At 58.6% G+C, this 115,343-nt stretch carries 98 protein-coding genes, 1 tRNA gene and 1 pseudogene (2 of these 100 cut by a window edge); 68 read left to right on the top strand and 32 right to left on the bottom strand.

The window, feature by feature from the left end; all coding sequences use genetic code 11:
- From VNL17_06255 to VNL17_06130, 26 genes are all read left to right on the top strand, one after another.
- A protein-coding gene (locus VNL17_06255) for a LysM peptidoglycan-binding domain-containing protein (GenBank protein HXI83677.1) crosses the window boundary here: on the top strand, positions 1-1,018 show its 3' portion. 47 nt of this gene lie to the left of the window's left edge; 1,018 of the gene's 1,065 nt are visible here — the last part of the coding sequence; its start codon lies beyond the left edge, outside the window; the stop codon is at positions 1,016-1,018.
- A 41-nt stretch (positions 1,019-1,059) separates the two neighbouring features.
- A complete protein-coding gene (ftsW, locus tag VNL17_06250) occupies positions 1,060-2,199 on the top strand; it encodes a putative lipid II flippase FtsW (protein HXI83676.1) in 1,140 nt (379 codons plus the stop codon).
- Between the two features lie 30 nt (positions 2,200-2,229).
- A complete protein-coding gene (gene murG, locus VNL17_06245) occupies positions 2,230-3,360 on the top strand; it encodes an undecaprenyldiphospho-muramoylpentapeptide beta-N-acetylglucosaminyltransferase (protein HXI83675.1) in 1,131 nt (376 codons plus the stop codon).
- Positions 3,350-5,710, top strand: a complete 2,361-nt coding sequence (murC, locus tag VNL17_06240; protein HXI83674.1) for a UDP-N-acetylmuramate--L-alanine ligase — start codon at positions 3,350-3,352, stop codon at positions 5,708-5,710. The genes murG and murC overlap by 11 nt, the downstream gene beginning before the upstream one ends.
- Before the next feature lie 6 nt (positions 5,711-5,716).
- Positions 5,717-6,673 (top strand): D-alanine--D-alanine ligase, encoded by a 957-nt coding sequence (locus tag VNL17_06235; protein ID HXI83673.1) that lies wholly within the window; start codon positions 5,717-5,719, stop codon positions 6,671-6,673.
- Positions 6,670-7,545, top strand: coding sequence for an FtsQ-type POTRA domain-containing protein (locus VNL17_06230; protein ID HXI83672.1), 876 nt, complete (start codon positions 6,670-6,672; stop codon positions 7,543-7,545). Before VNL17_06235 ends, VNL17_06230 begins: the two co-directional genes overlap by 4 nt.
- A gap of 17 nt (positions 7,546-7,562) precedes the next feature.
- Positions 7,563-8,792 (top strand): cell division protein FtsA, encoded by a 1,230-nt coding sequence (ftsA, locus tag VNL17_06225; protein ID HXI83671.1) that lies wholly within the window; start codon positions 7,563-7,565, stop codon positions 8,790-8,792.
- 86 nt (positions 8,793-8,878) lie between these two features.
- Positions 8,879-10,168: a cell division protein FtsZ gene (ftsZ, locus tag VNL17_06220; protein HXI83670.1), complete on the top strand. Its 1,290-nt coding sequence runs from the start codon at positions 8,879-8,881 to the stop codon at positions 10,166-10,168.
- Positions 10,169-10,330: 162 nt separating this feature from the next.
- Positions 10,331-11,041 (top strand): L,D-transpeptidase family protein, encoded by a 711-nt coding sequence (locus VNL17_06215; protein ID HXI83669.1) that lies wholly within the window; start codon positions 10,331-10,333, stop codon positions 11,039-11,041.
- A complete protein-coding gene (locus VNL17_06210) occupies positions 11,038-11,685 on the top strand; it encodes an ElyC/SanA/YdcF family protein (protein HXI83668.1) in 648 nt (215 codons plus the stop codon). Before VNL17_06215 ends, VNL17_06210 begins: the two co-directional genes overlap by 4 nt.
- 74 nt (positions 11,686-11,759) lie before the next feature.
- Positions 11,760-12,950 (top strand): AmmeMemoRadiSam system radical SAM enzyme, encoded by a 1,191-nt coding sequence (amrS, locus tag VNL17_06205; protein ID HXI83667.1) that lies wholly within the window; start codon positions 11,760-11,762, stop codon positions 12,948-12,950.
- A gap of 37 nt (positions 12,951-12,987) precedes the next feature.
- Positions 12,988-13,845, top strand: a complete 858-nt coding sequence (locus VNL17_06200) for an NAD(P)-dependent oxidoreductase (protein HXI83666.1) — start codon at positions 12,988-12,990, stop codon at positions 13,843-13,845.
- 11 nt (positions 13,846-13,856) lie between these two features.
- Complete coding sequence (locus tag VNL17_06195) at positions 13,857-14,843, top strand: aldo/keto reductase (protein ID HXI83665.1); 987 nt, start codon at positions 13,857-13,859, stop codon at positions 14,841-14,843.
- Positions 14,844-15,433: 590 nt separating this feature from the next.
- Positions 15,434-16,381 (top strand): ribose-phosphate pyrophosphokinase, encoded by a 948-nt coding sequence (locus VNL17_06190; GenBank protein HXI83664.1) that lies wholly within the window; start codon positions 15,434-15,436, stop codon positions 16,379-16,381.
- 58 nt (positions 16,382-16,439) lie between these two features.
- Positions 16,440-17,285, top strand: coding sequence for a 50S ribosomal protein L25 (locus tag VNL17_06185; protein ID HXI83663.1), 846 nt, complete (start codon positions 16,440-16,442; stop codon positions 17,283-17,285).
- 21 nt (positions 17,286-17,306) lie between these two features.
- The gene (gene pth, locus VNL17_06180; GenBank protein HXI83662.1) at positions 17,307-17,906 is read left to right on the top strand and encodes an aminoacyl-tRNA hydrolase; all 600 of its coding nucleotides are present in this window, start codon (positions 17,307-17,309) and stop codon (positions 17,904-17,906) included.
- A 24-nt stretch (positions 17,907-17,930) separates the two neighbouring features.
- The gene (gene rpsF, locus VNL17_06175) at positions 17,931-18,272 is read left to right on the top strand and encodes a 30S ribosomal protein S6 (GenBank protein ID HXI83661.1); all 342 of its coding nucleotides are present in this window, start codon (positions 17,931-17,933) and stop codon (positions 18,270-18,272) included.
- A gap of 5 nt (positions 18,273-18,277) precedes the next feature.
- Positions 18,278-18,766, top strand: coding sequence for a single-stranded DNA-binding protein (gene ssb, locus VNL17_06170; protein ID HXI83660.1), 489 nt, complete (start codon positions 18,278-18,280; stop codon positions 18,764-18,766).
- A gap of 50 nt (positions 18,767-18,816) precedes the next feature.
- Positions 18,817-19,083 carry a 30S ribosomal protein S18 gene (gene rpsR, locus VNL17_06165; GenBank protein HXI83659.1) on the top strand — a complete coding sequence of 89 codons (267 nt, stop codon included), beginning with the start codon at positions 18,817-18,819 and terminating at the stop codon, positions 19,081-19,083.
- An 18-nt stretch (positions 19,084-19,101) separates the two neighbouring features.
- Positions 19,102-19,635 carry a 50S ribosomal protein L9 gene (gene rplI / locus VNL17_06160; protein ID HXI83658.1) on the top strand — a complete coding sequence of 178 codons (534 nt, stop codon included), beginning with the start codon at positions 19,102-19,104 and terminating at the stop codon, positions 19,633-19,635.
- A gap of 26 nt (positions 19,636-19,661) precedes the next feature.
- The gene (gene dnaB / locus VNL17_06155) at positions 19,662-21,164 is read left to right on the top strand and encodes a replicative DNA helicase (GenBank protein ID HXI83657.1); all 1,503 of its coding nucleotides are present in this window, start codon (positions 19,662-19,664) and stop codon (positions 21,162-21,164) included.
- Complete coding sequence (bamA, locus tag VNL17_06150; GenBank protein ID HXI83656.1) at positions 21,161-23,533, top strand: outer membrane protein assembly factor BamA; 2,373 nt, start codon at positions 21,161-21,163, stop codon at positions 23,531-23,533. The genes dnaB and bamA overlap by 4 nt, the downstream gene beginning before the upstream one ends.
- Positions 23,534-23,585: 52 nt before the next feature.
- On the top strand, positions 23,586-24,227 hold the full coding sequence (locus VNL17_06145) for an OmpH family outer membrane protein (GenBank protein ID HXI83655.1): 642 nt from the start codon (positions 23,586-23,588) through the stop codon (positions 24,225-24,227).
- Positions 24,228-24,229: 2 nt separating this feature from the next.
- Positions 24,230-25,273, top strand: a complete 1,044-nt coding sequence (lpxD, locus tag VNL17_06140) for a UDP-3-O-(3-hydroxymyristoyl)glucosamine N-acyltransferase (protein HXI83654.1) — start codon at positions 24,230-24,232, stop codon at positions 25,271-25,273.
- Positions 25,274-25,410: 137 nt separating this feature from the next.
- Positions 25,411-28,038 carry an ATP-dependent chaperone ClpB gene (gene clpB, locus VNL17_06135; protein ID HXI83653.1) on the top strand — a complete coding sequence of 876 codons (2,628 nt, stop codon included), beginning with the start codon at positions 25,411-25,413 and terminating at the stop codon, positions 28,036-28,038.
- A 43-nt stretch (positions 28,039-28,081) separates the two neighbouring features.
- Entirely contained in the window at positions 28,082-28,495 is a 414-nt protein-coding gene (locus VNL17_06130) for an EVE domain-containing protein (protein HXI83652.1), read from the top strand.
- A 388-nt stretch (positions 28,496-28,883) separates the two neighbouring features.
- Here VNL17_06130 and VNL17_06125 read toward each other — a convergent pair whose 3' ends face one another.
- Entirely contained in the window at positions 28,884-29,915 is a 1,032-nt protein-coding gene (locus tag VNL17_06125) for an agmatine deiminase family protein (protein ID HXI83651.1), read from the bottom strand.
- On the bottom strand, positions 29,915-30,790 hold the full coding sequence (locus VNL17_06120; protein HXI83650.1) for a carbon-nitrogen hydrolase: 876 nt from the start codon (positions 30,788-30,790) through the stop codon (positions 29,915-29,917). The genes VNL17_06125 and VNL17_06120 overlap by 1 nt, the downstream gene beginning before the upstream one ends.
- A gap of 87 nt (positions 30,791-30,877) precedes the next feature.
- On the opposite strand from VNL17_06120, the gene VNL17_06115 reads away from it, so the two are divergent.
- Positions 30,878-31,426 carry an arginine decarboxylase, pyruvoyl-dependent gene (locus VNL17_06115; protein HXI83649.1) on the top strand — a complete coding sequence of 183 codons (549 nt, stop codon included), beginning with the start codon at positions 30,878-30,880 and terminating at the stop codon, positions 31,424-31,426.
- 51 nt (positions 31,427-31,477) lie between these two features.
- Entirely contained in the window at positions 31,478-31,960 is a 483-nt protein-coding gene (locus VNL17_06110; GenBank protein ID HXI83648.1) for a bifunctional nuclease family protein, read from the top strand.
- Between the two features lie 4 nt (positions 31,961-31,964).
- On the opposite strand, the gene VNL17_06105 is transcribed toward VNL17_06110, so the two are convergent.
- The 3 genes from VNL17_06105 to VNL17_06095 form a co-directional block, all read right to left on the bottom strand.
- Positions 31,965-33,731, bottom strand: a complete 1,767-nt coding sequence (locus VNL17_06105) for a glycosyltransferase family 39 protein (protein ID HXI83647.1) — start codon at positions 33,729-33,731, stop codon at positions 31,965-31,967.
- The gene (locus tag VNL17_06100) at positions 33,728-35,476 is read right to left on the bottom strand and encodes a hypothetical protein (GenBank protein ID HXI83646.1); all 1,749 of its coding nucleotides are present in this window, start codon (positions 35,474-35,476) and stop codon (positions 33,728-33,730) included. Before VNL17_06100 ends, VNL17_06105 begins: the two co-directional genes overlap by 4 nt.
- A gap of 69 nt (positions 35,477-35,545) precedes the next feature.
- Positions 35,546-37,324, bottom strand: a complete 1,779-nt coding sequence (locus VNL17_06095; GenBank protein ID HXI83645.1) for a thiamine pyrophosphate-dependent enzyme — start codon at positions 37,322-37,324, stop codon at positions 35,546-35,548.
- A 604-nt stretch (positions 37,325-37,928) separates the two neighbouring features.
- On the opposite strand from VNL17_06095, the gene VNL17_06090 reads away from it, so the two are divergent.
- Positions 37,929-38,648, top strand: a complete 720-nt coding sequence (locus VNL17_06090) for a class I SAM-dependent methyltransferase (protein HXI83644.1) — start codon at positions 37,929-37,931, stop codon at positions 38,646-38,648.
- Between the two features lie 95 nt (positions 38,649-38,743).
- A complete protein-coding gene (locus VNL17_06085) occupies positions 38,744-40,192 on the top strand; it encodes a hypothetical protein (GenBank protein HXI83643.1) in 1,449 nt (482 codons plus the stop codon).
- 19 nt (positions 40,193-40,211) lie between these two features.
- Here the strand turns inward: VNL17_06085 and VNL17_06080 are convergent, their stop codons facing one another.
- On the bottom strand, positions 40,212-41,288 hold the full coding sequence (locus VNL17_06080) for a glycosyltransferase (protein HXI83642.1): 1,077 nt from the start codon (positions 41,286-41,288) through the stop codon (positions 40,212-40,214).
- Between the two features lie 238 nt (positions 41,289-41,526).
- Between VNL17_06080 and VNL17_06075 the strand changes: the two genes are divergently transcribed.
- The 9 genes from VNL17_06075 to recJ all read left to right on the top strand — a co-directional run bounded on the left by VNL17_06075 (position 41,527) and on the right by recJ (position 52,789).
- Complete coding sequence (locus VNL17_06075; protein ID HXI83641.1) at positions 41,527-43,347, top strand: family 16 glycosylhydrolase; 1,821 nt, start codon at positions 41,527-41,529, stop codon at positions 43,345-43,347.
- A 47-nt stretch (positions 43,348-43,394) separates the two neighbouring features.
- Positions 43,395-44,411, top strand: coding sequence for an alpha/beta hydrolase (locus tag VNL17_06070; GenBank protein HXI83640.1), 1,017 nt, complete (start codon positions 43,395-43,397; stop codon positions 44,409-44,411).
- Between the two features lie 7 nt (positions 44,412-44,418).
- Complete coding sequence (locus VNL17_06065; GenBank protein HXI83639.1) at positions 44,419-45,210, top strand: class I SAM-dependent methyltransferase; 792 nt, start codon at positions 44,419-44,421, stop codon at positions 45,208-45,210.
- A gap of 411 nt (positions 45,211-45,621) precedes the next feature.
- Complete coding sequence (locus VNL17_06060; GenBank protein HXI83638.1) at positions 45,622-46,737, top strand: XdhC/CoxI family protein; 1,116 nt, start codon at positions 45,622-45,624, stop codon at positions 46,735-46,737.
- Entirely contained in the window at positions 46,734-47,318 is a 585-nt protein-coding gene (locus VNL17_06055) for a nucleotidyltransferase family protein (GenBank protein ID HXI83637.1), read from the top strand. Before VNL17_06060 ends, VNL17_06055 begins: the two co-directional genes overlap by 4 nt.
- Complete coding sequence (gene tgt / locus VNL17_06050) at positions 47,318-48,451, top strand: tRNA guanosine(34) transglycosylase Tgt (protein ID HXI83636.1); 1,134 nt, start codon at positions 47,318-47,320, stop codon at positions 48,449-48,451. Before VNL17_06055 ends, tgt begins: the two co-directional genes overlap by 1 nt.
- Positions 48,438-48,794, top strand: coding sequence for a preprotein translocase subunit YajC (gene yajC, locus VNL17_06045; GenBank protein HXI83635.1), 357 nt, complete (start codon positions 48,438-48,440; stop codon positions 48,792-48,794). The genes tgt and yajC overlap by 14 nt, the downstream gene beginning before the upstream one ends.
- An 11-nt stretch (positions 48,795-48,805) precedes the next feature.
- Positions 48,806-51,094 carry a protein translocase subunit SecD gene (gene secD / locus VNL17_06040; protein HXI83634.1) on the top strand — a complete coding sequence of 763 codons (2,289 nt, stop codon included), beginning with the start codon at positions 48,806-48,808 and terminating at the stop codon, positions 51,092-51,094.
- A gap of 12 nt (positions 51,095-51,106) precedes the next feature.
- On the top strand, positions 51,107-52,789 hold the full coding sequence (recJ, locus tag VNL17_06035; GenBank protein ID HXI83633.1) for a single-stranded-DNA-specific exonuclease RecJ: 1,683 nt from the start codon (positions 51,107-51,109) through the stop codon (positions 52,787-52,789).
- 28 nt (positions 52,790-52,817) lie between these two features.
- Here the strand turns inward: recJ and rpmB are convergent, their stop codons facing one another.
- Complete coding sequence (gene rpmB / locus VNL17_06030) at positions 52,818-53,069, bottom strand: 50S ribosomal protein L28 (GenBank protein HXI83632.1); 252 nt, start codon at positions 53,067-53,069, stop codon at positions 52,818-52,820.
- A 111-nt stretch (positions 53,070-53,180) separates the two neighbouring features.
- Positions 53,181-54,344 (bottom strand): annotated as a pseudogene (locus tag VNL17_06025) (cation:proton antiporter).
- Between the two features lie 104 nt (positions 54,345-54,448).
- On the opposite strand from VNL17_06025, the gene VNL17_06020 reads away from it, so the two are divergent.
- On the top strand, positions 54,449-55,000 hold the full coding sequence (locus VNL17_06020) for a 2'-5' RNA ligase family protein (GenBank protein ID HXI83631.1): 552 nt from the start codon (positions 54,449-54,451) through the stop codon (positions 54,998-55,000).
- 8 nt (positions 55,001-55,008) lie between these two features.
- Here the strand turns inward: VNL17_06020 and VNL17_06015 are convergent, their stop codons facing one another.
- The gene (locus VNL17_06015) at positions 55,009-56,550 is read right to left on the bottom strand and encodes a glycine--tRNA ligase (protein ID HXI83630.1); all 1,542 of its coding nucleotides are present in this window, start codon (positions 56,548-56,550) and stop codon (positions 55,009-55,011) included.
- Positions 56,551-56,739: 189 nt separating this feature from the next.
- Between VNL17_06015 and VNL17_06010 the strand changes: the two genes are divergently transcribed.
- The 4 genes from VNL17_06010 (at position 56,740) to VNL17_05995 (ending at position 63,037) form a co-directional block, all read left to right on the top strand.
- On the top strand, positions 56,740-58,971 hold the full coding sequence (locus VNL17_06010; GenBank protein HXI83629.1) for an ATP-binding protein: 2,232 nt from the start codon (positions 56,740-56,742) through the stop codon (positions 58,969-58,971).
- 46 nt (positions 58,972-59,017) lie between these two features.
- Positions 59,018-59,425: a response regulator gene (locus VNL17_06005; protein ID HXI83628.1), complete on the top strand. Its 408-nt coding sequence runs from the start codon at positions 59,018-59,020 to the stop codon at positions 59,423-59,425.
- Between the two features lie 286 nt (positions 59,426-59,711).
- Positions 59,712-62,420: a response regulator gene (locus VNL17_06000; protein ID HXI83627.1), complete on the top strand. Its 2,709-nt coding sequence runs from the start codon at positions 59,712-59,714 to the stop codon at positions 62,418-62,420.
- Entirely contained in the window at positions 62,408-63,037 is a 630-nt protein-coding gene (locus VNL17_05995; protein HXI83626.1) for a response regulator transcription factor, read from the top strand. The genes VNL17_06000 and VNL17_05995 overlap by 13 nt, the downstream gene beginning before the upstream one ends.
- 10 nt (positions 63,038-63,047) lie before the next feature.
- Here the strand turns inward: VNL17_05995 and rfaE1 are convergent, their stop codons facing one another.
- From rfaE1 to VNL17_05980, 3 genes are read right to left on the bottom strand one after another with little or no spacing between them, the layout of a single operon-like run.
- Positions 63,048-64,055 (bottom strand): D-glycero-beta-D-manno-heptose-7-phosphate kinase, encoded by a 1,008-nt coding sequence (rfaE1, locus tag VNL17_05990; protein ID HXI83625.1) that lies wholly within the window; start codon positions 64,053-64,055, stop codon positions 63,048-63,050.
- Positions 64,052-64,993, bottom strand: a complete 942-nt coding sequence (locus tag VNL17_05985; protein HXI83624.1) for a hypothetical protein — start codon at positions 64,991-64,993, stop codon at positions 64,052-64,054. The genes rfaE1 and VNL17_05985 overlap by 4 nt, the downstream gene beginning before the upstream one ends.
- A gap of 1 nt (position 64,994) precedes the next feature.
- On the bottom strand, positions 64,995-65,852 hold the full coding sequence (locus VNL17_05980; protein HXI83623.1) for a DUF3108 domain-containing protein: 858 nt from the start codon (positions 65,850-65,852) through the stop codon (positions 64,995-64,997).
- A 162-nt stretch (positions 65,853-66,014) separates the two neighbouring features.
- Here VNL17_05980 and VNL17_05975 point away from each other — a divergent pair, with 162 nt between their 5' ends.
- The gene (locus VNL17_05975) at positions 66,015-66,929 is read left to right on the top strand and encodes a hypothetical protein (GenBank protein ID HXI83622.1); all 915 of its coding nucleotides are present in this window, start codon (positions 66,015-66,017) and stop codon (positions 66,927-66,929) included.
- A gap of 19 nt (positions 66,930-66,948) precedes the next feature.
- Here VNL17_05975 and VNL17_05970 read toward each other — a convergent pair whose 3' ends face one another.
- Complete coding sequence (locus VNL17_05970; GenBank protein HXI83621.1) at positions 66,949-68,229, bottom strand: cytosine deaminase; 1,281 nt, start codon at positions 68,227-68,229, stop codon at positions 66,949-66,951.
- A gap of 128 nt (positions 68,230-68,357) precedes the next feature.
- Here VNL17_05970 and VNL17_05965 point away from each other — a divergent pair, with 128 nt between their 5' ends.
- The 18 genes from VNL17_05965 (at position 68,358) to VNL17_05880 (ending at position 95,972) form a co-directional block, all read left to right on the top strand.
- Positions 68,358-68,906, top strand: coding sequence for a LysM peptidoglycan-binding domain-containing protein (locus VNL17_05965; GenBank protein ID HXI83620.1), 549 nt, complete (start codon positions 68,358-68,360; stop codon positions 68,904-68,906).
- Positions 68,907-68,992: 86 nt separating this feature from the next.
- Positions 68,993-70,003: a PhoH family protein gene (locus tag VNL17_05960; protein ID HXI83619.1), complete on the top strand. Its 1,011-nt coding sequence runs from the start codon at positions 68,993-68,995 to the stop codon at positions 70,001-70,003.
- A complete protein-coding gene (gene ybeY / locus VNL17_05955; GenBank protein ID HXI83618.1) occupies positions 70,000-70,473 on the top strand; it encodes an rRNA maturation RNase YbeY in 474 nt (157 codons plus the stop codon). The genes VNL17_05960 and ybeY overlap by 4 nt, the downstream gene beginning before the upstream one ends.
- A 143-nt stretch (positions 70,474-70,616) precedes the next feature.
- On the top strand, positions 70,617-72,359 hold the full coding sequence (locus tag VNL17_05950; protein ID HXI83617.1) for a PKD domain-containing protein: 1,743 nt from the start codon (positions 70,617-70,619) through the stop codon (positions 72,357-72,359).
- 75 nt (positions 72,360-72,434) lie between these two features.
- Positions 72,435-74,594 carry an alpha-L-arabinofuranosidase gene (locus VNL17_05945; protein HXI83616.1) on the top strand — a complete coding sequence of 720 codons (2,160 nt, stop codon included), beginning with the start codon at positions 72,435-72,437 and terminating at the stop codon, positions 74,592-74,594.
- A gap of 346 nt (positions 74,595-74,940) precedes the next feature.
- Positions 74,941-75,444 carry a hypothetical protein gene (locus tag VNL17_05940; protein HXI83615.1) on the top strand — a complete coding sequence of 168 codons (504 nt, stop codon included), beginning with the start codon at positions 74,941-74,943 and terminating at the stop codon, positions 75,442-75,444.
- On the top strand, positions 75,441-78,242 hold the full coding sequence (locus tag VNL17_05935) for an Amuc_1099 family pilus-like system protein (protein HXI83614.1): 2,802 nt from the start codon (positions 75,441-75,443) through the stop codon (positions 78,240-78,242). Before VNL17_05940 ends, VNL17_05935 begins: the two co-directional genes overlap by 4 nt.
- A 78-nt stretch (positions 78,243-78,320) precedes the next feature.
- Positions 78,321-81,422, top strand: coding sequence for a PKD domain-containing protein (locus tag VNL17_05930; protein ID HXI83613.1), 3,102 nt, complete (start codon positions 78,321-78,323; stop codon positions 81,420-81,422).
- A gap of 114 nt (positions 81,423-81,536) precedes the next feature.
- Positions 81,537-86,015, top strand: coding sequence for an alpha-amylase family glycosyl hydrolase (locus tag VNL17_05925; GenBank protein HXI83612.1), 4,479 nt, complete (start codon positions 81,537-81,539; stop codon positions 86,013-86,015).
- Positions 86,016-86,078: 63 nt separating this feature from the next.
- A complete protein-coding gene (locus VNL17_05920) occupies positions 86,079-86,720 on the top strand; it encodes a DUF502 domain-containing protein (GenBank protein ID HXI83611.1) in 642 nt (213 codons plus the stop codon).
- 6 nt (positions 86,721-86,726) lie between these two features.
- On the top strand, positions 86,727-87,362 hold the full coding sequence (gene recO, locus VNL17_05915; GenBank protein HXI83610.1) for a DNA repair protein RecO: 636 nt from the start codon (positions 86,727-86,729) through the stop codon (positions 87,360-87,362).
- Positions 87,363-87,579: 217 nt separating this feature from the next.
- Complete coding sequence (locus tag VNL17_05910; GenBank protein HXI83609.1) at positions 87,580-89,292, top strand: hypothetical protein; 1,713 nt, start codon at positions 87,580-87,582, stop codon at positions 89,290-89,292.
- 45 nt (positions 89,293-89,337) lie between these two features.
- The gene (locus tag VNL17_05905) at positions 89,338-89,835 is read left to right on the top strand and encodes a hypothetical protein (protein HXI83608.1); all 498 of its coding nucleotides are present in this window, start codon (positions 89,338-89,340) and stop codon (positions 89,833-89,835) included.
- Positions 89,836-89,840: 5 nt separating this feature from the next.
- Positions 89,841-90,482 (top strand): hypothetical protein, encoded by a 642-nt coding sequence (locus VNL17_05900; protein ID HXI83607.1) that lies wholly within the window; start codon positions 89,841-89,843, stop codon positions 90,480-90,482.
- 9 nt (positions 90,483-90,491) lie between these two features.
- Positions 90,492-91,517, top strand: coding sequence for a hypothetical protein (locus VNL17_05895; GenBank protein HXI83606.1), 1,026 nt, complete (start codon positions 90,492-90,494; stop codon positions 91,515-91,517).
- Positions 91,518-91,560: 43 nt separating this feature from the next.
- Positions 91,561-93,483, top strand: coding sequence for a HEAT repeat domain-containing protein (locus VNL17_05890; GenBank protein HXI83605.1), 1,923 nt, complete (start codon positions 91,561-91,563; stop codon positions 93,481-93,483).
- A 236-nt stretch (positions 93,484-93,719) separates the two neighbouring features.
- Positions 93,720-94,868 (top strand): hypothetical protein, encoded by a 1,149-nt coding sequence (locus VNL17_05885; protein ID HXI83604.1) that lies wholly within the window; start codon positions 93,720-93,722, stop codon positions 94,866-94,868.
- 60 nt (positions 94,869-94,928) lie between these two features.
- Positions 94,929-95,972 carry a HEAT repeat domain-containing protein gene (locus VNL17_05880; protein ID HXI83603.1) on the top strand — a complete coding sequence of 348 codons (1,044 nt, stop codon included), beginning with the start codon at positions 94,929-94,931 and terminating at the stop codon, positions 95,970-95,972.
- 10 nt (positions 95,973-95,982) lie between these two features.
- Here VNL17_05880 and lpxA read toward each other — a convergent pair whose 3' ends face one another.
- From lpxA to VNL17_05845, 7 genes are all read right to left on the bottom strand, one after another.
- Entirely contained in the window at positions 95,983-96,768 is a 786-nt protein-coding gene (lpxA, locus tag VNL17_05875) for an acyl-ACP--UDP-N-acetylglucosamine O-acyltransferase (protein ID HXI83602.1), read from the bottom strand.
- Positions 96,769-96,801: 33 nt separating this feature from the next.
- A complete protein-coding gene (locus VNL17_05870) occupies positions 96,802-97,260 on the bottom strand; it encodes an MOSC domain-containing protein (GenBank protein HXI83601.1) in 459 nt (152 codons plus the stop codon).
- A gap of 15 nt (positions 97,261-97,275) precedes the next feature.
- On the bottom strand, positions 97,276-98,259 hold the full coding sequence (locus VNL17_05865; protein HXI83600.1) for an aldo/keto reductase: 984 nt from the start codon (positions 98,257-98,259) through the stop codon (positions 97,276-97,278).
- Positions 98,260-99,077: 818 nt separating this feature from the next.
- Positions 99,078-99,986 (bottom strand): hypothetical protein, encoded by a 909-nt coding sequence (locus VNL17_05860; protein ID HXI83599.1) that lies wholly within the window; start codon positions 99,984-99,986, stop codon positions 99,078-99,080.
- 57 nt (positions 99,987-100,043) lie between these two features.
- The gene (locus VNL17_05855; GenBank protein HXI83598.1) at positions 100,044-100,607 is read right to left on the bottom strand and encodes a hypothetical protein; all 564 of its coding nucleotides are present in this window, start codon (positions 100,605-100,607) and stop codon (positions 100,044-100,046) included.
- A gap of 243 nt (positions 100,608-100,850) precedes the next feature.
- Entirely contained in the window at positions 100,851-100,979 is a 129-nt protein-coding gene (locus tag VNL17_05850) for a hypothetical protein (GenBank protein ID HXI83597.1), read from the bottom strand.
- Between the two features lie 9 nt (positions 100,980-100,988).
- On the bottom strand, positions 100,989-101,537 hold the full coding sequence (locus VNL17_05845) for a dihydrofolate reductase family protein (protein HXI83596.1): 549 nt from the start codon (positions 101,535-101,537) through the stop codon (positions 100,989-100,991).
- A gap of 392 nt (positions 101,538-101,929) precedes the next feature.
- On the opposite strand from VNL17_05845, the gene VNL17_05840 reads away from it, so the two are divergent.
- Together VNL17_05840 and VNL17_05835 are read left to right on the top strand one after the other, a co-directional pair.
- Positions 101,930-102,562, top strand: coding sequence for a peroxiredoxin (locus tag VNL17_05840; GenBank protein ID HXI83595.1), 633 nt, complete (start codon positions 101,930-101,932; stop codon positions 102,560-102,562).
- 43 nt (positions 102,563-102,605) lie between these two features.
- Positions 102,606-103,745: an FAD-dependent oxidoreductase gene (locus VNL17_05835; GenBank protein ID HXI83594.1), complete on the top strand. Its 1,140-nt coding sequence runs from the start codon at positions 102,606-102,608 to the stop codon at positions 103,743-103,745.
- A gap of 16 nt (positions 103,746-103,761) precedes the next feature.
- Here VNL17_05835 and moeB read toward each other — a convergent pair whose 3' ends face one another.
- The 4 genes from moeB to VNL17_05815 form a co-directional block, all read right to left on the bottom strand.
- The gene (gene moeB / locus VNL17_05830) at positions 103,762-105,249 is read right to left on the bottom strand and encodes a molybdopterin-synthase adenylyltransferase MoeB (GenBank protein HXI83593.1); all 1,488 of its coding nucleotides are present in this window, start codon (positions 105,247-105,249) and stop codon (positions 103,762-103,764) included.
- 47 nt (positions 105,250-105,296) lie between these two features.
- Positions 105,297-105,704, bottom strand: a complete 408-nt coding sequence (locus tag VNL17_05825; protein HXI83592.1) for a M67 family metallopeptidase — start codon at positions 105,702-105,704, stop codon at positions 105,297-105,299.
- Positions 105,701-106,636, bottom strand: a complete 936-nt coding sequence (locus tag VNL17_05820; protein HXI83591.1) for a cysteine synthase family protein — start codon at positions 106,634-106,636, stop codon at positions 105,701-105,703. Before VNL17_05820 ends, VNL17_05825 begins: the two co-directional genes overlap by 4 nt.
- 24 nt (positions 106,637-106,660) lie before the next feature.
- Positions 106,661-106,736: transfer RNA gene (locus VNL17_05815), tRNA-Ala, on the bottom strand.
- Positions 106,737-106,835: 99 nt separating this feature from the next.
- Here VNL17_05815 and VNL17_05810 point away from each other — a divergent pair.
- Both VNL17_05810 and VNL17_05805 read left to right on the top strand, forming a co-directional pair.
- Complete coding sequence (locus VNL17_05810; protein HXI83590.1) at positions 106,836-107,018, top strand: hypothetical protein; 183 nt, start codon at positions 106,836-106,838, stop codon at positions 107,016-107,018.
- 96 nt (positions 107,019-107,114) lie between these two features.
- On the top strand, positions 107,115-107,909 hold the full coding sequence (locus tag VNL17_05805; protein HXI83589.1) for a BtpA/SgcQ family protein: 795 nt from the start codon (positions 107,115-107,117) through the stop codon (positions 107,907-107,909).
- Between the two features lie 54 nt (positions 107,910-107,963).
- Here the strand turns inward: VNL17_05805 and VNL17_05800 are convergent, their stop codons facing one another.
- Genes VNL17_05800 through VNL17_05785 form a run of 4 tightly spaced genes read right to left on the bottom strand, consistent with a single transcriptional unit; the run spans position 107,964 to position 111,738 of the window.
- Positions 107,964-108,602, bottom strand: coding sequence for a phytanoyl-CoA dioxygenase family protein (locus tag VNL17_05800; protein HXI83588.1), 639 nt, complete (start codon positions 108,600-108,602; stop codon positions 107,964-107,966).
- A 47-nt stretch (positions 108,603-108,649) separates the two neighbouring features.
- Positions 108,650-108,886, bottom strand: a complete 237-nt coding sequence (locus VNL17_05795; protein HXI83587.1) for a hypothetical protein — start codon at positions 108,884-108,886, stop codon at positions 108,650-108,652.
- Positions 108,855-110,165, bottom strand: coding sequence for a hypothetical protein (locus tag VNL17_05790; protein ID HXI83586.1), 1,311 nt, complete (start codon positions 110,163-110,165; stop codon positions 108,855-108,857). The genes VNL17_05795 and VNL17_05790 overlap by 32 nt, the downstream gene beginning before the upstream one ends.
- A gap of 19 nt (positions 110,166-110,184) precedes the next feature.
- On the bottom strand, positions 110,185-111,738 hold the full coding sequence (locus tag VNL17_05785) for a 2-isopropylmalate synthase (protein ID HXI83585.1): 1,554 nt from the start codon (positions 111,736-111,738) through the stop codon (positions 110,185-110,187).
- Between the two features lie 624 nt (positions 111,739-112,362).
- On the opposite strand from VNL17_05785, the gene VNL17_05780 reads away from it, so the two are divergent.
- Positions 112,363-112,617, top strand: coding sequence for a hypothetical protein (locus VNL17_05780; GenBank protein ID HXI83584.1), 255 nt, complete (start codon positions 112,363-112,365; stop codon positions 112,615-112,617).
- Positions 112,618-112,691: 74 nt separating this feature from the next.
- Here VNL17_05780 and VNL17_05775 read toward each other — a convergent pair whose 3' ends face one another.
- The 4 genes from VNL17_05775 to ilvC all read right to left on the bottom strand — a co-directional run.
- Entirely contained in the window at positions 112,692-113,705 is a 1,014-nt protein-coding gene (locus VNL17_05775; protein ID HXI83583.1) for a zinc ribbon domain-containing protein, read from the bottom strand.
- Between the two features lie 362 nt (positions 113,706-114,067).
- Positions 114,068-114,547 carry a cupin domain-containing protein gene (locus VNL17_05770; GenBank protein ID HXI83582.1) on the bottom strand — a complete coding sequence of 160 codons (480 nt, stop codon included), beginning with the start codon at positions 114,545-114,547 and terminating at the stop codon, positions 114,068-114,070.
- A gap of 24 nt (positions 114,548-114,571) precedes the next feature.
- Positions 114,572-114,832, bottom strand: a complete 261-nt coding sequence (locus VNL17_05765) for a hypothetical protein (protein HXI83581.1) — start codon at positions 114,830-114,832, stop codon at positions 114,572-114,574.
- Between the two features lie 10 nt (positions 114,833-114,842).
- Positions 114,843-115,343: the end of a ketol-acid reductoisomerase gene (ilvC, locus tag VNL17_05760; protein ID HXI83580.1), read on the bottom strand. Its footprint extends 525 nt past the window's final position; 501 of the gene's 1,026 nt are visible here — the last part of the coding sequence; its start codon lies off the right edge, out of view; the stop codon is at positions 114,843-114,845.

The raw sequence follows: 115,343 nt of genomic DNA, 5'->3' as shown, positions 1-115,343 counted from the left end.
CGTGATCGGCGGTATCGTCGTCTTTGAGGGATGCTCGCGATCCAAGACCAGCACGACAGACATGGCGGCCAACGAACCGTCAGACAGCATGATGCCCGGCTCCACCAACAGCCAAATGGCGTCGATCCCGAACCCAACCGGTCCAGGCGCGGCGAACTCACTGGCCCCGAACTCGGTGCCGGGAAATGAAACGGTGGCTCCGAGCACACCCGTTGCCCCGCCCACAGCGGCAGCGGAGGCGCGCACGTACACCGTCAAGAAGGGTGACTCGCTCTGGAAAATCTCGAAGCTGGAAGGCATCAGCGTCGGCGAACTCTCCCGCGCGAACAGCCTGACGAAAACGAGCACATTGAAAGTCGGCCAGAAGCTGACGGTTCCGGCAGCAGCGAAAACCGAAAAAGCAAATGTCGCGACCGCTTCGGTGGTTCCGACTCCGGCCGATGCGACCACGCCGTCGTCCACCATGTCAACTGCCGCCGTCACGACGGATGCGGGTGGCGCGAGTTACACGGTCAAATCCGGTGACTCACTGTGGAAGATTGCGCGGCAGCAGAGCGTCAGCGTGGCGTCCATCAAGCAGGCCAACAACCTGAGCGGTGATTCGCTCAAGGTCGGGCAGAAACTCCACATCCCGACGGCAACCGCCAGGGCGACGACGGACTCGGCAGCCAACACCGTCAGTGCGGGCGTTGCGCCCACGTCGTCACCGGCATGGCAGTCCCCGGGCACCTACCAGGAGAATGGCCAAACGATCCATATCGTGGACTTCAACGAGTCGCCGGCGACCATTGCCAAGAAGTATGGGATCAAGACCGATGATCTCCTCAAGGCGAATAACATCAGTGACGCGAAGAAGGTCCAGTATGGCCAGAGGCTGGTGATCCCACAGCAACAGCCAGCCACGACGGCTTCGGCGTCCAGCCCGGTCGCAAACACGACAACCACCCCGGCGGCTGCTCCGGCAACGACCGCCTCCGCGGCACCGGTTGTGTCAGCTTCGCACGCGGCGGTTCAATAACCACAAACGTTCTTTCGGAAAACGGGGAGCGACGGAAGGCCGTGAATAAAGCTGCTATCACGCTATTGGTGATCATGCTGATGCTGTTAACGATCGGCGTGGTCATGCTGTTTAGCACGAGCGCGCTCTATGCCAAGGACCGCTACGGCGATCAGCACTACCTCCTGAAGCGGCAACTGGCGTGGATGCTCGTCGGCGCTGTGGGGTGCGTGACGGCGGCCGGCGTTCCGTACCCAAAACTGCGCGGCGTGTGCACCGGTGTGCTTATCGTGTCCGCGGTCATGCTGGCGTTGGTCCTTATCCCACACATTGGGATGAAGGTCGGCGGCGCGCGGCGCTGGCTTGGTTTCGGCCCGATGAGGTTTCAACCATCGGAGCTTGGCAAGCTGGCGCTGATTGTCTGGCTGGCCCACTGGCTGGCGAAGGAGAAGCGGCGGCTCGACAAATTTGGACGCGGCTTTGCGGTGCCAATGGGCGTAGTGGGGTGCGTGTTAGTGCTCGTGCTCGCGGAGCCGGACTTCGGTTCGACAGCGCTGCTGGCTTCGGTCAGCTTCGCGCTGATGTTCATCGCGGGCGTCCGCCTGCGGTTCCTCGTGCCGACAATTTTCACGGGCGCCGGCGGATTTGTGGCACTGATGATCCACAACCCCGAGCGTTCGCGGCGACTGATGGCGTTCCTCGATCTGGAAAAATACAAACAGGGCGCGGGGTACCAGGTGTGGCAGGCGATCCTGGCGTTCGGCTCGGGTGGATTCAACGGGCTGGGGTTGGGCAACAGCCGCCAGAAGATGTTCTACCTGCCCGAGGCGCATACGGATTTTATTTTCCCCATCGTTGGTGAGGAATTGGGGCTGGTTGGGACCATCGGGATCCTGCTTGCCTTCGCACTTTTGGTTGCCTGTGCTGTAATCATTGCACTGCGCGCGTCCGATCTCTTTGGCCAATACCTCGGCATGGGCATCGCGCTGCTGATCGCGATGCAGGCGCTGATCAATGTCGGCGTTGTGACAGCGTGGTTGCCGACGAAAGGGTTGCCGCTGCCCTTCATCAGTTTTGGCGGATCGAATTTGGTGCTGAACATGGTCGCGGTGGGTTTATTGCTCAACATTTTCCGGCACTGCACGATCGAGACGGAGAGTGAGGACCAGGAATTCTTTGCGCGACGTTCCGCAGTGTCGTAGCGGCGTATCAAAATAAGAGAGGGCCCATGAATGAAAGTCATGATCGCATGTGGTGGGACGGGGGGACATCTGTTTCCAGGGTTGGCGGTCGCGGAAGTTTTACGGGTGCGCCGGCACCAAGTGCGGTTGTTCGTCTCCGAAAAGGCAGTCGATCAGACCGCATTGGTAGCATTGACCGACTCCTCCGACCCTTCGACGCGCATCGCGGTGGAAGTGGTTCCGGCCGTGGGCTACGAGGGGCCACGCCGGTTGATGCGATTTTGCGTCCGTTTGGCGAAAGCGACGCGCGGATGCGCCGCGGTCTGCGATAAATTTGGGCCCGACGTCGTGCTGGGGATGGGAGGATTTACGTCCGCGCCGGCGATGTTGGGGGCCCGGTGGTTTGGCAAGCGGGGGACGGCGACATTGATCCATGAATCGAACGCTGTGCCGGGGAAGGCAAACCGCTGGACCGGCCAGTTCGTGGATCACGTCGCTGTGGGACTGGCCGATTGCGCGCGTTTTTTCGGGCGCCGGCCCGTAACAGTGACGGGCACGCCGATTCGCGCCGCGCTGCGCGGCGGCAAGGTGGCCAATGCGCGCGCGCGACTCGGGTTGGAGGCGAATCGGCTGACCGTGTTGGTCGCGGGCGGCAGCCAGGGAGCCCATGCGGTCAACGAGGCCATGGCCTGCGCGTTGCCATGGCTGGACGGCAGAACAGAGCGTGTGCAATTCATGCATTTGACGGGCGCGCACGACGAACAATTCGTCCGCGAGTCGTATGAGAAGAATGGGTTTACAGGAAAGGTGATGAGTTTCTGCAACCAGATGGAATTGGCGTATAGCGCGGCAGACGTGGTGGTGGCGCGCTCCGGCGCCTCGACGCTTACCGAGATCGCGGCCTTCGGGCTGCCGGCCATACTGATTCCGTATCCCCAGGCTGCGGGCAATCACCAGTGGCACAACGCGCGCGTCTTCGAGCGCGCGGGTGCGGCGCGGCTCCTCGATCAATCGCAATTCAGCAGCCTGCATGCGGAACGCGGGGAGCGATTGGCCCATGTCATCACCGAATTGCTCGACGATGATGACGAACGCGCGCGCATGGCTCGGGCCGCGCGTTTACTGGCCGTCGAGGATGCGGCGGAGCGTCTGGCCGAACTCTTGGAGCAATATGGCCAATAGGCAACAACTGATTGATTTTCTCGGCAGCCAACCTCGGCGAGTGCACTTTGTTGGGATTGGCGGCTGTGGGATGAGCGGCCTGGCGCGGTTGCTGTTGCAGCAGGGGCACCTCGTCAGCGGTTCCGACTTGTCCCCGAATGGGGGCACGAAGGACCTGCAGAAACTCGGCGCAAAGATTCACTGTGGCCACGCGGCGAAGAACGTCGGCGAGGACACGGAACTCGTCGTGTATACGTCAGCGGTCAACGGCGAGAATGTTGAACTCCAGGCTGCGGATCAGCGAAAGATTCCGCGGGTACGGCGTGGCCTGCTGCTCAGCGCGTTGATGAACCACAGCAACAACATCGCAGTCGCGGGGACGCACGGCAAGACGACGACGACCGCGATGATCGCGTACGTGCTTACGCGCAGCGACAGTGCCCCGAGCTATTGTGTCGGCGCGCACATTCCCGTGCTTGGCACGAACGCGCAGATCGGCGGCGGCAAATACTTCGTGGGCGAAGCCTGCGAGAGCGATGGGACGCTGATTGGTTTCAGCCCGGAGTATGCCGTGTGCCTGAACATTGAGCCCGAACATCTGGATCATTACGGCTCGATGGACAAACTGCGTGAAACATTCGACTCCTTCTTCTCCAGCACGCTGAAAACGGTGTTCTTCTGCGCCGACTGTCAGAATTGCCTGCAACACGCAGCAAAGTGCCGGACGGCCATCACGTTTGGCCTTTCCGCAAACGCTGATTACCGGGCCCTCGACATCGAGAACACGGAGCACGGCTCACGATTCACTGTTGCCTGTCGCGACCAGCAGATCGGCGTGGTCGAGTTGGTGATTCCCGGCAAACAAAACGTCACCAATGCGCTGGCGGCGATCGCCGTGGCCGACGAGTTGGGTGTTCCCTTTGAGAAGATTGCGGACGCCCTGAGACAGTTTACGGGGGCGAAGCGGCGGTTTGACCGGAAGTACGAAGCGGGCGGTATCCTTGTCGTGGATGACTACGCGCACCACCCGACGGAGATCCGCGCGACGATCGCGGCCGCGCGGACGTTGCTGGGGAAGAAAGACGCGGCGGGCTATCGCCGTTTGCTCGTGGCCTTCCAGCCGCATCGGTATACGCGCACACAGGCCCTGCGCGACGAGTTTGCGACGGCTTTCGTGGGCGCCGACAAGTTGTTCCTGACGGAAATCTACACGGCTGGCGAGAAGCCCATCGAGGGGATTACCGGCCAGATGCTCTCTGACGCGGTAACGGAAGCGGGCCCGGCGGCCACCGTCTTTGAACCGGATATGGAGATGTTGGTGGTGCGTCTCTTCTCGGAAGCGAAACCGGGGGACATCATTGTGACCATGGGAGCGGGGGATATCTACAAGGTGGCCGAAACGTTGGCGCGAAAACTCCGCACGCGCGGGCCGAACGTCCTCAACCCGGAGAAACAGGCCATGGAGATGCAGACGGACCTAAAGGTCTTGTTGTCGGAGAAGGCAAAGGTTCGACGGGACGAACCGATGGCGCGACACACGTCGATGCGCGTCGGCGGCCCGGCTGAATTTTGGATCGAGCCGGCCAGCGAACGGGACCTGGCGCGGCTGCTTCATTATTGCCATGTCCGTGAGATACCGGTGACCGTCATTGGCCGTGGCACGAACCTGCTCGTGCTCGACGGCGGCATTCGGGGGGTTGTGATCAGCCTGAATAACGAGGAGTTCTCAAAGGTCGAAGTGGACGGCGAGCGGATTCTCGCCCGCGCCGGCGCGCGCCTGAAAACCATTGTTACCCTGGCCGCAAAACACAGTCTGGGCGGACTCGAATTTATGGAAGGTATCCCGGGTTCGCTCGGCGGCGCGCTGCGCATGAACGCAGGCGCCATGGGCCGGCAGACGTTTGAAGTCGTCGATTGGGTCCGCTACATCGGTTATTCCGGCGACATTTACGATACGGAGGCGAAGCATCTTCCCGTCGCGTACCGAAGCTGCCCGGTGTTCCACAACCACATCGCCCTGTCGGCGATTCTGCATGGGACGAAAACCGACAAGAAGACAATCGATGGGCGGCTGCGCGCGTTCGCCGAGAAGCGATGGTCGTCGCAACCCGCCAAACCGAGTGCCGGTTGCATTTTCAAGAACCCGGCTGCGATTCCGGCGGGCAAGCTGATTGAGGAATTGGGATTGAAGGGGATGTCCGTGGGCGGCGCGCGGGTTTCGGAGCGGCACGGTAATTTCATCGTGAACGAGGGCAAGGCGACCGCCGGTGACGTGCTGCAATTGATCGCCGCGATCCGGGATCGGGCGCGCCAGGAGCGGGGCATCGATCTCGAACCTGAAGTGATGATCCTTGGGTCGGAGAAACACTAGACAATTATGAAGCAATTGAAGATTGCCGTGCTAATGGGTGGGCCTTCGGCCGAGCGCGAAGTGTCATTGAAGTCGGGGACAGCGGTGGCGAGCGCGCTGACCGGTACAGGCGCCAAGGTTGTCCCGATTGATATTCCGGAAACGAAGTTCACGATCCCGTCGGACGTGGACGTGGTCTTCGTCGCGTTGCACGGGACGTTCGGCGAGGATGGCACTCTCCAACAAATTCTTGAAGACACCGGCATCGCCTACACCGGCTCGGGCCCCGAGGCGAGCGCGCGCGCGTTCGACAAGATTGCGGCGAAAGCGGAGTTCCGTACCGCGGGCGTCCCGACGCCGAAATACGAGGTTTTCGATCGCGCTCATCCGGACTGGCGCCGTCTGGCACTACTCGGATTCCCGTTGGTTGTGAAACCGTCGCGACAGGGATCCAGTGTCGGGATCAGCATCGTCCATGAAGAAGCGCGCCTCGAAGAGGCGTGCCGGACCGCCTGGCGGTATGACGATCGCCTGCTGGTCGAGCAATTTATTGCGGGGCGCGAATTGACAGTGGGAATTTTTGACGGTCACGCCTTGCCGGTGATTGAGATCCGCCCGAAGCACGATTTCTTCACGTACGAGGCGAAATACACCAAGGGACAGACGGACTATCTGGTGCCGGCACCGCTGGAAAAAAGCGTCGAAGCCCGGGCGAAGGCATTGGCATTGCGGGCACACGATTGCCTGGGCTGCCGCGACCTTTCGCGCGTGGATTTTATCCTGGCGGAAAATGGAGAACTCCTTGTGCTGGAAGTGAACACGATTCCGGGGTTCACCGAGACGAGCCTCGTGCCGCAGGCTGCGCGGGCGTCAGGAATGGGATTTCCAAATTTATGCGCGCGCCTCGTGGACATGGCGTTGGCGCGTCGCAAGTCGGACGCCGAAGTCGACGCGGACGAGAAGGAGACGATCGCGGTCTCATGATGAAGCTGGGCAATCGTAGGAAGAAACGGCCGGAGTATTTGCTGGATGTGAAAGTGCAAACGCGCGGACGCGCGTTGGCGCGGTTGCGGGTGACCGTGACCATCCTTGTCGTTGTCGGCGTGTTGGCCCTGACCGGATACGGGAGCTACCGTCTGGTGAAAGCCACCACGGATCGCCTTGTGTACAACAATCCGCGGTTTGCGATCCACCAAATCGTGGTGGATGACGACGGCGTATTGACGCCCGAGCGCGTGGTGCAGTTTGCCGGGGTGGCCGTTGGGCAAAATCTTTTGTCAGTCGACCTCGATCAAGTACGGAAGAACCTGGAGATGTTGCCGCTGGTGCGCGGCGTGGAAGTGCGGCGCATGTTGCCGGATCGGTTGTTCATTCGCGTGGAGGAGCGCACTGCCGTGGCGCGGCTGCGCGCGCCGACGCGGGACCTGGGAGACGCGACATTTTATATCGACCGCTCCGGTTTTGTGATGAAGCCCGTCGCGTTGGCCGATGGCACAGTGGTACAGCCGCAAATCCCGCGCCCGGTGCCAATCCTGACGGGGGTGTCACTTGCCGATGTGCGTCTTGGCAGGCAGGTGGAGTCGGAACAGATTTACCGGGCCCTGGAGTTGTTGGACAAGCTCGACCAGGCGGTCGCAGGGTCGTTGCTGGAGGTCGAGCAGATCGATTTGTCGAAGCCGCGTCAATTGGTGATGACGACGCGGCAGCATACGACCGTAAAATTGGATGTGGAAGAATTTCCGCAACAGTTGCGGCGGTTGGGAGTGATTTTGCGGTGGGCGCAGCAACGGCAAAAATCCGTGCAAATGGTGGACCTGACGGTCAACCGTGGTGTGCCGGTGACGTTCGTGAATTAGAAAGGTTTGGCTGAAACATGTTACCGAAGGAAAAAATCATCGTGGGGCTGGAGGTGGGCACTTCCAAGGTCTGCGCCGTGGTCGGCGAGGTGCTCGATGATGGCAACATCATGGTGGTCGGTGTCGGCCAGACAAACTCCGAAGGCGTCCGCAAGGGCGAGATCGTCAATATCGAGGCGACGGTCGAGTGTATTCACGCCGCCGTGGCGGATGCCGAGGAGAGCGCGGGTGTCGAGATCCACAACGTGTATGCCAGCGTCAGCGGCGGCCACATTCGCAGCTTCAACAACCGCGGAACGGTGGCGGTGACCAATGACGAGCGCGAGATTTCAGAGGAGGAAGTCCGCAACGTCCTGCTCAACGCGAAAGCCGTGAACATCCCGATGGACCACGTGGTCATTCACGCGATTCGCCAGCATTTTTTCGTCGATGGGCACGACGGCATCCAGAATCCCGTCGGCATGATTGGCGCAAAACTCGAAGCCGACGTGCATGTGATCTACGGCGTCCGCACGCGGTTGCAGAACACAATCAAATGCATCAAACACGTTCCGCTCGATGTGGCGAACATAGCGGTCAGCGGTTTCGCCTCGGCACTGGCCGTGCTCACGTCGGAGCATCAACACCTCGGCGCGGTGGTCATCGACATGGGCGGGGGCACGACCGATTACATCGTTTACAGCGAAGGCACGATCCAGCATAGCGGGGTGCTGGCGGTCGGCGGCGACCACATCACCAACGATGTGGCCATCGGGCTGCGCATCCCGATGAACCGAGCCGAGACGCTGAAAATCGAGCACGGGTCGGTAGCAGTTCCTACGGACGACGCGACACTCACGCTCAAACGCGAAGTTGGGCTTCCGGACCGGCAGGTTTCGAAGCAGCAGCTCTGCCGCATTATGAATTTACGTGTCGAAGAGACGCTGACGTTGGTGAAGAAAGAACTCGAGAAGCAGAAGTTGCTCGATTACCTCGGCGCGGGAGTATTTATTACGGGCGGCTGCGCTCGGTTGCCGGGCCTGGAGCCGCTGGCTGCGGAGATATTCGGGCTGCCCGTGCACATCGGCCACAGCCTGACGGTTGGTGGCCCGACGTCGGCGATTGAAAGTCCTGAGTACTCGACGGCCATTGGTCTCGTGCGCTACGCGCTTGGCTCACAGCGCGACCAGCACCAGGCGCCGTCGCCGTTGCGCAAGATTGGCCAGTCGTTCCAACACCTGATCCAGAAGGCGCGCGCGTTCATGTAAACCGGAGCGTTGACATGGCAACCCGACGCAAACCAATTTCGACTTCATCCACGCCGCCTGCGGCACAACCGGAAACCACGGAGAACATGGAAAAGAGACCAGCGCCACTGCACAAGACTCGACTGAAAATCCTCGGAGTAGGTGGCGCTGGCGGCCACGCCGTCAGCCAAATCGCCGATAGCCGGACCCAGGGCAACCACACGCTGGAAGGCGTCGATCTGATTGCGATCAACACCGACCTGCAGGCGCTCGGCGAAATCAATGGCGCGGAGAAGATGCATATCGGCGCCGCGGTGACGCACGGACTGGGCGCCGGCGGGGAACCCGAACTCGGCATTCGCGCCGCTCAAAACGATGCCGAGAAGATTGAGGCACTGGTGCAGGGCGCGGATGTGGTCTTCCTGATAGCCGGCCTGGGCGGCGGCACCGGTACGGGCGCAAGCCCGACGATTGCGCGGGCCGCGAAGGAACAGGGCGCGCTGGTGCTGGCATTTGTGGCGCTGCCGTTTTCCTTCGAGGGCGATCGCCGCAAACAACAGGCGCTATCCGGTCTGGAGCAGCTCAAGGCGCAAGCGGACGCCGTTATCTGTATTCCGAACGACAAAATCTTTCGGATCGCCGGCGCGGACGCGAGCGTGGTGGAGGCCTTCAAACGAGCCGATGAGAATTTCATCCTGGGTGTCCAGGCCGTGTGGCAGTTGCTGTCGCGCAAGGGCCTGATCAATCTCGATTTTGCTGATTTGCGCACGACCATTGGCTCGAAGCATTGCGACGGCCTGTTCAGCTACGGACAGGGCGAAGGCGCAAACCGGGCGCGCGAGGCGGTCAAGGCGTTGCTGGAGAATCCGCTGCTGGACGGCGGCGATGTTCTCGCGAAAGCCGAAGGTGTACTCGTGAGCATCCTCGGCGGGCCCGATTTGACGCTCGCCGACGTGCAGAAGACGGTCGAGCCGATTTCGCGGCTGGCGAACCGCGCCCACGTCATCATGGGCGCAGCCATCGACGAGGCATACCGCGGAAAACTGGCGGTGACGGTGATCGCGGCGGCAAACATCCTGCCGCGCCGTGTGGTTGCCCAGCCGGTGTCCACGAAGCCGATGACATTCCCACGACCTGGCGATGCGACGCTGTCGCGCGACTTGCGAGCGGTGCCGCCGACCATCCCACCAACTTCCCCGTCGCACCAACCGGTTGAGGAAGCCTCCAAGCCTGAGCCTGTTGCCGCGCAGAAGTCGTCGGTCAAGCCGAAGCAGGAAACCTTGCCTCTCGAAGGCGTGAGCCGGGGCCGATTCGACAAGAGCGAGCCGACGCTGTACAACGGCGAAGATCTCGATGTGCCGACGTTCATACGGCGGGGCGTCAGCATTAAACGATGAACAAACTTTGACGCGCTGTCTTCAGGTACTGGGATTTATTTCGTCTCCGCTTCTGTTGGCGGCAGCGGAAGCGCAGCAGCCAGCGTGTGGGTTTTCCTTCGGACTCGTGTCAAAGATCCTGTCGCCTGAGAATTCACCGCCAACTTTTGGATCCTTCGCCCGATGCGAGCAATACGGTGGTTGATGGCAGGGGTGGTGCTGGCCCTCGTGACGGCGATTGCGGTCACAAGAACCAAAACCAATGGCGAGAAAACTGTGTCGCAGCGGGTTGCTCAGTATGGCGCTGCTGTCGACCAACGCCTGGCGCCAGTATTTGCTTCGCGGAATATTCCCTACCCGCCGACGCGGTTGGCACTCATCGGATTCAAGGGCGAGCGCGTACTGGAAGTGTGGGGAACAGACAAGGGTGGCATGTACCAATTCGTCAAATCCTACCCGATCCTTGCGGCCAGCGGAAAGCCGGGCCCCAAGTTGCGGCAGGGAGACGGCCAGGTGCCCGAAGGCATTTATCGGATCGAATTGTTGAATCCAAACAGCCTCTACCATTTGTCGTTACGGGTGAGCTATCCGAATGACTTCGACCGGCAACAGGCAGCGCGCGACGGTCGTTCAGACCTCGGCGGCGACATCATGATTCATGGCGGGGCAGGCTCAAGCGGTTGTCTGGCGATGGGTGACGAAGCTGCCGAGGATTTGTTCGTGCTGGCCGCGAGAACCGGACTCGCGGAGATTATTGTGATCCTAAGCCCGGTTGATTTTCGGCGGCATGACATGCCCCGGCAAACTGCGCAACCTGCGTGGATACCGGGACTGTACATGGACATCAGGAAAGCCTTGAGCACCTTTCCGAAACCCACAACTTTGGATTCATGACCTCCAGCAGGCGAAGAGCGGTGATTGCCGGATTGACGGGATTAGCGGGGTTATTTGCCGGTGTTTGGCTGTGTAATATATGGATCGTCTCCACAACCGAATCTCGCGTTTACGAAGAACTGTCGGCAGTGCCGTCGCGAGAAGTGGGGTTGGTGCTGGGCACAAGCCGGAAGACGCCGGATCGTCGCTGGTCGAACCCGCATTTTGCGCATCGAATCGAGGCTGCGGCGGCCTTGTATAAAGCGGGAAAGGTGAAGCGATTACTGGTCAGCGGCGACAATCACGTGCCCGAGTACGACGAGCCGAGCGATATGCGGGATGCGCTGGTGGCGGCGGGCGTGCCGTCGGGGGCCATCGTGCTCGACCATGCGGGATTTCGCACCTTGGACTCGGTGGTGCGGGCGAAACAGGTGTTCGGCCAGACGCGGCTGACGATTGTCTCGGAGGCGTTCCATAATTATCGGGCGCTCTTCATTTGCCGACACTATGGAATCGACGCGGTAGCATTCAACGCGAGCCCCGTATCGTTGCGAGTATCAACGTGGCCCACCGTGCGCGAATGGTTGGCGCGCGTAAAGGTCGTGCTCGATTTGTATGTGTTACGGACGGGCCCGAGATTTCTCGGCGAACCCATCAAGGCGTGACGGGCAACGCGACGCCTGTCTGGAAAGAGGTCGTCGGAAGTGTTAAGATTGATCTGTATCGGAGTATGGGTTCCATGCCGAAGTCAGATCAAGTTTTAGAGCGGTCAGACAAGGCGCGCGCGACTGCGTCGATGGAGACGCTGGGTGAGAATCTCTCTCGCTTGACCAAGGAAGGGGAGCTTTACGAGAAGCTGCCGGATGGGAAGGTGCGGTGCTACGCGTGCGGGCATCGCTGCCTGATTCTTGAGGGGCACGACGGCATCTGCCGGGTGCGTTTTAACCGTGATGGCAAGCTATTCGTGCCGTGGAATTATTTTGGCGCGTTGCAGTGCGATCCCATCGAGAAGAAGCCTTTCTTCCATGCCCTGCCCGGCACACTGGCGATGAGCTTTGGGATGCTTGGGTGCGACTTGCACTGTGGTTACTGCCAGAATTGGTTTACGTCGCAGGCGTTGCGTGATCCACGCAGCACCGCTCCCGCGATTCCGATGACGGCGGAAGGATTTGTGGAACTGGCAATCCGACAGGGCGCGGACACGGTGACGAGCACCTATAATGAGCCGCTGATCACGAGCGAGTGGGGCGTGGAGGTGTTCAAGGAGGCGCGCAAGCGGGGACTTCGCACGTCCTACGTCTCCAACGGCAACGGCACGGAAGAGGTGCTCGATTACATCAAGCCGTGGGTCGATTTCTATAAGGTCGATCTGAAGAGTTTCAACGACAAGAATTACCGTCAACTCGGCGGAAAACTCGACAACGTGCTGAAGACCGTCGGAATGCTTTACGAGAAGGGGTTTTGGCTGGAGATCGTCACATTGTTCATCCCCGGTTTCAATGACAGCGAAGATGAGATGCACCAGATCGCGAAGTTTCTCGCGGGCATCTCGCGTGACATTCCCTGGCACTGCACGGCGTTTCATCCGGATTATAAGATGACCGATCGCGGCTATACCGCGTCGCGAAGTATTATTCGCGCATGTGAGATCGGGCGGGAGGAAGGGTTGCGTTATTGTTACGCGGGGAATGTGCCGGGGTATGTGGGCGACTGGGAGAATACGCGCTGTCCGAAGTGCAACGAGTTGCTGATCGAGCGGTTTGGTTTTGAAGTACAGCGATATTTTCTGACCGACGAGGGGAAATGTCCGAAATGCGCCACAGCGATTCCGGGTCGTTGGGATGCGGTCAAGACACAGGCCGCGCTACAACGATTTTCCGCATTGGACCGCCTGCCGCATGCCGTGTCCGCAGGCCGTCGCTTCAAATAAATTTGCCTTCCGGCCGAATCTGGGGAAGAAAAGGGGCATGAGCAAGATTGCTGTCACCGGCGGAAGCGGGAAATTGGGACGAGCGTGTGTCAAAGATTTACTGGCGCATGGTCATCAGGTATTCAATGTGGATCGAGTGGCGCCCGCCGAAGGGATGTGTCCGCTCATTTTGGCGGACCTGGCGGATTTTGGGCAGACGGTTGATGCGTTCTCCCATCGGCCTGGAGAAAATGCAGAAAGAGGAAACTTTGACGTCATCGTGCATCTCGCGGCGATTCCTGCACCCCATCTTTTTACCGACGCGGTCGTTTTCCAGAACAACACGCTAAGCACGTACAACGTTTTTGCGGCGGCCTGGCGGTTGGGTATCAAGAACATCGTCTGGGCTTCGAGCGAGACCGTGCTCGGGTTGCCATTCGAAACGCCGCCGCCGTACGCGCCGGTGGATGAGGAATACGCGGGGCGGCCGGAGACGGCGTATTCGCTGTCGAAACTGATGGGCGAAGAGATGGCGAAGCAGTTTTGTCGATGGGACGCGGAGATGAAGATCATCGGTTTGCGGTTTTCTAACGTCATGGAGCCGCAGGACTACGAGCGATTTGCGGATTTTCAAAAGAACCCGACAATGCGCAAATGGAATTTGTGGGGGTACATCGATGCGCGTGATGGGGCGCAGGCAATTCGCAAGGCGGTGGAAGCGCCGTTGAAAGGCGCGGAGGTCTTTATCATCGCCAATGCGGACACAGTCATGCCGCAGTCGTCAGCGCAACTCATGGCGGGTTCATTTCCAGGCGTGCCGATCAAAGGGAAGATTGGAACGAATGACACGCTGCTTTCGATTGAGAAGGCGAAACGAGTTTTGGGGTACAAACCCGAGTTTGGTTGGCGCAAGTAGGAGAGGGGCTTATGGATTACGTGAGATTGGGAAAGAGCGGGTTGAAGGTTTCACGGGTGTGCCTTGGGTGCATGAGCTATGGCGCGCCGGAGCGTGGCACTCATCTTTGGTCGCTCAAGGAAGAAGAGAGCCGTCCCTTCATCAAGCGCGCCCTTGAATTGGGGATCAATTTTTTCGACACAGCGAATGTCTACTCGGCCGGCGCCAGCGAGGAGATAACGGGGCGCGCCTTGCGGGACTTCGCCAAGCGCGAGGAAGTGGTGCTGGCGACGAAGGTGCGCGGACGGATGCGGCCGGGGCCGAATGGCGAGGGGTTGTCGCGCAAGGCGATCATGATGGAAATGGATGCGAGCCTGAAGCGCCTCGGCGTGGATTACGTGGACCTTTACCAGATTCATCGATGGGACTACGACGTGCCGATTGAAGAAACCTTGGAAGCGTTGTATGACCTCGTCAAGGCCGGGAAGACGCGATATATCGGCGCGTCATCGATGTTCGCGTGGCAATTCTGCAAAGCACTCTTCCTGGCGGATCAGCATGGATGGACGCGTTTCGTTTCGATGCAGAACCATTACAATTTGTTGTACCGCGAAGAGGAACGCGAGATGATGAACTTGTGCCAGACGGAGGGAATTGGCGTCATCCCGTGGAGTCCGCTGGCGCGCGGACGGTTGACGCGGCCGTGGGAGGAAAAGGGGAGTACCGAACGTGGCGGGAAAGACGATTTTGCAAAGAAGCTCTACGGCGCAACGGAAGAGTCGGATAAGCTTATTGTAGAGCGAGTGAGTCAGCTCGCGCGCAAACGTGGCGTCCCGCAGGCGCAGATCGCTTTGGCGTGGATACTGCACAAGCCCTACATCACATCGCCTATCATTGGCGCGACGAAGATGCAGCATCTTGACGATGCAGTGGCGGCGTTGGGGGTGAAGCTTTCGGCGGAGGAGATTGCATCATTGGAGGAGCCGTACGTGCCGCATGCGGTGGTGGGATTCAGCTGAGGCAGTTTGTTCTGGACATCGAATTCCGATAGTGGTAAGGTTCGAGGTGTGAGTATTTGCAACGAGAGAAGCAACTGCCTCCGCCTTCGCGAGACCACTACGGCGCGACTCGCTGCTGTGCGCAGCTCGGGGCCCCTATACGTTTCTGCGAAACGAACCCATTTTATTTTCGCTCAATTTCTGCTGTATCATGCGTATTTATAGAAACTTATAGGGTTTGCAGAGGCGTTTGCAAATGGGTTCGTTCTGGAAAAACGAACCCAATTTGAGGATGTTTTGATGGCGTTTGATGCGTTTATGGGCGCGTTTTGCCTGATACGAGGGGTGCGCCACATGCATTATTAAAGGAGGGCGCGTCGGGAAAGGGGGCGCTGATCTCGGAATCAGGGTAACCTACAACGGCAGTGGAGGAGTCCGGTGCCAAATGAGATGCATGCCATGCAATTTCAGGGAGATGAGGGTGGCAAAGATTCGGGTTGCAAAGCGGGGGGCGAAACGGTAGAAGGTACGACGCTTTGGAGGCCACGGGTCGCGGGTGTGGCCTTGATTTTTGGGCCAAGACAACCTGAGCTGTGGAGTTGTGTGTCCAGTTGAAGATTTTTTCTGGTAATGCAAATCGACCCCTCGCGCAGCGGATTGCCGATTCGATCGGGGTACCGCTGGGCGATGCGACGGTCACGGCGTTTCCTGATGAGGAGACGTTCGTTAAGATCAATGAGAACATACGCGGGCGGGATGTTTTCATCGTGCAGCCGACGTGTCCGCCCGCAAACCATCATTTGATGGAGTTGTTGATCATGATCGATGCGTGCCGGCGGGCCAGCGCCAAGCGCATCACGGCGGTTTTACCGTTCTTTGGATATGCGCGGCAGGACCGCAAGGACCAGCCGCGGGTGCCGATCACGGCCAAGCTGGTGGCGAACCTGATCACCGCCGCGGGCGCGAATCGGGTGTTGACGATGGACCTGCACGCGCAGCAGATCATGGGATTTTTCGATATTCCCGTCGATCATCTTTACGCGGCGCCGGTGATGTACCGGTACTTTAGCGGGAAGAAGTTGAAGGATTTGGTGGTGGTTTCGCCCGACATCGGCGGCGTGAAGATGGTGCATGCGTACGCGAACCTCTTCCAGGCGCCACTGGCGATCGTTGATAAGAAGCGCAAATCGGCTTCGGAAGTCGAGATGCTCAATGTCATCGGCGACGTGGACGGCAAGACGGTGTTGCTTGTCGACGACCTGACCGAGACGGCGGGCACGGTGACGCGGGCGGCGGAGATTTTGAAGAAGCGGGGCGCAAAGAAGGTGTACGCGTCCGTGAGTCACGCGGTATTGAATCCCGCGGCGCTGGATCGGTTGAAAGCGTCGGAGTTGGAGGAGTTGGTCACCACCGACACGGTGCCGCACTCGAAGGTCAGCGGGTTCAAGCTGACCGAGTTAACTGTCGCGCCGCTGTTGGGCGAGGCGATCAAGCGGATTCATAATTCGGAGTCGGTGTCATCGCTGTTCGACATCAATGGGAAGCGTCCGGAGAGTTAAGCCCGACGCGGAGGAACAATTTCAGAGACGATCATTTTGATTTGAGGAGAAAGTTGCCATGGCACAGAAAGTACAATTAAAAGCGAAGTCCCGGGCCGAGATCGGCAAGGGCGCGGTGAAACGGATGCGGGACCAGGGCGCGGTCCCGGGAGTCATTTACGGCTCGCACATGAAGCCGATCAACATCACGGTCGCCGTGGAAGAGTTGGAGAAGGCGCTCCATAGCACCACCAGCGAGAACGTGCTGGTGGATCTGAGCCTGGAGGAGGATGGGAAGACCAACAATCGTTTGACCCTGATCCAGGAAGTGCAGCATCATCCTTACAAGGATACCATCCTGCACATTGATTTCCATGAAGTCCTGGCGACGGAGAAACTGCGCACGAGCGTGCCTGTTCGGCCCGTCGGCGAACCGGCGGGCGTGAAGACAGGCGGCGGCGTGTTTGAGTTCGTCATGCGCGAGTTGCATGTGGAATGCTTGCCGCAGGATTTGCCGGACCTCATTGAAGTCAATGTTGAGAAGATGGAGATTGGGTCGAGCATTCACGTCGGCGAGATTACGCCACCCACAGGCGTAGTGTTGCTGGACGACAAGGGCCAGACCGTATTCCTTGTCGCCGCGCCGATTACCGAAGAGGAATTGGCGGCGATGACCGAGGCGGCGGCAGCCCCGTCAGCCGAACCCGAAGTCCTCACGGCGAAGAAGGAAGAAGGCGAAGAAGGCGCGGTGGCCGAAGGCGAGGCGAAGCCGAAGGCGGAAGCCGGCAAGGCCGACGCCAAAGCGCCCGCAGCGGCCGGCAAGACGGACGCCAAAGCCCCGGCGGGTGGCAAGGCTCCGGCGGCAGGCGCGCCTGGGAAGGCCGAGGCCAAGCCGGCCGGCGGCAAACCCGAAGCCAAGAAGTAACGGAAGCAGGACGACACCACTGTGTCGGCCAGGCCAAAGCTGGTGGTGGGGCTGGGAAATCCCGGCAAAGAGTACCAAGGCACGCGCCACAACATTGGCTTTGCGGTGGTGGATCGGCTCGCGGAGAAGTTTGGTTGTTCTTTTCGAAGCAAGTGGCGGTTCTCGGCGAAGATCGCGGAAGCCGCGAGCGGGGATGTCGGCAAAGTCGTGCTGGCCAAGCCGCAGACGTTCATGAATCGCAGCGGCACGGCGGTGAATACGCTGTTGCAGTGGCTCAAGATCGAGCCGGCGCAGTTGCTGGTCGTGGTGGACGACGCGGATTTGCCGCTCGGGCAGATTCGGTTGCGCATCGCGGGCGGCAGCGGCGGCCACAACGGTTTGCGGTCGATCATCGAGACGCTCGGCGACAATGAGGAATTTGCGCGATTGCGGGTCGGGATCGGACGAAGCGCGCCGTTGGGAGCGGATATTTCGGGCCACGTTCTCGGCAGGTTTGCCCCGTCGGAACGCGAGTCGGCCGAACAGGCTGTGGCGGTCGCCGTAGAGGCGGTCGATTGTTGCTTGCTCGAGGGCGTCACGAAGGCGATGAATCAGTTTAATCGGAAAAGGTCCGCGGATTGACGCGGCAGAAGAAGGAGAGAGACGTTGAAGACATACGAAGGATTGTTTATTTTGGACGCCGCTGGTAAGGAAGAGGTGTCGAAGGAACTCGTGGACAAGATCCAGAAGAACATCGAGCACGCTGGCGGACGAGTGGACAAGGTGCAACGAATGGGCGCGCGCGCGTTTGCCCGCGAAACGAACAAGCGCAGCTCCGGGTTCTATGTGAATTTTGTTTTCAACGCACCACCGACGGCGATTGCCGAACTGGATGCGAAATTCCACCTGGATCCGGAAGTGTTCCGTTGGGAGCTTTCGATACAGCCGCCCGAGCCGCCGCCGCGCAAGCCGCGACGGATCCCGACGACGGGCGTGGTTGAGAAATAAATCGCATGGCCTCCTACAACAAAGTGCTTTTGATGGGCAACCTGACGCGTGATCCGGAGGTGAAGTACACGCCCAAAGGCACGGCATTGGCGAATCTTGGCCTGGCGGTCAACCGCCGCTGGACGACGGAGACGGGAGAGCAGAAAGAGGAAGTCACGTTCGTGGACGTCGAAGTCTGGGGACGTCAGGCGGAAACGGCCGGTCAGTACCTCTCGAAAGGCCGCCCTGTGTTTGTCGAAGGGCGCTTGAAGCTGGATAGCTGGGAGGACAAGGAATCCGGCCAGAAGCGCAACAAGTTGAAAGTAGTGGCTGAACGGGTGCAATTTCTGGGCGCGCCGAGTGGCGGTGGTCGGGGAGAATTCAAGGACGAATCACCTGCTGATCAGGCGCCCGCACGGCCGGCCAGTCGCGGTGCGCGGTCCGCAGCGCCCGCCGCGCGCGACGCCGGGGAACCGGATGCGCCGCCCGCTGAGGACGACAATATTCCATTTTAGGCAGAGCAATAGGAATCGTAATCATTCATTCAGGATAGGAAACCCAACAGATGATGGAGAGAAATTTTGACAGCCGTGACAGCCGAGAAGGCGGTCCGGAAGGCCGAAGGAACAAGCGCGATGTCATCGTCAAGCGCGACTGCAAATTGTGCATGGACCAGATCGATATCGACTTCAAGCAGGCGGACTTGCTGAAGAAGTTCATGACCGAGCGCGGCAAGATCCTGCCGCGGCGAATTTCGGGTAATTGCGCCAAACACCAGCGCCAGCTTGCCACCGCGATCAAGCGCGCGCGTGTGATGTTGCTGGTACGATAAGACGGAGTCACAATCACCATGAGCACCCAGATTATTTTGACCGCTCCCGTTGACAACCTCGGGGCCGAGGGCGACACGATCACCGTTGCTGACGGCTACGCGAGAAACTTCCTGTTCCCGAAAGGCCTGGCCATGCCAGCGACCGCGGGCAACCTGCGCCGCGTAGGATCGCTGCAAAAGAAGCGCGAAGCCACCCTGGCCGCGCAACTGGATGACGCGAAGGCCATCCTCACGAAACTGACGAAGCAGTCTTACACGATTACGGCTGCGGCGGGCGCGGACGGCAAGCTTTACGGTTCCGTGACTTCCGCGGACATTTCCGATGCTTTGAAAACGGAAGGTATCGAGGTGGATCGGCGCAAGATTGTGATTGAGCATCCGATTCGCGAATTGGGTGTGTATGACGTGGACGTGAAGTTGCATGCGGAAGTCGTGACCAAGGTGAAGATTTGGGTCGTCGGCCCCGATGGGGGCGGCGCCTCGGCCACAAAATCCACGGGCACGGACGAAAAAGCTGGCAGGAAGACACCGAAAGCCGATAAGAAGAAATAGCCGCAAGAGTTCGTGGGGACGGCTATATGGCTTCGACCAACCCTCTCGCATCCGAAAACGCCGGCCAAAGCGGAGGGGCCAGCGCCACGCGGAGCTATAGTCCCGGAAAAGCCCAACCTTTTGGGAAGTCCAAATCAGCTCCGGCGCTCGTTCTCGACCGCGTTCTCCCTAACAGCCTGGACGCCGAGATGGCCGTGCTCGGCGCGATGTTGCTAAGCCCGGCGGAAGCTGGCTCGCAGGTGCGCGAGCGCTTGAGCGAGAACCATTTCTACTACGCCGCCCATTGTGTCATCTTCCGCGAGATCGCCGTGTTGCAGGACGCCATGCAGGCGATCGACCTCATCACGCTCACGCAACGACTGCAGGACAAGAACCAGCTCGAAGAAATAGGCGGTCCCGTCTACCTGAGTGACCTGGTCACGCGTGTGCCGACCACGGCCAATGTCGAGCATTACATCGACATCGTCTGGGAGAAACATTTGTTGCGCCAACTGATCGGCGCGGCGCATGACGTCATCGCGCGTTCATTCGAACAGCAGGATGATGTAAAGACGTGGATCGACGAAGTCGAGCAGCAGATTTTTGAGATCACGGCGGAGAAGACCGCCACCGGCGCGCGCCCCGTCCGCGACATGATCAAGGACGCGATGGCCAGCATTGAAAAGTTGTATGACCAGCGCGGCGCGATCAGCGGCATCCCCACGGGTTTCCGGGAGTTGGACCGGATGACGTCCGGGCTGCACAACGGCCAGATGATCGTCATCGCCGCGCGCCCGTCGATGGGCAAGACCGCGCTGGCGATGAACATCGCGGAGAACTGCGCGATCGACCACAACATTCCGGTCGGCGTGTTCAGCCTGGAAATGTCGTCCGAGGAACTGGTCAAGCGCATGCTGTGCTCGAAAGCGAAGGTGAACCTGCGCAAGATTCGCGACGGGTTCCTCAGCGAACGTGATTTTCACCCGCTGACCACCGCGGCAAGCCAGTTGATGAAAGCGCCGTTGTTTATCGACGACTCGGCCGGGCTCTCGATCAATCAAGTCCGCGCCCGTGCCCGCCGGCTGAAGCAGCAGCACGACATTCGGTTGCTGATCATTGATTACATGCAGTTGATGAGGGCGCCATCGCGGCGGGCCGATCTCAGTCGTCAGGTGGAGATTGCGGATATTTCGTCGGGAGTTAAGGCGCTGTCGAAGGAACTGAAGATTCCGATCATCGTACTAAGCCAGTTGAACCGCCAACCCGAGGCGCGAGAAGGCGGCAGACCACGCCTTTCGGACCTGCGCGAGTCAGGTGCGATTGAACAGGACGCCGATGTGGTGGGTCTTTTAGTCCGTCCGGAAGTTTATGCGGAGGAGGAAGGGGACAAGGCCGCTGAGAAGGGCAAGGCGGTTTTGGTCATCGCGAAGCAGCGCAACGGCCCGACCGGCGAGATAAACCTGACTTTCCTGAGCGAATACACAAGGTTCGAGGATCAGGCACTGGTGAGCGAAGAAGATATCCCAAGCCGTGAAGGGAACGAGGAATGAGGCGGCTGCTGTGGGGGCTGCTCACAATCTTCGCCGCTGTTGTTCCGAGCAAGCTTTCCTGGGCCCAAGAAGCACCCGAGGAGGTCCTTGTCCGCGAGATCGAGGTGCGGTTTAGCGGGCCTGAAACGGTCAACCGCTCGGTGGTGATGGCCAATATCCAAACGGCGGTTGGCAAACCGCGCTCCCGCGAGATGATCGAGCAGGATGTTCGCAACCTGATCAATACCGGCTACTTCTACGATGTGCGAGTGCTGGAAGAACCGATGGTGGACGGCGTGCGGATCGTTTTCCAGGTCCAAGGCAAGGCCACGATCAAGGAAATCACCATGGAGGGGAACAAGCGTTTCAAGGAGGAACGCTTGAAACGCGAGTACAGCCAGAAAGTGGGAGACAGCCTGGACGAGCGCAAGGCCCACGATGACGCCCGCAAGATGGAGGAACTCTACCAGAAGTCAGGTTACCCTGATATCAAGGTCATCTACGAAGTCAGCGTCGACAAGGACACGGGCAAGGCCATCTTGAGGTTCAAGGTGCATGAAGGTGAACGCGTGTTCATTAAGCAGATCAAGTTTACCGGCAACAAGGCTTTCGCCGACGGCCGCCTGCTGAAGATCCTGAAGACGCGGCGTCACTGGTGGGGGTCATGGCTGGCCGGCACGGGTGTGTTGAAGGAAGAGGACTTCAAGGAAGACCTCGACAAGCTTCGCGACTTTTACGACTCCAACGGGTACATCGACATGGAGATCCGCGGCACGCACACCGAGCGGATTGGCGCCCAGTGGATGGTGATCACCATCGATCTCTACGAAGGCACACAGTACAAGGTGGGGGCCGTCACGATCGATGGGAATAAACTCTTCCCGACGCCGGATTTGGAGAAGCACCTCAAAATGACCTCGGGGAAAACCTTCACGCCTACCGCGATGTCAGCCGACCAGAAGGCACTCGAAGACTATTACGGCGCGCGTGGCTATCTGGACACGAGCGTGCGCCCGGTACGCGTGCCCAACGTCGAGACCGGCCGTATCGATATGACGTACGCCGTTCGCGAGGGCGAACTGACGTACATCGAAAAGATCGAGATTCGGGGTAACACCAAGACGAAGGACAAGGTGATTCGCCGCGAGTTGGCGGTCAATCCGGGTGAAATTTACAATACGGTGCGAGTGGACCGCAGCGTCGAACGCCTCAAGAACCTCGGCTATTTTTCGAAGGTCGAGGCGACTCCCGAGCCGACCGACGTGCCGAACCGAAAGGATTTGGTGCTCAACCTGGAGGAGCAGCGCACCGGCTCGGTGACGTTTGGTGCGGGATTCAGTTCCATCGACAGCCTGCTTGGTTTCGTCGAGATTACCCAGGGTAATTTTGATCTCTTCAACTGGCCGAGTTTCACGGGCGGGGGCGAGAAGCTGCGTTTGCGCCTGCAGGTTGGTTTCAAACGGCAGGACGAGGTCCTTTCGTTCGTCGAGCCGTGGTTCCTCGACCAGAAGTTATCGCTGGGTTTCGACGCGTTTCATCATAACAGTAACTTCTTAAGCACGCAGTATAGCGAACAACGAACCGGTATTGATTTGTGGCTCGAAAAAGCCTTGAACGAATTCATCCGGGGACGGATCGAATATGGCGTTCAGGACATCGATTTGACCGTGGACCACCTGGCTTCCCAGGAACTGCAGTCGCAGAATGGGTCCAACACGCGCAGTTCGATCACCGGAACGCTGGTTTATGATACCCGGGACAGCGTGTTCCTGACGACACGGGGCAACCGCACGGAGGTAAGCGCGGAGGTGGCTGGAGGGCCGTTAGGGGGCACCGTTTCTGATTACAAGCTGAACGCGAAGACCTCGTTTTACTTTCCGTTCTTCGACAAACAGGTGTTGCAACTGGTCGGCGCCGCGGGCGTGGTGGATGCTTTTGGTTCGACCCGGAATGCCGGATCGAACGTGATCGAGACCGTGGTTAGCGGCGGGGTGACCAGCACGGTTGCGCGCGCGATTGATCCCGTCCCGATTTTCGACCGCTACTTTCTTGGTGGCGCAAATACGTTGCGCGGCTTTGCTTTCCGCAAGGTCAGCCCGAAGGACGGCAACAACGATCCTATTGGTGGAAACACTTTTGTGAATGCGACGGCGGAGTACACCTATCCGATTGTCGAGAAAGTACGCGGAGCCTTCTTTTTTGATATCGGCAACGTTTACCAAAACGCCTATGATTTTACCTTTAGTGATCTGAAATCAGATGCCGGTATTGGCATGCGGCTTAATTTACCAATTGGGCCACTGCGCTTGGACTATGCCTATCCGATCATGTCGGACAAGTTCACCGGAAGAAGTGGAAAAATTCAGTTTAGTGTCGGCTACCAATTCTGATATGCTGGGAGCACAAAATCGGAGAGAATAAAGGAAAGGTTCCGTGAACAAGATGAAAAATACAATTATCGCATTCGTCGCCATGAGTTCTGTCGCGCTGGCGTTCACAGCGTCGGCGCAGGCGCCGACGGGGCGCATCGTCACCGTTGATTTGAACAAGGTCTTCACCGACTATTACAAGACACCGATCGCCTCGGCAAAGATCAAGGATACAGCCGAATCCTTCAACAAGGAACTCAATGAAATGGTCGACAATTACAAGAAGGGGATCGAAGAACTGAACAAGTTGCGCGAGGACCAGGACAAGCCCGAATACACCGCCGAGGTGCGCGAGCAAAAGCGCAAGGCAGTTTCGGAGAAGCTGGCCGAAACGCAGAAAATTCAGCGTGACCTTGAGGAATACCGCACCAGTCACGGCAAGATTCTGCAGGACCAGCAATTGCGCATGCGCCAGACAATTGTCAAAGAGATCCAGGACGTCATCGACAAGGAAGCGCGGGACGCCGGTTACCAGCTCGTGCTGGACAAGTCGGGCACCACGGCCAATGCCGTTCCCACCATCCTGTTCAGCCAGGACTCGCTGGACATTACTGACGATCTTATCAAGGTCTTGAACAAGAACCAGCCGAAGACGACAGAGGCACCCAAGCCAGCCGAGAAGAAGGACGACAAGAAGAAGGACGACAAGAAGTAAGTGTGCAGCTAAGGGCACGTGATATTGCGCACATGGTGGGGGGTGCGCTGACGGGCGACCCCGAGCAGTTAGTGACTGGTCTCGCGGGTATTCGCGAGGCCGTGCCCGGCGACGTCAGCTTCGTTGCCAACCCAAAATACCTGCCCGCTGTCAAAATCACCCGGGCCTCGGTCCTGATTGTCGGCCAGGATCTGGATGTTGCGTTCGGAGGCACGCTCATCCGTGTTGGCAATCCTTCAGAAGCCTTTGCCAGATTGACCTCACAGGTTGCGCCGGCCCCGGTCTCTTATAAACCCGGCGTTCATCCAACGGCGATTATCTCACCCACCGCAAGACTGGGCAGGGATGTGTCCATTCAGCCGCATGTCGTTATCGAAGACGGTGCTGTCATCGGCGACCGTACCATCATTGGGGCGGGTAGTTACATCGGTCACGAGAGTTGTTTGGGTGCGGATTGCCTGCTGTACGCCCACGTCAGTTTGCGGGAGCGGACGGCTGTGGGTGATCGCGTGATCCTGCATTGTGGCGTTGTGTTGGGTGCCGACGGCTTCGGTTACGAGACTCTCGGAGGCAGGCACCGGAAGATTCCCCAGATCGGCCACGTCGAGATTGGTGACGAGGTTGAGATCGGCGCCAACACGACCATTGATCGCGGTCGCTTCGGTCGGACCCGCGTGGGTCAGGGCACGAAGATCGACAACCTCGTGCAGATCGGCCACAACTGTACCATCGGCGAGCATTGCATCATCTGCGCACTGGTTGGTATTGCAGGCAGCACCAATATCGGCAACCAGGTAACCATCGCAGGTCAGGTCGGCGTTGCGGGGCATCTGACCATCGGCGACAAGAGTATTGTCATGGCGCAGGCCGGTGTCACGAAGGACGTACCCGTCGGCGCAATGGTGCTTGGGGCTCCTGCCGTACCCCATAAGGAATTCAAGCGCGTCAACGCCGCCGTCCAGCGTCTTCCCGAAACGCTGGCCAAGGTTCACGAGTTGGAGCAACAACTCGCCGAACTACGCGCGCGCCTGACCGCTACGTCCTAGTGCGTCAAGTTGACAGATGGGACTGTGACATCTGTGGCCGGCTGCGACAGTCTGCGCCAGCGCCTTCTGGGAAAACGGGCAGCGGCGGCGCGTTTTGCATGGTGGCATTCGAGGTGCTAAAGTGGTTTCAATCCATGATTCGCTTCGATAAACTTACGATCAAGGCCCAGGAAGCCTTACAATCAGCGCAGGAGATGGCGCAGAAGCTCAACCACCAGGAGGTTGATTGCGAACACATGCTTTCTGCGCTGATCGAACAGCCCGACGGCCTCGTGCGTCCGCTGCTGGACAAACTCGGCGCAAACCCGGATACGATCCTGGGTGGGCTGGGGGATTCGTTGAAGCGCCGTGCACAGGTGCACGGCATTGATTCTACGCAGGTTTACCTCAGCAAAGCGCTGCGGACTGCGCTCGACGCCGCTTTCGCGCAGGCCGATAAGCTCAAGGACCAGTTCGTCAGCACGGAGCACATTCTGCTGGGCGTTGCCGAAACGACGAATCTTCTTAAACCACACGGCGTGACCACGAGTGTGATTTTGAAGGCGTTGCGCGAAGTCCGGGGCACGACACAGGTAACCGACCAAAATCCGGAAGACAAATACCAGGCGCTCACCAAGTACGGGCGTGACCTGACTGACGAAGCGCGCCGCGGGAAACTCGATCCGGTCATTGGCCGTGACGCCGAGATTCGTCGGGTCATGCAAGTACTCTCCCGCCGGACGAAGAACAACCCGGTGCTCATCGGCGACCCTGGGGTCGGCAAGACAGCCATTGCGGAAGGCCTGGCGCGGCGGATCGTCAGTGGCGACGTACCCGAGGGTCTCAAAGGGAAGCGGCTGATCGCGATGGACATTGGCTCGATGCTCGCGGGCGCGAAATACCGGGGCGAGTTTGAAGATCGGCTCAAAGCGTTCCTAAAGGAAGTCATCGCGAGTGAAGGCAGGATCATCCTGTTCATCGACGAATTACACACAATTGTCGGTGCCGGCAAGGCCGAGGGTGCGCCCGTGGATGCGGCAAACATGCTCAAGCCATCGCTCGCTCGTGGCGAACTGCACACGGTCGGCGCAACGACATTGGACGAATACCGCAAACACATCGAGAAAGATCCCGCGCTGGAGCGTCGGTTCCAGCCGGTTTTCGTGGGTGAACCTTCAGTGGAGGACACGATCGCGATTCTGCGCGGGTTGAAGGAGCGTTATGAGGTGCACCACGGGGTGCGTATCCAGGACAGCGCCCTTGTCAGCGCCGCGGTCCTTTCGCAGCGCTACATCGCGGACCGGTTCCTGCCTGACAAGGCGATTGATCTGGTGGACGAGGCGGCCTCACGTTTGCGAATTGAGCTGGATTCGCTGCCGGCCGAGATCGACCAGATTGAGCGCCGCGTGATGCAGTTGGAGATCGAGCGCGCGGCCTTGAAGAAGGAGAGTGACAAGGCCAGCAAGGAGCGTTTGCTGAAACTGGAAAAGGAACTTGCCGACCTGCAAGAGCAGGGTAAGAAACTCAAGACGCAGTGGCAAAACGAAAAAGCAGTGGTCAATGAGATTCGCGATTTGAAGTCGGCCATTGAGGTGTCCAAGGAACAGATCGAGCAGGCGAAACGCGAGGGAAATCTTGGGAAGGCCAGTGAGATTCAGTACGGGCGGTTACCGGAGTTGGAGAAGAAACTGGAAGCAGCCGACACGAAACTCGCGAAGCTCCAGAAGAGTTCCAAGATGCTGACGGAAGAGGTCACGGAGAACGACATTGCCGAGGTCGTGGCGACGTGGACGGGCATTCCTGTCTCGCGGTTGGTCGAAGGAGAGCGTGAGAAGCTGGTGCACATGGAAGAGCGGCTGCGGCTGCGGGTGGTGGGGCAGGAGGATGCGATTGTCGCCGTGTCGAATGCGGTGCGGCGTGCGCGTAGCGGCCTGCAGGACCCCAATCGGCCCGTCGGCTCGTTCATTTTCCTTGGGCCAACCGGCGTGGGTAAAACGGAGTTGGCGCGCGCGCTGGCGGAGTTCCTCTTCGATGACGAAAATGCCATGGTACGTATCGACATGAGTGAGTACATGGAGAAGCACACGGTTGCGCGGCTCATCGGCGCGCCTCCGGGGTACGTCGGCTATGAGGAAGGCGGGCAGTTGACGGAAGCGGTGCGCCGCCGGCCCTACTCCGTGGTACTTTTCGACGAGATTGAGAAGGCGCATCATGACGTGTTCAATGTGATGCTGCAGGTTCTTGATGACGGACGACTGACAGATGGACAGGGTCGGATTGTGGACTTCAAGAATGCGGTTATCATCATGACCAGCAACCTCGGCTCGCGATACTTCGCCGAGGGGCGATCGGATGCCGAGTCGGTGCGACAACAGGTCATGGATGACTTGCGAGTCCATTTTAGACCCGAGTTCCTTAACCGCGTGGACGAGGTCGTATTGTTCCACGGGCTGACACAGGAGGACATCAAGCGGATTGTAGACATCCAACTCGTGCGCGTCCAAAAGCGGCTTGCCAATCAGAACATCACCCTCCGTGTTGGCGACGCGGCGAAAGAGTTGATCGCGCGTGAGGGTTACGACCCGGTATTTGGCGCGCGCCCGCTCAAGCGCGTCATCCAGAAGAGGATTTTGGATGTCCTCTCGCTGGAAATCCTTTCCGGTAGATTCAAGGAAGGCGACAAGATCGAGGCGGATGTGGACAAGAAAAAGGACGGGGCGCTGATTTTCAAGAGCGCCCAAGCGGAAGCAGGAAAGGGTGCTCAATATCGGATCGACACACATTGAAATGTGTCGCGGGGGTGTGAGAATACGAGTGAGGTGACAAGCCATGCCGAATCACTGGTTATTGAAGACGGAACCAAGTACGTATTCCTTTGCCGATTTGGAGCGCGACAAGCACGCGGTCTGGGATGGCGTCGCGAACGCTTTGGCCCTGAAACATCTGCGATTGATGAAACGCGGTGATCTGGCGTTCATCTACCACACCGGCGACGAGAAACAGATCGTCGGGATTGCCGAGGTGACGAGCGATCCCTATCCCGATCCGAAAGAGAATGACCCGAAACTCGCCGTCATTGATCTGAAGCCGCGGGAGAAGTTGCCACGGCCCGTCACGCTGGCGGAAATCAAGACAGCGCGGGGATTCCTGGATTTTGAGCTGGTTCGAATAGGGCGGCTCAGTGTGATGCCCGTTAGCGCTTCACGATGGCAGGGGCTTTGGAAAATGGCTTCAAACGCGTGACGTTCCCTGCCAGTGGTGGTAACCGTCGTTTTGTTAAGAACGACAGCAAATTGATGGACACCAAGCCATTAGGGCAGAATCGGGTATTTCTCGTTCCAAGAATCACATTCGTCCGAAACAATCGAATTTGTTGGCAATTCTCGATAAAGGCTGTATGATTAAGGTGAGGTTTTCGTAGGAATCACGGTGTTGGATAAATGAACACACGGCCACAGAAGTTGCGCAGAACGCTAAAGAAGAGGTCAGGCGCGAGTCTGACGGAATATGCTGTCCTTCTCTTTCTCGTCTCGATTGCAGCAGTAGTTATTCTACAAAGCATCGGTGGCAAGACGAACAACATGGTTTCGACCGTCAATGACGGATTTGGACCGTAGTTCTGGAACCGTAGCTAGCTTGCGGGCTGTTGCTGCGTGAGGCAGTGGAAGGATCCGAGTCCCCAAATCAGGTTTGTGCTGTCGATACCTACCACGCGTCGGTCCACAAAGATCCTCTGTAGCGTCTCTCTTGCGGTCGTATCGGTTTTCGGATTGCAATACGTCGGCAGCAGAACCACCCCATTCGCGATATAGAAATTCGCGTAGCTTGCTGGCAACCGCTGGCCATCATATTCGATCACACCCGGCATCGGCAGTTCGACAACCCGCAAAGGGTTTCCATCCTGATCGCGCATTGCCTGGAGCCGTTTCCGATTCTCTTGCAGCGGCCAATAGTTGTCGTCCTGCGGATCCGGCTCAACGACGGTAACAACGGTGGTCGGGTTTACGAACCGTGCGAGATCGTCCACATGCCCGTCCGTGTCGTCGCCGGCGATTCCATCCCCGAGCCACAGGATGTTGGTGATGCCAAGGTAATCGCGGAGATACTGCTCGATTTGCTGCTTTTTGAGATGCGGATTGCGATTGGGATTGAGCAGGCAGGACTCGGTGGTCAGTAAAGTTCCTACGCCGTTGACGTCAAGGGCGCCCCCTTCCATCACGATGCCGGGGCTAAACACCGGCAAACCCAAGGACTCAGCGACGCGTCGCGGCACCGCATCATCGTCGTCATACGGCGGATATTTGCTGCCCCAAGCGTTGTAGTCCCAGTCCACGATGGCGAGTTCGTGGCCGCGCTTCACAAAAATGGGCCCATGGTCGCGGCACCATGGTTCATACGAGGGAATGTGATGGTAGAAGATATTTCTGACGTTGCCGATGGCCTCGCGTGCAATGGCTTCGACTCCCTCGTCGCGGACATTGATATCGATACGCTCATGAGGCGCCAATGTTCGGACCATTTCGCCCAGCGTCGGGAGCGCTTCCGGATAGCGGTCGGGAAAGCTAATGCCGTCAGGCCGTGGCCAACTCAGCCAGGTTGCCGCGTGCGGTTGCCACTCGGCGGGCATTCGATAGCCGAGTTCGCGTGGCGTTTTCGCGGGCATTAGTCGAGAAGACGTTGAGTGATGCCGCCGTAGGCGTCGATGCGGCGATCCCGGAGGAATGGCCAATGCTGGCGCGTTTCCTCAATTCTGCGGAGGTCGCATTTCGTAACGAGTACTTCCTCCTTGTCGTGGCTGGCCTCGGCGATTATCTCGCCGAATGGATCGCAAACGAACGAGCCACCCCAGAACTCTACCGTACCTTCCCGTCCGATGCGGTTGGGCGCGGCCACAAACACACCGTTGGCGATGGCGTGGGAGCGCTGGATGGTAACCCATGCTTCATGCTGCTTCTTCCCGAATTGCGCCTTTTCTTTACGGTGCCAACCAATAGCCGTCGGGTAGAAGAGAATTTGCGCGCCTTTCAACGCGGTGAGCCGGGCGCCTTCGGGATACCATTGATCCCAACAAACGAGCGTGCCGATATTGGCATGCTTGGTTGCGAATGATTGAAAACCGAGGTCGCCAGGAGTGAAATAGAATTTCTCGTAGTACAGGGGATCGTCAGGAATGTGCATCTTGCGGTACTTGCCCACGAGCTTGCCTTGGGCGTTGAGGACGACGGCGGTGTTGTGGTAAACGCCTGCCGAGCGCTTCTCGAAAACCGAGCCCACAATGGTGACGTGATGCTGGCGCGCGGCCTTTGCGAGCGCAGTGGTCGTGGGACCGGGAATCGGTTCGGCGAGCGCAAACTGACTGTGATCTTCTGTTTGGCAAAAATACAGCGAGCGAAAGAGCTCCGGCAGACAGATTATTCGAGCGCCGCGTCTCGCCGCTTTCGCGACGAGGGCAAGTCCCTTCCGCAGATTTGCCTGCGGTTGGGACATGCAACGCATCTGAATGAGGCCGATCGTGACGATCTGTGTCTTGGTTGGCATGTAAAAAATTCTTCAGAACCATGATGAATTTCTTGCATTGCTGCAAGAAATTTGTTTCTCTTCCGCCCGGAGGCGAGAAATAACCACATGCATTTTGTTCCATCGAAGATATTCTTGACCAAAGGCGTCGGGACTCACAAGCACGAGCTGCGCAGCTTCGAATTGGCGTTACGCGATGCGGGTATCGAGAAGTGCAACCTCGTGACTGTATCGAGCATCTTGCCGCCGCGCTGCAAGATCATCTCCCGCAAGCAGGGCGAGCAACTACTGCAGCCCGGGCAGATCACCTTCGCCGTCATCGCGCGTCTTTCCACGAATGAGCCGCATCGACTCATTGCGGCATCGATCGGCGTGGCCCAACCCGCCGATGAGGATGCGTACGGCTACCTTAGCGAATTGCACGCGTATGGCATGAACGACACCACGGCGGGCAATTTTTCCGAGGACATGGCGGCGGCCATGCTGGGCACGACGCTGGGCGTGGATTTTAATGAGGACGCCAGTTGGGATGAGAAAGAGCAGGTGTTTCGGATGAGCGGTAAGATCGTGCGTACCAGCAATTGCACCCAGACGGCGGTCGGCCATCCCCAGGGCCAGTATTCCACAGTAATCACGGCTGCAATTTGCCTCTTCTAATCGTGCTGAGAGCGGTTTGCCTTTCCGCAGAAAGGCATTTAAGATACCCCCGTGAAGAACGACGTTGTTGAAGTCCAGGTGAAGGGCGTGCTGCCGACAACCAACGGCTGCGCTGTCTTTGTAGGCAACGACGAGAAGACGTTTGTCATTTACGTGGACCATAGCGTGGGCGCGGCCATCACGATGTTCCTGCGCAGCACTCCAAAGGAGCGCCCGCTGACCCACGATCTCATCGGTCACATTTTCACCGGGCTGGGGGTAAAAGTAGAGCGCATCGTTATTAACGACCTCAAGAACAGTACGTATTACGCGCGCCTCGTGCTGCGCGCAGAAAACGAACTTGGCAAGAAAATCCTGGAGATCGATTCCCGCCCGAGTGACTGCATCGCGCTGGCTGTCCAGCAGAAGAGCCCCATCTATGTCGCGACCAAGGTATTCAGCGCGGTCGAAGACATGTCGGAGGTACTCAAGCGCATGAAGCAGGAGGGTGGCGACGAATTCACCGAGCAGGGTGAAGAAGGACAGACCGAGTAAGCCTCTACTGCCACCACGGACGCTCGACCTGGTACACATAGATCGAATAACCAATCACCGCGACCGGTGCCGTCTCCAGCAACCCTTGGTAAATGTTTCGCGAGCGTTCCGAAAAATAAACACCACGGAGGTTGGTGACACTCACGGCGACGAAGCCCGGTAGTTGTGGATTTCTCACCAATGGCTCGTCAAAAAACGCACCACCGGGAAGGTAGGTGCAATCGATCTTGTAATAGGCAGGGTCCGCCGTGCCGAAATAGCTCAAGTTGATGTGTCGCACTTCGTGCTCGTCCATCCAATGTTTTAGACTCTTCAAATCCTGTCCCCAATCAAGGTTGGAATCGACGAGATATTCGTGTCCATTTCGCGGGCCGCCGGCGAATTGGTTAAAGAAGGCGAGATAGTGTGGGCAGACGAACGCGAGTTCCGTAACGGCCAGGAGACCGAGCGTGCCCAGCAGCATGCGCAGGGGTTTCCGTTGGCTGGCGTATAATTCCGCGGTGGCGTTGCCCGCCAACAGCAACACCAGCGGCTGGATGGGTAGGATGTGACGAACGCCAATATTCAGGTTCATCATCATCGCCGCTCCCAGAAATGCGGCGAGCGGCAAGAGCACGTACGCATTGTGATCGAGAAAACGTCGCCAGCGCACCGCGCAAAGCACGACGCCAGTGAAGAAGAGCAGGATCACGGCAATGGGAGTCTTGATAAGGAATGCCACTGGGAAGAAATACCACCAGCCTTTGATGCTGTAGGTGCCCGCGAAGAACCCGCTGCGCTTCTGTGCCTTCACCTGCCCGAGCAGGAAGCCCTGGACATACGCGTTTGGCAGCAGCCGATGTTCATCAACCCACCCGACAGCCTTCGCGAGCAGCGGGGCACGTTGAAGAATAATGGGATCCTGTTGGAAATCCCAACGCCAGGTGGGAGAAGCCGAGGGAAGGTAGCGGAAGTCGTAGACTGCCCAAATTGCCAACCACGTTGCAGCGGCGAGCATGGCAACGATAGACAACGTGATTGCCAGTTTTCCCACACGATTGCGCGCAACCGATTGCCGGCCAAGAGACACCACCCATGGTTTTTCCTGGAAGGTGCGCACCACGAGCAATGCCAGAACAATCGGGCCGAGTAAGAGTGCCGAGAATTTGCTGACCTGAGCGAGCACGAAGAACCCGGCCAGTCCGCACAGGTTACTGAAACTCAACAACCGCGTCGTCCGCCAGAGGAAATACATTGTGCCAAAGATGAAACAGGTCACACCAAAATCAGTTGTGACCAGACGCGCATGAGCCAGGAGATTCGGTTCAACAGTGTACAACCCCAACACCATCGTAGCGGGCCAGAACCCCAGTAGTTCGCGGGTCCAACAGAACAGCAATACGCCCAGCAATACGCCCAGCACCACGATCATAAACCGCGCCAGGTACAAGAGGCGGTCGGCATCGTTCGCGACATAAAATACGTCGTGGCAGAAGAAGAACTGCCCCTGCGTCACCCATGAATAGGGCGTAGTTTGGTCGATCTTCGAGCGGTCCACTTTGATGTCATTCACTGCCAGGAGCGGCAAGGCAGCCCACATACGGATGAAGGGCGGATGCTCCGGATCAGTGCGATAGTCGTGAAACCGGAGGGCGTTGTATCCCGCGACCACGTGTTGCGGTTCATCCCAGGTTGCCGACTCACGCGTGTAGCTGCTGACGGTCAGGGCAATGAAAACAGCCGCGAAGACGAGCAAAGTGATGGCGGAGCGACGCCATTCGGGGACGTTCATGGCCGCGAATTGTACCACCAATTGGTTTCGACCCAATAGACGTGAATCGAGTAACCAATGGTGGCAGTTGGCTCCCGCTCCAACAAAGGCGCATAGAATTCACGCTGCGATTCGTCCTGCCGCACGCCGTGCAGATTCTGTACGCTCACGGCAACATAGCCGGGCAGACGCGGCTCCGTAATTTGCGCCCCCAGGAACGACGGCGACCCCAGCAATCGTGCGCCGCGAATCCCGTAGTAGGCAGGATCCGCCGTGCCGAAATAACTGAGGTTGATCTCTTCGACATGGTGCGCGTCCATCCAGCGCCTCAGGGGCTTGAGATCCTGGCCCCAATCGAGGTTGGAGTCGAGCAGTACCAGATGGCCGTTTGCGGGTCCGCGGATGAGTTGATTGAAGAACGCCAGGTAATGAGGATAGACTAGGGCAAGTTCGACAGAGGCCACCGCAATGGGCGCCAGGAGGAAAAGGGGACGCCACCGTACGCGCATTTCTTCCAGGGTAAATCCGCAGACCAACAGGGCCAACGGGTAGATGGGTAGGAGGTGGCGCAGACCGATGTTGAGATGCGCCATCATCGCGACCCCAAGATAGATTAGCATTGGCAGAACGATAAATGCGTCCTCACTCTTCCAGCGGGTGCGTGTTTTCATGCTGAGTACCAGACCGCAAGTAAAAAGGAAAAGCACGGTAAGCGATGTCTTCACCAGGAATGCCACGGGAAAATAATACCACCAACCGGTGCGACTGAATTCGCCCGCCAGATAGGCCGAGCGTCGCTGGGCCTTTACCTGGGCGAGGACCAGACTGCGCGCATAGGTGTCTGGCAGGAGCCGATGTTCGTCGAACCAATTGGCGATGACCCACGTGGTACGCACACGGTCGAGGAGTTGCGGGTTCTTCTGCAAGAGAATGAGGTCGGCGCCGGGGACCGTCGGGCCGTAGTGGAAGTCGTAAACTGCCCAGACAGCGATGTACGAGCTGACCGCCAGGAGCAAAACGATGGCGACCATCGTGAGCAGCTTGGCCCGAAGCGAGCGGAGTTCGCCTCGGCTGCCAAACTGGTGGGGCCAGGCGGCTCGGCGCAGAAAGCGCAGCACTAACAGCAGCGCAACAATCGGCCCGAGCACCAGCCCGGAGAATTTGGAAACTTGCGCGAGCGCGAAAAAGATGGCCAGGCCCGCGACGTTGCTGATGGTCAACATACGGGACAGGCGCCAGAGGAAGTAGAGCGCGCCGAAGATGAAGCAGGTCACACCGAGGTCCGTCGTTACCATGCCGGAGTGGGCGAGAATATTCGGTTCGAGGCAGTACAGCGTGAGGACGGCGGCTGCCGTCCAAAAGCCGAAGAGTTCCTTCGCCCAACTAAAGACGAGCACGCCCAACACGATGCCGAGCAGGACAGTCATGAACCGGGCGCGATAGAGCAGGTGGTCGGCATCGTTGATCTCGTAAAGGAAGTGATGGCTGAAATCCCAGGCCTGCCCCGTCTGCCACGAGACGGTATTGGTATCGAGCCGCACGTCGGGCATGGCCAACAACGGCAGCGCAGCCCACAAGCGCAGGAACGGCGGATGTTCCGGGTCGAGACGGTAATCGTGGAGGCGGAGCGCCGTGTAGCCGGCGGTCAAATGTTGTGGCTCGTCAACAGTCGCAGAATGCTGTGTGTAGCTGCTGACAGTCAGCGCAATGAAGATTGCGGCAAACACACACAACACGAGCGTTGTCCGAATCCATGGTCGATCCATTGTGCAGATTGTACCGAGTGGCGGCAGTCCCGACCACAAAAACCGTGCGCGAACAGCAAACTCTGCCGGTTACAGCCCGAGATTGGTGCCGAGAACGGGCTTCGCATCTTTTTCGATGATGATGTCCTTGACCGTCTTGCCGGACGGAATCATCGGCAGCACGTGCTCCGTGAAAGGCACAATGACATCGAGGACGTACGGCTCCTTCGACTCCAGCATCCGCTTCATCGCCGCGCGTAATTCGCTCTTGCGCGTCACGCGTTCGGCGGGAACGTTGAAGCCCTTCGCGATCGCGACGTAGTCCGGGTAAACCTTGTGCGGGTTTTGCGGGTCGCCGAGATAGGTGTGGCCACGGTTCGAATCATAAAAACGATCTTCCCACTGCACAACCATGCCGAGATGCTGGTTGTTGAGGACCAGCGCCTTCGCCGCGATCCGCTCGATGTGCGCCGTCGCCAACTCCTGGATGTTCATCAAAAATGACCCGTCGCCGTCGATGTCCACGACCTCCTTGTTGGGGAACGCGACCTTCGCGCCCATCGCCGCGGGATAGCCGTAGCCCATCGCGCCGAGCCCCGCCGATGTCAGGAACGAGCGCGGATGCTTGAACTTGTAATACTGTCCCGCCCACATCTGGTGCTGGCCGACGCCCGTGGTGAGGATCGCCTCGCCCTTGGTTAATTCGCTGAGCAACTCGACCACATACTGCGGCATGACGATCTCGTTGACGTCGCCCTTGAGGAAATCGCGGACGTATTGCGATTTCAAGACCTCATCGGTAACGCGATAGCGGAAGGGGTACTGCTTCTTCCACTCCGCGATCTGCGTGTGCCACGCCTTGAACTGTTGCTTGCCTTTGACAACCCGGTTGAGTTGTTGCAACGCGTACTTGATGTCGCTGACGATCGGCAGATGCGCGACCTTGTTCTTGTTGATCTCACTCGGGTCGACGTCGATGTGGACGATGGTCCCGTGCTTGGCGAACTCGCTGACCTTGCCGGTGACGCGGTCGTCAAAACGGACGCCGAGCGCCAACAGCAAATCGGATTTGTCGACCGCATAATTCGCGGTGACAGTGCCGTGCATGCCCAGCCAGCTCATCGAAAGTTCGTGGTCGGTCGGAATCGCGCCGATGCCCATCAACGTCGTGGCGATCGGGATGCCCGTTTTCTCAACGAACGCCAGCAGTTCCTCGTGTGCGTTGGATGAGATGATGCCGCCGCCCGCGTAGATGACAGGGCGTTCGCTCTTTTCAATGAGCCCGGCGATCTCGTTGACCGCGATGTCGCTGATCTTCTTGTCCGGATTGTACCCGCGCAGATTGATCTTCTCGGGGTAAACCGGCTTACACATGCTCTGCTGCACGTCCTTCGGGATATCGATCCAGACCGGACCGGGCCGACCTGTGTTCGCGATATAGAACGCCTCTTTGACGACGCGCGGGATGTCCTCGACGTTCATGACGAGGTAACTGTGCTTGACGATGGGCAACGCCAGACCAAATACATCCGTCTCTTGGAACGCGCCCTTGCCGATCATTGGCCGCGGAACCTGGCCCGTGATCAAAATCAGCGGAATCGAATCCATGTAGGCGTCGGCAACGCCCGTGACCAGGTTCGTTGCGCCGGGCCCGCTGGTGGCAATGGCGACGCCGCATTTGCCGCTCGCGCGGGCGTAACCCTCGGCGGCGAACGCGCCCCCCTGCTCGTGGCGCGGCAAAACCGTGCGAATGATCTTCGAGCGGGTCAGCGCCTGGTGCATCTCCATGCTCGCGCCGCCGGGATACGCAAACACTGCGTCCACACCCTCGCGTTCGAGGCATTTGACGAGGATATCCGCACCGCGCATGGGCGCGTGCGATTCAGCGCCGAGTTCGACAATCGGCGCGGCAGTTTTCGCCCGGCTCTTGGCCGAGGTATTTGCGTGTTTATTCATCGGAATCTCAATTCCTTCTAGGAACCACTGGTGCCCTAGCAGGGAAGGACTTATACACCAAATCCCTCCCTCGGGCAATCCAAATTGGATATACAATGTCTGGCACCGGACCCGAGCCTGTTGTAGCTGCGCTTCTGTGAAGCGCAGGGGCAGATGGGGGAACGGTTCGCAATGCCTTTATCCACGGTGATTTTCTCCCAAAACGACCCTAAAAGTCTTCCAAAACCCCTCACCGGTGGGTTCGTTTGGTAGAATGGCATGTTTCTTTCGAGCTGCGCACAGCAGCGAATCCGCCATAGCGCAAAGCGCGACGGCGAAAGCGCCCTCGCGAAGTAGGCTCTCTCATCGCAAATACTCACACCTCGAACGATACCATTATCGGAATACGATGTCTAGAGCTTTAATGAGGCTCTCCTCTCTGGCCGCGCTTGCTGATATTCTCAGGGGGTTGGAAGTCGGATTCGCGCCAGAATTTGCTCGTTGAGCTATTCCTTCAGTGGCAGATTAGTTGGTCACCATGCGCACGCCAATCCTCTACACTGACCTGGCCCGATACTACGACCTGATCTATTCGTGGAAGGACTACCAGAAAGAGGCCGCTACCATTCAGCGGCTGATTACGAAATACAAGAGGTCGAAAGGATACGACTTGCTGGAAGTCGCTTGTGGGACGGGAAAGCACATTCAGTACCTGAAAGATAAGTTCCGCGTGCTGGGAACCGATATCAGTACTGGGATGCTGCGTGTCGCCCGTCAGAACATCAAAGGCGTTCGGTTCCAACGGGCGGATATGGTCACGCTCAATCTCGAAAAACAATTCGACGTGATCGTCTGCCTGTTCAGTTCGATCGGATATGTAAAGACCGCCGCCGACTTGAAACGCACCTTGCTGAATTTTGGAGGCCACTTGAAGAAAGGCGGCGTGGTCATCATCGAACCGTGGCTGACGAAAGAAATCTTCAAAAAAGGTCTTCCGCACATGACAACCTATGGCGACGATGACATCAAAATCGCGCGGCTGGACGTTTCTAAAGCCCGCGGCAATGTCTCCATCCTCGAGATGCATTATCTCGTCGCCGAAAAGGACAAAACGGTGAGGCATTTTGTTGATCGCCATGAACTCAGCATGTTTGAACCACGACAGATTCTTCGATTCATGCGACAGGCAGGACTCCGTGCGAAGTTTGTCCGAAATGGTTTGATGAAGGGCAGGGGACTCTACATCGGAGTCAAGTAGGGGAAATGGTGGTGAGTGAACACCACTTCACATTTTGAATCGACTTCGCCTCGCGGAACCCCTACAAGACTTCTGTATCAGGCCGAGCCGACGACATGAACGGCCCACCAACACCAGTCCCGCCAAATCGGAAGACACGCTGTCTCAAGATCGTTCTGCTTATCTTCGTGGGCTTCATCGCGATGTACTTTGTTTATCGCTACCATTTGTCGCGCGAGATTCAGGCAAGAATCGATGCAATCCATCACGCAGGGTTTCCGGCGACGTCCGCCGAGCTCGATAAGTGGTATCCACAACCGCCTGCCGGCGAAAATGCCGCCGATGTTTTCCGGGAGGCGTTCGCGCACTCTGCGATGTGGACCAACAAAGATGCGCAATTCTCCATGCCCGCCGATGCCAAAGACAGAAAAAAATTCTCCTCTCCTCCGAAGTCGAAGCGCGACCTGTTGCCCGTCGTTGGATCGTCCAGGCTTCCGCCAAGGACGGAACCGTTGGCACCCGAGATGCAGAAGTTGGTCGCCGAGTATCTTTCCGAAAACGCGGAGGCGTTACGACTCCTTCACCAAGCGGCCTCGATGAAATCCTGCCGCTACCCCATCGACTTGGCCAACGGTGTGAGGACGCTTCTGCCCCATCTGACTTCTGTTCGTCAGGCCGCACGGCTGCTCGAACTCGAGGCGATTCAATACACGGAGGAACAACAACCACAGTCGGCAGTCGAATCCGTTGTCGCTTCACTGGGTGTAGCGCGGTCGTTGAATCAGGAACCGACTCTCATCTCCTACCTCGTTCACATCGCGTGTCAGGACATCACCTTGGACAGTCTTGAACGCATCCTCAATAGAATGCCCCTAACAGATACGCAACTCGCGAAGCTGGCCGCCGCGATTGAAGAATCGGAGAACCACCTGGCGTTTACACGGGCGTTTGCTGGGGAACGTTGCATGCACGTTGATGTTTTTCGCGGTGTACGCAAGGGAAGGATTCCTCCCAACGAGTTGCCGTACACGGAGAATGGAGACGCATTTAGGCCTCGCTTCCTGACCGCAGTATACACCGCGACGGGCCTACCGGAACTGGATGAGAGAGAGTATCTCGACAATATGGAACGCTATGTGAAGGCAACGCACCTTCTGCCCCCAGAAAGCATTGAAGCCTTCCATGCTGTGAATGAGAAGCTGGAACACCTAAGCCGATGGCGCTTCGTCTCCCGCAGGGTACTACCCATCCTCGGTAGTGCAGTGAATAAACCGGCGCGAAGCGACGCGAAGATCCGCGACGCACAAGCTGCCCTTGCCGTCGAACGTTATCGACTCGCCAACGGCAAGCTTCCAATCCAACTCGACGATCTCGTCCCCACGTTCCTCCCGTCCGTTCCCACCGACCCGTTCGATGGAAAACCACTCCGTTACAAAACGCTCACGAAAGGCTACGTGGTTTACAGTGTCGGCGACGACCGTGAAGACAACGGTGGTGCGGAGAAGGACAACAAAGGCGTAAGCTACGTTCCCGGCACGGACATTACCTTTACCGTCGAACGATAGGCAGAATTGGGGACGGCTCTCAGCCGTTGAAGAAATGCGGCAGCCAATGGTAAAGCCCGTGCCAAATCCGAATGACACCTTGCGTAGATTCCACGGCTTGCCACGAACAAAAAGCGCACAGCGCGGCCAATTTAATCCATTCGATCCAATGCCTTCGCCGAAATAGATGCACGAAAACAATGATGGCGAGCGGCCAAAAGATCAGTCCCGCATGACAAAGAATTATTCCGGCCACAAATCTGAATTTACCGAGCGGACTGGCCCAGGGTGTCAGTGACCGGGGGATGAAATACCACACGGGCCCGGTAAGCAGGATGATCAAAATCAATAAGATGATGGCGTTGGACACCTTGGCGGCTAGTGAGCTGGGTATTGTTTCGTCTTCCTTGCGATTGGAGTCATACCAAATCTTTTCCACGGCCGACCGCTGTGTGAGTGTCCTCCAGGGGCAAAACACCGCGCGGGCGATGAAGGCCACCACTTGGAGTCCCGACAGTGTGCGGAGACGGCGCGCGGAGGTGAGAACCGGTTTCCAAACCACGATAAACCGGCCTTGCCGTTTCAGCGCCAGGGCGAACACGCCCTCCTCGGCGCAATAAAAACGTTCGTCGAAACCGCCGGTCGCGTGAAAAGCCTCGCGTGTGCAATACATGAAAGCCCCGCCAGTGAATCCGATGAGTTTCGTACCGATACCCATGCCAATGCCGATCAAAAAAGATAGGAGCCGGATGAAAGGGGACGCAACCCCATCGAATAGCGTCGGCGCGCCTCCGCCTACCGCGCCTCGGTCCATGTAGCGCAACGCCGCAGCGACGGTGCGCGGATTGATCGTTGTGTCCGCGTCGACAAAGAACAACCGGTCGCCGCGCGCCGCGCGTCCACCGGAATTGCGCGTGGCGGCGATCTGTCGATGGTTGACCGGCACTACGGTCGCCTGGTGCCGGCGGGCGATCTCCGCCGTGGCGTCGGTCGAGGCATCGTCCACCACGATGATCTCATACGGCTGGCCCACGGTGCCGGCGGAATCGTGGATCGCCTGCAAGGTTCGCCCGATAACAGCCTGCTCGTTATGCGCGGGGACGATGAACGAGATCACAACCATTTGACCAACTCGGACGCCTTTCGTTTTGCTCCGGGCAAACCTTTTCCGTCGCGCCATTACGAAGCGCGATTCGCGTCGGGTTTCAGTGTGAGACAATGCATCTGGCCAATTGCGTCTCTGCATCTCATTCTGGTAGTTAGTCCTGCGATAAAGGCGTTGTCATCTCGACTTCAACATCGCAATTGGGAGCCGGGTGAGCGTAGTATAACGGTAGCGAGAGAACCGGTTCACGATGACTGCGATACGCATTTTTTCCAATCCCTTCGTTCGAACCAAACGAGGGTTTCTGATTCCGGCCGTCGGCGGCCTCTTCCTTTTCGGCTTGCTCGGGGCCGCGACTCCGCCGACGTACGGCCAAACCTTGTCGCTCGTCTGGAGCGACGAGTTCAACAGCGCCACCAGTTCCAATGTCGACACGACCAAGTGGACATTCGATACCGGCAATGGCGACAACAACGCGGCTGGCCCCGGCTGGGGCAATGATGAGCTGGAGTTCTACACCGGGCGCACCAACAACGCTTACGTTGCCAACGGCGTGCTCCATATCCGCGCCCAAATAGAGAACACCAACGGATTCCGCTATACCTCCGCCCGCCTGAAGACCCAGGGCCTGTTTAATACGCTCTACGGGCGCATCGAGTGGCGCGCCAAACTGCCCGCCGGCGTCGGCATGTGGCCGGCGCTCTGGATGCTGGGGGCGAACATCGACACGTTTCCCTGGCCGGGCTGCGGCGAAATCGATGTGGTGGAAAGTAATGGGGCGTACCCATATTATGTGCAAGGAAGCATCCATGCCGGCGGAAGCGGCGCGACCGGTTATTTCGTTTTTAACAATTACGGTGATACCGCCAACTTCCATGTTTACGATCTGGATTGGACGGTCAACGCGATCACGTGGTCTGTCGATGGCTCGCCTTACGAAACCCAAACCAACTGGATTAGCTCCACAGGGAACCCTTATCCGTTTCCCTTTAACCAGCCATTTTTCCTGCTCATGAACCTCGCCACGGGCGGCGATTACGTTGGCAATCCGGACACCGGCAGCATCGATGCCGGCCTGCCCAACGAAATGCAGGTGGATTACGTCCGGGTTTACCAGGTCCCTCCGCCCGTAAACCCTTTGGTTGTATCGATCACTCCCAACAACGGCTGCGCGAGTGGTGGGACACCGATTACGATCGGCGGCGTGAACTTTCAAAGCGGCTCCACCATCACCATGAACGGCGTAAACGCCACGGGTGTGGCCTTTGTCAATTCCAACACCCTGACAGCCGTCACGGCCGCCAACTTGCAGGGAACGTACAATGTCGTGGTCAAGACTCCCGGCAAGCCTCCGACAACGCTCACCAACGGATTTACCTATGCCGGCCCGTTGGTTTTCGGTGGGCCGAACAGCCTCACCCCGGCGATTGAAGGCGCGACGTTGAGCTGGTCTGCGGCGTCGGGCGCGGCGCCACTCACCTATAGCGTCTACGAAGCGACCAATAGCGGCGGGGAGATCAATCCGTTGCTGACCACCAATGCCTTGGCGGTATACCTTCCGCTCTATCCGGGGAGCAACAGCCCGATCACGTACTTCTTCAAGGTGAAGGCGTTTGACAATTGCGGCGGCCTCGACACCAATCACGTCGAGCTGTCTGTCCAGCCACTCCTCGACCCCGCCAAGAGCCAGGTGGGCGACGGGATTCCCAATAGCTGGAAGCTACAATACGGCTTCAGTCCCTTCGATCCCACTGTCGCAGCCGGCGACCCCGACGGCGACGGCCTGTCCAATCTTCAGGAATTCCTCGACGGTACCAATCCACGGGACAGCGCTTCTCCGTTCCATGTTATGGGGATCACATTGCAAGGCCCGGATGTGTTGATCACGTGGCAGTCAATGGGCGGAATGACGAACGCCGTGGAGTCCACGCCCAACCCCGGCGGCGGCTGGTCCAACATCAGCGGAAACATCGTCATCACCGGCATTGGCCTCGCGACGACAAACTATCTCGACGCAGGCGCAGTCACCAACACCCCTGCCAACTACTACCGCGTACGCCTCGTGCCCTGAATGATAGCGGCTTGATTTCGTGGTGAGCGCCGTTTATACCTCCGGCCATGAATCCCCGTTGCCTTAGCCTGCTTCTCTTTTTTCTGGCGAACTTCGCCAACGCACAGACGCTCCAATTCGCCCAACTCGGTGATTTCAAGTTGGAAAGCGGCGAGGTCATTCGCGACTGCCGCATTGGCTATCGAACATTCGGCACGCTCAACAGCAACCAGTCAAACGCGGTCCTCTTTCCCACGTGGGCTTTGGGAACGACCGAGCAGCTCATCGGCAACATCGGGTCCAACAAGCTCGTGGACAGCACCAAGTACTTCGTCATCGCCGTCGACGCGCTCGCCAATGGCGTCTCATCATCGCCGTCGAACAGCCAGTTGCAGCCGCGTATGAAATTCCCGAAAATCACCATCCGCGACATGGTCAACACCCAGCATGAACTCCTGACGAAAACTCTGCACTTGAATCACGTAAGGGCCGTCATGGGAATCTCGATGGGCGGCATGCAGACCTTCCAATGGATCGTCTCGTATCCCGATTTCATGGACAAGGCGATCCCGATCGTCGGTTCGCCACGGCCCACGCCCTACGACCTCGTTTTCATCCGCGCACAACTCCGCGCGATCACCAACGATCCCGACTGGAACAACGGGAACTACACCAACAATCCCGCGCGCGTGGCCGAAGCTGAATTCTTCGCATTAATTCTCACCACTCCTGACGAATACAACCACCACATGACGCGCGAGCGGTTCGCCGAGGAATTGGACAAGGCCAGGAACACCCTCGGCTTTGACTCAAACGACAAAATTCGTCAGTTGCAGGCCATCATGGCGCTGGACATCTCGACTTCGTTCGGCGGGTCCATGGAGCGCGCGGCAGCCGCGGTAAAGGCCAAACTGTTGGTCATCTCCGCCGTGAAAGATCGCGCCGTCAATCCCGTCCCGGCATTGGACTTCGCCCGCCTCCTGCACGCGCAGACGCTGGTGCTGGAAAGCGACTGCGGCCATCTTTCCCCCGGCTGTGAATCCCAAGTGGTCAACCAATTGGTAGGTGATTTTCTGGGACAGTGACGCAACCATGAATTCCAGCGTCCGCAATCTTCTCTATCGTAGTCCGCAGCTCTACGAGTTGGTGTACCCGGAGCCGAACGACGAGACGCCGAGCATGTGCCGTCGTTTGTTTACGCGTTATCTCGCCCAACCACCGCGATCGATCCTCGACATCGGCTGCGGCACCGGTCGCGATCTGGATTCTCTTTCCAAAGAGTGTCCCGATTGTTGGGGTGTGGATTATCTGCCGGAGACGATTGAGTTCGCAAAGGAGCGGCGGCCACACCTCCACCTTCAAGCGGGTGATATGCGCGCGATTCGCCTGGGTCGCACCTTCGACGTGGTCATGTGCATGGGGTCCGCTTTCACGTATGCGCTCACCGCGGTGGATATCGGCCGGACGTTGGACACGTTCGTGGAGCATTCGCATCCCGGCACGCTGCTCATACTCGACATCAACAACGCGGCCAGTTACCTCGGCGGCGGACATTTCAAGCCGACTACGGAGTTCCGCGTCAATGTGCCGGGCTTCACGGCCCATGCGCGCGCTACCCACAGTTTCGACCGACACAAGCAGCTTTTGGTGAGACATCGGATTTGGACCATCGAGGGACAGGGCGAGGTGGAAGACTTTTGCGAGTACCGCCTCTTCTTCCCGTCGGAGCTTGAGCATTTGCTAGCGGAACGGGGCTATCGACTGGCCGGGATGTTTGACAATATGCAACTGGAAGAGACCGAATTGAGCAAACCGCGACTTTATGTGGCCGCGATTTTTCAACCCCAAGACTCTGGAGTTGATGAATTGAGCGCCCCAGCCTAAAAGGCTATAGGCAATTATGCGAAACTCCCGCGGCATTGTTCTCGCAGTTCTCATCTTGGGGGCAGGGTGTTCAAGGGCGCCGCAGATCACCATCAGCAACCTTTCGGATGTTACTCTAAGCAATGTTCTAGTTTCCGGTTCTGGATTTTCAGAGCGGATCGGTAATATCGCTCCGCGCGCCGATTTCAAACTCACGGTACATCCTGTCGGCGACTCTGGAATACGAGTGGCATTTGACGCGAGTGGCCAGCACATCGATTCTGGTGAGCAGGATTATATAGAGCCAAGTGGTGGCTATCGAGCGTCGGTCGTCGTTGGTCCAGATCTAAAGGTTTCTGCCAGTTCCAAACTTTAATCATCGCGTCCCTGCCGAGACTTGATTCACCTCGCATCTACCGTTAGCCTAAGGGCGTGGATCCCATTTACCAGCAACTGGCCGGGCTTCTGGAACGCAAGGAGCGGCTGGCGTTTGCGGTGCTCGTGGAGACCAAGGGCTCAACCCCGCAGAAATGCGGGGCTAAGGCCATCTTCCTGCCCGATGGACGGATCATCGGGACGCTGGGCGGCGGCTGTCTCGAAGCGGAGACACGACAGAAAGCCCTGCGTGCCATCGAAACTGGCGAGTCGTTTTCATTTCGTGCCGTGCTTGATGACGATTTTGGGTGGGACGACGGACTGATCTGCGGCGGCTCGGTACAGACGTTCGTGCAGCCGGACCCGCGTAGCGCCAAAGTCTGGCAGGCGTTGCTGGCGGAGCCGTCAAAGCGACAGCGCCGCGTACTGGCCACCATCACGACCGGCGACCACGCCGGCAGACGGGCCCTGTTTGCCGGTAGCGAACTCGTCGCCGCCGACGATCTGCCGGCCGATTTGCTTTCTGAACTTTCTACCAAGTGCGCCACTTTACTTTCAGTGTCTGAACCAGAGCCTCTATCTCTCACTCTTCAGCCATCATCGCTTTCCGTTTACCTCGAACCCATCCTCCCACATCCCGTCCTCGTCATTTGCGGCGGGGGCCACATCGGTTGCGCGGTCGGCAAACTCGCCGCTTGGAGCGGTTTTGACGTGGTAGCCGTCGACGACCGCGCCTCGTTCGCGAACAAAGAACGCTTCCCGGACGCGAAGCAAATCATTGTCGATGATCCGGAAAAAGTAATGAAGGATTTCCCGGTCGACGCCGACACGTACCTATGCATTGTCACCCGCGGACACAAACACGACGCGGTGATTCTCAAGGAGGTTATCCACAAACCCGCGGCCTACATCGGCATGATCGGCAGCAAACGCAAAGTGCGCACGGTCATGGAGGGCTTCATCGAGGAAGGCGTCGCCACAGCCGAGGATTTTCGGCGCATTCGCACCCCCATGGGACTGGCCATCCACTCGCTGACAGTCGAGGAGATTGCCGTCAGCGTGCTCGCGGAATTGATCGCGGTGCGGCGCGGCGCGCGGAACTTTGTACCGCTCTCGGTGACCAATCAACTTGCCGATAAAATGCTGGGCAAGCCGGCCGGCGAAGCGGAATGAACGTCGCCATCATTCTCGCCGCCGGCGAATCGCGTCGCATGGGCCGGCCCAAGCAGCTTCTCGCGTTCGGTGGCAAGACCATGCTCGAATGCGTGATCGATGCGTTTCAAACACCGCGGGTGGACGAGGTTCGGGTGGTATTGGGTTACAAGGCGGACGAGATCGCGGAAAAAATCGCGTACACTTCGTGCAAGATCCTGAAGAATGACCGCTACCCGCTGGGCATGTTCACGTCCATGCAGGCGGGACTGCGCGAACTTCCAAAGGAAACCAGAATCGTATTGATCGCTATCTGCGACCAGCCACGGTTGAAACGTGAGACGGTAGAAACACTCATTGAGGAATTCGAAAAGAGGCACCACAAGATTTTGATACCATCCTACAGCGGGCGACAGGGGCATCCGCCATTGTTCCGCGCGGAGTACGCGAAAGAGATTTTGGCAATGGACGAATCGATGACCTTGAAACATTTCTACGGGGAGCACGCCGATGACATCGAAAGGCTGGTGGTCGAGGACGAAGGCGTCTTGATCGACATCGATGACCGTGAGACTTACGAACGTGAGTTGAAAAAACACTGATGACCGGCAACTTTGAAATCTTGGCGCATGACCCCAAGACGTCTGCCCGATGCGGTCGGTTGCACACGGCCCACGGTATCGTCGAGACACCCATCTTCATGCCGGTGGGGACCCAGGCGACCGTGAAGTGTATGACGCCTGATGAACTCCGCGAACTGAACGCGCAGATCATCCTCAGTAACACCTACCACCTCGTCATTCGCCCCGGCACGGACCTGATCGCCAAGGCGGGCGGCCTGCACAAATTCATGAACTGGGACGGGCCTATTCTTACCGATAGCGGTGGCTATCAGGTCTTTTCACTGGCGAAACTGCGTAAGATCTCCCCGGAGGGTGTGGAGTTTCAGTCGCATGTGGACGGCGCGACGCTGTTCCTCGGCCCCGTCGAATCCATGGCCGCACAGGCCGCATTGGGCAGCGATATCGTGATGGCGTTCGATGAGTGTCCGCACTGGCCGTGTGATCGAGAATACGCTTGCAGAAGCCTGGAGCTGACATTACAGTGGGCAGCCCGCTGTCGAGAGCAACAGTTGTCCGACGGCCAACTGCTCTTTGGAATTGTGCAGGGAAGCGTGTTTGCCGATTTGCGGGAGCGCAGTGCGCGTGAGTTGGCGGCGCTGGGTTTTGACGGTTATGCCATCGGCGGTGTCAGTGTCGGGGAACCACCGGCGGAGATGGTGCGGCAGGTGGAGATGGCGGTGCCGTTTCTGCCGCAGGACCGGCCCCGCTACTTGATGGGCGTCGGTACGCCGCCGCAGATCCTGGAAATGATCGCGCGGGGTGTGGACATGTTTGATTGCGTGTTGCCGACCCGCGTGGCGCGCAACGGGACGATTTTTACGGCGCGGGGAACGTATGCGATCAAGAACGCGCGGTATCGCGAAGACTTCGGGCCGTTGGAGGAAGGTTGTGGATGTTACGCGTGCCGCAATTTCACGCGCGCGTACATTCGTCATTTGTTCCGCACGAGCGAGATCCTCGGGTTGCGGCTGATGACGTGGCACAATCTGCACCTGTACCTGGGCACATTGCGCCGCGCGCGGGAAGCGATTGCCGCGGGGGTTTTTGAAGAATTTCGGCGGGGATTTACAGCGACATATACGGAAGGAATCGAAGTAGATGAGATTGTTTGAACTATTGGCCATGGGGGCGCCGCCGGGGACCGAACAGGACCCGCGCGCGGGCATTCTCAACATGGTTTTCATGGTCGTGATGGTCGTCGTGATGTTTTACTTCCTGCTGTTTCGTCCCCAGCAGAAGCAACGCAAGGAGCAGGAGGAATTGCTCAAGAACGTCAAGACCGGTGACAAGGTTCTCCTAAACAGCGGCATTTTCGGGATCGTCTCGAACGTCAAGGACAAGTCGCTGATGGTAAAGATCGCCGACAACGTGAAGATTGAAGTGCTGAAAACCGCCGTTGGTTCCGTCGTCCAGAAATCCGCGGAGCTGGAAGCCGCCGTCTCATCCCAGAAATAACCCAAGCCATCATGAACAAGACATTCCCCTGGAAATCCACTTTGGTCGCCGCCGTCCTCGCCCTTGCCATCTGGTCGATCTTTCAAAATGGTATCAAGCAGGGACTGGACCTCAAGGGCGGCACGTCATTCCTCCTGCAAATGGACCTCTCCAAGATCGACTCCACCGGTCGCGCGACGGCGCTCGGGCAGGCAGTGGAGATCATTCACAAGCGGTTGGACCGGTACGGCGTTGCGGAGCCGGTCATCCAGCCAATCCCACCGGACCGGATTCTCGCCCAGTTGCCGGGCTTGGACGAAGCGAAACGGGTTGAAGCGCGCCAGACCATCGAACGCAAGGCCGGCCTCGAGTTTCAGCTTGTCCATGAGGACAACGAAAAGTTGGCAGCGGAAGCTCTTTCCGATCCGCGCTTCGTGGAGCCGGTCGGGTACAAGAAACTGGTGCACGAAGACAGCCGCAACGGACAGCCGACCAAGCGTGTCTATTTTGTGAAGGTCCGTCCGGAAATGACCGGCAAGCACGTGGCCCGGGCATTCGTCCAGTACGATGACGTCGGGCGGCCCTATGTGGCGATGGGCTTCGACCCGGAAGGGACGGCGATTTTCGGCCGGGTCACCTCGGCAAATGTCGGTCGGCAACTGGCCATCGTGTTGGATGGCGAGCTTTACTCCGCACCGACGATCCAGGACGCGATTATGGGCGGCAACGCGCAAATTACCGGCAGTTTCAGCCTCAGTGAGGCGCAGGAGTTGGCCAATATACTGGAAAATCCACTCGAAGCGCCTGTCAAGGTCATCGAAACCCGCAGCGTCGACCCCACACTGGGCCGCGACTCTGTCAGGAGTGGCGTTCGGGCCGCGCTAATCGGCGCAGCGGCGGTGATTATTTTCATGGCGGCGTACTATCTCGTGGCGGGCGTAGTCGCGAACGTGGCACTGGCGCTGAACATCCTCATCACGGTGGGTGTGCTGGCCATGTTCAAGTTCACACTGACGCTGCCCGGTATCGCCGGCATTGTGCTGACCATCGGCATGGCGGTGGACACCAACGTGCTGATCTATGAGCGCGTCCGTGAGGAACTCGCCAGCGGCAAGCCGTTGCGCGCGGCCATCGCCGCGGCCTATTCCCGCGCCTTTCGCGTGATTTTCGACGCGCACTTTACCGCGATCCTGACGGCCGCCATCCTGATCTCCATGGGCAGCGGCCCGGTCAAGGGTTTCGGCGTCACACTGGTCATTGGTCTATTGGCCAACCTTTTCTCGGGCGTGTTCGTGACGCGGATCATCTTTGACTGGCTGGTGGCCAAAGGCTGGCTCAAGTCGTTCCAGATGCTCCACGTGTTTCGCCATCTGCCGCACGTGAACTTCCTCGGTGTGTGGAAACTCGCCTTTGCGCTTTCCTGGGCCCTCATTATCACCGGCATGGTTGTGTTCGTGAATCGTGGCGGCCTCAAGGTCGGCGTCGGCGAGGTGTACGGAATCGATTTCAAGGGCGGCGACACGGCAACGCTGGGCTTCAAAGAACGGATGAACGTCGACGAAATCCGGCACAATCTGGAAGCGAATCATTTCGACGAGGCCTACATCCAGTATGAGCGCGATCTGGCGGGCGGCTCGGAAGCCTTGCAATTGCGACTCCCCGAAGGCAAGACAGAAGATGTGGTCAAACATCTTCAGGATGAGTACCCCCAGGCGCAGTTCAAGGTGCTGAGCACGGAACGCGTGGGGGCGATCGTCGGCAAGGAGCTGCTCAACCAGGCGCTTTGGGCCGTGGTGGTCTCGCTCGTCGCCATCATGATTTACATCGCCTTGCGGTTCGGTGAATTGTCCTACGGATTGGGGGCGCTGGTCTCATTGATCCACGACGTGCTGATGACCGTCGGCCTGTTCTGTCTCTGGCCCTGGCCGCATCGCACGTTTTCCATGCCCGTCGTCGCTGCAGTATTGACCCTGATCGGCTATTCGATCAACGACACCATCGTCGTGTTCGACCGGATTCGCGAAACCAAGAAACTCACGGGCGGCAAGCTCAACTACTTTGACCTGATCAACCGCAGCGTGAACGAAACGCTGTCGCGAACAATCCTGACGGCCGGCACGGTATTCCTTTGCTCGGTCGCGCTGTATGGTTTCGGCGGTCGCGTGCTCAATGACTTCGCCTTTTGCTTCGTCGTGGGCGTCTTGACGGGCACCTACTCGTCCATCTACATCGCCAGCCCGGTCGTGCTCTGGTTCCACCGCAAGGAAGCGACCCGCACGAGCAAGGCCGCCATGAAGAAAGCCGAACCGGCGAAGGCGTAAGGCTGTCCGCTGATGAAGCGCTGGGTCATTGCCAACCCCGAACCAGCGCTGGCGGAAACGCTCGCTGGCCAATTACACCTCGCGCTGCCCATCACGCAGGTCCTGATCAATCGCGGTTACCGCACTGCCGAGGCTGCGTCATCTTACCTTAACCCACAATTGCGCCAACTGGGCGATCCATTCGATTTGCCAGATATGGCCGCGGCGGTCGACCGCATCCTCGCCGCGATTACCAACGAGGAGCGCATCGTCATTTATGGCGACTACGATGTGGACGGCGTAACTTCCAGCGCCTTGCTGCAACGCGTCGTGCAGGCGGCGGGAGCGATGGTCGCAAATTTCCTGCCACAGCGCGCGGAAGAAGGTTACGGGCTCAGTGCGGACGGCATCGCGCGTTGCCTCAAGGAGCATAAACCGCAGTTGCTCATCGCGGTGGATTGCGGCACCAGTTCCGTGCGCGAGATCGCTGACCTCCAGAAGCAGGGGGTCGACACGATTGTGCTTGATCACCACGAGCCGCCGGGAGAATTGCCCAAATGCATTGCGTTGGTGAACCCCAAGCGGATCGCCGGGTCAGCGTTGGGCGTCCTGGCCAGCGTCGGGGTTTCGTTCAAGCTCGCGCACGCTCTTTTGAAACACGATAAGCGATTGGCGGAGCGGATCGACCTGCGGGACCACTTGGATCTTGTCGCCGTCGGGACTGTGGCCGACATTGTGCCGTTGACGGGCGAAAACCGCATCCTGGTGAGGGCGGGTCTGGAGCGTCTGCCGGAGACGCAGAAAATCGGGTTACGCGCGTTGATGGAGATTGCGGACGTGCCGGACAAGGTGAGCCCGTATCACATCGGTTTTCGGATGGGACCACGCCTCAACGCCTCCGGGCGTTTGGCGGATGCGATGGCCGCGCTGGAACTGCTGTTGACCAGTGACGCCGCGCGGGCTGCAGAGTTGGCGAAGCTGCTCAATGAGCAAAACGCCAAACGCCAGGGCATTGAAGCGCAGATCACGGAGGAAGCGATTGCCATGGCGCGGGTGCACTCGGGCGACCGGGTACTCGTACTGGCAAGGGAAGGCTGGCATGTGGGTGTCATCGGTATCGTGGCTTCGCGCGTGATGCAGGCCTTCCATCGACCGACGGTGGTGATTGGGATTGAGGACGGGATGGGGAAGGGATCATGCCGGAGCGTGTCCGGCTTCTCGATTGTTGGCGCGCTCCAACATTGCGCGCCGCTGTTGGAAAAATTTGGCGGCCACGAGATGGCAGCGGGACTGAGTGTGAAGGCCGGCAAGGTGGACGAATTGCGCGAGACCTTGAACGAATTTGCCGGGAGAATGCTCAAGGACGAGGATCTGCTGCCGCAGGTGCAGATTGACGCGCAGCTCAAGCTTGATGATCTGGACGCGGATTTTTTCGAGCAACTGGAGCGACTGGAGCCGTGTGGAACGGAAAACCCAACACCCTTGTTCGCCGTGGAAGGAGTACACCTGCGCGGCAAGCCCCGCATCGTTGGCAAGAATCACCTTCGCTTCAGCGTGACGGACGGCGATACAACTGCTCAAGCGATCTGGTGGGGCAGGGGCGACTTCGAGTTTCCCGAAGGCGCGTTTGATGTCGCGTTCACGCCCGAACTGAATGAGTACGGTGGACGGGAAAGCGTCCAGTTGAAAGTGCGGGATATTCGGGGCGCGGTGTAGAGGCGCTTCTGTGAAGCGCCGAAACGAACTACGCCGCCTGGAGCACGCGGGGACTCTTCCGGACCACCCGACCGCTCTTAATGCAGTTGGCGCAGGCTTTGACCCGGCGATTCACGCCATCGATAACGGCGTGAACTACCTGGACATTCGGCTTGAAGATCCTCGGCGTGACCGCCGTCACGTGCTGACCGATACCGCCGGTTTTCTTCGCCTGACCACGGCGGAGGATGTGATTGCCGCGGACCTGACCCTTGCCACAAATTTCGCAACGTCGAGACATAGTAATTTACTCCATATTCCTGTGAGAGCCGCAAACGATAACCAAAGAAGGCCGTGACCGCAAGGGGATTCTGCGCTAGGCCGGTTTGAGTTTGGAAACAACGCGGAACACCAAGGGATTCAACGTGATCGACAACAATGCCCCCGCCAACACCAAATCCCGCCCTTCACCCGGCAGCAGGCCAAGGCTGATCCCCATTCCAACCAGGATAAAGGAAAATTCCCCGATTTGTGCCAGCGCGGCCGATACCGTGAGGGCCGTACCTAGCGGATGGCGCAATGCGACCACGATCCCCAGCGCGGCGAGAAATTTGCCGACAACAATGATCGCCACCACGACGAGCACACGCAGCGGTTCACGCAACAGGATGGTCGGGTCGAAAAGCATTCCGACCGCCACGAAAAAGAGCGCGGCAAACGCGTCCTGTAACGGCTGCAGGTCGGCCGCAGCGCGATGGCTCAGATCGGATTCGTTGATCACCATTCCAGCAAAGAACGCCCCGAGTGCGAACGAGACACCGAAAAGCTCCGCCGAACCAAACGCCACACCGAGAGCCAGCGCGATCACGGCCAGCGTGAACAACTCGCGCGATCCGGTACGTTCCACTTGTTTCAACAACCACGGCACCACGCGCGGTCCCAGCAGCAGGATGAGAAGAACAAATAACGCGACCCGGCCAAGTGTCAGTCCGAGTGCTACCCACAGATTGGCGGGCGCATCACCATGGCCCGTATCCGCAGGATCTCCACCAAGCGCGCCCGCGAGGGCCGGCAGCAGGACCAACGTCAGGACCATCGCCAAATCCTCAACCACCAACCAGCCGACGGCAATCTGGCCGTCACGTGACTTCAAATTGCCCTGGGCTTCAAGCTGGCGCAACAGGACAACCGTACTCGCAACCGACAGCGCCAGCCCGAACACCAATCCGGCTCCGATTGTCCAGCCCCATACGAGAGCGACCCCGGCACCCAGCGCCGTCGCGATTGCTATCTGCGTCAGCGCGCCCGGTATGGCGATGGCGCGCACCGCCAGCAGGTCGTGAACGGAAAAATGCATGCCCACACCGAACATGAGCAGGATGACCCCGACCTCGGCCAGTTGCGGCGCCAGCTTGACATCGACCACAAACCCGGGCGTAAACGGGCCAACGGCGATCCCCGCCAGCAGGTAGCCCACCAGCGGTGGCAGGCGCAAGCGGGCGGCGAGAAAGCCGCCGACAAACGCAAAAGCCAGGCTGATGGCCAGCGTCTCGATCAGTGCCGTTTCGTAATGCATGAACCGGTCATCGTCGCGAAACATACTACTGATCAGCCGTCAGGCGGGGAATTGAAAAGAAGAAGCCTTGCGACAAATACCCGGTTCTGTTCTCATGATGAAGCATGCCCTTTGCTGTGGAAATGTTTTGCGATGAGAGCGCCGACAAGCGCGTGCGGGAAATATGGAACGATCTGGCGCAGGCGAAGCTTACTTCGTCCATGATCGACGGTGGGTATCGACCCCATGTCACTTTGGGCGTGTTCGAGGGATACACTTCACCACAGTTTGAGAATGAGCTTCGTTTGTTTGCCGAAAAGCGCGGCGTATTCTCAATCAAGTTCGATTACCTGGGCGTGTTTCCCCGGCCGGAGGGAGTGGTGTACTTCGGCGCAGTCGTCACCGGGCAACTGCTTTCCGTCCATGGAGAGTTCACGAGGCATTTCGCCCCCCTGATGATGGGCATCCGTCCGTACTATCTTCCGGGAAACTGGGTCCCGCATTGCACACTGGCTTACGGCCTTTCAATGGCTACGATTCCCTCGGCAGTTGAAGTGTGCTCCCGATCCATGCTTCCGATCATTGCTCAGGTGAAAGAGATCGGTTTGGTAGAAATCCCGAAGCATCGGGAGGTGCTGATGTGTGAACTTGGGGGAGATCCGCGCGACTGCAGTTAAGTTTTGAGTCAGCCACGCAACTTCTGCGAAATCAGCGGCACGAGGTCGGCGATCTTAATTCGTTCCTGCTTCATGGTGTCACGGTCCCGCAAAGTGACGGTGTTCTGAAGTTCGGGGCCCTTCTCGCCGAGCGTGTCGAAGTCGATCGTCACGCACCACGGGGTGCCTTGTTCGTCCTGATAACGGTAGCGTTTGCCGATGTTGCCGCGGTCGTCCCACTCGGTGGTGAAGTGCGGTTGGAGGAGTTTGTAGACTTCCCTGGCTTTTTCCACGAGTGGCGGTTTGTTCCGCAACAGCGGAAACACCGCGACCTTGATGGGTGCGATACGTGGCGCAAAACGCATAACGACGCGGGTCTCCGACTGGCCCTTCTCATCGGTCGTAGTTTCCTCGGCGTACGCGCTGACCAGGATGGCGAGCATGATACGGTCCACGCCGACGGCTGGCTCGATGACGTGCGGCACGTACTTGCGCTTCTTCTCCTCGTCAAAGTATTCCATCGAAGCACCACTGAATTTGGCGTGCTGGGAGAGGTCGTAACAACCGCGGGCGGCAATGCCCCACAATTCCTGCACGCCGAACGGATAGCGGAACATGATGTCGGTCGTGCCCTTCGAGTAAAAGGCGAGCTTCTCTTTGGCGTGGTTGTATTCGGAAAGATGCGAGGCCGGGAGCCCGACGGAAAGCAGCCAGTTGCGGCACCAGTCGATCCAGTACCGATGCCATTTCTCCCAGTCGTCGTCGTCGCTGATAAAGAATTCCATCTCCATCTGCTCGAACTCGCGACTACGGAAGATAAAATTGCGCGGTGTGATTTCGTTGCGGAACGATTTCCCAATCTGCGCGATGCCGAATGGGATTTTGACGCGTCCCGTATCGAGCACGGCCTTGAAATCGGCAAACATGCCCTGCGCCGTCTCGGGCCGCAGATAGGTCTTTTCGGATTCTTCGCGCAACGCGCCCACATGCGTCTCGAACATCATGTTGAAATTGCGCGCGGGAGTGAGACTGCCGGGCTCGCCGGTGGCGGGCGACGGCACCAGCGGGATTTCCTCGGGCGTGGCCTGCGTGAAATCGCGCGGTTGGACCGGTTCCAGCTTCCCCTGGATGGCCTTCTTGCGCTTGAATGTCTCGGCCTTCTCTTGCAACTCCTCGGTGGTCCGCTCGGTTTCCAACATGCTCACGTATCCGACGATCTTGCCGTCGACGACCACGGGAGAGAACCAAATTTCATCGGCGCGGAAACGTTGTTTGGAAGTTTTGCAGTCCACCATCGGGTCGGTGAACCCGCCTACGTGGCCGGAAGCTTCCCACACCTTTGGGTGCATGATGATGGACGTTTCGATGCCCACCATGTCGTCACGACTGCGGACCATTTCGTTCCACCAACCATCGCGGATGTTCCTTCTCACCTCCGCGCCGAGCGGGCCGTAGTCCCAGAAGCCATTGATGCCGCCGTAGATCTCAGAGGATTGGAAGATGAACCCGCGCCGCTTGCAAAGCGCGACGATTTTTTCCATCAGTGGCGGCGATTGTTTCTTGTCCGTCATGGCGAGGGCAAACTATGGCGAAAGCCGCATGGCAAGTCAAGGCGTGGGCGGGTATGGGCTTCTTTCGACCACTTGGCAGTCGTCTGTTTTGCACGGACTCTGGCCCCTTCATCCGCGAGCACATCTACTTCGTGCGCTTCCCCTTTGTAGTGGCACAATTATTGCATTTTGAGGGAGTTGAAGCCAGCCATGAACAACGCTCTTACATCGGGTTTTCTCGATCAATCCCTCCTCTTCTTCCCGCCGGAATGGATCAAGTCGGCGCTCGTGCTGGCGTTGATCTCCGTGTGGATGGTCATTGGGTTGTTCACCTACATGAACTATTCGGTGCGGCGGCCCCACCTCAGCCTGTGGACTGTCGGGTGGATGTTCTATTCGGTATATCTTGCGGCATCGATTGGACTGGAGGAATCTCCGCATACCCCGCTGCTGGTGATGGTGTCGCGGGCGTGTATCGGCATCAGCGCGCTGTTCATGTTTTGGGGCAGCTTCCAGCTTACGGAATCGAAGCGCGACCAGCGCGAAATCGCGCTGGGAAGCGTGATGATGGTGATTTGGAGCTATGTCGGCGCGTACCGGGTGCGGGACGAACGGTGGATCACCCTCCCGGTATTCCTGCTTCTTGCGGCAGCCGGCGTATATACAGGCATCCTCTATATGCGGACACGCCGACGTTCGCGGGGGAGCGTCATCCTCGGTGTCGGATTCCTGCTGTGGGGAGTGCACCTGATGGGGTTTCCACTGGCGAGCGGCTCGCAACTCCTGATGGCGGGGGCGTATTTGGCTTCGGCACTCCTGGCTCTGCTGATTGTGGTGGGCATGGTCGTTGAGGACAGCGCGCACACTTCCGAGGTTGATTACCACGCGCTCTTCGATTCTTCCGGCGACGCAATCTTTCTGCTCGATTCCAAGACATTGCAGGTATTGCAAGCCAACCAAACGGCGGCCCGCTTGAGCGGACGAAAAACCGAGGAACTGGTGGGACAGGCGCTTCTGGATTTCTGTGACCGTCTGCCGCCTGCGTCGGTGCCCGTGGACGTCGTCACGTCGCCAGCCAACGAGCCCAACCGCGAGGTTCTCCTCCGTCGCCCGGATGGGAGTGAACTAGCCTGCGAAGGGCGCGCAGACCTTGTCCACAGTCCCAAGGGGGACGTGTTGATGCTGACGATGCACGACATCACGGCGCGGAAGCGAACGGAGCAATCCCTCCGTGAAAGCACGCGGGAACTAGGCAGCACTGTGGCGGAACTGCGCGAAACGCAAAACCAGGTCGTCCAGCAGGAACGGTTACGGGCCCTGGCGCAGATGGCCAGTGGTGTCGCGCATGATTTCAACAATGTCCTCGCGAAGATCCTCGGCTTTACCGAACTGCTACTGGCGTGGCCGGAGAATCTCAACGACAAGGAGAAAGTCAAAAAGTACCTCCAAATGACCAGCGCCGCCGCGCAGGAAGCCGTCGCCATCGTCAACCGTCTCCGCGAGTTTTACCGGCACCGCAAAGAGTCGGAGGTCTACCAGTCCATCGATGTCAATGAGACGGTGACACAAGCCATCGTGCTGACCCAGCCAAAGTGGAAGGATCAAATGATGGCCAGCGGCGCGACCGTGGCAATCGACGCGGACCTGCGCGATGTGCCGGCCATCCGCGGCAGCGAGTCGGACCTGCGCGAAGCATTGATCAACCTGCTCTTCAATTCGGTCGACGCCATGCCACACGGCGGCACGATCACGGTTGCGACACGCGCCGAGCCCGATGTCATCGTCATCGAAGTCCGCGACACGGGGCGTGGCATGTCCGAGGAAATCCGCCAGCGCTGTTTCGAGCCGTTCTTCACAACCAAGGGTGAGCGGGGTACGGGGCTTGGCCTGGCGATCGTCTACGGCATTGTGCAGCGCCACGGCGGCACAATCAGCATCGAGAGTGAAACGGGGAAAGGAACATTGGTCGTGATTCGCTTGCCACTATGGAAGCTGGAGGGTGGCGAGCCGCTGCCGGTGAGCGCCGCGCCATCACGCCCTTTGCGAGTGTTGCTGGTCGAGGACGAGCCGCAGGTCTGTGATATCGAGGCGGAGTACTTGCGGGGCGATGGACATTTTGTCGAAACCGCCCCGAATGGTCGCCAGGGCCTGAAACAATTTGGTGGCGGACATTTCGACGTCGTTGTAGCGGACCGCGCGATGCCGGAGATGAACGGTGACCAAATGACGGAGGCCATCAAGCAGATCTCCCCCCATACGCCGGTGGTGTTGGTTACGGGCTTTGCCGACATGCCGACGGATGGCATTGGAGGGAAGTCCCTGCCCGATTTGATCATGCGCAAGCCTATCACACAGACGGGCTTACGCCAGGCCATTGCCAGGGTTCTGGCGGCGGCTCCGAAACCGGGTCGACCTGACCCGGCTGCGATCAATGGCCCATAGATGGAACGTAAGTTGCTTTAAAAGGCGTTGAAAAGGATGACAATTTATGAGCAAGACGAAAGTTCTGATCGTGGATGATGATATGGCCGCCAGCCGGCTGCTCGGCATGGGATTGGAAAAGACCGGCGTGTTCCAGGTGAAAGTTGAAAACACGGCGACACAGGCTGTCGGTCGGGCCCGCGAGTTTCGCCCCGATGTGATCTTGCTCGATGTGTGCATGCCCGGCGCCGATGGCGGCGATGTTGCCTTCCAGATCCACGATGATCCGTCCCTGCGCTCGACGTCGATTATTTTCCTGACGTCACTGGTTTCGGGGCAGGAGGCCAGCAAGACGGTGCAGCGGGGAGGATATGAATTCCTGTCAAAGCCCGCCAGCATTGGAAAAGTAATCGAGTGCATCGATCGACATCTTGCCCAGCAAAGCGGAACCGTGAGCAATGTGTCCGTGGCGTAGCCGAGCGGAAAGACCACTGTGGTTGGGCTCGCGGCCTGTCGTTGTTTCGTTGGTTGCCCTGGTGCCGTTGTTCAGGATTGTACGCGCTGCCAGCCCAGTTTCCCAAATCTGGCGGGACGATTTGGTTCGTTCCGATGGCACCAAGCCACGCCCCGGGCGGCGGTTGCGGGATTTTGCCGGAAAGACGGCGGGGCGGTCGCATGGCATTGGCGCTGCTTAATTTGAGGCCGACAGACGGGCACGTGGACGGTTGCGGCGGTGAAGTGAACCGCTACGGATTTTAACGATGAGTATATTCGCCAAGACATCGATTCGCGGCAAACTGATCTGGATCACGATGCTCGCCAGTACGGGCGCCGTGATCCTCGCATGCCTGGCGTTTGGGCTGTATGAGTTGCTCAATTACCGCCGTCAGATGAGCCGCGATCTTTATGCCTTGTCCGAAATGATCAGCGCCGAACAGGCGGCCGGGCGGGAGATTTCCGACCCGGAAGTGGTCAAGGAAGTGACTTCCTGGGCCGGTCAACAGCGCTCCATCGTCCTGGCCTGTGTCTACGGCAAGACCGGCCAGCTCTTGATCAAATACTCCCGCGACAACAATCTACCACGCCGGGCGGTGCCTGCATTGATCGGGGACGACATCGACCGTATCGAGGACGGTTATCTTGTCCTCTATCAACCGATTCTTCATCAGGGAAAGAAGGCCGGCACCGTCTTCATCCGCTCCGACCTGCGCTGGTTCTCCGAGCGCCTGACGGAGGATCTCCGCATTCTGGCGATCATTTTGCTGTCCTCATGGCTGGTGGCGCTGCTCCTGGCCGCCCGCCTGCAACGGTTGATCTCCGCGCCGATCCTTCACCTGGTGGAATCCGCGCGCACTATCTCGGAAACGCACGACTACTCGATTCGCGTTGCCAAATCCTCAAACGACGAACTGGGAATGTTGACCGAAGAGTTCAACCGAATGCTTCAACGCATCCAGGAGCAGGACGAAGCGATACGCGGTGCGAAAGAAAAAGCCGAGTCCGCCACGCGCACCAAGAGTGAATTCCTGGCCAACATGAGCCACGAGATCCGGACGCCGATGAACGGGATCATTGGCATGACCGACCTGGCGCTGGACACCGAACTCTCCTCCGAGCAGCGTGAGTACCTCAACACCGTCAAGCTTTCCGCCGACACGTTGCTCGCCCTGATCAACGACATTCTCGACTTCTCAAAGATCGAGGCCGGCAAGCTCGATCTGGATCCCATCGACTTCAGTCTGCGTGATAATCTGGACGATACGCTCAAGACCTTGGCCATGCGCGCCCACCAGAAGGGACTCGAATTGGCCGCGCATATCCTCCCCGACGTCCCGGATGAACTGGTCGGCGACCCGATCCGCCTCCGCCAGGTCGTTGTCAATCTCGTCGGCAACGCGATCAAGTTCACGGAGACGGGCGAGGTTGTTGTTCGCGTCGAGTTGGAGTCGCGCGAGAATGACGACATTCGCCTGCACTTCGCCGTAAGCGACACGGGGATCGGCATTCCCGCGAACAAGCAGGGAGTCATCTTCGATGCTTTCTCGCAAGCGGACGGTTCGACCACGCGCAAGTACGGTGGGACGGGACTCGGTCTTGCCATTGCTACGCAGTTGGTCCAAATCATGGGCGGTAAAATCTGGGTCGAAAGCGAAGTGGGCAAGGGCAGCACCTTCCATTTCACCGTCGTGATGCGCCCTTCGCGGGACCTCAAGTCGAGAACACGCGCCCGATATGCCGACCTGGAGGGATTCCGGGTGCTCGTCGTCGATGACAACATCACGAGCCGCCGCATCCTGGAAGAAGTGCTGCTCAGTTGGCGGATGAAGCCGGCAACTGCCAGCAGCGCAGCCGCCGCATTCACCATGCTGAAAGAGGGACACGCAAGCGGTGAACCGTTTGGGTTGGTGTTGTTGGATTGCATGATGCCGGAGACGGACGGCTTTGGCCTGGCCGACCAAATCCAGAAGGATGACGCGATCGCACGGACCACATTGATCATGTTCTCTTCGTCGAGCCACGGCAGTGTTGCGGCGCGTTGCCGTGAGATGGGGTTGGCCGGCTACCTCACCAAGCCTGTCAAACAGTCCGACCTTTTTGATGTCATCACCTCGGCACTCGGCGACCAGACTAAGCTGGTCGAAGGACCTGCCGAACCGGTCGAACCCGTCGCGCCATCTCCAGCTTACAAGCTGCGAGTGTTGTTGGCGGAGGACAATCCCGTCAACCAACGCCTGGTGGTCAGGCTGATGGAAAAGCGGGGCCATATGGTCGTCGTCACCGGCAACGGCAAGGAAGCGCTGGCTGCCTTGGAAGATGGGCAGTTCGACGTGGTGCTCATGGATGTCCAGATGCCCGAGCTGGGTGGCCTCGAGGCCGCCGCGATCATTCGCGAGCGTGAAAGAACAACGGGCGCACATATGCCAATCGTTGCCATGACAGCTCACGCGTTAAAAGGCGATCGCGAGCGTTGCCTGGAAGGCGGTATGGACGCCTACGTGTCAAAGCCCATCGAAGCACGGCTGTTATTTGAAGCAATCGCAAGCGTGGTTCCCGTGAACGTGCCGGAAGCGAATGCGGCGGAGCGGCTCGTCCCGGAAGAGGCGCGGCCCAATACGGACGTATTCAACAGCGAGGGGGCGCTGGCCATGCTTGACGGCGACACCGGACTCTTTGTCGAATTGATGAAGTTGTTCATGAGCGAGTCCGTCGATTTACTGGAACAGATTCGCGATGCCATCGAGCAACGCGATGCGAACCGGCTGGAGCGGGCCGCGCATTCGTTGAAGGGGTCTGCCGCCGCCTTCTGTGGTGAATCGACCCGCGCGGTGGCGCAAAAGCTCGAAGCCATCGGCGCGAGCGGCGATCTTGATCAGGCGGACGGGTTATTTATCGAGTTGAAGAGGGAATTGGTGCGGCTTACGGACGCGCTGGCGGAATATCGAAAGGAGAGTGTGCTGTGCGAGTCCTGATTGCGGAAGACGATGCGGTGTCACGCTGCTTGTTGGAGGCGACTCTGACCAAGTGGGGATACGAGGTCGTCACCACCACCGACGGCTTGCAAGCACTCGAAGTCCTGAGCCAACCCGACGCGCCATCCCTGGCGATCCTGGACTGGATGATGCCGGGGCTGGATGGTGCCCAGGTCTGTCTCAAGGCCCGCGCGGCGGCCGGCGAACGGCTCCTTTACCTGATTTTGCTCACCGCCAAGGGCCGCAAGGAGGACATTGTCGAAGGCCTGACAGCGGGCGCGGATGATTACGTGGTCAAGCCGTTTGACCGACCGGAGTTGAAGGCGCGCATGAACGCTGGCGAGCGCATCCTCCGCCTGCAAGCCGAGCTGGCCGCGCGCGTGAAGGAACTCGAACTCGCGCTCGCGAACGTCAAGCTGTTGCAAGGGCTGCTGCCGATTTGTTGCTACTGCAAGAAGATCCGCAACGACCAAAACTACTGGCAACAGGTGGACTCCTACGTCGCGGACCACTCCGAGGCGCAGTTCACGCATGGCATCTGCCCGGACTGCCGTGATCACATTGTGAAGCCCGAACTGGAACGCCTCAAGCACGACCAGGAACTGGCCTGCAAATAAACGGGCGGTACTAGCGCCGATTGCGCGCGAAGCTCTTCACCAATTCGCGCGCCGAACAGGTGGCGGTACCGACCTTGCCGACGACGACGCCCGCCGCGTGATTCGAAATCTCCGCCGCTTCAATCGGGTCGGCCCCAGCAGCCAGCGCGAGCACGAGTGTTGCAATCACCGTGTCGCCTGCGCCCGAGACATCGAACACTTCCTGCGCGACCGTCGGGATGTGGTGCGGCTTCTTGCCGGGACGGAACAAACAAACGCCGTGCTCGCCCAGCGTGATCAGCAGGTTGCGCGGCTTCCACGTGCGCAATAATTTTTGTCCAACCCGCAACAGCGGTTCGTCGCGCAACACTTCGTCGACCGGCTCGACGTACGGCAGGCCCGCCGCCGCGAACGCCTCGGCCCGGTTCGGTGTCACCGCGGTGAGACCGGAGTAACGGAGCCGGTGACGTGAATTCGGGTCGGCAGCAGTGGTTTTGCCCGCCTGGTGGGCCCGTCGTTGCAGGATATTGAGCAACCTTTGCGACAAGACGCCTTTGGCGTAATCCTCGAAAACAACAGCGGAGACGCCGTTCAGATGGGTCTCGAAACATTCCAGGACTTTGCGCTCCAGCGTGGCCGATAGTCCCACGCATTTTTCGCGGTCGAAGCGGACCATCTGCTGGTTGTGGGCGACAATGCGCGTCTTGACCGTCGTGGGACGGTTGGGATCCACGATCAAGCCACCAGTGCGGATGCCCTGTTGTTCGAGCAGGCCGCGCAACTCGGCGCCGGCATCATCGTCCCCGAGTACGCCGAGCACGCTGACCGACGAGTCGAGCGCACGGAGATTGCGGGCGACGTTCGCCGCGCCGCCGGGAAAGAATGACTCCCGCGTGATCTCCACCACGGGCACGGGGGCCTCGGGCGAGATGCGCGATACCTTCCCCCACAAGAACTGGTCGAGCATCACATCGCCGACGACGAGGATGCGCTGGCGGGGAAAGTGGGAAAGGATTTCACGAAGCCGCCTGGAGTTCATTTGAGTTGCTCGAGTGTCGCCGCAGCCCACAAAGGGACGAGCAGTTCGTGGTGGCCGACGATGTAGTAGCCATGACCGCCCTTGTGGGTGGGACGACGGACGACGTTTTCGGTGGGGCGATAGTGGCGGACCATGTCGAACGTGACGGTGGTGAAGTTTTCCACCTTGTGGCCGAGATTGCGGGCGATCGTGAGCGCCTTGAGGAAGACCTCGGGCATAATGACGGCGGAACCGATATTCAGGATGATGCCGCCCTCGAGTTGGGCGACGACGGCGGCGAACTTCTGGAAGTCAAGGTACGTCGCCTCCCCGAGCACGCTGCCGTCCGCCGTCGGATGTTGATGAATGATGTCCGTGCCGATGGCGATGTGGACGGTGGCGGGAATATTACTGACGACGCTTTGGTGCAGGATGCTCAACTCGCGGTTGCGGAACTGGCCGGTGACGATGGCCTCTCCGAGCGCGCGACCCGCGCCGAGGCCCTGTTTCACACCGGCGGCCAGCGCCTGGTTCATGAGACGCCCCGTTTCGTCGATCATCCCAAAACTACCGTCATCGAGGCCACGCTGGACGTCTTCGCTCGTCTCGCCAATGTAGGCGAGTTCGAAATCATGGATGGCGCCCGCGCCGTTGGAGGCGATGGCCGAGATGACACCGCGTTGGATGAGGTCGATGAAGATCGGGTTGAGTCCGCACTTGATGGTGTGGGCGCCCATCATCACCACGACGGGCCGGCTGTTGCGGATCGCCGCGACCGTTGCGTCGACAATGGCGCGGAAATCGTTGCCCACGAGGATGTGCGGTAGCGAATCAAGGAACTGTGCGAAACTTCCACCCGCTTTCCAAACGCGCGCCAGCTCGTTGAGATGGACTTTGTTCGGTCGCTCGCGAATCGGGTAGGTGCGGATGCGATCGAAGTCGAGCGGTGGAAATTCCATGTCAGCGTTCCGACGCGAGGGTGCTGCCTTTCGCGGCCAGCGGCGCCAACGTAACCGAGCCGGCGGATTTGTTGGTAGTCCCGGGCGAAGGCTTGCCCGGCGTAATGCTGAAGAGGACCAACTTCGCCGTGCCGAGTTTCAACTCGGAATTGACGAGCAGCGGCAGGCGACGCGGGTCATCGCTGACCCAGAACCACATGTGACCGTTGTTGGCGGAGATGATGTTCAGGGTCGGTGTCGGCTCGATCCGCAGCGCCTGGACATCGCCCACGGGGCGCACCCACATCGTCTTGCGCATGTCGGGCCGGATGATGACGTTGTAGTTTGTGTCGCCGGCGTTGATCGTGAACGACTGCTCGGAATCGAGCATCAGTTTTTGCGTGCGCACGTAGTAGAGCGACGAGACCACGTCGAGCACGTGTTGGTCGAGCGGCGTATGTCGCTCGCGGCCGTTGACCTGGTTCTTGGTGACCGTTTCTTTGGTCGCGTAATCGAAATGCGTATCGCTGTTTCGGTGGTGCTTGCCTTCGCTGCGGTCTTCACGGTACTGGCGGGTGAACAGTCCGGTGCGGTCGAGCCAGCTCTCCGCGGTGCTGTCGACGGGGAACAACCATTCGGCCAGCCCACTCGTCTTCGCTTTCGCGACGAGATGATAGCAGTCGTGGCCGTCCACCGGATCGATACCTGCCACCTCCAGGGTGGCGCGCCCGACGACGAATGGCCCCCAGAAAATCTGGTAGGTGAGCTTTTCGCCGACGGAAAACGGGATGGTCTCGTCGCCATCGGCGAGCATCGCGCCAGACATCGCGAGGAGCAGGCCAAGAATTGCTGTAAGTGTTTTCACAATGCTGAGTTGCATGGAGTATAGGAACGCCTTCCGCAGGTTTCAACGAAAAAGCCCGCGTGTTCGGTTTCGCGAGTTAGACAGCATGGGCGCGCCTGTATTCAAATTTCCTGGACAAAACATTGTGGCGGCACGGGCGGCTTGCGCTTTTTATCGCGACGGCTACACTGCCAGCCCATGTGGCAACGGTTCCAGCGGACGTGGGTGGTTGCGGTCGCGATCCTGCTTGCTCACCGGCTGGTGTGGGCCGAGTCGCCCTCGAATAGTCTCCCCGCACCCCTGCAACAATCTGACGCCTGTGTGCGCCGACTGCACGAGATCTATGACGGGGCGGTCAGGCTGGAAGAGAAAACGTCACCGGAGCAGGCGGCACTGGCGGACTGTGTTCGCTCGCGTGCGCTGAAGATCAAGGGCTTGCTCGATCTTACAGAAGCGACGCAGAAGGACATCCAGAAGGCCGTCCGCGCCGCGGAATCGGACAAGGCAATGGACTATCTTGACAGCGTGAAAATATCCTGCGCACGCGCGGAGAAACTGCTCCTCGAAGCCGAGGAATGCGCCACCACCCTCGCGCTCAAGACCGCGCCTGCGAAAGATGCACCGGCGATTGCGACGAATGCCAATGTCACAATCGAGGTCAGAATTCCACTGCGCCCACCTTCGCCATCGGTCAATCGCCGATTCGTCGAGCGCACCGCGCGAACGTGCCTGCACCATGAGCAGTTCGCCGTCCTGCTGGCGCGTGCAATGGATTTGAAACTCGATCCTCACGCGACGCCCGAGGATTGCAGCAAGATGCTGGCGAAGCTCGCCATCGAACCGCTCGGCGGCTGGCGCCCCGGCAAATGCGTGACCGTGGACAACGTCTATGTGGCCTGCGCCCGCGCGATGAACCTGAAGGTGAAGGATCCCGAAGACCCGCTCAGCTACGGCCAGGCGCTGCGCGACGAGGGCCTGGGTGTGGACACGATCTTGCCCGAGCGCGACCCGAAACTGGATCCACCGTTGGTAGTGGACTCCGAGGTGCGCGCATTCCTAACGAGCGGCTACGCCGCGCCCCTGCCCAGTGCAAAACGCGTCGCGCCGGATTAGCAAGGGCGAAGAACAAGACTCACGCAACCGTGAAGTCGATCGCTTCTTTCTTCCATCCTTTCCGACAGAGGACGGTTTCACTCGGGGTGGTGCGGGCAACGATCTGGCCATGGCGCATTACAATCAAGCGGGGGGCGATGCGGCGGAGGGCATCGAATTCGGTAGTGGCGTCGAGAAGGATCAAATCGGCTGGGTTGCCGACGGTGAGACCGTAATCTTTGTCAGTCGTGCCGAAGGCCTTCGCGGGATTCCTGGTAATCATGTCCCACACCTGTGGGATTTCGCTGGCGCCGCTCATCTGGCCGTAGTGGATCCAAACGAAGGCGACTTGCAGGGGATCGCCGACGCCGAGCGGGTACCACGGATCCATGATCGAGTCGTGGCCGATGCCAACATTGACGCCGGCGGCGAGAAGTTCCTTCACGCGTGTGTGGCCGCGTCGTTTGGGGTAGGTGTCGAAACGACCTTGTAAGACACTGTTGTCGCACGGGTTGGTGACCATGTGCAGGCCGGCGCGCTTGATGAGGCGAATGAGCTTGAATGCGTACGAATTGTCCACGCTGTGCATGGAAGTGGTGTGGCTGGCGGTGACACGTCCGCTGAGGCCGCGCCTGATGGTCTCGGCCGCCAACACTTCCGTGAAGCGCGAATTCGGGTCATCGGTTTCGTCGATATGGAGGTCGAGCGGTTTGTGATATTGCTGCGCGAGGTTGCAGGCGAATTTCACATCGGCCACGCCGTCGTCGCGGGTCATTTCGTGATGCGGGATACCGCCGACGATGTCGCAGCCGAGTTCCATCGCCTGATCCATGAGCCGTTCGCCATTGGGAAACGCGTAGATGCCGTCCTGAGGAAACGCAACGAGTTGAATGTCCACGAGCCCCGCGAATTCCTTCTTCACCTCGAGCAGCGCCTTGACGGCGGTAAGTTGCGGATCGCAGACATCGACGTGGCTGCGGATGCGCGTGACGCCGTGGGCGAGTTCCCATTTCACAGCGAGGGTGGCGCGGCGCTTCACATCGTCGAACGTGAGCGTCCGCTTGCGTTCCGCCCAAATCTCGATGCCTTCGATGAGCGTGCCGCTTTGGTTGAAACGTGGTTGTCCCACCGTGAGCACGGCGTCGAGGTGGACGTGAATATCGGTGAACGGCGGAGAGACGAGTTTGCCGCCACAATCGATGACCTGCCGCGGGCGCGCCTTGATCTTGGGAGCAATCTTGGTAATGAGGCCGTCGTTGACTGCGATGTCGATATTCTGGTCGTGCCCGCGTATGCGCGCGTTGCGAAGAATCAGGTCCATGAAGCGCCTCCGTTGGGCGCATTGTAACGTGCAGATTGCCAAGTGGAAGCCTGTTTTAAAAAGCGTTGACGGTTGTGGGCGATGGTGTTATCACCAAGGCGTAATGCAAGGAGGAAGGTGTTGATATTATGAAGAGTCCCGCAAGAATTTTGCTTTCATTGTCCCTCGTGGGGAGCACAGTGCTGGTTTTCAATGGCTGTGCGACGCAACAGAAGCGCATGCAGCCCATCAACGAGGAACAGAAGAGTGAGTTCCTCAAGGGGATGGACGTGGTTGAGAAGCCGGAGCTGGAACCCGAGTGGGCGGATTTCGTCAAGGACCGTTATCCGAACTGGCGCCACCACTACTGGGTGGACCGTGGCCAATGGGGGAACCGCGGTTACATTGTCGGTCGCCCCACAGCGGAAGCGGAGCCAGTGGTGGAAACAACCATCACACCGTTGCCGCCCGCGCCGATGGCCCCGCCGACCATTGTCGAGAACGAACCGCCAAAGATCGAGGCCCCCGAGAGGCCGACGAAGTACGTGGTGAAGAAGGGCGACTCGCTCTGGAAGATTGCGGGCAAGGTTTATCATAATCCGCTGAAGTGGCCGCGCATCTACCGCGCCAACAAGGAAAAGATCAAAAATCCGAACAGGATTTTCGCCAATCAGGTTTTGATCATTCCCCAGGATTAGCGGACGACCCAGGGCAGCTCGGTTGCGAAGGGCGGGCACATGCAGTATGTTTCAGTCGCATGAGGGAGCGACGCAGTAGCTGACACATGGCAAGCGAAACACTGCATTTCGACAATGCGCGCCAGGCGCAGTCGCTCTACGCCAACGAACCGAAAAATCTTCGCCTCGTCGAAGACCTGTTCAATCTCAAGGTCACGGCCCGCGACGGTTGGATCAACCTCGAAGGCGCTCCGGTCGACGTCGAGCGTGGCAGATCTCTCTTTACCGAATTGCAACAGGCGATCGCCCGCGGCACACCCATTCGGCGGCAGGAATTCAGCCGTGCCGTGAGCGCCATCTCGCGCGGCGAGCCGCTGAAGATGCAGGAGCTTCACGAGGGACGTGTTGATGTTTCCACGCGCAAGCGGCCCATTGTGCCGAAGACCCAGGGACAGAAACGTTACCTAGAAGCGATCCGCAAGAACGACATCGTCATCGGCATCGGACCCGCGGGCACGGGCAAGACGTACCTCGCCATGGCGATGGCCGTTCACGCGCTGCGCAGCGACCGCGTAGGCCGCATCATCCTGGCCCGGCCGGCCGTCGAAGCGGGGGAAGCGCTGGGGTTTCTGCCGGGAACACTGGAAGAGAAAGTCAGTCCGTATTTGCGTCCGCTCTATGACGCGCTGCACGACATGATGGATCCTGATGAGATCCAGCGCAACGTAGAGCGTGGCGTCATCGAAATCGCGCCGCTGGCGTATATGCGCGGGCGCACGCTCAACAACGCGTTTGTCATTTTGGATGAAGCGCAGAACGCGACCAGCGAACAGATGTTGATGTTCCTCACGCGCATGGGATTCGATTCCAAGGTCGTGATCACGGGTGACATCACGCAGGTGGACCTGCCCGGCCACAAGATGTCAGGCTTGATTGAAGTGCAAGGCGTCCTCAAGGGGATCCCCGGTTTGGAGATCGCGTACTTCAGCGAACACGACGTGGTTCGCCATGAACTTGTCCAGAAGATCGTCGCTGCCTATGCCAAGTTCAAAGAGGAGCGCGAACGACGCCGGCAGGAAACCGCCGCGAACGGCAACGGCAAACCACCCGCCGCATGATCCCCGACATCAGCCGGGTGCGCGTCGCCGTGAGCGACCGACAACGTCGACTGAGGGTCAATACCCGCCGGCTGGCCGAAATCGCCCGGCGTACGCTCGAACTCGTCGATGATTCCGGTTCGCAACTCAGTGTTGTGCTGGTGAACGACGCCACGATTGCGAAGCTCAACGCGCAGTACCACGCCGCATCCGGCCCAACCGACGTGCTGAGTTTCGATTACGGAGAAGGGCAGGGCGAGCTGATCATCTCGGTCGAGTGCGCCGTCCGTCAGGCCAGGCGCTTCCGCGTGGCACCCGGGCGTGAGCTGGCACTCTATGTTATCCACGGCATCCTGCATCTTCATGGTTACGATGATCAGACTGCACTCGACCGTCAGCGCATGCGCGCCACGGAGAGACGACTCATGTCGCAGTTGGGCGCAGAGGGTAAACTGAAAGGCCTGATTTCAAAACGAACGGCGAAGCCATAGGGGCCGCTTGGGTAACTCTTCATTGACTTTTGCGACACAATGAGTTTTAATTAAGCTCCTGCAGTCGTTATGTATGTAAGGGCTAACCTTCGCGTTTAGGGACAATGATGAAACACGTCGCGATGCGTTTTCTTCTGGCCAGTATGGCCTCCTTGATAGCCTGCTGCTTTCCGGTTATTACCTCCGCACAAACCCGGACAATCCGTATCGTTGCCTACAACATCGAAGACGACATCAATGGCGCCACCACTCCGCTGCCGGGCCTGATTACTCCCTCGAGTGGTGGAAGCGTGACCAATGGGGGCGTGCTCGAAGGCATTGGCGAGGAGAACCTCGGCGCCGACCCGGCCCAGCCGATCGATATTCTGGGATTGGAAGAGACGACCAGCAACCCGATCACCGTTCAGCCGATTGTGGACGGCTTGAATATTTTCTATTCCACCCGAGGCATTCCCGCCGGGTACGCGATGAGCACCGTTCAGGGGACGGAAGTCGGCGGCGTGCTCACCAATGGAAACGGCCCCAACGCCCTCGTCTATAACACCAACACGGTGCAACTGATCGCCTCGGTCGGGGTTGGGACACCGCACGGGTCGTCGAATGGGGAATATCGTCAGGTGATGCGGTACGAGTTTGCGCCCGCCGGTGTCGTCGCGACGACGAACAATGTATTTTACATGTATGTGAGCCACTACAAGTCGGGTTCGGATCCGAGCGACGCGACTGCCCGCAACGGCGAGGCCCAGATCATCCGTGCGGACTCGGCGACGCTGCCGAGTAATGCGCGGATTCTTTACACCGGTGATTTCAATACCGGTCTCAGCAGCGAAGCCATGTACCAGACACTGATCGCCCCAGGCGTGAATCGCGGTATCGATGTCCTGAACCCGTCTGGCTCGACCACCAACAATTGGGCCGCGACAACCACCAACAAGGGCATCCTGGCGGCGATGAGCGAATCGGCCACGCATCTTCAGTTCCGGGACGACTACCAGATGATGACGAGCAACGTTTTTTTTGGCGTGGCGGGGGGGCTGGCGTACGTTCCCGGAACGTACCACATATTTGCGAACAATGGCACAATCCCTTACAACGGCACCGTAAATTCCCTGGCCAATACCGCCTTGAGCAGCGACCTCAACACGAATGTGACAGGACTGACCCGGTCGCAAATCTATCAGGATCTCACCACCGCCAGCGATCATTTGCCCGTGGTGGCCGATTACACGATCCCAATTCCTGCGTCAGCACCGGTGGCCAGTTTCAACGGTAGCCCGACCAATGGCGTCGCTCCGCTCGCCGTCACTTTTACCGATACCTCCAGCGGCACTATCACCAATTGGTTCTGGGACTTTGGTGATGGCGGCACAACCAATCTGGCGACCAATAGCGTCCTCTATACCTACAACACCGGGGGCGTCTACACCGTGACGGAAGTCGTCAGCGGCCCCGGAGGATCGGGCACCAACACACAAATGAATTACATAACGGTGTTGACGCCATTTCAGGCCTGGCAGGTCCAGTACTTCGGGAGTACCACCAACCCCGCGGCGGCCGCGAATGCTGATCCGGACGGTGACGGCCAGAATAATCTGGCGGAGTTCCTGGCGGGCACCAACCCGACCAACAGCGCCTCGGGTTTGCGCATCACTTCGGTCGCGGCTCAGGGCGGCGACGTGTTAGTGAGTTGGACGACGGCGGGCGGGTTCACCAACGTTGTCCAGGCGACCGCTGGCTTGGTGGACGGTTCCTATTCGACAAACTTCCTTGACCTGAGCCCGTTGATCATCATCCCCGGAAGCGGCGACGTCACCACCAATTACCTCGACAGCGGTGGCGCGACCAATGTCCCCGCCCGTTACTACCGCATTCGTTTGGTCCCGTAGCGTTGGCGAGGCGTTCCGCGCAGCAGATAGCATTTGCAGTCTTCACGTTCAACTGGCACGCTAATCGCGGAACGAATGCCCATGCTAACCATGCATCGATCCTGTCTTTTCATTCTGGCCCTGACGGGGTTCGTCGGATCTGTGTGCGCGCAGACGGACCAGTCGGTTTACGGGGATTCGTTGGGAACCGGCTGGCAGAACTGGAGTTGGGCGACGGTCAATCTCAATAACCACTCGCCTGTGCATGCGGGCGCGAACTCTATCAGCGTCACTGCTGCGGCGTACCAGGCGTTGTATTTGCACCACGATGCGCTCGATTCCAGCGCGTACAGCAACCTCACCTTTTGGATTCATGGCGGTCCAACCGGGGGACAGCAATTGCAGGTGCAGGCCCTGCTCAATGGCGTCGCCCAACCAGCCGTCGCGCTGGCGCCTCTTCCCTCCAACACGTGGCAACACATCACTCTCTCCCTCGCCTCCCTGGGCGTGACCAACAAGCCAAACATGGATGGCTTCTGGATTCAGGATACCAGTGGCACGAACAAGCCTACCTTCTATGTCGACGACATCACGATGGCCGCCCTGCCGCCGCCATCTGTCGTGCATATCAGCATCAACGCCACCCAGGTCGTCCGCGCTGTCGATTCACGGATATTCGGCCTCAATTCCGCCGTTTGGGATGGCGTCTTCGATACCGCCAACACCATTGGGTTCCTCGACAACATGAACAACCAGGCCTTGCGATTTCCGGGTGGCTCGCTGGCCGATGATTATCACTGGGCCTCCAACACCACCGACACCAACACATGGACGTGGGCCACGTCTTTTGACAAATTCGCCGATGTCGCCACCAGCACATGCGCCCAGGTGTTCACCACGGTCAATTATGGCTCCGGCACGCCGACCGAGGCGGCGAGTTGGGTCCAGTACTCCAATGTCACGAAGCATTACGGCTTCAAGTATTGGGAGATCGGCAATGAGAACTACGGTTCGTGGGAAACGGACACAAACGCGCTGCCCAATGACCCCTACACATACGCCACGCGATTCCAAGCGTACTTCAACCAGATGAAAGCGGCCGATTCTACCATCAAGATCGGCGCGGTCGCCGTGACCGGCGAAGATAGTTTTTCGAATTACACCAATCACCCCGCCCATAATCCTCGAACCGGCCAGGTTCACAATGGTTGGACGCCTGTGCTCTTGGCGACCCTGAAAAGCCTGGGCGTAACCCCGGATTTCCTGATCTATCATCGCTACGCGCAGGCACCGGGCGCGGAAAGCGATGCCGGCCTGTTGCAGTCCTCCAGCACCTGGGCCAGCGATGCTGCCGACCTCCGCCAGCAGCTCAGCGACTACCTCGGCTCTTCAGCAACCAACGTTGAACTCGACTGCACGGAGAATAATTCTGTCTACAGCAACCCCGGCAAACAAACCACCAGCCTCGTCAATGGTCTCTTCCTGGCGGACAGCCTTGGCCATGCGCTGCAAACGGAGTTCAATGCGGTCCTTTGGTGGGACGCGCGCAACGGCCAGGAAACCGGCAACAACAATGACCCCGCGTTGTACGGCTGGCGTCAGTATGGCGATTATGGGATCACCGACTTCGCCGATCCCGCGTCCCCCGCAGACCGTTACCCGACCTTTTATGTGGCCAAACTGTTGCAATACTTCGCCCGCGGTGGTGATCAGATCGTCCAGGCGACCAGCGATTATCCGCTCCTGTCCGTCTATGCCGCGAAGCGCACCAACAACTCGGTAACGCTGCTCGTCATCAACAAGAGTTCCACCAACGCTTTGAACGCCAATTTGTCGATCAGCGGCTACTTACCGGCCACCAATGCGGTGGTGTATTCTTACGGCATCCCCCAGGATGAGGCCGCGCGCACCGGCATCGGATCTGCCGACATCGCGCAGGCCAGCTTCACGGGCGCTGCCAGCAAGTTTTCCTACAGTTTCCCTCCTTACTCGGTCAGCGTGATTTGCCTGACGAATCTGCCGCCGCCGATTATCGTCGGTATCGTCCGAAACGGAAACGGCAGCGTCATACTCACCTGGATCGCCAAGTCCAACTGTACCTACATCGTGCAAGACTGCGGCGCTCTCTCCAACTCCTGGCAAATGATTGGCTCGCCCACAAACGCCGGGCCAACCAACACCACGCTTTCGTATACGGACATCTCCGCAACATTCGTGACCCAGCGCTTCTACCGCGTCGGCTTGGTGACTCCTTAATGCCTGGCCGCTACTAACGCCCGCGGTCGATCTCGTAACCGATATGACCTAACGTTTTCCTGCCTTGGAAAGTCATAATCTACTCGACATTAGGGCCATGCTTTGGTCTACTACCCGGCTGGAGAAGTAAGCGACTACCGTCACGATGCGTTTGCTCGATGCTTTACTCCGAGGATCGCATGGTTCAATGAAGGCACCGAACGCATCACACGGGTCGCGCTCTAAACCGGTTCATCGCACCGCGGCTCTATTTCCATCCCTATGCCGGCGTCCAATTAAGAAGCTCGTTTCCGTCGTCTCGTGGATCGAATTCCTGGCCTCCTCCGTCTCGGAATACGGATTCGACGTGGACTTTCCCCTAACGCCGCCGTGCTGGCTGGCGATTGCGTTTTGCGTGATGTTTGCCACCATTGGCCACGCCGCCGTCGGGCATCGCATCCTCGGCATCGGGAAATGGAAGGTCTCGACCAACCTGTCGGGTGAAACACCGTCGCTGTCCGACTCTGCCAATTCAAAATTCGTCGACGTCAAATCGCACCGGATTAGCGACCGATCCACAAACCTTTACGAGCATGATCTCACCGTTAGCGGAGGCTACCACGGTCAGATGAGTGCCGGCGGCGTGCTTGTCACCCCAAGCGACGCCGTACCTGCGCTCAACTTTCTAGGTCCGGTAGCGGCGCGGGGGCCCCCGTCGGCCAGCGAAGAAAGTACGTACCCATTTGACGGCGCCCCGCTCTCTCTCCAGATCCGCCTTCACGATTCATCCGTATCCGCAACGCGCGACGCTTTCTGCAGCGGCACCGACCAAATGCCGGTTCGTTCAGTCATTCATGGAGACCCAACATGAAAACCAGAATCCTCGCCGTGATCGCACTCGGCATCATGTTGACCTTCCCCGCTCGCGCCGCCACGAACAGTTGGACGGACGGTACCGGCAAATGGGAGTTCGGCAGCAACTGGTCTGGCGGTGCGCCTTCCATCAGCGACAGCGCCGACCTCATCACGAACGCCGGCAACAACACCGCAACCATCGACTCCTTCACCACCAACTCCCCGTCCACGCTGACCATCAGCAATCTCACGCTCAACGCCAACACCCTGCATGTCTACGATGCCGGCACGTCCGCGCCGTTACGCGTCCTCAACCTTCTGGCGATGACCGCCAACGCCAACCTGCTCATCAGCAATTCCGTCGTGCGCGTGGACACCGAGCTGCAACTCGGCGCCTTCGGCTCCAGCAACCACGTCGTCGTCTCCGGCGGCGGCCAATTCATCAGCCCGCTGACGACCATCGGGGGCTTGCCGGGCTTCAACGACAACATTCTGGTTACCGGCCCCGGCTCCACCTGGGTCAACACGAACAGCAGTCTCAGCGTCCGCAACAGCTCCGGCGGGTATGCCGTCATCGTTTCCAATGGCGCCAAGGCCGTCCTCGCCAACGTCTTCCTCGGCAACAGCGCCACCGCCGACAGCAACATCGTCCTCGTCGCCGATGCCGGCTCGACCTGGAGCAACACCGGTACGCTCAACATTAGCGGCAACAGCCGCGGCAGCCAGTTCATCGTCAGCAACGGCGCCTTCGCAGTCAGCGCCAATGTCAACATCGGCAGCCCCCTCGGCAGCAATCACACCGCCGTCGTCACCGGCACCAATTCCGTTTGGGTCTGCACCGGCCTGCTCTCTGTCGGCAATACCGGCCTTGGCCATCAACTCGTGCTCGCCAACGGCGGCGCGCTCTTCGTCACCAACGCCGCCGGCACGGCGCTGCTCAAGTTCGACGCCGCCACGCTCGTCCTCGCCAACGGCACGTTCAAGAGCGACAACCTCGTCCTCACCAACGGCTCCACCCTCGTTACGGCGGCCAATCTCACCGTCGGCAATGTCGCGGGCACCACCGGAGCCGTCTCGGTCGTGGACAACAGCACGCTCGTCGCCACCAACAGCACCACCACCATCGGCGGCGGCAGCAACAGCACCGCCAGCTTGACCTCTTCCAGCAGCACACTCAACCTCGCGCAACTGGACGCGGCGACCGGCTCCAACTCCACCGCGACGGTGACATTTCTCGCAAACACCACCACGTTTATCCAGAGCAACCTGACGGCCGGGGCCGGCCTCGGGTCCGTCGCCACCATCTTGGTGAACGGCGGCAACCACACCGTCAACGGCATCATCGGCGTCGGAAATAACGGCGCGCTGACCGGCGGCAGCGGCACCGCGCAAATGACGATTGCGAATACCTCGGTCACCGCGCGGGGCGTCAACCTCGGCAGCAGCCTTGGCGGACACGGCATTATGACGATCCAGCCCGGCGCGATCCTGCACATCGTCGGCGGCTGCGCGGCGTGCGGGTTTTCTACAAACGAAGGTGAGTTGAACGGTGGGACGATTGACTCGACCAATGCCCCGTTCTGGGCCGGGATGACGCATGCCGGCGAGTTCATTATCTCCAACGGCGTGGCCACGTTCCAAAACGGCTTCGTCGGGTTCGATAATCTCGGCTCGTTGACACAGGCCGGGGGCACGTTGAACGTATTGAGTAATCTGGTCGTCGGCACCTCGGTGGGTGCGACCGGTGTCGTGACGATGACCGGCGGGTCGGTCTTCGTGACCAATGGCGTGTTCGCGGTGGGCAACGGCGGGTCGCTCCTGAGCACCGGTGGCGTCGGGCACGTCACACTGTCCAACGGCGTGGTAGAGTCAGCCAGCGTCTTGATCGGCGACAACTTCGGCAGCGACGCCAATCTGACCGTGGCCGGCACCGGCACGGTCCGCGCCCACGGCGGCCTGCGGTCCAACGGGATCCGAACCACGGTGGTCAACGGCGGCACGCTGGAAGTTGTCCTCGGCCCAACGCCCGCGTTCGAGGATCCGATCTTGCACGACCGGATCGTTATTGGTTACCTGGCCGACGGCAAAATGATCGTGTCCAATGGCACAGCACGCACGCCCGGGCTGTTGGTGGCCGCCAGCGCCGGTAACACCGGCACGCTGGAGCTGCCCGGCGGGATCACGAGCGTGTACTCGAACATGACCGTCGGTTTTATTGGGTGCGCGTCGACGGGTATCGTGACTGTGGCCGGCGGCAGTTTGTACGTAACCAACGGCGGCACGGCGGTGCTGGAAGTGCGCAGCGGGACGTTCACCCTCAGCGCGGGCACGGTGGTTGTGGACAAGCTGGTCATCACCAACGCGTGCGCGCGCCTGTTACACACCGGCGGCACGTTGGTGTACAGCCAACTCGTGCTCGACCCGAACCAAAGCGCTGTGGGAGACGGAATTCCGAACGGCTGGAAACAGCAATATGGCCTTGATCCGTTTGACCCCAATCTTGGCAGCCGCGATGGCGATGGCGATGGGATGAGCAACCTGCAGGAGTACCTGGCTGGCACCGACCCAACCAACAACGCGTCGGCATTTCGCATTACCAGTGTCATAAAGACTAGCAGCGATGTCCGCGTGACCTGGACGATGGGCAGCAATAAGACCAACGCACTGCAATTCGCCAACGGGGGGAATTACACGACGAACTTTACCGACCTGTTCACCGTAACCAATGCCGTCGGCACCAGCACCAACTACCTCGATCTCGGCGGCGCAACGAACGCACCTTCCCGCTACTACCGCGTGCGTCTGATACCCTAGGAATTTGCTGGTATAGCGGTTCATAGCGGGCCTTTACAGGCTTGCCCCGTCGGGCGTTCTTCGGTATGCTAAAAACTTGTGCGAGTCTTGGGTTGCGTATTCGGGGCGGTGTTGGTGGTGGCGACCGTTGTGGGAACGTCGCCGTCGTCATACGCGATCTTATTCAAATCCACTGCTGATCCCGCCTACAACACCAACGCGCCAGGCGGCGCGCTCGCCAACAGCGGCTGGCAGTACGAAGGATCCTGGGGCAGTTTTCTCGGGACCGCCGTCGGCCCAACCTTTTTCCTCGCGGCGCACCATATCGGAGGCGCGACCGGAGACGTATTCGTGCTTAGTGGATTCACCTACCACACGACCGCGTTTTTCGATGATCCGAGCAGCGACTTGCGCCTATGGCAGGTGGCGGAGACATTTCCGAGTCACGCGGTGCTTTACGCGAATACGAATGAAATTGGCAAACACTGCGTCCTGTTCGGCCGGGGCACGCAGCGCGGCCCGGCGGTCATCGTTAGCGGCGTGACCAACGGCTGGCAGTGGGGCGCCACTGATGGCATTGAGCGCTGGGGCGAGAATGATGTGGCGACCAATATCAACGGCGGCGCGACATTAGGGGATTTTCTGCGCGTAACATTCGACCGGGGCGCTGCTTCGAACGAATGCGATCTTTCTGTTGGGGATTCGAGCGGCGGCCTGTTCATTCAAAATGGCGGCGCGTGGCAGCTCGCGGGCATCCACTACGCCGTCGACGGCCCGTTCAGCAACGCGGTGAATGGCACGACGTTTGATGCGGCGTTGTTGGACCGTGGCGGATTATACCAGTCGAGCGGCGCCACCTTCACGTTTATCCCCAACACGGCGCAAGACAATCCAAGCGGGTTTTACAGCACGCGTGTCTCTTCGCACATCAGCTGGATCAACGGCATCATCAGCGTCAATGGCAACGTGTCACCCGTGGCCAGTTTTGAAGCGACACCAACCTTCGGGGAGTTGCCTTTGATCGTGACGTTCACCGACACCTCAACGGGGACGGTCACAAACCGGTTCTGGAATTTCGGTGATGGCGCAACCACCAACACGATGGCCAATATCCTGACGCACACGTATGCCGGGCCGGGCACCAACACTGTGACCTTGATCGTCAGCGGACCGGTCGGCGTCAGTACGAATACACAAGCCGACCTCATCGTTGTGCTCAAGCCGCCGCAGTTGTCGGTCCAGCCATCCAGTATCTCTTATGGTTTCGTCGCGGTTGGTGGATCCGGCAGCCAGCAATTCCATGTGATCAATGCGGGAGATGAAATGTTGACGGGCACCGCGCAGGTCAATGGCGTTAGCGGTCCGTTTGCCATCACCGGCGGCAGCCCGTTCACCGTCGGCGGTGGACAGACCGGGCAGGTGAGCGTGAGTTTCAATCCCGTGACGATCGGATCGTTTACTGGCTCGGTTGTCTTCACTAGTAACGGCGGCGCTTCGACCAATGCTGTGACCGGTTCGGGCGCTGTCGCACCGACTGCGGGCTTCACGGGGAGCCTGACCAATGGTGCGGTGACGTTATTGGTGAACTTCACGGATGCTTCCAGCGGCACCGTGACCAGCCGTGTGTGGGCTTTTGGCGACGGTAGCGCGAGCACCCTGACCAGCCCCAGCCATGCTTACACCAATGCGGGAACTTTCTCGGTCAGCTTGACAGTGTTTGGGCCGCTCGGGTCGAACACATTGCCGCGGGCGAACTATATTACTGTGACCAACGTATTCGGAGCACCCGTAGCCGCGTTTGTCGCTAGTCCGACGAATGGCGCCGTGCCGCTGCTGGTGAACTTCACGGACACGTCGACGGGCATGGTCACGAATCACTTGTGGACGTTCGGCGACGACAATACGAGCACCCTGACCAGTCCGAGCCACTCGTACACCAACGCGGGAATTTTCTCGGTGAGCTTGACGGTCGTGGGCCCCGGCGGGTCGAACACGCTGCTGCAGTCGAACTATATTACCGTGACCAACGTGCTTGTAGCACCCGTGGCGGCATTCATGGCCAGTCCTACCCATGGAGCCGTGCCGCTGGTGGTGGCCTTCACGGATGCCTCGACCGGCCCGATCACGAACTATTTCTGGAATTTCGGGGATGGCAATACGAGCACCCTGACCAGTCCAAGTCACGCCTACTCCACAGCTGGCGTTTATTCGGTGGGGCTTACAGTCTCTGGGCCCGGTGGGTCGAGTGCAACCAACCGGCTGAACTTGATTACCGCAACAAACGCAGTGAATACACCGCCGACAGTGACCATCATTCGGCCTGCCAACGGCATGTTGTACCCGCCGCTCACCAATCTGACGATTACCATTGTTGCCAGCGCCACGGCCAACGACGGCGGAACCATCAACAAGATCGAGTTCTTTGTCGACGGCGCGAAACTTGGGGAGACCGCGTCCAACCCGGGGACAAACTTACTTGTCCAACCGACGCTGGGCACGCATACGCTCGTGGCGCGCGCGACGGACACGTTCGGTGTGAAGAACCTCTCCGGCAGCGCGACGATCACTGTTGGCGCGCAGAACTCGCCGTTGGGAGATTGGGAGGTGACGATCAGTGGCGCCGACAAAGGGGCCCAGTTCCTGACGTTCGAGGATGATTTCAGTGCCAGCGGCTATGGGATTCGGCTCAAGACGTTTGGACTGGACGACGTGTCGGGCCACTGGGGGCTCAACGCGAAGGGACAGGTAACGGGACCGTTTGTCGAACAGACCGACGGCACGACGAATTGGACCGGCACCTTGTTGGGGTCGGTGAAGAGCTCCAAGAACATTAGTGGGGCGGTGCCGACCACAGCCTTGGGCACTTTCCACTGGAAGGGTGTGCCGGCCACGGCGTTCCCGGATCTCGGCGGCACGTGGACCGGGCTGGTGACGGTCGCCAAGATCGCGACGGTGGTCAATTATGTGATCACCAGCAATGCGAATGATTCCGCCGTGTTTGACATTGCGACGAGCAGGGATTCGGGCGTGGTGGTGGGACAGTTGTTGGTGACGTCCCGGAACAAGGTGTATGCGTACGTCACATTCGACGGGAAGCAGGTCCGATTGTCCGGCGTCTTCAGTGAGGCGCGCCGTTCGCTGACGTTGCGGGGCACGAATGAGACCGCCGAGAAGGTCTCCGTCAAGGTCTTCCAACAGTAATGTCCGAGCCATGCGTTTGGCTTGTTTTCCAGTGGCGATGTGTCTATAAGGGACCCGCGGTATCTAAGGCTTTCGAAGGCGAACTGATGAAGTTGAACCCACGACGGTAACGCAATGAGAGGCTTCTACTTCGCCCTCGTGTTCTCCCTCGCCGCGGCAGCCCACGCTGCGTTCTCGTCACCTGAGGACTGGCGTGACGAGAACATCTATTTCATTTTCCTGGATCGGTTTTACGACGGCGATCCCTCCAATAACAATGTCGAAAGCGCGCACGGGGCGCCGTATTCACCGAGCGACGCGCATGCCATCCATGGCGGCGACCTGAAAGGCGTTCAGCAGAAGCTCGACTACATCAAATCGCTCGGCGCGACCGCCATCTGGATCACCCCGATCCCGTACAATGTCGGCGGCTCCGCGTTCCACGGCTATGGGGCGCAGGATTTTTACACGTTGGCGCCTCACTGGGGCACGATGACCGATCTGTCGAACATGGTCAGCGCGGCGCACTCCCGCGGGATCAAGGTCATTCTGGACATCGTCTGCAACCATAGCGGCGATCTCATTGACAGCGGCGACTCCGGTTATCCGAATTTCCTGGCGCCGCCGTCGGGCTATAACATGCGCTACAAGAACATCGCCAATCAACACGCGCCGCCATTCAACATCACCAACGCCACGCCGTCGGCCTTCACGTCCATCTTCCACAACAACGGCGCGATACAGAATTTCGGCAACACCCAGCAGGTCGTGCTCGGGGAATTGTCCAGTCTGGACGACTTTGCCACGGAGACGACCTACGTCCGCACCAACATGATGAACATCTACACCAACTGGGTCGGCATCGCCGACCTCGACGGCTTTCGCATCGATACGGTGAAGCACGTGGACTATGGTTTCTGGCAGTATTGGTGCCCGCAGCTCCATCAGTACGCCACGTCCATCGGTAAATCGAACTTCTTCATGTTCGGGGAGATCTTTGACAGCAGCGAGGCGTTGGTGGGCTCGTACACCGGCACAATGGGCGGCGGCCCATACAAGCTGGATTCTTCATTGGACTACCCGCTCTATGACACTGTCAACTCTGTCTTCGCCACCGCCTCGGGTAACACGAAGCAGATCGAAAATCACTACAACGCGATTGCCGCCAACTACGACACGAATGCCTGGTATCGACTCGTCACGTTCTTGGACAACCACGACAACCCGCGCTTCCTGAGTCCAGGCGAGGCCAATGACAACACCAACCGCCTCGGCGTCGCGCTGGAATTCCTGTACACGTCGCGAGGCATCCCGTGCCTCTACTACGGAACGGAGCAGGCGTTCGACGGCACCACCGATCCGAACAACCGGGAGGACATGTTTGCCGGCCAGTTCGAACAAGGCCCGTCACTCGGCGACAACTTCAACGAGACACACCCTCTCTTCCAACTCGTGGCCAAACTCAATAACTTCCGCCGTCTCTATCAATCGCTTCGTCGTGGCGTGCACAATAATCGTTGGAACACACCTGGTGGCCCGGGCTTGTTTGCCTACTCCCGCGTCTTCAGTAACGAAGAGGTTTTCGTCGTCTTCAACACCGCCAGTTCCACCCAGACGCTGAGCAATCGTTCGACCATCTATCCGTCCGGTACCGTGCTCGTCAACCTGCTCGACACGAACGAAACGATCATGGTCTCGGCCCTTACCAACACGACGCCACAGATTTCGGTGCCGAGCATGACCGCCAAGATCTTCATTGCCCAATCGCTGGTGCAACCGCTCGATCCCGTCGTCATCAGCCAAAGCCCGGCGCACGCGGCGACCTGCATCTCAACTTCCGCGTCAATTGCGCTGCAATTCAGCAAACCGATGGACACCGACTCGGTTGAGGCTGCGTTCTCCGTAACGCCCGCGACAACGGGCACTTTCACGTGGAACACGGTTCACGATACGATGACGTTTACTCCGAGCACTGCCTGGCCTGTGTTCACCACGAATCTGGCTCACCTGGCAACGAATGCGGTGGACTCGGTTGATGGCAATTCGCTCTACGCGCCGTTCGACACCTACTTTGTGACGTTCACCACCAATACGATTACCACCAGTTCATCGCCCGCCGGAGGAGGCACAACCAGTGGCGGCGGCACGGTGAACTGCGGGTCGAATATCACCGTCTGCGCGACACCGAATTCGTGCTACACCTTCGTGAACTGGACACAGAATGGCAGCCTGGTCAGTACCACAGCCTGCTATACCTTTTTTGTAACCAGCAACGAAACCCTGGTGGCGAATTTTGTGAACGCGTTGGAAGCGCTGGCGACTGACAATGCCGGCGACCCGGTGTACGGCTCAGGCTGGTCGGACGGCAGCAACGGCGGGATCGGTTTGAACCCGTGGGCGTTGACGAAGACAAGCACCAACGCCAATAGAAACGGTTTCTTTCTCGACTTGTCCACTGACAACGCGCCCCATGTGCCGCCTGGAGTCGACACCAGTGGCAAGTCGTGGGGCATCTACGCGAACGGTAGCAACACCGCCGCTGCATATCGCTCATTTACCGCCGGCCCGGTGCAGCCTGGCGGGCAACTTCTGATCGACATGGACAATGGCCTCAACGACGTGGACGGCTCGGCGGTGGGGTTCACCCTGCGCAACGGCGACGCCACGAACACCCCTACGGACTACACCACAGGCGCCCGCCTCCAGTTCTACCTGGCCGGTGGTAGCAGCGATTATACGGTTGTTGACGCTACGGGCACGTATGACAGCGGAGTGCCGCTGACCTACACAGGGATGCACTTGATTTTTTCGCTCGGCACGAATGATGATTATACGCTGGCGGTTGTTACCGGCGGAAGTAGCTCGACCAATACCATCAGCGGCACACAGGGAGGCGCGCCGAACAGCACGCTGGACAGCATCGCCCTGTTTAACGACGACGCCGGCGCCGGCGCTTCGCACAACGTCTTCTTCAACTCGCTATCCGTGGCCAATTTCACGCCCATCACCTACACGATCAACACCAGCTCCTCGCCGCCCGGTGGCGGTTCAACCGGCGGCGGGGGAGTCGTAAACTGCGGCTCGAACGTGACCGTATGCGCTGTGACGAACGCGTGTTATCAGTTTGTGAACTGGACCGAAGGCAGCAATGTCGCAAGCAGTTCCCTTTGCTACGACTTTATGGTATCCGGCGACCGCGATTTGGTGGCGAACTTCAGCCAAATCAATTACACGATCACCACGAGTTCCTCACCGCCGGAAGGAGGAACGACGGACGGCGGCGGATCCAAGGTATGCGGTTCCAGCGTAACGGTGAACGCAACACCGAATCCCGGATACAATTTCGTGAATTGGACGGAAGACGGCAGTCCGGTAAGCAGTTCCTCGAACTACACATTCACTGCGTCTGGCAACCGGGACCTGGTGGGGAATTTTATCATCACCCAGGCACCACCGGTGGCCAGCTTCACGGCCAACCCGACCCTTGGGGCCGCGCCGTTGCTGGTGAACTTCACGGATACTTCAACCGGCACCATCACGAACCACTTCTGGAGCTTCGGCGACGGCAACACGAGCACAGCCACTAGTCCGAGCCATTCGTACTCTACAGCCGCCGTCTATTCGGTGGCGCTGACGGTCTCCGGCCCTGGTGGGTCAGGCGCGACCAACCGGCTGAACCTGATCACCGTCACGAATACGGTTAACACACCGCCGACGGTAAGCATCATTCGGCCGGCCAACGGCATGCTCTACCCGACGCTGACCAACCTGACGATTACGATTGTTGCCACCGCCATGGCCAATGACGGGGGGGCCATCAGCAAGCTTGAGTTCTTTGCGGACGACGTGAAATTCGGGGAGACAACGTCCAACCCCGGGACAAACTTGCTGGTCCATCCCACACTCGGTACTCACACGCTCACAGTTGTCGCCACCGACACGCTCCTGGCGACCAACCGATCGAACCCATCCACCATCACCATCGGCGCCAAGAACTCGCCTTTGGGTGATTGGGAAGTCACGATCAGCGGCGCTGACAAAGGTGCGCAGTTCCTCACGTTCGAGGACGACTTCAGTGCCAGTGGCTATGGGATTCGGTTCAAGACGTTTGGACTGGACGACGTGTCAGGTCACTGGGGGCTCAACTCGAAAGGACAGCTAACGGGACCGTTTGTGGAGCAAACCGGCGGCACGACGAACTGGACCGGCACATTGTTGGGGATGGCGGCGAGTCTCAAGAACGTCAACGGGGCAGTGCCGACCACTGCCTCGGGTACTTTACACTGGAAGGGCGTACCGGCCACGACGTTCCCGGATCTCAGCGGCACGTGGACGGGAACGGTGACAGTCGCCAAGACCGCGATGGCGGTCGGTTATGCGATCACCAGCAATGCGAACGATTCGGCTGTGTTCGATATTGCGACGACCGGGGAACCGGGCACGGTGGTGGGACAGATGCTGGTGACGTCCCGGAACAAGGTATATGCGTACGTCACGTTCGACGGCCACCAGCTCCGATTGTCGGGCGTCTTCAGTGCGGTGCGCCGCTCGCTGACGTTGCGGGGCACGGATGAAACCGCCGAGAAGATTGCCGTGAAGCTCTTCAAACAGTGACAGCAAGGATAGGGATGGCTCCGCGTTGACAGTGCTGCCATCGACGACTACGATGACCCACGCATGAACGAGACGTGGAAAAATCTGCGGAATTCCTTCTTTGCGGGCCTGCTGGTCGTCGTGCCGGTGGCCGCGTCGATGCTCATCCTGCTCGGGATCTTCACGTGGGTGACCGATTTCATGCTGCCCGATGCTCTGCGCCAACAGATGTTGACGCCGTTGTATCGGATCATTGCGTTGGTTCTGTTCGTGGCGTTCACAATTGGGGTGGGGTGGGTTACTCGTCTGGTAATCGGCAAGCGGATGGTCTCGGCCACGGAATCGCTCATCACGCATGTGCCCTTGCTGAACAAGACGTATGGTTTCATGAAGGAAATCAGCCAAACGCTGCTTTCGGGAAAAAAGACGATGTTCCAGCGTGTGGTGCTGGTGGAATTTCCACGGCCGGGCACGTACACGATCGGTTTCGTGACCAGCGAGATCGGCGGCGAGGTCCGGGAGAAGACGCACGAAACACTGGTCAACGTGTTTGTGCCGGCGACGCCGAATCCAACCAGTGGTATTCTGCTATTCGTCCCGCACGGGGAACTGATCGACCTGGAGATGAGCGTGGCCGAGGGCATGAAAATGGTGATTTCGTGCGGTTCGGTCATGCCGCCGTACGCGGCGAAGACGCAGCAGCCCGCCGCGCCTCTATTGCGGTAGCAACGCATGGACACCGAGCGCGCCGAAGGGATCGTTTTGCGTCGTCAGCCGGTCACGGAATCCAGCCTCATCGTCACCTGGTACACACGCGAATTCGGCAAACTGAAGACGCTGGCGAAAGGCGCCCGCCGACCGAAAGGCCCGTTCCAGGGAAAAATCGACCTGTTCTACTGCGATGAGATTGTTTTTTTGCCGAGCCGGCGAAGTGATCTGCACCTCTTGCACGATTGCTTCCTTGAGGAGCCGCACGCGCGTTTGCGGGAGTCGGTTGACTCATTGGCCGCAGCGTCCTACGTCTGTGAATTGGTCGAGATGGCCACGGAGCGCGAGGATCCAAACGTCAGGATTCACTCCCTATTGACGGCGATCTTGGATGCACTGGAACGGCGAAAACATAATGCGGTCTTGTTGATCTGGTTCGAGATCCAACTTTTGGCAGCTGCGGGTTGGACCCCGAAATGGGAGGCGGCAACAAGCGTGAACAAGGTTCTTCGGTCACTGGCAAGTGCGTCGTTGAAGGGCGTCGAGCGCGTCCGTTTGAGTACCGAGCAAATCGTTGCGAGCCAGCGGGTTGTGTGGGAACTCTTGGATGCAGAACTTGGGCGCAGACCGCGAACGAGACAATTTCTCGTGGAAAAATGAGGAATTGACTAATTGCCGTACAACCCATATAATACATGGCTTACAGGCGAGAGCCACGGCTTGTTTGTAGATAAGCTGGTCAATGGCAGGGAGATGTTAGTAAGTGGTCGAGTTTAAACGGTTCGGAAGATAGGAGACGCCTGTCCCGAAACAGGCGCGCAGGCTGCGAGCCACCCAAAAGAAGGTTCAGAGCTAAATAGAGGAGTTGTATAAAAGCATGTCTACTCAAATTGTAGAATTCCCTTCGCACGAGCGGCCACACACAGAAGTCAATACCATCCAGATGGTTGGGATTGCGACGGCATGTACAATCATTTGGTTCGTTCTGTTGGGTCTTACGCCGATTACCAAAGCAAACTTCGTGCGAGATCTGTTTTTGGGTTCCGAGTCGAAGAATGGCGTGCTGGTGCATCCCTACCTGATCGAACGCGTTATCTTCCAAGGCTTGATAAGCTGGGTGTTCGCGTTGTCGATGGGCAACATCGCCCTAAAGTTTCTGCGGATGAACAAAGAACGCGCCGCGATTGAGGACGCTGGCCTGCCGGAAGATCTCGACATGAGCGACAACGAGCGGCTTATTGATGTTTACAACCGCGTAAAAGATCGTCCGAATATTGCCGAGAGCCTTGGTCTCACACGCATTGCGCGCGTATTGGCCATGTGGATCAACACGGGTGATTTTGAGCGCACCACCGAATATGCGCGCGAACAAGCTGACATGGACGCGGCTGCCTCGGATTCATCTTTCCGCCGAAATCGTCTGTTCATCTGGGCGATGCCGCTGTTGGGGTTCGTCGGCACCGTGTATGGCGTGGCGGCCGGCATCAGCGGTTTCGCCGCGTTCCTGACGGGCGCGAACGTGACGACGGAAGCGATCACGGGGCAAATCGGCACGATCACCGAAGGCCTTGCGGTCGCGTTCATGTGCACACTCCTGGGCTTGTTGACCGCCGGTTTGGCGGCGTTTCCGAGCTTGATGGTTGAGCGCAAGGAAGAAGAGATACTCGGCGAGATCGATGAACTGGTTGAGGATCGCCTGCTTTCGCGCATGCCTTCGGCGGAAGCGCAGAAAGCGTTCCCGGTGGACGAGATGGTCGCGGCGATTCGCCAGGGGATGGAGGGCATGCAGACGCAGTCGAAATTCCCCGTGGAAGAACTGGCCCAGGCCATCGACGCCGGTTTTCGCCGATTGCCCAATCCTGATCGGTATGAAGAGGTCTTTTCGCGCGCGATCTCCAAGGCGGGGGACGTGATCAACCAGAAGTACGACGAATTTGCGCAGAATTACGAGCGGCGGATCGGCGAACTGGGCTCCCAGCTCGGTGGCAAGCTGGAAGGCGTGGCCAGCAACTTCAACAACGGCACGCAGCGGATCATGTCGGAACTCACCAAGACGCAGGAGCGCAACCTGGAGATTTACACGAAGAACGAGCAGAAGTTGGCGGACAAATTCGACGATTTGACGGAGCAACTTACCCGGATCGCCAAGGAGCAGTCCGAGCAGTTTGGCGACGCCCACGAGAAGTACGTTGGGGCCATCCAGGAATTGGACAAGAAAGAGATTGCCCGCTTTGAGAAGATGGTGCAGGAGTTCAGTCAGCTTTCAACGCGACTGGCCGATTCGTTCCGACAAGCCGTTTCGTCCCTGGAGACCGCGTCCACGCGCTACAGCGAACGCATGCAACAATCCGTCGAGTCGCTCAACGAGCAACTGGAGAAAGTCGCCCAATTGGGCACGGAGATCGACAAAGTGTTGCGGACGACGCAGGCGATGGAAACAACTTTGCGGCAGGTGGGCAGTTCGGATGAATTCCGGCAGACGCTGGCGAACCTTCGCAATCACCTGAGCACGAGCGACGAGTTGCTCAAGCAGCTCTCCCGTCCGCGCAAGGTTGTCTTCCAGGAAGCCCGCGGCGACGACGGAATGTGAACATGCCGAGATTAACCGCATCGCTCGGGCAGGGACGCTGATTCCATGGCGCGTCGCAAGCCATACGAGAAGATCGACATCAACGTCGAGCCTTTCCTGTCAATCATGGCGATCGTGCTAAAACTGATCTCCTTGATCCTCGTGGTTATCGTCATGCGCATTGCCGTCAATCCAAAGGGCAAACGTATTATCGCGTTTGCCGGGCTGTATTCCGGGCACAATAACGTTACGAACCCAAAGATCCCTTCGTATATTGATTGCCAGCAGGACAAACTGGTCTTGTATCCCGGCGAGGTGAAGGTTGCGTGGGAGGAGTTGCAGCAATCGGGGAATCCAGTCGAGAAACTATTGGACAAGGTGCAGGCACACAGGGGTGACGAATATGTTGTCGTCATGGTGCGACCGCGGTCAGTGAAGCTCTATCGTACGGTTCGCAACCTGATCGGGAAGCGGCCGATCGAGGTTGGTTACGATGCCATCGATGCTGACTTCAAAGTTGATTGGAATGAGGCTGAAAAGGGTCTGGCTATTTCCACGGATTGATAAACATGGCAGGGCGAAGAAAAAAGAAGAAGGCCGAGTTCGAGATGCTCATCATTTCGTTCTGTGATATTATTACCATCTCGACGGCGGCTCTGCTCCTGGCCCTGTTTGTCACAGTGCAACTGGCCGTCAAGATACCTGTTTTTAGACCGACCCCGCGTTCCGCTCCTTCCTCAAAACAAGCTCTTTTCTTCGAGTGTCGAAACGACCACCTATTCTTTGTCGACAAAGCCGGCTTGGATGAGCAGGTCGAGGAATTGATGTCGAGACTGAATCCAGGAGTTCGCGGTGGTGACCTTGGATCTTTCCTAAAAGCTATTCAAGGGCAAGAGGTTGGGAATCCCTACTACAAGGTTGATCCCCGCTATTTGCTCGTGGGGCAGATGGGATTGGAAGCGCGTCCGGGCGCTACCGGAGAAGGAGCGGCCGATCTTGAGAATCCCAACAGCAAGTACCAGGCAATCCTGTCTCAACTAGACAAGGGCAAGCAATACGTTGCTTTTCTGGTCAGGGATGATAGTTTCAACGTGTTTCGCAAGGCCCGCCAGGCTGCGGATAACCTGGGCTTCGATACCGGCTGGGAACTACTCGGGATCGACGAACCGATCAAGTTTGGTGAAGGCGGAACCGCGATAGGTACGCAGTAGGAACATCTCATGGCCGGGAACAAAGGGAAGAATACACGGGGAAAGGGACTTAGGGCCAACGTTATCGTTTGGACGCTGCTGGTCGTCCTGCTGTTGGCCGCGGGGGTCCTGGCTCTCAATGTAACCCAACGATTCCGCCGGGTTGTCCTGGAGACGAATCAAGTTCGCATGGTTGTCCAGGACGCTGTGAGACGGCAGGATATGATCGTCAAGGCGCCGGCGCGCAAGGAATTCTCCGCCGCCTTCCTGCAAATGGCGTTCGGGGATAATCCGCAGCTTTTGGAGCAAATCAAGGAGTCTCTCGGCAAGGCCCTTGGCGCCAATCCCACGCTGGCCCAGGGCGACGTCGCCATGATGCTGGTCACGTATCGCGCGGAAGGGGAATTGCGCGACGTGGCGATTCACATCTTTGGGAACCTGGTACCCGAGAAGCTGCCTGCGTTCAGTTCGGAGGGCTACTGGAAGGCTCAACTTCCCGAGAATTTTTTTAAGATGGGTCAATCCATGCTGTCCACGCTGGGGCGTGAGGTCGTCATCCTCGCCAGCCCGGAAGCTGAGAAGCGACAGCGGGAACTGCTGGAAGCCGTGCTGAACGATCGTTACGAGACCGTTCAGAACTACCTCCACGAGCCCGTTTCCTTTATTGCCGTCATCCCCGAGCCGGGCTTGCTGTTTACGGATCGTTTCCGTCCCTACATGGCGGCGGCTTTGGTGAAGGGCAAGATCTCGCTGGACGAGGGGCGTATCGAAATGGTGGCCCTCAGCTTCGATCCGAAGAAGGCTCAGGAATTGGCGCAGCTGTTGTCTGATACTAGGATGATGGGCGTGGGGATGGCCCGCGTGAGATTTGACAGCCCGGAGGCCGAGACTGCGCTCCAGCAGTTGTCCCGCGCGCAAATTGTGGCGGACGGTCCGGCGGTGAAAGTGACCGCCATGATGCCCTCCGAAGTGATTGAACGGGGACTACCGCGAATCATTCGTGCTCTGGCGAAGGGTGTCGGGCGAATCCAGCGGGGGCCGGGTTACCCGAGTTGACCACTTCGGCACACCACTGCATGTACCGGTGAGGAAGATGACGATGCGGCGATTCAAGTTTTGGCTGATCGGTATCTTGAGCATTTATGTGTTGTTGCCCTTGTCGCATGGGGAAGAGGCAGCGTCGCCATCGGCGGACACCAAACTCCAGGTCGCCTACCAGCGCCTCCATTTCGACCGGCTCTATCCTCCCACGGCCGTTTCCTACATCCAGGGTAAGCTGCAAAGCACCTCGAACACCATGGAAGTTCTGGCTGGCCTGGCCAAAGACGATCGCAGCGAGGTGCGGGTCCTGGTGACAGCATTGCTCGGGGAGTTTGGCGAGCCGGATGGCGGCAAGATCCTCTGGCGTATGACCCGCGACGAAACGGAGTCTGTCCGCATGGCTGCCGCAGGAGCGTTGACGCGGCTGTCGCAGTTGACGCCCCTGGCCATTTCCACGGACGGCTTGAAGGACGAACGAGCTGACGTGCGACGGCTGACGGCGGCCGCGTTACGGCAATCCGCGGACCGATCAGCGGAATCGGCATTGATCGATACCATCCGGGATCCAGACGACTTGGTCCGGATGGAAGTTGTCAGCGCCCTGGCCGAGTGTGGAACCGCCGCCTCGGTTCCCTCGCTCGCGGAAGCGTTGCGGGACAAGAACGCGCTCGTCCGAACTGCCGCAGCCAGTACCTTGGCGCATTTCGACGGCGCCTCCTCGATTCCAGTGCTGATCGGTGCCCTGGACGATCCCGATTGGCACGTCCGCGCCACAGTGATCATGTCGTTGTCGGCAACCGCCGGGGACCAGAAGGATCGGATCGCCCTGATCGTCGAACCCATTGCCGCCAAACTTCAAAATGACCCTTACGCGCTCGTTCGCGACCGGGCCGCGGACGCGTTGGCCCACTCTGACGACGAGAAAGCGATTGCGGCGCTGGTTCGTGCCATCGTCTCCGACGACCGCGAGGCCAGGCTGCATGCCCACGAGGCGATCATCCGCAGCCGAGCTGTCTCGGCGTTGCCAAGCCTGACCGGGTACCTGCATCATCCCAATCGCGATGTTCGCGAGAAGATCATCCGCATCTTCGGGGAGATTGGCGGCGGGGAACAACTCCCAGCGGTCATCGAGGCGTTGAAGGACACGGATCCCGTGGTCCGTTTCGCTGCGGTCCAGGCGCTGCGCCGTCTACGAGGAGAGGGCCTTGTCGAAGCGCTGCAGGAAAGGTGCAACGACGCCGACGCCAACGTGCGGGCAGAATCCGCGCGGACACTCGGTAATCTTGGGGAGCGGACGGCGGTGCCGAAACTGGTGGAACTACTCCGTGATTCCAACGGCTTTGTACGGGCCGCGGCGGCCGAGGCGCTGGGCAAGCTGGGCGATCGGAGTGCGACGACAGCCTTGATCCAGGTCCTCACGGGCGATAAGAAACAAACAGCGGCGGCATCGGAACAAGACGGCCTTGTCATCGGGACGCAGACGGGCCTGCTGCCGGAAATTGCCAGGATGAAGGTGGTTGAGGAGAAGATCATCGCCGCCAAGGCCCTGGGAGACATTCGTGATCCCGCGTCCATTGATTCTCTGGTCGAACAAGGTTTGAGGGCGGAAGACGCCGGGTTGCGGGCGGAGTCGGCGGTGTCACTCGGCAAGATCGGTGAGGCACGCGCCATCGGACCGCTGGAAGCGGCTGTGCGTCCCTACTACGAAGCGGCACCGGCGGACACAGAAGGCGTCACGATTGTGACCGGACCGATCGATGAGAAGGTGCGGCTCATGAAGGAAAAGGAGTCCCGTGTCCGTGCTTCGGTCGCGTGGGCGCTGGGGCAGATTGGCGATGCCAACGCGAAGGAAATTCTTACGCGCGCGGAGAATGACGAGAACAGTCTCGTGCGCGACGCTGCTGCCGAGGCTTTGGCCAAAGTAACGGAGAAGCAAGAAAAGGTTGCGGCAGGGGCGGCAAATCCACCCGCCACACATTGAACCGGGTTGGCGTTCGGTTTGTCCACTTTCGTTCACGGGTTGTCTGGCCAGGCCGATAATTTGACTTCACGTGACGTTGGCCTATGTTAAAAAGGCGTTGGGTCCACCGGAGGAATTGCTGGAATTGGCCGTTCTCTTGGAGGTTTATGGCATTTTCGTGTGGCCATGATCGAGGTTCCAAACAACGGGAATCCCGCGCCGCGGCTGGCATCGAACTTGCATATTTGAGACGCGAAATGAATAACAGGACCACCAGTTACCGAGGACTGAGGCTCAATCCGTATTTTGTATTTCGCAGTTCAGCCGCCGGTCTGATGTTTTACTTGTCTTCGCATTGTCTCGCGGCAACCTTGGCGGCGGATTCCATCTTCTCATCTCCCAATGCGGTTGTGGCCGCGGTTCCCGTGAAAGCGCTGGCTGTCAATCAGCCTGCCCGCGGCACCGCCGCGCTGGCTCCTGCTCAATACAGTGAATGTCTCCAGTTGTTGGGGGAAACCGATCACGTCAGTCCCGCGCTCGTGGGAAACGTCTCCGCGATGCTGAATCATCCCTCCGAGGCGTCATCGATTGTGCCACCGACCTCCCCGTCGTTGATGGTCGTCAGTTACCACGAACAAGCTGGAGAAGCGCGTGACGTCGTCGTGCAACTTTTCTTCGATCCCATCGGCGGCGGACAGAACGTGCTGAACGATGCCGGCTACGTCCACGCCCGATTGGGGGATGAGTTGTCGGGTTCCGCCGACCAGCTTCTGGGTCTGATGTTCCGCCAGGTCGCGTACTTCGGGCAGAAGGACGAAGTTGAGCGCCAACGGCGGGCCTTTCAGGCGATGTTGAATGGCGATATGACGCTCTTGCGGGAACAGACGGTCGACCCTTTGCATGTGCTCGTGGTCATGCCGCACGGCGGCACGTTCCTGCCCAGCAGCCTTCGTTCGCGTGTGCATGGATTGGTCGTGGATGCCGAATTGGCCTTTGGCACGTGGAGCGGCCGAATCGGAATGGTGACCGATGACGGCGAAACCGCCGAGCAGGTGGGCAACATCGTCGCCGCCTGGCGTGAAATGGCCATGTCGTTTGCCGACACCTTCGCGAGCCACAGTTCCGGCAAGCAACTTCGTGACTCGCTGAAATCGAGCACGGTCCAGGTTGTGGCCAATCGCGTACTGGCCTCCGCTTCGGTTGATTCGCGCACGGTAGTTCGTACGTCCAAGGAAATCACCGGCCACGGCGGCGGCTGCCCATCGGGAGGCTTTTGCTCGAAAGACAAGGTGGCGATCTGCCACAAAGTCGACAGCAAGCACGAGCAGACTTTGTGCGTGGCGCCGTCCGCAGTTGCGGGGTTTCTCGCGCAGGGCGATCATTGTGGTCCGTGCGCCGGGGATTGACGCAGACAACCGCTGGCAGCCTGTCTGTGGGGAAGGATGCCTGGCGACATCTGGGCCGGAATGAAGGAGGCAAACCCGCTGAAATATTCTCGCATCTTCCGCTCATGGCTGCTGGTTTTGGCGCTCCCGGGCCTCTGCCTGGCACAGGCATCAGGACCGATGCCGACGGAGACGGACAAGAAGTTTGAGCGCCTGGCGCGCTGGGTAAAATCACCGGACGAGACCGTTCGCGTGGACGCCATTCAGGAACTCGCTATAGTTCATGATCCCGCTGCAGTTCCGCTGATCTTGCAGTGCCTTCAGGACACCAACACCGCAGTGCGCGGCGCCGCCGCATGGAGCCTCCTGCTTTATCGCGGTCCGGAGGTCATCAGCGCGCTACGGCCGGTGTTAAACGACGAGGACGACCGCGTGCGGGCCTCCGCCGTCTGGTCACTGAGTCACGTGGGCGGCAAAGCGGTCCTGCCGGATGTCGTCCGTCTGGCCACCAACGACGCCTCGGGAGTTGTTCGTTTCCGCGCCGTCTGGGGCCTGGCGTTCTGCGGCGACAAGTCGACGCTGCCCATTGTCGTCAATGCGTTGGGCGACTACAACAACGCCGTCCGCGAACGCTCCGCGTTGCTGGCCCTCGATGCGCTGGCGGACAAATCCGTACTACCTCTGCTGTTGCAACAACGACACGATATCCTCCCTGCCACGCGCCGCGTGGTCATGTATCTGCTGGCCAAGTACGGCGACGGCTCCGTCATTCCCGGCCTTATCGAAGGGCTTCAGGACCCGGACGCGCTGGTGCGCGCCGAGGCGGCGATCTCACTGGGGAAACTTCGCGCTCGCAAGAACCTGGATGCACTGCAGCCGTTGCTCGAGGATCCCGATGAACACGTGCGCGGTTCCACGGCCTATGCCATAGGTTTGATGGGCGACCCGTCGGGCGTCAAGCTGTTGCGCTCGTTATCGCAGGATAACAGCGCGTTCGTGCGCGCCGTTGCAGCGGAGTCACTGCAGAAACTCGGAGACAAGGCGGCCAAACCACCGGAAGGCTTCAAAGCTGCCGAGTTGTTTACCTTCCCGATCTACAGCCCCGAGCAGAAAGAACTCTACTAGCCAGCGTCGCTTACGCACGCGCCGGTGGACAGATCCCATTTGGCGACTGGCGTACGAACTCGATGAACTCCCGGGCTTCGGATGTCTTGTATGCACCATCCACTGAGGCTTCCTTCAACGCCTGCGTTCCGTTCGAACCCGAGAGATAGAACAACTGGTAAAGTCGCTTGAGTTCGGCGATCGCTTCACGCGAAATTTTCATCCGCCGCAAACCTACCAGGTTCAGCGCGTGAATCTCGTTGCGTTCCGCCGCGAGTGTGAAGGGTGGCACGTCCATCGAGACGCGGGCATTGCCGGAAAACATCGCCAGTCGCCCGACGTGCGTGAATTGGTGAATGACGACGCCACCCGAAATGAACGCCCGGTCCCCTACATGCACGTGTCCTGCGACCAGCGCGCAATTGCAGATGATCACGTTGTTACCGATGACGCAATTATGCCCGACGTGCGCCGTGGCCATCAGGTAGCATTCATTGCCGATGACCGTCGCGCTCTCCGGCTCCGTACCGCGATGTACCGTGCAATACTCACGGAACACATTCCGGTCGCCGATCTTTAAATAACTGCGGCACGTGCGGTCGAACTTCAAATCCTGCGGTTCATGCCCGATCACCGCGCCCATGTGGATTTCATTATTGCGCCCAATCTCCGTGTGCCCCGTCAGATACGCGTTCGCCCAAATCCTCGTCCCCCCGGCAATCTTCACGTGCTCCTCGATGATGACATTCGGCCCCACCTCGACAGACGAGTCGAGTTCCGCCTTCTTGCTGATGATGGCTGTCGGATGAATCGGCATGGCCCCGAATATACCAAAGGCAACCTTTGCTGGCTAGAAATCAGCCTCGGGAACTAGGATAGGATCTCCGGTGCGGATCAGACCGGCCTTTACCACGCGGACGCAAATACCGCCACGTCCATCGGCCAGTGCGCGGGTCATGCCGGGCTCGGTGATCGTCTCGACGTAATGACAGGGTGGGCGGGGGCGGTCGTATGTCAGTGTGGCGTTACCGACGATGAATGTTTTCCCCGCGAGATCGTGCAAACGAATGCCGCGAGTGACAATGTTGCGGCGATGTTCGCCTTGGGCAACCTGAATGCCCGTCTGCCGCAAGATGTCATCGAGCGCCTCGCCTTCGATCAGTGTGACCTCACACTCGTCCACGCCGGAATAGTAGCCGACCCGCGTTTGGTATCGATCTCCCAGTAGGCCGCCATCGACGACGGCTTCAACCTGCTCCACCGGCTGCATCATCGCGCCGCCTTGTGCCGTGACAAAAATCTTTTCCACTATGCCTTGCATGGGTTACCACCGGTGATGCACTTCGGGACGGATATATTTGTCGTAGATGGCTGCGACTTTCAACATTGTCGCACGGCTTAAGCGGGGGAGGGACGAGGCGCGGACGTTCTGCTCGGCTTGGTCAGGACGTTTGGCGCCGGGAATGGCGCAGGTGACGGCGTCGTGCATGAGAATCCAGCGTAATGCGAACTGTGCGAGCGTCGCGCCTTTCGGTGTGAGTCGCTTCAGTTCTTTGACGGCTTTCAGGCCGGTATTATAGTCCACGCCGGAGAAAGTTTCACCGCGGTCAAAGGCTTCTCCGTGACGATTAAATTTCCGGTGATCATCAGCACTAAATTTCGTCTGGCGTGTCATCTTACCGGTGAGCAGGCCGCTGGCGATCGGGACGCGCGCCAGAATGCCAACCTTGCGGCGCTGGGCCTCCGCGAAGAACAACTCGGCCGGTCGCTGTCGGAACATGTTGAAAATGATCTGCACGCTCTGGACGTGCGGATAATCGATGGCTTTCAGTCCTTCTTCAACGGTCGCGACGCTGACGCCGTAGTGATGAATCTTGCCCGCTTTGGCGATGTCGTCCAACGCCTCGAAAACTTCTGGACGGTAATACACTTCCGTCGGCGGGCAGTGCAATTGCAGCAGGTCGATGCGTTCGGTTCTCAGATTGCGCAGGCTGCGTTCGATGAAGCCGGTTAGATTGCGTTTGTTGTAACCGTCTGCCGTGTGCGGAGAGAGACGACGGCCTGCTTTCGTCGCCACATGGATCGTCTCGGAGCGTTCCCGCACCACCTTGCCGACCAGCCGTTCGCTGTGCCCGTCGCCGTAGACATCGGCAGTGTCGATGAAGTTGACGCCAAGATCAATCGCGCGGCGAAGAGCCGCCAACGATTCGCGGTCGTCCACGGCTCCCCATGTCCCGCCGATGGCCCACGCGCCGAAGCTGATTTCGGAAACCTTCCAACCGGTGCGGCCGAGCGTGCGATAGCGCATAGCGAAATTACCTTTTCCTTACTCTGAGACAAATTAATATGGAGGGCCACGCTCCGTCGTGGCCGCTTCGCGCCGACACTACCGACAGCGCCGCAGAATCACAAGACCCTACGAATCGACCAAAAAACCACAAGAGACACCCCTCCGGTGGCTTCGATTCCCCGGAAAAGAGGTCACTTTTCATTAAAAACGGCCTCATAGACCCCCAGAATTGGGTTCGTTTTGGAAAACGAACCCAAATATTTTGCCCGATTTTTTGTGTGTATAACACCTTGTAGCGCTGTTGGTTAAATACTGTTTTGTCGCTGAGAGAAATTGGGTTCGTTTCGCAGAAACGTATATGAGCCCCCTGGAGGGCTTTCCTAGTGGCCTCGCACAGGCGGACGCGTCCATGATTTCCGGTGGTTTTCGGTAGGGCGCGACCGCCGGGCGCGCCGTCATGCTCGCCCCAGCCTCTTGCGCGTCGACCGTTGGAAAGCTTGGCCTTCGAAGCGTCTTCGCGAAGTAGGCTTGAACGTTTATCTGTCCAGTCTACCCGTTCTGCAACGCGATGTCCAGTAAAAGTATCAATTAACGATATATGGGCGATTTCCTGTAGTGGCGCGGGCGTCTCGCCCGTGTTGAATTCCCCGTTCAGCGCTGGTCTCCGAACCCACTACGGAGACCTTCAGTAATTACGTTGGTGGGTCTCGACAGCGAAGGGTGACTGCTGACCCGACCTGAGTCCGGCCCGCCCAACCTTGTTCTAAAGGTCTCGTAGTCATGCCGCATACTCTGCGGCATGGGTTAGGTGGCTGCTTTCCCCAGAATTGAGGGGGTCAGTTCTGGGGAAGTTCGCGCGCTAAACTTCGCATGGCATCTCGAATGCGTTCGCTGATCCCGTTGCGGATGTTAACCTCTGCGGTGCGCGGCGTGATCGCTCTTTGTTGGCCGGTTTGAACGGAGTGGCGTTTGCGATGCTCACCGATGACTCGCAGCTCGGGGATGCTTTCTGGTTTGCCGTTGGTGTACTCAAGTAGCGCCATCCAGCCGACCTTGAACCATTCATCGGATGTTTTCTTTGAGAGTGGCGGCAATGTGAGGCAATCCTTCGCCCAACGCGGAATTTTCTCCCACACACCTTTGAGAGGCTCGCGGCGGCATCGCCAAACCATCTGCGAAAATCTCACTTGCCATTGATTCGCATGAATCGTCTCCACCATTACAAGCGCGTAAAGCGTAGCACTTGGCATTTTTCCTCCCCAGCCGGTGCCCCATCGTGCGCCCCTGCCGCTGGCGATTGCAGATGTCTTACCCACTTCAAGCCGTTCAAGATGTGCGGCGACTTCCTTCATCCGCCGCGGACGAAGTGACACCATCATCGGCCATTCCACGGCTTTGCGCGCGTATGATTGAAGAAACTGTTCCTTGCGGTATGAGAGGCCGTCTAACCATTGTACATGATCACCGATCATTCGCAGCAGTGACCCCATGGCGAGTCTGTTGCCCTTGGCAGCATTGGCTCTTAGCTCCGCCAAACCTCTGTCGGTTTGACTCATCGCTTGGATTAATGCGTTTTCCTTGTCACAATCGTTAGCATAATGAGGCGGCGCTTTGTCTACTTCATCTTTGGAGGCAATCGGCGCACAGAATGGAACGTGTCGTATGCAGCCGCGCAGTTCCGTTATTGCTTTATCCCGGTCTCGCTTGCTAATGGGTCTTCGTCTCACTTTGCTGAACTGACGCATTCTCATTGTCCAATCGAGAGACGCCCGGTGAGCATGTTCGCGATTCTACCGTAGCGTCTACTCGTGCACCCGATCTAGATTCAAGCCGATGGATAGCACAACTCGGTCATCGTCGCAGCTTGCACTCGCACCCTCCCTCGTCCATTTGCGACGACGGGGTGTATAATTTGTTTTTACCCGAATCATTGTCTCGGTGATTGTTACGCGATTTGTATCGCCTTCTTCAACCGCCCGCTGCCGTTCCTTCTTCCAATGCGCCAACTCTTCCGCATCTCTTTGGGCCACCTCTTCAGAGTCGTGCAGTGTCCACTTCTTATTATCGGAATTCTCTCTCAAGAATTGTTGTATTTCTGTTTCCGTAAGGGGAACGGGTAGCGATGAGTCGTGTACGTAGCTAACGCGGTTGGCACGTCTATCGTTGTTGAAATCGACCCAGATTGTGATCCCATTAGTCAGATATTGGGCTCTGTCAATCCCTTTGCTTTCTTTTTTGTCCACCGGTTCCCCAAGATGTTTACTGCACCATTCCGCGCTCTTCCCGAGCGGGCTGGGCGACTCGCTTTGACGCCCGCATCCAACAATGAACAAGATGAACAGGATCGCGCTTCTCGTCGTTCTCATGGAGATTCCTTCGACTATGAATTGAACGGCAGACACTTCATCGAAGGCATCCTAGCAAAGCGGTAACGGGCGGGCAATGACGGAGGAACAACGTGTCACTATCACAACCGGGAAACCGCTCCTACAAGCGTGAACTGTGAACCGAGAACTCGGAGCCTCAATACTGCGGGATGTTTGTAGCTCGGCCCAAGCGTTGATGTTTCCGATGTTCCACGTGCTTCCCGGCGACCGCCCCGACTCGCTCTAACGGACCCGATAACGCGCCTTGGCGTCCTTCACCTGAAATCCAATGCTCTTCTTCGGCGGCTTGGGTGGCTCCGGCAATGCAGGTAGGTCGATGATGTCCATGACGCGGCCAACTCGGGCTAACAAGCCCAATGGCTACCTTCTCGGCTCATACCGCATCGCGACCGCGCCCGAGGCGAACTCCAGTCGGCTCACGAGCTTCAAGTCGACACTCTTCGATAGTCCCGCGAACAACGTCGGCCCGTGGCCCGCTATCCTGGGGTGCACCACGAGCTCGTACTCATCGATCAATCCCATCTCCGCCAACGCCAGCGGGAGCTTCACGCCTCCCGTGAACAGTCCCTTACCCGGCTCCTGTTTGAGCTTCTGAACGGCCTTCCCCAGATCCCCGCGCACGAGTTCCGCGTTCCAATCGACGCGCTCCAGCGTGCTCGAGACGACGTACTTCTTTGCCGCGTCGATGGTCCGGGCGAAAGGTTCCGTCCACTCAGGCATCACCACAGTTCGCGTCGCCAGCCGCCACGCCTCCTCCATCATTTGGTAAGTCACACGGCCAAAGAGCAGCGCATCGGCCTGGGCGATGTTTTCCATCGCGTGGCGATGGATGTCTTCGTCCGCGATCCCTTCACGATGATCGCAGCACCCGTCCAAGGTGACGTTGATGGAGTACCGAAGGGGTCGCATTTCGCAAGAGTACCGCCGATGGGATAGACGAGCAAGGTTAGCCCGCTTCAGGGTTCCAAACGAGTAAGCTGGAAGGTGAGGTCCTGTTGTAGCCGCGGCGCTCTGTCGCCGCGCAAGCCTGATCTACAAGCCTTTCCTCCTCATGCCGACAGAGCGGCGTGGCTACAAGAGCAGTTTTGCTTGGGGCTAATACAGCGGCACGTTCGGGTGGATGCGTTCAGCCGCGTCAATGCCGCCGGCGACGTTTTTGACCTTGCTGTGCGGGACTACGAGCTTGTCCTTCGGCAGTCGAGAAAACACTTGATAGCACTGTGTGGGAGGCTACTATGTGGCACGCGAGGGTCGCAGGACGTAAATAATACCGAAATGTCGGACAAGAGAAAGGCACCACTATGGCATTACGATTAGGCGATGTTGCTCCCAATTTTGTAGCCCCCACAACCGAGGGAATCATTGATTTTCACCGATGGCTCGGCGATTCCTGGGGCGTCCTCTTCTCGCATCCGGCCGATTTCACGCCGGTTTGCACCACCGAACTCGGCACAGTCGCCAAGATCAAGGCCGAATTTGAAAAGCGGAACGTCAAGGTGATGGCGGTCAGCGTAGACCCGCTGGAAAAGCACCACGACTGGATCGCGGACATCAATGAAACGCAAGCCGTCACAATGAATTTCCCGGTGATCGCGGATGAAAAACGCCAGGTCGCCACAGCGTATGACATGATTCATCCGAACGCGGACGACAAGGCCACGGTGCGGTCGGTGTTTATCATTGGGCCCGACAAGAAAATCAAATTAACCCTGACTTACCCGGCCAGCACGGGGCGCAATTTTGCTGAAATCCTGCGGGTGATTGATTCACTGCAATTGACAGCCAAACACAAGCTGGCCACACCGGCAGATTGGAAACAAGGGCAGGACTGCATCGTCGTGACGGCGGTATCCGACGCGGATGCAGAGAAATTATTCCCCAAAGGCGTCCGCAAAGTGAAGCCTTATCTCCGCTACACCCCGCAGCCCGTTTAGCCGCGGATCGGTGTAAGCAAATGACCGTCAATTTAGCAGTTCTATGAAAAAGCGCGTCCTCGTTCTCGGCGCCGGCTTCGGCGGGCTCGAACTTTGCACCATGCTTTCCGAGGCGTTCGGCGATGGCATCGACGTGACGCTGATCGACAAAGGCGATGCCTTCGTTTTCGGCTACTCGAAGCTCGACCTGATGTTCGGGCGCACGACGCTCGACGCGGTGCGGCTGCCTTACAAGGAATTCGTAAAGCCTGGCGTGCGTCTCCTCCAGGAGACAGTCAAGTCGATCGATCCTGTCGCCAAACGCGTCACGACCGATCGCGGAACTCATGAGGCAGATTTTCTGATCGTCGCGCTCGGCGCTGATTACGATTTTGACGCTACGCCGGGTCTGGCGGATACCACCGAGTTCTACACGGTTGCGGGTGCGGCGCGTCTGGGGAAGATCCTCCCGACGTTCACCAAAGGCCGCGTCATCATCGGCGTCTGTGGAGCGCCGTTCAAGTGCCCGCCGGCGCCCAGCGAAGCGGCGTTGATGATGCATGATTACCTCACTACCCGGGGCATCCGCAACGCCTGCGAGATCACGCTGATCCTCCCGCTCGAAACCCCGGTGCCTCCGTCACCCGAGACCTCGCGGGCGTTGATCGCCGCGTTCGCGGAGCGGAACATCACCTTCGTTGCCGACCGCGAAGTGAAGTCGATTGACGTGAAGCGACGGGTCGCCATTATCGACGACGGTCGCGAGTTTCCCTACGACCTCTTCCTTGGTGTGCCTGTAAACCGCGCCCCAAAAATCCTCGAGGAGAGTGGCATGACCGAAGATGGGTATGTGTCGGTGAAGCCCAAGACGCTTGAGACGCGCTTCCCCGACGTGTATGCCGTCGGCGATTGCGCAAGACAGGGCACACCAAAAGCCGGCGTCTTCGCCGAGGGCGCCGCGCGCGCCGTCGCCACCACGCTGATCGCGCGGCTACGGAACAACGAGGCCCCACTAACCCACGCAGGAACGGGCTCATGCTACATTGAGTTTGGGGCCGGGCGGATTGGTCGCGTCGACGTCGACTTCTTTTCCAATCCTGATCATCCGACGGGCACCTATCACGAGCCGTCGGTCGCCATGCGCGCCGATAAGGAGCATTTTGGTGCAAGCCGCCGCGCCCGCTGGTTCAACCGCCAGCCGTGACGCGACGCGCTAACGGTTAATACTGCGGCATGTCCGGGTCGATGCGTTCGGCCCAGGCGTTGATGCCGCCGGCGACGTTCTTGAGCTTGCTGTAGCCCTGCGAGCGCAGGAATCTCAGCGCCCGCGCGCTACGGCTACCCATCTTGCAATGCAGCACGATGAGTTTGTCCTTGGGCAATTCCTGAAATCGCTGCGGTAACTCCGGTAAGGGGAGTTTGACCGAGCCTTCGAGGACGCTGATCTCGAACTCGTCGGGATTGCGAACGTCGACGAGGACAAAATCCTCCTTACGGTCGCGCATCTTCTTGAGGGTCTCGACACTGATGTCGTCGGGACCGAGGCCTTCATCTTTCTGTTCCACAATGGAATCCCCTGAGGAACCTTCGTCCTCGCCGCGACCGATACCGCAGAACTGGTTGTAGTCGATCAATTCGGTCACCGTCGGATTCTTGCCGCACACGGGACAGTTCGGATCGCGCGGGATTTTGTACTCGCGGAAGCTCATGTCCATGGCGTCGAAGCGGAGCAGCCGGCCCATGAGCGGTTTGCCCTTGCCGATGATGAGCTTGACGGCTTCGTTCGCCTGGATGTTGCCGATGATGCCGCAGATGACACCGAGCACGCCACCTTCGGCGCAACTCGGGACGAGCCCCGGCGGCGGTGGTTCGGGGTACCAGCAACGGTAGCACGGCCCGCCAAGGTGCGGCGCAAACACGCTGGCCATACCTTCCCAGCGGAAGATCGAGCCGTACACGTTCGGTTTCTTGAGCATCACGCACGCGTCGTTGACGAGGTAACGGGTCGGAAAATTGTCTGTGCCGTCGAGGACGAGATCGTAGTCCTTGATGATGTCGAGCGCGTTCTCGCTGGTGATCTTGACGGGGTAGGGGATGAAATTAAGGTTCGGGTTGATCGCCTTGAGTTTCTCCTCGGCGCTCTTGAGCTTGTGTTTCCCCACGTCGCCCGTGAAATGAATGATCTGCCGCTGCAGGTTACTGAAGTCGACCGTGTCAAATTCGACCATGCCGATTGTTCCGACTCCAGCGGCAGTCAGGTACAAGGCGATAGGCGAACCGAGCCCACCCGAACCGATGAGCAGCACCTTAGCCGCCTTGAGCCGTTCCTGCCCTTCCATGCCTACTTCCGGCAGGATCAGGTGGCGCGAATACCGTTTGATATCTTCATTGGTGAGTTTCGCCCGGTCCTTGATGATCGGGTCGAGCTTGGCAAGGTTGCCGCCCGCAATCGACGGGACAATGGAAATCTCATCACCCTCATTGACAGGCGCATCGTCGCCCCGGGCGCGAATGTCTTCGTCATTGACGTACACGCGCACGAAATTGCGCAGCTTGCCGTCCTCGCTGTAGAGGTGCGGACGCAACTGCGCGTGCTCCGTGGTCAAATTGCCGAGGACCTCACTGATCGTTACGCCGGCCACCTCGACCGTCGATTGCCCATTGGCAAAGCGGCGCAAGGCCGTTGGAATTGTGACTTTAATCGCCATGTTCTCTCCTGTGTGACCCTGAGACCCGCGGAGGGTAGTCTACCGCATTACGTCGAAAATTCAATACTCTCCTGGTCGAAGGCCGAACGGTCGTCCCGCAGCCGCCAGGAATTCGACTCCACCGCTTTGCCTTTGACAACCGAGACAATCAGGTACGAAAAGTCGGGCCACGCGTGATCGAGGTCGAACTGCGACGGCCGGGCGGCGACATCTGGATGCGAGTGATAGATGCCCAGCACCTGCAGCCCGCGTTTGTCGGCTTCACGCTCGATTTTCAGATACGCCAATGGGTCGATCAGGTAACGATTGCGGGCACTGTCATTCCGCTGGTTGTCCGCAGAAATCACCTCGGTGACGGTCCCATCCCGACCGAGCATCACGCCGCAACCCTCGTTCGGGTAACTTGCCTCGAGGTGCGCGTGGATTTGATGCAGGAGTTGCTGCGAGAGTTTCATGGCGTCTCCCAGAATTTCTCGCTCTGGTAACGGTTACCGGCGTCGGGGCAAATGGCGACGAGGGTGCCTTCCTGGATGGTCGCCGCGATTTTCAACGCGGCGCAAATGGCGGCGCCAGAACTGACACCGACGTAGAGGCCTTCTTCGCGGGTCAGGCGTTTGGCCATTTGCTGCGCGGCTTCCGTGGATATGCCGAGAATTTGGTCGGGAATGTTGGCATCGTACAACTCAGGCACGTGCGACGCGGTCTCCATGTGCTTGAGGCCTTCGAGTCCGTGGAACGGGCCCTCGGGCTGGATGGCAATGAGCTTGATGTTTCGGTTGAACTCGCGGAGTCGCTTACCGGTGCCCATCATCGTCCCGCTGGTGCCGAGGCCGGCGAAGAAATGGGTAATCTTGCCATCGGTCTGTTGGATGATTTCGGGACCCGTGGTCTCGTAGTGAGCGCATGGGTTTTCGGGATTCCCGTACTGGTCGGGGTAGACGTAGAGGTCGGGTTGCTCATTGTCAAGCCGCTGCGCCGCGAAGAATGCGCCGTCGCTGCCTTCGGTGGGGTCCGTGAGAACCAGATCGGCTCCGTACGCTTGGAGCAGTTTCTTGCGTTCGGCGCTGGCGTTGGCGGGCATGAGCAGTTTGCAACGGTACCCGCGCCGCGCGGCGATCATCGCGTAGGCGATGCCGGTGTTGCCACTCGTTGCGTCGAGGATGACCTTGCCCGGCGTGAGTTGGCCCGACAGCTCGGCGGCGCGAATCATGCGGTACGCCGCGCGGTCCTTCACGGAACCGCCGGGGTTGTACCACTCGGCCTTGGCGAGGATGCGGACGCGGGGAAACTCCTTGCCGACGCGGAGCAGGGGAATGAGCGGCGTGTTCCCGATCGTGCGCAGTAGCGCGTCGGCATCGTCCGAAGGCAGTAGGGACTGTTCACCCATCGTCGTTATCGGTATCAAAAAAGCTGGTGGAGATGAGGGGATTCGAACCCCTGACCTCCTCGTTGCGAACGAGGCGCTCTACCAATTGAGCTACATCCCCAGCCGTGGTGCAGCGGCACACCATTCCAAAAATACCCCCCCGAGTCAAGCCACCAAGCCCGCTACGGATGTGGCACGTCGCCTGCTAAAGACACCACCCATGAAACAGAATGGAAGCAAGTCCACCCGTAAGAGCGCTCCGACCCTGGCGGAGTTGATCTCCACAGTCAACGAACTAACACGTGATGAGCAGCTTGGCGCGTACATCGTGGCTGACCTCATCAATTCACGTAAAGTGCGCCTGGAAGGGGAGTTCCACGGACACCGCGTCCTCGTTGACTAGACATTTTACGGTTTAAATCGAGCGTCTTGCGCGACGCTCTCGGTTTTGCAAAAAAGCCTGCCATTTCGCGCTCATTTTTGACACACTCGCGCAAAAATGAGCGTGCCCTTTCGTCCCAAACGTAGATTTGTCATCGGCGTAATCCATCTTCAACCCCTCCCCGGCTCCCCCAAATGGGGCGGCAACCTCAAGTCGGTCATCGACCATGCCCTCGTTGACGCACGGGCCTATGAACGCGGCGGGGTGGATGCGATTATCGTCGAGAACTTCGGCGATGCGCCATTCACCAAGGCCAGTGTCGATCCCGAGACGATTGCCGCGATGTCGGCGGCGGGCTCCTCGATACATGCCATAACCCGCTTGCCGCTGGGCTTTAATGTTCTCCGCAACGATGCCCGCGCCGCGCTGGCGCTATGTGCGGCGTGCGGCGGCAGCTTCATCCGCGTCAACGTCCACACCGGCGCGATGCTTACCGATCAGGGCATCATCGAAGGCAACGCGTACGAAACGGTCCGCTACCGCGAACGGATTTGCCCGGCGGTGTCCATTTTTGCCGACGTGCACGTGAAGCACGCGGTACCGCTCGGGAACTTCGAGATCGAAGACTCAGCGCGCGATACGCTGGAACGCGGCCTGGCCGACGCGCTCATTATTTCGGGAACGGGCACCGGTGTCGCGGCGGACATTACCGACGTCCAACGGGTGCGCCGTACCTGCCCGAACGCGAAGATTCTGCTCGGCAGCGGCATCACCCTCGGCAACGTCCGCGAGTTTCTTCGCCACGCCGATGGAGTCATTGTCGGTACATCAGTGAAGAAGGGCGGCAAACTCTTCCATCCCGTCGATCCCCGTCGGGTGGCTGCGCTGGTCAAAGCGGCCCACGCTGGATAGGGACCGGGATCATTCCACGCAACGCATCCGCAGGGTTTTCCCCGCAACGTCGGACTAGGCTTTAAACGCCCAGTTGAGTTTGCCGGGCAGGGGTTGGGAGGCAAACTCGATATGCAGGACGCGGCGGTGTGACGGGTTTGTGGCCTTTGAAGAGGCGTGTAGAAGCAGCGGCCGCATCACGACGGCGCCGCCGCGTTCGACTGAACATATCACAGGATTGCATCGATTGACCCAAATTTCGGCATCTTCTTCGGGAATAAGGCCAGCATGGTGCGAACCCGGAATAACACGAAGTGGCCCGTTCGATTCGTCGGTTTCGTCCAAGTGCAAACGTATCGTGAGCATTTCTTTCAAAATAGAAACCGGCGGTTGGACGTGGTGGACGCCAGATTTGATAGTCCACAGTGTGAAGCCGGGCGTTTCGTGTCGCTCGCGCACCGCAATAGTGCGGTCTTGATGCCACCCAACCATCCAATTTGCCTGCGGATTCTTGTCGAAGAACAGCCCACGCACCGCAAACGCATCCGGGCCCAGGATGGATTCAACGATGGAACGAACCTCAGGTGAATGCGCCGCAGATTGTACTTCAGCAAAGTCCGCCAGCACATTACGGCGACCGCCACCCAATTGGGCATCCTGCATGAGCGCGAGCAAATCGTTCACGACCTTTGCATCAAGGACGGTCGGGACCACGGCGAAGCCATTGTGAGTAAGGCTTTCGACCAGTTCGTCCGATACAATCATAGCCCAAGCTTTGCCGCTCTGGCAAAAACCTGCTTGGCCGCATCCCGCAATTCCGCGATACGGTCGAGTGCGTCCTGATGAACGCGGATTCTTTCGGCTGGCGTACGACGAAGGCTGGCTTCCAGCAGGTTCATGTCGCAGCCGTAGGCGGCGGCTCTGACCCAAGCGTCTTTCTTTGCCGCGCGGGCCGTCCGCGAACGATTACTGGCGGGATGGTTTTTTGCGGGGTTCATTTTCCGTTTCGGCCGCCTGGTGTTGTGTTTGTTCAAAATTAGGGAAGTGTTCGATCATCTCACTGCGCGGGACCATCAAGCTGATTATTGTTTTAACTGTTGCGGCACCCTCATTTAATTCTACAAGCTCCATCCCGGTTTGCCTTTGGTCCGTAGCATCGATTGTAGAGTTAATGTGTCTTACGAGCTCGTCACTCTTCTCCTTTGTCATAAGAGGAGCTCGATTCCCGTAGTCAGACGTGCGAGGTCCAGCCTGTTTACGCCAAATCTTCCAAATCACTGAGTCGGAGTTCTCAACTGGATAGTCCCCGTACTCGACATCACGTTGACGCTTCTGCTCCGGTGTTAAACTTTGCCACTCTTCATTGAGGTGTTTCAAATCTGCCTTTAGCACGTTTCCCTCAATGAAGTCTTGGTTTTCTCGCAATAGTGGTGGTGCAAGATTCTTGTGGAACCGATCAGTGGAAGCAAATGCCATGCAAAAGGGCAGGTAGTAGCAGTACTCTAAATCCACGCGACTTTTCTTTTCCGGTAACGAAGCGATCTGACCTCGAACAAGACCAAAGGCGAAAGCAAGACTAACCTTGACACAATAATGAGCGTAGGGCGCAAAGTCCTTGAGGTAGGTGGATGGCCGCATTCGCCATCCGGTATAAATTGCGTCGCGTACGCTTTGTCTGAAGGAAAACTCTTCCATAAGCCATTCCAGGCAAAAATCCTGCATGTTAGGATTTGATAGTATGTCTTCAACTGCAGAGACAACATCTCTTACATCACTAACACGACGTACGATCACATACTCTTTAGCAAGACGGCCTTCATATTTCTGTACGTCGATCACGCACGAATGTTTACGCCAATCTTCGGCTATGGAACGGTCCTCGTCGGCAAACCGACCTTCAAGCCATCTTATCAGCGCTCGATTCTGCCAGGTCACATCATGAAAATTCAAAATTTCCCCATTAGGCAATCGCTTGCGCTTAGGTGGCTCGGGGATTGCGCTGCCGCCCATTTCAAATTCAGCGCCTAGAAGCTCTATCCGGCAAAGATGTCTGTGGTCCATATTAAAGAGAACACCAGGTAAAAGCATTCGGGAAGTCCAAGCCTTTACCTGGTCTTGTCTATGAGGCGAAGCCTTATCTGGCCGCTCCAAGTCTGCGAGAGTTTCCAGAAACAATACGGGAGGCACATTGAGAAAGAAGTGATGCTGCAATCGCTGCGCTTCTTCATGCACCAAGTTCTGAAGAGTCGATAAGTCTAGTAAGAGGACTGGTTTCATTAATTGTACGTCCTCTCTTTCACAGCGTCGGCTTTTCAGTTTCGGCGGTGCGGCGTTGCTCGAAAAGGTAGCGGTTGAGGGCATTCAAGTAGGCGAGGGCGCTGGCTTCGATGATGTCGGTTGAAGAGCCTTTGCCGGTGACAACGCGGCCGGCATCACCGTTGAAGTGAACGCGTACGGTAACCTCGCCGATGGCGTCCTTGCCGCGGGTGACGCTGTTGACGCTGTAATCACTGAGACTGCCTTTGAGGCCGGTGATGCGGTCGATGGTCTTGAGCATCGCGTCGATCGGGCCGTCGCCGGTGCCGGCGTCGGCAATCGGTTCCTGTTTGTCGGCGCGGATGAGGCGCAACGAGGCGGTCGGGATTTCACCGGTCATGACGCTGAGGTAGCCCAGTTTCCAGACCTGCGGCACTTCGGTAAACTGGCCTTCGACGATAGCCGTGACGTCTTCGTCGTACACCTGCTTCTTCTTGTCGGCGAGCGTCTTGATCTGGTCGGTGATGCGGCGGACTTCCTCTTCGCTGAGTTTGTAGCCCATCTCTTCGAGCTTTTTGCTGACCGCGTGATGGCCCATGTGCTTGCCCCAGGTGAGTTCGCTGGAGCGGCCCACGTCCTCGGCGCGCATGATTTCGTAGGTCTCGCGGTTGGCCATCATGCCGTGCTGGTGGATGCCGGCTTCGTGGGCGAACGCGTTGTCGCCGACGATGGCCTTATTGCGCTGCACGACCATGCCGGTCATATGCGAGACGAGACGGCTGCTGCGATAGATCTGCGAGCTGTCGACGTTCGTCTGATAGCCGCTGAACGCGTCGTGGCGCACCTTGAGGGCCATAACGATTTCTTCGAGCGAGGCGTTGCCCGCGCGTTCGCCGATACCGTTGATCGTGCACTCGATTTGACGCGCGCCGTTCTGGATCGCGGCGAGCGAGTTGGCGACGGCGAGGCCGAGGTCGTTGTGGCAATGGACGCTGATGATGGCGTTCTTGATGTTGGGGACGTGATCGTAGAGGTGCTTGATGAGCGCACCGAACTGGTGCGGCGCGGCGTAGCCGACGGTGTCGGGGATGTTGACCGTTCTGGCGCCCGCCGCGATGACGGCTTGGGTCACTTCGGCCAAGAACTCGGGCTCCGTGCGGGACGCGTCTTCGGGTGAAAATTCCACGTCTTTACAGTGACTGAGCGCGCGTTTCACACCTTCCACGGCGCGCTTGAGGATTTCGTCTTGGGCCATCTTGAGTTTGAATTCGCGATGGATGGCGCTGGTGGCGAGGAATACGTGAATGCGGGCGCGGTCGCCCGCCGGTTTCACGGCTTCGGCGGCGCGGTCGATGTCCTTATCGACACAACGCGCCAAGCCGGCGATGCGCGGACCTTGGACCTCGCTGGCGATGGCTTTCACGGCCTCGAAATCGCCGTCGCTGGCGATGGGGAAGCCCGCCTCGATGATGTCCACCCGCAAGCGCGCGAGCTGCCGCGCGACCTCGAGTTTCTCGCGAATGTTCATCGACGCGCCGGGGCATTGCTCGCCGTCGCGCAACGTGGTGTCGAATATCAATATGTGCTCACTCATGACGGTACCTTTCTAACGCAAACGGCGGGGGAGGAAAATAAAAAACCCACCCCGACGCTCGCGTCGGGATGGGTTCGAAGTTCTGTCTAAAGACCTCAGCCCACCGTCTCCGACGCGAATCGGAGAGCCAGCAGAGCCAGTGATAGACCGAGGTTCTTGTTCATTTACGTGGGTATGTGTAGCAGGGGACGGGCCGGAAGTCAAGCGGGAGGGTTTTAGGTAGTCCCCTAATTTGAAGTCCCCTTGCTTACTAGGAGTTCTTCCAATTCATCGCAATGATATACAGCCCTGATATTTTCTGTCGGCGCATCGTGTTGTACCACGGAAAATATAGCAATTGGGCCTTGGCGTAGCGGTATATATGCGACCTTCCCAATCGCACCGGCTCTACGGTACTTGATAAGCGCCTGGCATTCGTGAGGAACGCCTTCTGATAGGGCATCATTGAGCGGTCCAACCTTCACGTGAAGGCCTTCCTTGACGATTGCAGGATTGATCATGCGTGTAGTTTACTACGCATCTGCCGATTTTCAAATTAGCGGACTACCTCCCGCCGACCCCACGTGACGACACCACCGTAGCATGGTAGACTACTGCACGCAAAGTGCAGAAGTGAGGTTCAATATGATTACATGCAAGATTGAAATTGTGAAAGTTCCGGGGGCCGGGTATCGGATTCAAATGATTCCTGATGAAACGCAAGCAACTCGAAAAGAAATACACGTTGCAAGTTGCATCAATCACGCGCTAAACCCGGTCTTCGATTACCTTATGGCGAGGGGGAAAATGGGGAAAGCGATTGAAGCGAAAGACGTCGAGCTTATGAAAAAGTTGTCCGCTCAAATGATTAGCGATTTCGATTCTCTCGGTTCAAATTAGGGCACCACCGGGATTTAGATAAAATCTCAGTGTTCAACACACGCACCGTGTCGTGCAAATTTTCGGTGTTATAGTCATTTAGGTGGCGGCCCCCAAATCTCCTCGAATAGGGATTGATACTCGTGATCAGCTGAACCCACCTCTGCCCTTGTCAATTGAGCGGCGTTCAAATAAGTACTTGCTGAGGGATCGCCTTGCATTAAGCCCTGATTGTACTTCAGGAGATTGGTTAGCAAGTCCTGATTCAGTCGCCCGAGACGGTCGGCTTTTGTAGCAATGGTTTCGAGTTGACCAGCGAATTTGGAATACTGTCCGTTAGATTGTTTTTCAATGGCTGGGCATTCTTTCAGCTTTTTTTCGACCAGAGAGGACATTGTATGAAGAGAGTTTGCGACATCTACATACTTAGCTTCATTGGCCGACAAAGACTCGTTTACAATAGAGATGTTCGTTTGAATCTGATTCCTGTTAGTTGGTTCCGGAGTATATGCCGCCCACAAATCAGTGTCTTGTTTTTTGAACTGTTCTAACTGCGGCGCGAGTCTGATCAGAATTGATCTTGTATCTTGATTTAATTGTTTTGCATCTGTTCGGATCTTGATGTCTGCAATCGCGGCTACCAGAAACCCGGCTACAAACCAAGCGATGAGACCCGACACAAAAGAGCGAACGCCTTGATTGGTGATTTTACGCATTAGAAGTTTGTTCCGAAGCCAAAAATACAGTGGCACGAGAAGGGCCAAGCCCAGTAGTTGAAGAGAATTTACAAATTCAGTACCGCAAAAAAGCCCATAATCTTTATAGGAATTGCTGCTTCCAACCCAAAATATCCCCGCTGCAATGTACCAACCCCAACCCCATTTCTTCGGCTGTTTAACCTTGAGATCGGTTGCGGGAGGTGTAGACGCAATTGACAAACCAGGTTGTGTTGTAGGAGCGGGAGATAGCTGATCGTCGGAAGGCGGATGCACGATTGGTACTGGCTTCGATAGATCACCTTTGGGAGCTGCAGACAAGTCGAAGCCACAGATTGAGCAAAAATTCGCATTCTCTAATTGGATTTTAATGCCGCAATGAGGGCAAAACATGTCGCATACCTTTCGTTAGAGGAGCGAGTCAAACTGCATACGCCTAAGGTTTGGATTGTAAGCAATAGCTGGACAAAAGCAATCTCGTACAGGCGATCTGCGCCTCACAGTAATGATGACAACTGCTGGATATCGTAATCTAATAATTTTGCTGGACATGGTGTGGTGGGGTGGGTATGGTCAGCGCGGTTCTTTGACATAGGCGAAGAAGGAAAGCGGTGAGCGCAGAGCGGAAGATCAGAAAAAGGGGGGGATTGGGCCATAAAATACACAAATTACGAAACGAACCCCCCAGTTAACATGCCGAATGACAAGGTATTACGAAGATGAGGTCCGGCGTCTTGCCGGGAAAATACGCCTGTCTATTCTTCGCCGTCGTAATAATCGAGGGCTTCGGAGCGGATGAGCCTGGTAGATGGGGAACGAACCGCCCATTTGTCGCTGTCGGGATAGTGACAGGATTCACCGATGGGATTGTCGGCGACGACGTAGATGACGAGATCGACGGAGCTGTTGTTGATCAGTTGGTGCGCTTCGCCCGGCTGGAAGAGGAAGGCGTCGCCGGTTTCGATGTCGGTATTGCCGTCTTTGTGGCGGACAACACCTTTGCCGGAAATGACGTGGTAAAACTCCCATTGCGCGCTGTGAGAATGATAGGGGTAGGGAGTCTGGCCGGCAGGGATGCGGAGGATCTCGACATCAAACGGATGCCGCTTCATCAGGTCGGTCGATTTCGGATTGCGGCCCAGTTCTTCCGAAAGGCCTTTCCCCGCGCCGGCGAATTTACCCTTGGGGGAAGACCAAGAGTACTCCTGGATGTCCTTCGTGTTGACCTTGCGCATCGGCCGCTCCGATCCTCGACACCACTACTTCTTTCCGATGGCAACGCCGAGGCCGACAGCGATGAAGGCGATGGGCACGATGATCGCGAAGGTCATCTCGTGTTTCATCCAATCGCCAAAGAACGACTTGTCCATGAAAGGATTGGTGACGACCGTGCTTTGATGATTGTCGAACGGGTTCGACAGCGTCGCGCTGTTCTTGTTGGAATAATCGTAGCGCGCGTAGCAGAAGCTGAGAATCGCGAGGACAATGGCCACCGCAATGATATTGACTCGACTGCGCATGCTGACCTCCTCAATAAGCGGCCTGGGCGCCGCTGAGTTTGCGTTTCTTCATCCACGGGAAGTTGGCGCGGATCTGTTCGCCGAGTTTCTCGATGGGATGATCGGCGCCGCGCTTCATCAACGCGTTGTAAACGGGGCGGCCCGCCTGGTTCTCGGTGATCCATTCCTTGGCGAAGACACCGCTTTGGATCTCGCCGAGAATTTTCTTCATCTCGGCACGGGTCTCGTCAGTGATGATGCGTTTGCCGCGGGTGATATCGCCGTACTTCGCGGTGTCGCTGATCGAGAAGCGCATGCCGCTGATGCCCGCTTCGTAGATGAGATCGACGATGAGTTTCATTTCATGCAGACATTCAAAATACGCCATCTCGGGAGCGTAACCGGCTTCGACGAGCGTCTCGAAGCCCGCGAGGATCAATTCCGAGCAACCGCCGCAGAGGACGGCCTGTTCGCCGAAAAGATCGGTCTCGGTTTCTTCGCGGATGGTGGTTTCGAAGACCGCGGCGCGAGT

This window comes from Verrucomicrobiia bacterium (assembly GCA_035577545.1).
In the GTDB taxonomy this organism is placed as follows: Bacteria; Verrucomicrobiota; Verrucomicrobiia; order Palsa-1439; family Palsa-1439; genus Palsa-1439.
This window is presented reverse-complemented; position numbering and strand designations above follow the sequence as displayed.

Bases quoted from the DNA above. Each gene is read 5' to 3' on its own strand.
- VNL17_06195 (HXI83665.1), top strand. From the start codon at position 13,857: ATGGATTACGTGAGATTGGGAAAGAGCGGGTTGAAGGTTTCACGGGTG.
- VNL17_06085 (HXI83643.1), top strand. From the start codon at position 38,744: ATGAACGGCCCACCAACACCAGTCCCGCCAAATCGGAAGACACGCTGT.
- VNL17_05910 (HXI83609.1), top strand. From the start codon at position 87,580: ATGTCTACTCAAATTGTAGAATTCCCTTCGCACGAGCGGCCACACACA.
- VNL17_05825 (HXI83592.1), bottom strand. From the start codon at position 105,704: ATGAAACTCTCGCAGCAACTCCTGCATCAAATCCACGCGCACCTCGAG.
- VNL17_06235 (HXI83673.1), top strand. From the start codon at position 5,717: ATGAAGCAATTGAAGATTGCCGTGCTAATGGGTGGGCCTTCGGCCGAG.
- rpmB (HXI83632.1), bottom strand. From the start codon at position 53,069: ATGTCTCGACGTTGCGAAATTTGTGGCAAGGGTCAGGTCCGCGGCAAT.
- VNL17_05980 (HXI83623.1), bottom strand. From the start codon at position 65,852: ATGCAACTCAGCATTGTGAAAACACTTACAGCAATTCTTGGCCTGCTC.
- moeB (HXI83593.1), bottom strand. From the start codon at position 105,249: ATGGCGATTAAAGTCACAATTCCAACGGCCTTGCGCCGCTTTGCCAAT.
- VNL17_06070 (HXI83640.1), top strand. From the start codon at position 43,395: ATGAATCCCCGTTGCCTTAGCCTGCTTCTCTTTTTTCTGGCGAACTTC.
- VNL17_06125 (HXI83651.1), bottom strand. From the start codon at position 29,915: ATGCCCGCGAAAACGCCACGCGAACTCGGCTATCGAATGCCCGCCGAG.
- VNL17_05985 (HXI83624.1), bottom strand. From the start codon at position 64,993: ATGGAATTTCCACCGCTCGACTTCGATCGCATCCGCACCTACCCGATT.
- ybeY (HXI83618.1), top strand. From the start codon at position 70,000: ATGATCCCCGACATCAGCCGGGTGCGCGTCGCCGTGAGCGACCGACAA.
- rpsR (HXI83659.1), top strand. From the start codon at position 18,817: ATGATGGAGAGAAATTTTGACAGCCGTGACAGCCGAGAAGGCGGTCCG.
- lpxA (HXI83602.1), bottom strand. From the start codon at position 96,768: ATGCCGATTCATCCGACAGCCATCATCAGCAAGAAGGCGGAACTCGAC.
- bamA (HXI83656.1), top strand. From the start codon at position 21,161: ATGAGGCGGCTGCTGTGGGGGCTGCTCACAATCTTCGCCGCTGTTGTT.
- rfaE1 (HXI83625.1), bottom strand. From the start codon at position 64,055: ATGAACTCCAGGCGGCTTCGTGAAATCCTTTCCCACTTTCCCCGCCAG.
- VNL17_06145 (HXI83655.1), top strand. From the start codon at position 23,586: ATGAAAAATACAATTATCGCATTCGTCGCCATGAGTTCTGTCGCGCTG.
- secD (HXI83634.1), top strand. From the start codon at position 48,806: ATGAACAAGACATTCCCCTGGAAATCCACTTTGGTCGCCGCCGTCCTC.
- VNL17_06000 (HXI83627.1), top strand. From the start codon at position 59,712: ATGAGTATATTCGCCAAGACATCGATTCGCGGCAAACTGATCTGGATC.
- ssb (HXI83660.1), top strand. From the start codon at position 18,278: ATGGCCTCCTACAACAAAGTGCTTTTGATGGGCAACCTGACGCGTGAT.
- ftsZ (HXI83670.1), top strand. From the start codon at position 8,879: ATGGAAAAGAGACCAGCGCCACTGCACAAGACTCGACTGAAAATCCTC.
- VNL17_05960 (HXI83619.1), top strand. From the start codon at position 68,993: ATGGCAAGCGAAACACTGCATTTCGACAATGCGCGCCAGGCGCAGTCG.
- VNL17_05810 (HXI83590.1), top strand. From the start codon at position 106,836: ATGAAACAGAATGGAAGCAAGTCCACCCGTAAGAGCGCTCCGACCCTG.
- murC (HXI83674.1), top strand. From the start codon at position 3,350: ATGGCCAATAGGCAACAACTGATTGATTTTCTCGGCAGCCAACCTCGG.
- VNL17_05835 (HXI83594.1), top strand. From the start codon at position 102,606: ATGAAAAAGCGCGTCCTCGTTCTCGGCGCCGGCTTCGGCGGGCTCGAA.
- ftsA (HXI83671.1), top strand. From the start codon at position 7,563: ATGTTACCGAAGGAAAAAATCATCGTGGGGCTGGAGGTGGGCACTTCC.
- VNL17_06095 (HXI83645.1), bottom strand. From the start codon at position 37,324: ATGCGCGGTGCGGATATCCTCGTCAAATGCCTCGAACGCGAGGGTGTG.
- VNL17_05865 (HXI83600.1), bottom strand. From the start codon at position 98,259: ATGCGCTATCGCACGCTCGGCCGCACCGGTTGGAAGGTTTCCGAAATC.
- rplI (HXI83658.1), top strand. From the start codon at position 19,102: ATGAGCACCCAGATTATTTTGACCGCTCCCGTTGACAACCTCGGGGCC.
- VNL17_05920 (HXI83611.1), top strand. From the start codon at position 86,079: ATGAACGAGACGTGGAAAAATCTGCGGAATTCCTTCTTTGCGGGCCTG.
- VNL17_05890 (HXI83605.1), top strand. From the start codon at position 91,561: ATGCGGCGATTCAAGTTTTGGCTGATCGGTATCTTGAGCATTTATGTG.
- recJ (HXI83633.1), top strand. From the start codon at position 51,107: ATGAAGCGCTGGGTCATTGCCAACCCCGAACCAGCGCTGGCGGAAACG.
- VNL17_05895 (HXI83606.1), top strand. From the start codon at position 90,492: ATGGCCGGGAACAAAGGGAAGAATACACGGGGAAAGGGACTTAGGGCC.
- VNL17_06210 (HXI83668.1), top strand. From the start codon at position 11,038: ATGACCTCCAGCAGGCGAAGAGCGGTGATTGCCGGATTGACGGGATTA.
- tgt (HXI83636.1), top strand. From the start codon at position 47,318: ATGACCGGCAACTTTGAAATCTTGGCGCATGACCCCAAGACGTCTGCC.
- VNL17_06120 (HXI83650.1), bottom strand. From the start codon at position 30,790: ATGCCAACCAAGACACAGATCGTCACGATCGGCCTCATTCAGATGCGT.
- murG (HXI83675.1), top strand. From the start codon at position 2,230: ATGAAAGTCATGATCGCATGTGGTGGGACGGGGGGACATCTGTTTCCA.
- VNL17_05845 (HXI83596.1), bottom strand. From the start codon at position 101,537: ATGCGACCCCTTCGGTACTCCATCAACGTCACCTTGGACGGGTGCTGC.
- VNL17_06075 (HXI83641.1), top strand. From the start codon at position 41,527: ATGACTGCGATACGCATTTTTTCCAATCCCTTCGTTCGAACCAAACGA.
- recO (HXI83610.1), top strand. From the start codon at position 86,727: ATGGACACCGAGCGCGCCGAAGGGATCGTTTTGCGTCGTCAGCCGGTC.
- VNL17_06065 (HXI83639.1), top strand. From the start codon at position 44,419: ATGAATTCCAGCGTCCGCAATCTTCTCTATCGTAGTCCGCAGCTCTAC.
- VNL17_05975 (HXI83622.1), top strand. From the start codon at position 66,015: ATGTGGCAACGGTTCCAGCGGACGTGGGTGGTTGCGGTCGCGATCCTG.
- VNL17_05840 (HXI83595.1), top strand. From the start codon at position 101,930: ATGGCATTACGATTAGGCGATGTTGCTCCCAATTTTGTAGCCCCCACA.
- VNL17_05965 (HXI83620.1), top strand. From the start codon at position 68,358: ATGAAGAGTCCCGCAAGAATTTTGCTTTCATTGTCCCTCGTGGGGAGC.
- dnaB (HXI83657.1), top strand. From the start codon at position 19,662: ATGGCTTCGACCAACCCTCTCGCATCCGAAAACGCCGGCCAAAGCGGA.
- VNL17_05795 (HXI83587.1), bottom strand. From the start codon at position 108,886: ATGAACCCCGCAAAAAACCATCCCGCCAGTAATCGTTCGCGGACGGCC.
- VNL17_05790 (HXI83586.1), bottom strand. From the start codon at position 110,165: ATGAAACCAGTCCTCTTACTAGACTTATCGACTCTTCAGAACTTGGTG.
- VNL17_06215 (HXI83669.1), top strand. From the start codon at position 10,331: ATGCGAGCAATACGGTGGTTGATGGCAGGGGTGGTGCTGGCCCTCGTG.
- VNL17_05950 (HXI83617.1), top strand. From the start codon at position 70,617: ATGGCCTCCTTGATAGCCTGCTGCTTTCCGGTTATTACCTCCGCACAA.
- amrS (HXI83667.1), top strand. From the start codon at position 11,760: ATGCCGAAGTCAGATCAAGTTTTAGAGCGGTCAGACAAGGCGCGCGCG.
- VNL17_05780 (HXI83584.1), top strand. From the start codon at position 112,363: ATGATTACATGCAAGATTGAAATTGTGAAAGTTCCGGGGGCCGGGTAT.
- VNL17_05945 (HXI83616.1), top strand. From the start codon at position 72,435: ATGCCCATGCTAACCATGCATCGATCCTGTCTTTTCATTCTGGCCCTG.
- VNL17_05775 (HXI83583.1), bottom strand. From the start codon at position 113,705: ATGTTTTGCCCTCATTGCGGCATTAAAATCCAATTAGAGAATGCGAAT.
- VNL17_05765 (HXI83581.1), bottom strand. From the start codon at position 114,832: ATGCGCAGTCGAGTCAATATCATTGCGGTGGCCATTGTCCTCGCGATT.
- VNL17_06130 (HXI83652.1), top strand. From the start codon at position 28,082: ATGCCGAATCACTGGTTATTGAAGACGGAACCAAGTACGTATTCCTTT.
- VNL17_06010 (HXI83629.1), top strand. From the start codon at position 56,740: ATGAACAACGCTCTTACATCGGGTTTTCTCGATCAATCCCTCCTCTTC.
- VNL17_05805 (HXI83589.1), top strand. From the start codon at position 107,115: ATGAGCGTGCCCTTTCGTCCCAAACGTAGATTTGTCATCGGCGTAATC.
- VNL17_06020 (HXI83631.1), top strand. From the start codon at position 54,449: ATGCCCTTTGCTGTGGAAATGTTTTGCGATGAGAGCGCCGACAAGCGC.
- VNL17_06005 (HXI83628.1), top strand. From the start codon at position 59,018: ATGAGCAAGACGAAAGTTCTGATCGTGGATGATGATATGGCCGCCAGC.
- VNL17_05880 (HXI83603.1), top strand. From the start codon at position 94,929: ATGAAGGAGGCAAACCCGCTGAAATATTCTCGCATCTTCCGCTCATGG.
- VNL17_05905 (HXI83608.1), top strand. From the start codon at position 89,338: ATGGCGCGTCGCAAGCCATACGAGAAGATCGACATCAACGTCGAGCCT.
- VNL17_06105 (HXI83647.1), bottom strand. From the start codon at position 33,731: ATGAACGTCCCCGAATGGCGTCGCTCCGCCATCACTTTGCTCGTCTTC.
- VNL17_05970 (HXI83621.1), bottom strand. From the start codon at position 68,229: ATGGACCTGATTCTTCGCAACGCGCGCATACGCGGGCACGACCAGAAT.
- VNL17_05925 (HXI83612.1), top strand. From the start codon at position 81,537: ATGAGAGGCTTCTACTTCGCCCTCGTGTTCTCCCTCGCCGCGGCAGCC.
- yajC (HXI83635.1), top strand. From the start codon at position 48,438: ATGAGATTGTTTGAACTATTGGCCATGGGGGCGCCGCCGGGGACCGAA.
- VNL17_05770 (HXI83582.1), bottom strand. From the start codon at position 114,547: ATGCGCAAGGTCAACACGAAGGACATCCAGGAGTACTCTTGGTCTTCC.
- VNL17_05900 (HXI83607.1), top strand. From the start codon at position 89,841: ATGGCAGGGCGAAGAAAAAAGAAGAAGGCCGAGTTCGAGATGCTCATC.
- VNL17_05820 (HXI83591.1), bottom strand. From the start codon at position 106,636: ATGGGTGAACAGTCCCTACTGCCTTCGGACGATGCCGACGCGCTACTG.
- VNL17_05885 (HXI83604.1), top strand. From the start codon at position 93,720: ATGAATAACAGGACCACCAGTTACCGAGGACTGAGGCTCAATCCGTAT.
- VNL17_05935 (HXI83614.1), top strand. From the start codon at position 75,441: ATGAAAACCAGAATCCTCGCCGTGATCGCACTCGGCATCATGTTGACC.
- VNL17_05855 (HXI83598.1), bottom strand. From the start codon at position 100,607: ATGAGAACGACGAGAAGCGCGATCCTGTTCATCTTGTTCATTGTTGGA.
- VNL17_06185 (HXI83663.1), top strand. From the start codon at position 16,440: ATGGCACAGAAAGTACAATTAAAAGCGAAGTCCCGGGCCGAGATCGGC.
- VNL17_06090 (HXI83644.1), top strand. From the start codon at position 37,929: ATGCGCACGCCAATCCTCTACACTGACCTGGCCCGATACTACGACCTG.
- VNL17_06015 (HXI83630.1), bottom strand. From the start codon at position 56,550: ATGACGGACAAGAAACAATCGCCGCCACTGATGGAAAAAATCGTCGCG.
- VNL17_06100 (HXI83646.1), bottom strand. From the start codon at position 35,476: ATGGATCGACCATGGATTCGGACAACGCTCGTGTTGTGTGTGTTTGCC.
- VNL17_05860 (HXI83599.1), bottom strand. From the start codon at position 99,986: ATGCGTCAGTTCAGCAAAGTGAGACGAAGACCCATTAGCAAGCGAGAC.
- VNL17_06200 (HXI83666.1), top strand. From the start codon at position 12,988: ATGAGCAAGATTGCTGTCACCGGCGGAAGCGGGAAATTGGGACGAGCG.
- VNL17_06055 (HXI83637.1), top strand. From the start codon at position 46,734: ATGAACGTCGCCATCATTCTCGCCGCCGGCGAATCGCGTCGCATGGGC.
- VNL17_06230 (HXI83672.1), top strand. From the start codon at position 6,670: ATGATGAAGCTGGGCAATCGTAGGAAGAAACGGCCGGAGTATTTGCTG.
- VNL17_05785 (HXI83585.1), bottom strand. From the start codon at position 111,738: ATGAGTGAGCACATATTGATATTCGACACCACGTTGCGCGACGGCGAG.
- VNL17_06115 (HXI83649.1), top strand. From the start codon at position 30,878: ATGCATTTTGTTCCATCGAAGATATTCTTGACCAAAGGCGTCGGGACT.